Source organism: Marinobacter sp. JSM 1782161 (genome assembly GCF_011421605.1).
In the GTDB taxonomy this organism is placed as follows: domain Bacteria; phylum Pseudomonadota; class Gammaproteobacteria; order Pseudomonadales; family Oleiphilaceae; genus Marinobacter_A; species Marinobacter_A bohaiensis.
Genome location: NZ_WSSA01000002.1, coordinates 1490773 through 1605842 on the forward strand (window position 1 = coordinate 1490773; position 115070 = coordinate 1605842).

The window sequence follows — 115070 nt, forward strand, 5'->3', positions numbered from 1 at the left end:
CGGGAGGCAGCACGGGCCGGCCTGCTGCAGGGAGACAACCATCCGGACGACATCGCGGGGATGATCTGGCTGTTCCGCTACTTTGGCGGCCTGGCACCGTTCGAGCGCGCCATCCAGGCCTGGCGGGATACCGACCCGTACCTGACCGAGCTGCGCGATATCAGTCTTGCTCTGGCCGAGGAAAGGCGCAGCGTTTCACCGGACCGGATGCGCCTGCTGGCGCTGCGAGACCGGCTATCGCAGGTCAACGACCAGCTCAGTGTGTACGCGCATCGCTTCCGGAGCGCCATGGGCGAGGCCGCGCGCTGGGCCACCCAGGTTCTGTCGATCGCCAGTATCGTGTTCCTCGCCCTGCTGGCGGTCCTCGCCTGGTTGCTGGCCAATCGCCTGACCTTCCTGCTGCGCAGCAGCGACCAGAAATTCCGGGCCATCTTTGAGCAGACGGCGGTTGGCATCCTCCAGGTCGGCGCCGACGGCCGGATGCTGGACGCCAACCAGGCCGCCGCGGAGATCCTTGGGCGTCCGGTGGACTCACTCCGGAGCCATCGACTGGAAGACCTGATCCACCCCGAGGACCGGCTACTGAGTGAATCGTCCCGGCGCGACCTGCTCACTGGCCATACCGCCAGCTACACGGTGGAGCAGCGGCTGCAGAAAACCGGCGGTGATCTGTTGTGGGCGCGCCTGACCGTGTCCCGGATGCAGGAGGGACAACAAGGGCCGGGGTATTTCGTGGTCATGCTTGAGGACATTTCCGAATCGCGCCGCATGGCCATGAAACTCAGTTACCAGGCCACCCACGACGAACTCACCGGCCTGCTCAACCGACGCGAGTTCGAGCACCGGCTGGCAGCCATGCTGGGTCAGACCCGTGCCGAGGGCGGCCAGCACGCCCTGTGTTTTATCGACCTGGACCAGTTCAAAGTGGTCAACGACACGTCCGGTCACGGCGCCGGCGACGAGCTGCTGCGCCAGGTATCGCGGCTGGCCGCCGACTCCGTGCGTGAGCGCGACGTGCTGGCCCGGCTGGGGGGCGACGAATTCGGACTGATCCTGGAGGACTGCGACCTGGATACCGCCTCGGGGATTGCGGAAAAGCTGCGCGCGGCGCTGGAGGACATCGTCTTCACCTGGGAAGGGAAAAGCCATTCCATCGGCGCCAGTATTGGCGTGGTGCCAGTCAGCGCCCAGGCACCGGACATCAGTGGCCTGCTGCGCGCGGTGGATATCGCCTGTTACATGGCCAAGGAGGGCGGCCGCAACCGGGTCTACCTGTCCGCGGAGGACGACCAGCAGCTGCACCGCCAGCAGGGGGAAATGGCCTGGCTCAACCGCATTCAGACGGCCCTGCTGGAGAATCGCTTCCACCTGGACGCGCAACTGATTGTGCCCTCAAGCGGCGCGAAGCCGGGGCTGCGCTATGAGGTTCTGATCCGGCTCACCGGCGAGGAAGGACAGCCAATACCGCCCTCGGCGTTCCTGCCGGCGGCGGAGCGCTTCGGCATCATCAACAAGCTGGATCGTTGGGTCGTCACCGAGGTGCTTAACACCCTGGCCCGCCATCCCGATCACCTGACGCAACTCGAGGCGTGCCACATCAACCTCTCGGGTCGCTCCTTCGACCAGCCGGATTTCACCGGTTTCGTGGTGGCGCAGATCGAACAGTCCCGGGTGCCGGCCCACAAGCTCTGCTTCGAGATCACTGAAACGGCGGCCGCCCAGAATCTCTCGGACGTGCAGGATTTCATGCAGCGCCTGGCCGGGCTGGGATGCACCTTCGCGCTGGACGATTTCGGCACCGGCGTCTCCTCTTTCAGCTACCTCAGCCTGCTGTCGGTGGACTTTCTCAAGATCGACGGCAGCTTCGTGCGCCACATCGGCGACCGGCCAACCGACCGGGCCATCGTCCGGGCGATCCACGAGATCGGACACACACTGGGTATGCAGACCATCGCCGAGTTCGTGGAAACGGAGGCGGTGCGTGCCAACCTGGAGCGCCTGGGCGTCAATTACCTGCAGGGCTTCGGGCTGCATCGACCACGCCCGTTGACGGATTTGCTGCAGGAGCCTCCCGATACGACGGCGCTGCGCGTCGGCGTGATTCCCGGCTAGTATCCCGGCTCAGTTGCGACCGTACAGACGCGGCCGTTCGTAGCGGAAGAACCCGTTTTGCTCCTCCAGGCGGATCGTTCGCGCCTCGGCGGCGAAATAGTCCTGGCGTAACTGGACGAGAGCCTGTTGCAGAGCCTCCCCGTCCAGCGATTGCGTCAGCCGGCCACGCTCGGCCATGTAGGCATAGCCGTTTTGCCAGCGTGCTTCGCGATACTGGTCCTCGGCTTCCAGCTGCGCCACCTGCTCCTGGCTGTAGCCGAGCTGGCGGCGAATGTCGTTGATGCGGGCCTGGCGGGCATCGGCGTCCAGCCCGGCGAGCCTGTCCTGAACCGAGTCCAGCCCGAAGTAGACGTTGGCCACGGTGCCGCGGTCCATGGCCAGGGCTTCCAGCTCCGAGCCGTAGGCTTCGTCCAGGCTGGTCTGCAGTTGATACAGGGCTTCGTTGAGTGAAACGGTCCGGTCCTGATCCAGGCGGCGGATGTCTTCCTTCAGCGCCTCACGCTTTTGTGCCCAGGCGGCTTTCTCGTGCGCCCAGATCACGTCCGCATCGGCGCCAAACAGCGCCCGACGCTGACTCCACAGCGCGCCGTTCTTTTCCAGCGGCGCCATGTCCGCCAGCGCGACCTGATGATCGAGCAGCCAGTCGCGATAACGCTCCATACGGCTGACCGTCCGCAGAACCACCCGCGCCCTGTCGGCAAACGCCCGCTTGATGGCCGCCTCGAACAGCGCCGCGCCCTCATCCGGATAACGCTTGAGCAGCCGGCGCTTGACCTCCAGCAACGAGGCCTGGACCCGCGCATTGGCGATATTGTCGCCGTAGGTTTCCCGCAGTTGCTGCGCCAGTTCGCGGACAAAGCGCTGACGGTCGGACTCGCCCGGCAGCGATGGCTCGGCAGGGGCGACGTCCCCGACGGCCGGGGTCGACACCCGGGATTCCGGTGACGCTGCGGACCGGTCGCTATCCAGACGCTCCACCAGCGGCGATGTGACCACGGCGGCGACCGTGCCGGTAGCCAGCACACAGGCGGCAAACAACCAACGTTTCATAAGGTTTCATTCGAGTGGGATGCGGAAAGCGGGCGGCGCATTGCCGCCGCCCGATGCGTTATCAGAGCAACGGTTGCAGCCTGGGCCAGACCAGGTCGGCCAGCTTGCGCGATCCGTTGGTGTTGGGGTGGATGCCGTCGGCGATGATGTCGCCGTCGCTGATCGACGCGCGCGGATCGACAAACTGGCAGTTGGCCACCGAGAAACTGCAGGCCTGCCCCAGACGGAGATCGCCGTAATCCACGGCCTCCTCCATGCTGTCGAGCAGGAAAACACCGTTCTTGGTGTAGTAGTAGCCCAGGTAGATGACGTTATCGACGCCGTCCGCGTGCATCTCGTTGAGCAGGTTGACCGCGTCCACGTAGATATCGTCCACCAGCGTTTTGCACTTGTCGCTGAGTTGGCCGAACTCGTACCACTGGGTCTTGCAGTCGTACGGATCGAGGGCGATCGCCGGAATCAGGATGTCGTTCCCGCCGCCATCCATCACCACCGTGTCGATGGCCGGATTGTCCGCGTAGGCCTGCCGATACTGGTTCGCCACGGACGTCGCCAGGGCGCCGCCGGTAATCTCCGCACCGGAGAGCGTGTACTGGCGGAAGGTCTCACCCGCTTCTTCCTCGAGGAAATCCTGCAGCTCCCCGGACAGCGCGAAGATCGAGTCGCCGACGGTGACCACCTGGTCATTGTCAGCATCGGTCACGCGGGGATTGCTGAGCAGACTGCCGGCGCCACCACAACCGGTGAGTACGGCCGCCAAAGCGACCGCACCGGCGACCCGCAGGAGATGTTTGAAATAATGTCCGGGCACCATTGGCCCCTGATGTGTCACTTGTTCCATTGTCGTTCCCTGTCTTGTTGTCGTTGTACAAGAACTGCACAGGCACTCTAGCAACACCGTCGGCCGCCACTTTGGGAACTGGTTAACAAACAGACAATCCTCCTTGATATTCCGGCGTCAGCCGCTCATTTTTGACGCACATCATCCCGGTACGCACCATTTTATTGCGCGCGCATTGTTTTGGGGCGTATCGTCTAAACCCTTTTTCTTCCGACCGACCGCCTTCCATGGGAAACAGAAACGAACGCCGACGCTGGCAACTCGTCTCCGGTGTCCTCCAGACCCTGCATCTGGAGCGCCTGGCCAACCGCTACAGCCATCGCTCGGTGGTGGCCTGCTTCAGCTTCATCAACGGCACCATCAGTATCGCCCTGATCGCCTTCGTCGCGTTGGTCACCCAGCAGGCTTTCATCTTCCCGTCCCTGGGAGCCACCGCGTTCATTCTGTTCCATGCGCCCATGGCGTCGGCCGCCTCTCCGCGCAATACGTTCTGCGGGCACCTCGTGGGGGCACTGATGGGCTACGCCAGTCTGCACCTGTTCGGCCTGGCCCATGCACCCTCGGCCATCTTTACCGGGGTGGATCTGCCGCGGGTGGCGGCAGCGGCGATGTCCCTGGGCACAACCGGATTCCTCATGGTGTGGCTGCGCGTACCGCATCCGCCGGCCGGGGCTACCGCACTGATCGTGTCACTGGGGCTGATGCCCGACTTCCATCAGTTGCCGATCGTCCTGGCGGGGGTGACCCTGCTGCTGTTGCAGGCCTTTACCCTCAATCGCCTGGCCGGCCTTCGCTACCCGCTCTGGCGCCATGCACCCGACCCTCCCGGGGCGACCGCCACCGCGGGTCAGTGAGCGTTCGCCGGCCGGCTTGGCCTGACGGCACAGACCGCCTATAACTCTATATAGCGCCGTAATAGCACCATAGAAAGACCGCCGCATCGAAGACAGGGCAGCGTCTGAAAGCGCCTGCGCCGACGTGTGGGCACGACGCGCTGGATGAACGCTCCGTCCAGGCCATCGGCGCTATATCGAGACTGTCCTCAGGGAGGAAGGGTGGGATGGATGTCATCAAGGCGACACCGGAGTACGGGCTGAGCATCGCTGAGCTGGCCCTTATTGCCGGCGAGGGGGTTCCCGGCTACTTCTGGGAACAGGCGCGCCAGCCACACCAGAGCGCCCTGGAATACGGCGCGGAAAAAGCCGCCGGCGGAGCGCAGAACTTCTCCTACCGTAATGTTCACCTGGCCATGGACCGCGATCGCGTCGCCGGGATGCTACTGGCCTACCGCCTGCCTGACTCGGGGGAATTCGAAGACCTCGATGCCCTGCCCGACTTTATCCGGCCGTTGGTCGAGTTGGAGCAACGCGTCCCCGGCAGTTACTACATCAACATGTTGGCCACCTATCCGGCCTATCGTCACCAGGGGATTGGCAGTGCGCTGATGGCCCGGGTCGACGGCTGGGCCATCGAGGCGGGATGCGAGCTGATCAGCATTCAGGTGTTCGAGAAAAACGAGGGCGCCGTCCGGCTTTACCGGCGATTGGGCTATATGGAAGTGGACAGCCGACCGGTGGTCGGCCACCCCAGCATGCCCCACGACGGGCGCATTCTCCTGCTGATCCGCCGCGTAGGACAGTGAACCGGGCAGGCCTGAAAGCCTGCCCGGGAATCGTCAGGCGGCTTCCTGATCCGCCGAATACTCGCCCAGCCGGGCCTGGCTATTCAGCCGCGCGCGTTTGAGAAACGCCTGCTGGGCCGCTTCCAGGTTGGCCGGATCGCCGCCCCAGGCGCGCATGGCGTCTTCCTGCAGGGCCCGGCCATAAGACATGCTCAGGTGCCAGGGAGCCCGCTCACGCATCCGGTTCATGGCGTTGAGGTTGGCGGTCGCTTCTTCCGGCGTCTGGCCGCCGGACAGGAAATTGATGCTCGGCACCGCCGCCGGAACCGTACGCCGCAGGATCCGGATGGTCATGTCCGCCACCTCTTCCGGCGACGCCTTGCCGCGTTCCTTGCCCGGGGTGATCATGCTGGGCTTGAGGATCATGTGCTCAAGCACCACGTTATGCTGGTGCAGGGCATGGAACACGGCGTGCCAGACCTGCTCGTTCACCTGCGCCGCCCGTTCCATGCTGTGGTTGCCGTCGATCAGGACTTCCGGCTCGACGATCGGCACGATGCCGGCTGCCTGGCAGGCCGCCGCGTAGCGCGCCAGCATCTCGGCGTTGGCGGTCAGCCCCAGGGCGGTGGGGTTGTGATCGGTAATGGGATAGACCTCGCGCCACTTGGCGAAACGAGCCCCCTGGGCCTTGTAGCCCTCCAGGCGTTCGGCCAGGCCATCCAGGCCGTAGGTGATCTGGTCACCCGGCGCGCCCGGCAGGTCGCCCTTGCCCTTGTCCACCTTGATGCCCGGAACAATCCCCTGGGACGCCGCCAGTTCCGGCAGGGGCGTACCCTTGTCGTCTTTCTGGCCCAGGGTTTCCTCGTAGAAGATGATGCCGCAGATGTAACGCCCCACATCCGGCGTCGACAGGAGCATGGATCGATACCAGCGCCGGTTCTCCTCGGTGGAATCCACCCCGACCGCGTTGAGCCGCTTGGTCATGGTGCCGGTGCTTTCATCGGCCGCCAGGATCCCGCGGCTGGCATCAATCATGTCTTCGATGGTTTGCTGTAGCTCAGCGCTGCTCGACATGTCTACTCCTCCTTGTGTCTACTCTGGTCCCAAGATACTTGCTGATTTCTGAACAAGCGGCAAGGTGTCCAACAAGGTGTTAATGGAGTCGTCATGGAAGACCGGCCAGCGCCTCGCCCCCTTATGAATAGCCGTTCCGGCCGGCGCCATTCGTCCTAACACGCGTCGTCCGGCCACTGGTCTTCCAGACCCAGGCGCTGGTGCCACTCCGCCAGGGACTCCTCGGGGTACTCGTCATACACCTTGTCCCGCGGGCCCGGCGCCAGCGGCACCCACCCCGGCTTGAAGGCCACCATCAGGTGCGTCCGTTCCGGCGCCTCCGGCAGCTCGGTGTCGATCGCCGAGGCCAACGGATGCACCAGGTCCGGCCAGTTCGGGTCGTACAGCCAAAGATTGCTGCCACAGACCTTGCAGAAATGGCGCTGGCCCGAGCTCTGGGCGATGGTGCCACTTTCAGCATCCGCCAGGCGCGCCCGGTAGACGGTAATGTTCTCCTCACCGGTGACCCGCAGCGTGCGGTAATCGGCACCCAGGTTGATGGCGTAACCACCGCCACCGCCGGTCTTGCGGCAGATGGTGCAGTAACAGAGATTGAACGGATAGAAATGCGCCGACTGCACCGAGAACCTCACGGCGCCGCAATGACAGGATCCATCAAGCTTCATACTGCCTCTCCCGATTGGCCATGTACCTTCCAAGCTACCGCGACTGACAAAGCCTGAAAAGCCGCCGTTAAAAAAACAGCCCGCCGTGTCACATTCCGTGTGGCTGTCTCGTCCTGTTACTGAAAGCCAATCCAACCGGAGGAGCCTCCATGCAAGCACGACTGAATGCCTACAAAGCGGCGCCGGACGCCATCGAAGCCATGACGAAACTGGAAGACTACACACGTCACTGTGGTCTGGAGTACAGTCTGATCGAACTGGTCAAGACCCGTGCCTCGCAGATCAACGGCTGCGCCTACTGCATCCATATGCACACCAAGGATGCCCGGGCGGCCGGGGAATCCGAAGAGCGCCTGTATCTGCTGCCGGCCTGGCGCGAATCGCCGCTGTACTCGCAGCGGGAACGCGCCGCCCTGGCCTGGACCGAAAGCCTGACACGGCTGGCCGACACCGGCGCCCCGGATGCCGATTACGAGCAGGCACGGGCCCAGTTCAGCGAGACGGAGCTGGTCAACCTGACTCTGCTGATCGGCGGCATCAACGTCTGGAACCGCATTGCCGTCGGCTTCCGCAACGTCCACCCCACGACGCCTCAGGCGTCCGCTGAACCGGCGGTGGCATCCTAGGGAGAATCGATCATGCCCAGCGATGGACCGGCCACCGACTTCGAAACCCATCGTCCGACGCTCAAGGGCCTGGCCTATCGCATGCTGGGCACCGTGTCAGAGGCTGACGACGTGGTGCAGGACGCCTACCTGCGCTGGCACAACGCCGACCGGCCGAGCATCGACAACCCCCGGGCCTGGCTGTCGACGGTGGTCAGCCGGCTGTGCCTGGATCGCTGGAAAGAGGCCCGGCACCGGCGCGAAACCTACGTCGGCCCCTGGCTGCCGGAACCGCTGGTGGCGGACGCCGCAGGCCCCGATGCCGACGAGACACTGGCTCGGGACGTGCATTTCGCCCTGATGCTGGCGCTGGAAAGGCTGTCGCCACTGGAGCGTGCCGCCTTCCTGCTGCACGACGTGTTCGAGCTGGATTTCACCCAGGTCGCCGCGGCCCTGCAGCGCAGCGAAACGGCCTGCCGTCAGTTGGCGCGCCGCGCCCGCCGGAACGTCCAGTCGGCCCGCCCGCGGTTCGAAACCAACCCGGCCCAGGGCGAGAAGCTGTCCGCCGCCTTCTTTCGCGCCTCGCGAGCCGGCGACACCGATGCCCTGAGCCGGCTGCTGGCCGATGACGTCCGCCTGCATGCCGACGGTGGCGGCGTGCGCGCCGCGGCGCTGCGGGTAATTCACGGCGCCGATCGTGTCAGCCGCATGTTTGCCGGCCTGGCCCGCAAGCGTAACCAGCCTCCGCGCTGGCGGCGGGCGGTAACCGTCAATGGCCTGCCGGGCTGGCTGACGGTGGAGGCCGACGGCTTCCTGCAGGCTACGGCGGTCGCCTGCCATGACGGCCGCATTACCGAAATTTATGTCGTCCGCAATCCGGCCAAGCTGGATCATTTGGCCCATCACGTACCAGACTCAATCTGCGACACCCCAAACGGGAGAGACGACTCATGAGCCACGACGACGCACTGACCCTGAGCAATCCGGAAGGTCTGTACGATCCCTCCGAAAATGGCTATTCACACCTGGCGCAGGTGGCCCCCAACAGCCGATTGATCCTGGTCGCCGGGCAAGGAGGGGAAAACGTCCACGGCGAACTGCCCGCCGACTTTCACCTGCAGGTCCGCTGGGCCCTGGCCAACCTGAAGGTGGCGGTCAACGCCGCCGGCGCCGAACTCGGCGATGTCGCCAAGCTCACCACGCTGATCGTCGACCACGACGAGGACAAGCTGGCGATCCTGGGCGAGGAGCTCAAAGCCGCCTGGGGCGACGCCGCACTGCCGACCCAGACGCTGATTCCCGTCCCCCGGCTGGCGCTCGAAGGCATGCTGTTCGAGGTCGAAGCGCTTGCGGTTCTGCCGCAGGACGCGACAATGGCGGAAACGCTCTGACGCCATCCACCGCCGGGACTTCATGCGACTCGACCGCTTTATCAGCAAACACACCGGCCTGCCCTTCCAGACGGTGCGCCGTCACATCGCGGCGGGTCGGGTGACGCTCGACCACCGTCCTGTGCGGGCGCCCAATCGCAACGTCGACCGCTTCAGCCACGTCGGCCTGGACGGCCAGGTGCTGCAGGCGCAGACGGCGCATTACCTGATGCTGCATAAACCGGTGGGCTACCTCAGCGCCACCAGCGATCCGGCCCTGCCCACGGTAATCGAGCTGATGCCGGCGGGCGTGCGCGACCAGTTGCATATCGGCGGACGCCTGGATCGGAGCACGTCGGGACTGCTGATCCTGACCAACGATGGCCGCTGGTCGCGCCAGCTCACCGAACCCGGCCTCAAGCTGCCCAAGACCTACCGGGTGGCCACCCGCGATCCCATCTCACCGGACACCGCCCGCCGCTTTGCCGAAGGCATTTACCTGGCCCATGAAGACCTGACCACCTCCCCAGCCCGGCTTGACCCGATCAGTTGCCGGGAGACCCGGCTCACCATTTATGAAGGCCGCTACCATCAGGTCAAACGAATGTTCGCGGCGGTCGGCAACCGTGTCTCCGCCCTGCACCGGGAGAGCATGGGCGCGATCCGTCTGGACCCGACCCTGGCCCCCGGCGAAAGCCGCCCGTTGACCCCGGCGGAGATCGACTCGGTCCGGGAAAACGCCAATATCCGGTAAAATCCGCTATCCTTTTGATTGGCTTGGCATTGCGCGCCGCGCCCGGGCAATGGTGACGGACCACTGGCGATTAACGCTCTCGTCATCCCGCCCACCGTCCGGGCCGTGTACACTCAGGTATTTTTACGGGCATAGGATGTTACTGCATGGTGCTGTCGTTCCCGCGACTTTGGCGGAAGTCTCCCGCCGTCGGCCTGATAGGCCTGTTTCTGTTCCTGCTGCTGGCCGGACCGGTTGCCGCTGAAGAGCCGTCGTCGGCGGAGGCCGCGCCCGAACAGTCCTCATCCGCCGACGCGTCCGACGCCTCCAACGACGAGAGCGCCGAGTCCGAAAAACAGGAGGAGAAGAAGGAGCCACCGCCCGAGCCCAAGGCGGAACCGGTCCAGCCCAACATCGAGGAAGACGAGTCCGAACCGCTGAAAACCCGGCTGCCTTCCAGCGAGAACGCCGATATCCGCCAGCAGATTCAGGCCCTGCGCGAATCCCTCGACGAGCGCCTGGTGGCGCTGGATTCCACCCGCAATCGCCTGGCCTACGCCCAATCCCTGCTCAAGCGCCTGGACAACGAGTACGAGAGTTTCGAGCTGCGCCTGGAGCGGGCCGGGCTGAACCTCACCGAGGAATACGCCAACCTGCTGCAGCAGCGGCTCGACCGCCTGGAGCGCCAGACCATCGCCACCAGCCTGAGTGAAGGCATTAAGGACAAACTGTCCGCCGCCCGGGAAGAGCAACTGCGGCTGGAGGAATACGAGGCGGTCCTCAACCCGGAAGACGATGCCCGCGGCCAGCTACGCCAGAAACGCGCCGAACTGCTGCGCCAGTTGCACGGTGCCGTAACCGATCACATCGACGTACTCAACGAATACTTCAATACCGTGGGCGATCTGCAGACACGGATCGACGCCTACCGCAGCCTGTTGCAGCAGCGCCTGTTCTGGCTGCCCAGCGCGGAAGTCATCAGTGCGGACGTGTTCCTGCAGGCCTTCAAGGGCGTCGCCTGGCTGGTCGGCTCCTTCCAGTGGGACGCCTTTACCGACGCGGTGAGCCAGTCCTTCGACGACCGCGGCATGCGCATGCTGGTTATCGCGCTGCTCCTGGGTGCGCTGCTGTTCAAGCGACGCCGGATCCAGGCGGCACTGAAGGCCACCGGCAAGTACGTGGGCAACGTCGGGCGCGATCGCTTCCCGTATACCCTGATGGCCCTGTTCTACAGCGTGCTGATGGCGCTGCCCGGCGTTCTGGCGCTGTCGCTCGGGGCGCTGCTGATCAAGGAAGGCAACGATTTCTTCAGCGCCGTCTCCCGCGGCCTCGGCGCCGGGGCCTTCATCATGCTGTTGCTCAACCTGGTCCACAAGGTGGCCCGCCAGGATGGTCTGGGGGAGCGGCATTTCAAGTGGAACACCCATACACTGGCCTCGATACGCCGCCAGATTCCCCTGCTGCTGTGCTTCCTGATTCCGGGCACCGTGATCATCGCCACGCTGAACACCAGCGCCGGGGATCCCTACCAGGACAGCCTGGGACGCATCGTCTTCGCCATCACCTCGGCGGCGCTGGCCTACTTCGCCCACCGCATCATCCGTTCGGTACGCCGGGGCAAGCAGGAAAAGAAAACCCTGCGTGTACTCCACTGGCTGGCGGTGGGTACGCCCATCGTCCTCGCCATTGCCTCATTGCTGGGGTACCACTACACGGCGGTGCAACTGGAGCGTAATGCCTTTGTCAGTATCTGCTGGCTGGCGTTCACCACGCTGCTGTACTACCTCGCTCTGCGCGGGCTTTCGGTCCGTGAGCGTCGCATGACCCTGGAGCGTCTGCGCGAGCAGCGGGCGGCCGAACGCAAACTGGCGGAAACCCGGGAAGCCGCGGAAAGCTCTGGCGAGGGCCTGCCGCCCACCCTCGACATGCCGGAAATGGACCTCAAGGACATCAACCAGCAGAGTACCTCGCTGGTGCGGATCATCATCCTGGCCATTGCCGTCACCGGGCTCTGGCTGTTCTGGGACGGGGTTATCCCCGCCCTGCAGCTGTTCGACGACATGACCCTGTGGACCATTTCCACCAGCATCGAAGGCGGCGATCCGCTCCCCATCACCCTGGGCGACCTGATGATCGCCCTGCTGTTCGGCACCGGCACGGTACTGGCGGCCAAGAACCTGCCGGGCACGCTGGAGGTGCTGATACTGAGCCGCCTCAAGCTGGAACCCGGCTCCGGTTACGCCATTACCACCCTGGCCAACTACATCATCGTCTTCCTGGGGGTGATTATTTCGCTGTCGGTGATCGGCGTGCAGTGGTCACAAATGCAGTGGCTGGTGGCCGCCCTGGGTGTGGGTCTGGGGTTCGGCCTGCAGGAAATCGTGGCCAACTTCGTCTCCGGCATCATCCTGCTGTTCGAACGCCCTATCCGGGTGGGCGACACGGTGAGCATCGGCGGCATCACCGGCACCGTCTCACGGATCCGCATCCGCGCCACCACCCTGGTGGACTGGGACCGCAAGGAACAGATCATTCCCAACAAGACCTTCGTCACCCAGGATCTGACCAACTGGACCCTGACCGACGCCATCACCCGGGTCATCATCCGGGTCGGCGTCGCTTACGGCTCCGACGTGGACAAGGTACGCGACCTGCTGTACCAAGTGGCCGTAGACAACGAGCGGGTGGTCGACGATCCGGCTCCGGCGGTATTCTGCGTGGGCCTGGGCGATAGTCGCATCGATTTCGAGGTCCGGGTGTTCGTACGCGACCTGCTGGATTTCATGCCGCTGTACCACGAACTGCACGCCGCCATCACCCGAGCGCTAAGCGATGCCGGTGTGTCGATTCCGTTCCCGCAGCGGGATATCCACATCCGCACCGCCGGCAGCGAACTTCCGGGGACAGAAGCCCCCAGCGCGGGGAGAGCCGGTGCCGCCAGTAACGGCGCAAAGAGTGACGGCACGGAGAACAATCGCCCGGACATCGGCGATACAGACAATGCCGACGGCAAAGACTGAGGCGCGCTATGAACGGCCCCGGAAACGATCCATGAAATGCGACAAACTATGGGTTCACTTCGGAAAAGGTATCGCACTGCCGAATATCGCCGCTCTCGTAACCACGCCGGAACCAGCTCACCCGTTGCTCTGACGAGCCGTGGGTGAAGCTGTCCGGCACCACTGCACCGCCGGCCTGGCGCTGGAGGCGGTCATCCCCGATGGCCGCCGCGGCTTTGAGGGCTTCTTCAAGGTCACCGGCATCCAGGATCTGCCCTTCCGACGCGGCGTGGGCCCAGAGACCCGCAAAACAGTCCGCCTGCAATTCCTGGCGCACCGACAGGGCATTGATCCGGGCTCTTGACTGCCCCTGCCCCGCCTGGCGCACCTGATCGCTGATGCCCATCAGCGTCTGTACGTGATGCCCGACCTCGTGCGCCACCACATAGGCCTGGGCGAAGTCGCCGGGTGCACCAAAGCGGTCCTTGAGTTCCCGGAAGAAAGCCAGATCCAGGTAGACCTGTTGATCACCTGGACAGTAGAAGGGGCCGACCGCGGAACTCGCCATGCCGCAGGCGGAGTTGACCCGGTCGGAGAAGAGCACCAGCGTGGGTTCGCGATAGCGTCCACCCAGGTCAGCGAAGATCCCGTGCCAGGTATCCTCGGTTTCCGCCAGGACCACGGACACGAAGTCGACCCGGTCCTGTTCTGCCTGGGTCAGCTCCCGCGATGACGATGTGGTGGTGGGCGCAACACTGGTGCCCAGCAGCATCGGCAACAGATCGATGCCCAGCAAGCGCGCGCCCACGACGGCCACCACCGCCACGATCAGCACCGTGCGCCCGGTCTTGCTGCGCAACAGGGCCGGCAGGAACCGCAGCAACATCATCCCGCCCGCCCCGGCGGCCGAATAGCCCGCGCTCTGCCCGCGCCGGTCCTCCACGTTGGAACTCTGTCGTCTTCCGCGCCAGCGCATGGCCACCTCCCCGCTCGCCACTCAGGTCAGCCCCGGACAGCGCAGGCTCGGGCTTTCACAGACTATAGCGCAGGCCGCCGGCCGGACTTGGATCTATTGGCGATAAAAAAACCCGGCTGGATCACAGCCGGGCCGCAAGAGGCGGGAGAGGAGTAACGATGACCTGAGTCGCGCACGAAACCGAGACGCCAGACTCGTGCGCGCTTAACCAGAGAAGGGATCAGAAGTTGTACTGAGCCGCGAACAGGATGCGGGTGGCATCGCCGTCGTCGCCGCTCTGATCGTCCACCGCGAAGTGGCCCAGTTCAACGCCGTACATAACATTTTCGACCGGGTTCCACTGGTAGTTCACGAAAGCGGTGCTGCGGGTCTCATCCTGACTGGAGGCCACGGCACCCGCATCGACGGCGTCGTCCAGGTCCATCGAGACCATACCGTAGCCGACATTGAAGCTGCCGCTCCCGGTTTTCACGCCCATACCCAGCGTGGCGCCATAGCCGGACACGGTTTCCAGGTCGCCGTCGGAATCCAGGAACGCGTCGGGACCCGGCGCGATGTAGAGGTAGGAGGTGGTGCCGTCGCTGTAGTTCACCGCACCCTGGATGGTGATGCGGTCGGTCAGGCTGAAGCGGGCCGCAGCGAAGGCACCGTAGCCCATCACCGTGTCGTCGTCGGCGCCATCGTCATAGCCCGCCTGGCGCACCAGCCCAGCCACCGAATAGGACAGGTCGCCAGCCTTCCCTTCATACCGGGCGGTCACCGCCGGCATGCTGTCTTTCTTCTCCAGCCCTCCGGCCAGCACGGTGCGCGGGTCCTCAATGGAGAACGACAGTCCCCCGGTGGTGTAACGCAGCTGCGTGAAGCGAGCCTGAAAGCCGGCCAGACCGTAGGTACTGTTGAAATCGAGCGTGGATGTATTGCCAACAAACGAGGTGTAGTTGGACCACGTCTGCCCCGCCAGAACGCCCTGGTAGGTACCGTAAGCGTGGCGCAGACGCGGACCGCCCACGAAATCCGACTCAATCTTCACGTTCACGCCAGAGGTGTGGCCTATGCTGAAGCCCAGACGGGACTGGTTGGCGTCGGCGTTGAAATGACCTTCGGCGACATCGCTGTCACCAGTGTTCACGTTGCCGATGTTGGCCGCACCGGTGGTGCCGCCGTCGCCCAGGTTGGCATCCAGGTCATAGGCCATATTGAGTCGGGCATACCCGTACATGGAGACGTCGAAATCGCCCGCTTCCAGACTCACGGCATGGGCTCCGCCGGCAACCAGCAAAGCGCCGATTGCACTGAAGCGGGACACCTGTTGCATCAATTTAACTGTCATTCTGAGAAAGCTCCCTGATATTTTTGTGGCCGCCGCCCTTATCCGGTCCGGTCTGGCCTTGTTACGTTGGCAGGCCCGGCAACGCGGTTGCCGGCACCCGCCCGATGAAATGTAACAAGCTTGTAATTCATAGACTTATGCACATTGGTGTGACCCGGAAATCGTCACTGCAAACACGTCCGGACAGGTGTCTGTCAGGCTGGACAACAGGCGCCGTCGGGCATCGCCAGGCTTCGCCGGATTGAGTCAGACTCAGAATGCCCGCGGCGGTCGCCGTCACACGATGGGAAACGCAATGTGCAGAATCCGGAACCCCATGAGTGAGGCACGGCGCCTGGACTGAGCGAAGGAAGCCGGGGAAGCATCGCCAGACGCACGGCTGGTGCCGCGCGCCCGGTTCGGGGAAAGGCGTTTCTGGATGAGTCTGCTCTGGATACTAGAGCGACAGGCCCAACCGGCGCATTTTCTCGTAAAGGTTGGCGCGGGAAATACCCAGCTTGCGGGCGGCCAGGGTGCGATTGTTGCTGCTCACACGCAGGGCCTGTTCGATGGCCTGCTGCTCGGCCTGGGCCAGGGTATCGTTCAGGGGAGGAACGGATTCGCCGGCAAAAGCCACCACCCGGGCCGGCAGCGCAGCCAGCTCATTGAAATCGTCCACTTCGAGCATTTCTGCCGGTGAGAAAATACTGGCCTGCTCCAGCATGTTACGCAGTTCACGCACGTTCCCGGGCCAGGCATGGCGGGCCAACCGTTGTAGCGCAGAGTCAGAAAGCCGCTTGCGGGCGATACCGATGGCGAGGCTGATCTGCCTCAGGAAGGCGTCGCACAGATCCGCCAGATCCTCAGGCCGTTGGCGCAGCGGTGGTACATCAATGGGCAGCACGCTCAGCCGGTAGAATAACTCCGGCCGGAAGTGCCCGGTGCGAACACGCTCCGCCAGACTGACGCTGCTGGAAGCGATAATCCGGAACCGTGCAGGGCCTGTTTCGGATTCGTACTCACGTGCCTGTAGCAGCCGCGAGAGCTTGCACTGCAGGGCCATGGGCAAATCGCCGATTTCATCCAGGAACAGGGTGCCGCCCTCGACCGCCTCGATCTTGCCGGCCTCGCCGAACAGCTCGGCTTCCAGGGTAGCCTCCGGCATGGCGGGCAGGTTGATCGCAACAAAAGGCCGGTCCCGGCGAATGGAAGCGTTGTGAATGGCCTGGGCCAACATGTCCTTGCCGCTGCCGGTTTCCCCCACAAGCAGCACCGTGGTGTCGAGCCGCGCCGCGTGCCTGGCGCGATCCAGCGCGGCCGTCAGGGATACACTGGTGCCAACAAAGTCGGCAAAGCGGTAGCGCGCCCGGCGTCCGGCCGGACAGGTGCCGGTCGGCATCGGCAGCTCGAAAAGCTGCCGGCATTTAGCAGCGAAGTGGCCGATGGCTTCCGGCTGTCGGCTGTGGATGATCCCCATGGCGCCGATCAGCTTGCCGGCGCGATCGCGCAGGGGCATGCGGCTTTCCACCAGCCACTCACCGTTCTGCTGACACAGGTCCAGACGCACCGGTCGGGCGTCCCGGGTGACCTGGCGCAGCAGACTGTCCGGCAGGATTTCCTCGACCGGTCGTCCGTTGAAATAACCCGACACTCCCAGATTCAGGCACTGGCGAAACCGTTGACTGACCCAGCGGATTCGGGCCTGGTGGTCGACCACGATCACCCCCTCGCAGGCGCGGTCCAGCTCGCGCAGCATGGGGCTGTCGATCAGGTCGAACAGGGAGCGGGATGCCTCCAGCACAGCGAGGACGTTCATCGATTGGCGCCCCTTGGTCTTATCGTTTTTTTTGACGATACGTCCGGTAACACCTGAATGGCTCGAAAACGCGGTATCGTTCAGGCTGACGACGTTTCCCAGCTTTCCATCAGAAATGACGTAACGTTCATGCATTCTGGGAAATTCCCGACAGGTCGTCTTGCTCAGAAGTGCGCCGTTTTGGCGGGGGGCTCTTAATCTGCGCTGAGGGCTCTTGCCTTACGCTGAGAGCTGCCACCTTACACTGAGGGCTCCTACCCAACTGACGTCGCTGGTCCGGGTATCGCCCTACCCACGCCCGTCGATGCCCATCCATAGCGCATCGACTAGTACACCCGTCCAGAATTGATGCCTTTTTGCTCCGTGCCCCCATCGAGACGCCCCCGTTCCCGGGGTCCCCACGCCAGCCCAGACAGGCTGACGATCGCCCGATCCCCTTCCGCCCGGCGTCTTCCGGCAACCGTTCGCCCGGATGATAAGCATGCTTCCCAATGGCCCGCATCTTGCAGAATTATGGTGTTGATGCATCAGGGAAACCGCGCCAGGGATGGAAACATCAACCATGCAGAGTGGTTTGGGGCTGGAGTACATCGGTATGACGAACTGGAAGATCTCAACGGACACCTGCCCGCGATCGGATAGGGCAAATCTGTGGCAGCGCGCCATGGACCAACTTTACATGCCGGCCTGCATTTATGCCGAAGGGTTCGAAGCGTTTCACGGCGATGTGGCCTGTCTGAACACGCCCATGGGCGTTGAGTTCGCGCGGATTAGCGGCAGCCCCTTTAAAATCTCGGGCAAGTCCGAAGATCAGCCGTACTCGATGTGGCTGGCGCTGTTGCTCGAAGGCGACTTCGCTCTGCACTACCAGGGCCTGTCCCTGCAGGTCGAGGCCGGTGACCTGATCTACGCTCCGACCGGCGTCGACATGTCTCTATCCATGGCATCCGACTTCACGGTGCTCTACATAAAGATTCCGCAGGACATGCTGCACTCGCGCCTGCTGAACCCATCGCTGATCGACGTCGGCTACATCCCCCGCGACCAGGCGGCCTACCGCGTGTTCACCTCCATGCTCGAATCCCTGAGTCAGCACCTGGATGAGATCGACGCTACCCTGCTGCGGCCGGTGGAGATCGCCATCTCCGAATTCCTGATCACCACCCTGATCCAGCAGAGCAAGGTCCAGGAGTTCGGCAGTACCGCCAAGATGCTGCATTTCCGGCGGATCTGCCAGCATATCGACAACCACCTGTCCGACCCGGCACTGTCCCTGGGCACGGTGGCCGACCAGTGCCACGTATCCGCCCGTTACGTGCAGAAGCTGTTCGAGACTTCGGGGGACAGTTTCGTCCACTACGTGCGCATCCGGCGGCTGGAGCGCTGCCGCTGCGAGCTGGGCAACCCCGAGTACGATCACCTGTCGGTTTCGGACATCTGCTTTCGCTGGGGATTCAACGACGCGGCGCATTTCAGCCGGGTGTTCCGCAAGGCGTTCGGGATGACACCGCGGGAATACCGCCGCAAGAGTTCGGCAGCGCTGGCGTCGTAAGCCGGTCAGAGGCGCAGGCCAGGGGCAATCACCGGAGGATCGCGCCCTCCGGTGATTCAGACGGGTCTAGCGTTTGATCCAGGTCGGCGCGATCTGGGTGCCCAGGCCGGCACCGTAACCCAGGTAGATATTGAGGCCGGCCACCGGCTCAAGGTAGCGGGCATTGACCAGGCCACCGGCATCGATGGGGGCATAGCCCAGCGATTCCAGCACACCGGCCACTGCCACCTTGGCGTCGGCATCGTCACCGGCTACGAATCCGGCGGCCGGGGTTCCGCCGAAGTCGGCGCCGGCGTCGATCACCTGTGCAAACAGCGTATTGAACGCCTTGACCACCTTGGCTCCGGGCGCCAGCTTAGCAATTTCTTCGGCGGCCGAGGTGCTGTGGCCCACGGTCAGGCCCATGAAATCGGCGGTCAGCGGGTTGGTCGGGTCGATCAGGATCTTGCCGCTAACATCGCCAATGCTGGCCAGCACATCCTTGACCGCCTCGAAATAGACCGCCAACACGTAGGCTTCGCTCTGGGTACCGGTTTCCGACAGCGGCAGCACCTTGGCGCCGTGCTCCTCGGCAACCGCGCGGGCCTTGTCCAGGTCACGTCCGCTGACGATCACATCATGACCGGCCTTGGCCAGCTGTTTGGTCACTGCAGCACCAATGTTTCCGTATCCAACGACAGTAATTTTCATAGTTCCAACCTTTTCAGGGTCGATAAGTGGATGGCGACGTCCGTCGCCCGTCAGTGCCTTACGGCCTTGCGGATGGCCATAACGCCACGCTCATCATGCTGAGGGATCCGTACACGCACTTGGGGGTGACGAATTCCACCGCATCGTCCGCTGCATCCCGCGCACCCAGCGCGTAGAGCAAGGGAAGGTAATGGTCCGACGTCGGTATCGAACGATCCGCATCAGTACCGAGGGAGGGATAGTCCACCAGCAAGCGGTCCTGCCCGGCGGCAATGGTTTTCTGGACGAAATCCTGGAACCGCTGCGCCCAGTCGAAGCCTTCATCGGGCAGGTTCCACTTCATCGCCGGCAGGTTATGGACGACGTTCCCGCTGCCAATGATCAGCACGCCCTTGTCGCGCAGGGGCAGCAGCCGCTGGCCCAGCTCGTAGTGCCCGGCCGGTGACAGGCCCACATCCATACTCAGTTGAACCACCGGCACGTCGGCTTCCGGGTAGAGATGACAGAGCACGGACCAGGCCCCATGATCCAGCCCCCATTTGCTGTCCTCAGCCACCGCCATCGGCGCCAGGCAGTCCCGCACCTGCGCCACCAGCTCGGCATCGCCGGGCGCCGGATAGCGTGCATCGAACAACGCCTGGGGAAAGGCCCCGAAATCGTGGATCGTGCGCGGCTCGGGGTTGGCGGTGACCGCTGTACCGCGGGTTTGCCAGTGCGCCGAAACCATCAGCACAGCGCGGGGTTTACCAATGCACCGGCCCAGATCGGACCAGCTCCGGGAAAACTCGTTGCGCTCGATCGCGTTCATCGGGGACCCGTGGCCGAGGAACAGCACCGGCATCCGGGTCTTGGGGGGTAGCTTAGTCATGGTCACCTTCTGTTCGAATGGGGGGATGGGTGGGCCATACGGCGTCCGGGGCCGCCGGGGGAACCGCGTCGATCAGGGCCCTGGTGTAGGAATGGCTGGGGTTGCCGAGCACCTGTTCGGTGGGGCCGCTTTCCACCACGCGCCCCTTGTGCATGACAATCACCCGGCTGCACAGGTAGCGCACCACCGCCAGGTCGTGTGAGATCAGCAGCAGGGAGATCTTGTGCTCCCGGCGCAGGTCGAGCAGCAGATTCATGATCTGCGCCTGGACCGACACATCCAGTCCCGAAACAATCTCGTCGGCCACCAGTACCTGCGGCAGGTCGCACAGGCTGCGGCCGATGTTCACCCGCTGGCGCTGCCCCCCGGAAAGCTGGGACGGATAGCGCCGGGTAGCACTGGGGGCCAGGCCCACATCGCCGGCCAGTTCCGTCGCCCGGTTGGTGCGCTCCAGACGCAGGTGATTGCGGGCGTCCATCGCCTGGGTCAGGGTCAGTCCCACCTGACGACGGGGATTGAGCGCCGAGCGCGCGTCCTGGAACACCATCTGCACCGAACCGATGCGGCGCTGCCACTCGGCCGGGCTGTTACCGAGTTCGCGACCGTTCAGATAGACGGCGCCGCCGGTGGGCTCTTCGATGCCCATAATCAGCTTGGCCAGGGTGGACTTGCCGCTGCCGCTTTCGCCCACCACACCCACGAATTCACCCGGCGACAGGGTCAGGTCGGTGGGATGCAGGGCCTGGGTCAGCGTCCGGGCCGCTCGACCGCGTCGGCCGGCACGGTATGCCTTGCTGAGTCCTCGCACCTCCAGACACTTCATGCTGCTGAGGGCGTCGCCGGTGGCGTGCCGACCGGTCTCCGCCACAGCGGCCGGGGCGAACGACGCCAGCGCAGTGTGAACACAGCGGACCCGGTGCCCTGTCGCCGTGTCCAGCTCGCGCAGGTCCGGCTTGCCTTCCCGGCATGGCTTCGAGGCCAGGCTACAACGCTCGGCAAAGCGGCAGCCGGGCAGTTGCGGAAAGCGCTCCACCGCCGGCATCTGGCCATCCAGGGCGTGCAGCGGTGCCAGGTCGCCATACAGGGGCGGCGTGGCCTGGCGCAACGCGCGGGTATAGGGATGGCGCGGGTTGGCAAACACGGTCTTGGCGGGGCCACTCTCCATGACGTCGCCGGCGTACAGCACCACCACGTCGTCGCAGGCGTGGGTGGCCAGTCCCATATCGTGAGTCACAAACAGGACACCGGTACCGCGCCGCTCCTGCATGCGACGCAACAGCCCCACCACATGGGCCTGGGTGCTTACATCCAGCGCCGTGGTCGCTTCGTCGGAAATCACCAGGTCGGGCCGGCTGGCGAAAGCCATGGCGATCATCACCCGCTGGCACATGCCGCCGGAAAGCTCGAACGCGTACTTGCCGAAAACCGCCTCGGGATCAGGCAGCAGCACCTCGTCCAGCGCCTCGATCACCCGGGCACGGCATTCGCTGCGGGGAACTCCGATGCGGCGCAGGTGCTCACTGAACTGGCGGCCAATGGTCAGCACCGGATTCAGCGCGGTCATGGGCTCCTGCGGAATGAACGCGATGCGCCGCCCCAGCCATTCCTGGTGTCGGACCGGGCAGGCGGCCAGCAGGTCATCCTGGCCGAACAGCAGACGTCCGGCCGTGACATCGAACCCCGCCGGCAGGTGCCGGGCGATCACCCGGCCGATCATGCTCTTGCCGGCGCCCGACTCGCCGACCAGTCCCAGCGTCCGGCCCGCCTGCAGGGTGAAGTTGATATCCCGCAGCACCGCGCTGGTGCCGTGCGCCATTTGCGCCTCGACCTGCAGCCCTTCGGCGCGGAGAATCGGCGCGGTCCCATCCGCCGAGTGCGGACCGCTCAGGAACGACGGCCCCATCGGCGCCGGGTTAATCATCTGCTCGCTTTTCATGCGTTGACTCCCCTGGCCGGTTCCAGCAGTCGCACGTCGATGGATCGGCGCAGGCCCTGCCCCAGGAAGGTGGCGGCCAGCACCGTCAGTACGGTGCACAGCATCGGCAGCAGCAACGGATAGGGTGACGAGTACATGCTGTTGAGCCCGTCGGCGATCATCACGCCCCAGGTGGGCACGCCCGCTCCGGCCGACATGCCGACGAACGACAGGATGCTCTCGGCGACAATGGCAATGGACACCTCCAGGGCCATCAGCGCGATCACGGTAGGCACGATGGCCGGGATGATGTCGCGCCAGATCACCCCCAGGTGGCTGGCCCCGGTAATCCGCGACGCGGTCACGAAATCCCGACGCCGGACGCTGAGCACCTCTGAACGCAACACCCGGCAGAAACGCGTCCAGTCCACCAGGATGATCGCCAGGATCACGTTCTGAAGCCCCGGCGACAGCGCCACCATCAACACCAGCGCCAGTACCACGGCGGGGAACGACAGCCAGACTTCGACAACGCGGTTGATCAGCCAGTCGATCCAGCCGCCGCAGTAACCGGCAACCAACGCAAGCAGGCACCCCAGCACGGCGGCGCCGATGGGCGCGGTCACGGCGATCATCACCACCACCCGGGTGCTGTAGATCAGGCGCGACAGCACGCACTGCCCCAGGCCGTCGGTGCCCAGCGGGTAGTCGGCGCTGCCTGCGTCGGCCCACATGGGCGGCAGCAGCACGTTGAGAAGGTCCTGCTCGTTGGGGTCGTGGGGCGCCAGCACCGGTGCGAACAGGGCGATCACCGAGAGCACCAGCAGCGCGCCGCCACCGGTCCAGACCAGCGGATCGGCCAGCGCCCTTCGGATCAGCACAATGGCTTGGGTCAGGTCGGGCCGGTTCATGGCGTGGCCCTCAGTCGGGGGTTGAGTCGGTACAGCGCGATCTCCGTCATCACATTGACGAACTGCACCGTCACCGCGTAGGTCAGCGCCAGTGCCTGGATCACCTGAAGGTCGTAGCTGGTGATCGCGCGCAGCATCAGGTTGCCGATGCCCGGCAGCCCGAAGATGGATTCGATCAGCAGGGTGCCGCCGATGATGACGCTGGACTGCACACCGATCAGGCTGACCGTGGGCAGCGAAGCGTTGCGCAGGGCATGGCCCATCAGCAATTTCCACTCCGGCACCCCGCGCAGGCGGGCGGCCAGGATGTAATCCTCGGTGTACACCTCCAGCAGGCTGGAGTGCACGATGCGGGCAATCGGCGTGGCGATGCAGAGGCCCAGCGCCGACGCCGGCAGGACCAGGTGCGCCAGGACGCTGCCAAACGCGGCGAAATCTCCCGCCAGCAGCGTGTCGAGAGTGAGGAAGCCGGTAACCCGCTCCACGTCGAAGCCGGGGCCGATCGGCCCGATGAACGGCAGCCAGGCCATGGCCACCCCCAGGGTCACGATCAGGATGATGGCCCAGAGGAAATCGGGGATGGCGATCATCAGGCCGGTGACGGTGAGAATCGCCTTCTCGGCCAGGGTGCCGCGCAGGGAAAAGGCCGCCAAACCGCTGACCAGCCCCAGGGCAACGCCCGCCAGCATGCCGAAACAGAGCAACTCCAGCGTCATCGGCAGGGAACGCAGGACCATCGGCGTCACCGGCTGGCCATTCTGGATGGAAAGCCCCAGGTCCCCCTGGAAAGCGCGTTCCAGCCAGATCATGAACTGGGCCGGGACCGGCTGGTCCAACCCCAGCTCGCGGCTCAGCCGGGCCGCATCGGCATCCGAGGCGCCGGGCGGCAGCAGCATGGCCGTGGGGTCCACCGGAATGACCCGCAGGATCAGGAACACAATCAGGCTGATCAGTACCAGCATGGGCAGGCGCCAGAGCACCTGCTTCAACAGGACCCACACCAGTCCCAGCGGACGCTCAATGCGGCGCCACCGGGCCAGGGGGTTAACAGCTAGGGTCGAAGGCATGGCAACGGACCTCCAGGGTCGGACTCAACGGAAAGCGACGGATGGACTCAAACGGCCCGGAGCGGAATCTGCTGGTCGCGCCCCTGCGCTTTCATCCGCTCCCAGGTCGTCTGGTAGCGCTTGACCACCCAGTCGTTGAAATCCGTCTGTGCCCGCTCCTGCCAGGAGTAACGTCCACGTACCGCGTAGCGGGAGCGCAGCCCCTTCTGCACCTGCTCATCGACGTGCAGATCCTGGGCAACGATGTTGGCGGTGGCGTTGTAGATCATGTCCAGCCGCAGTTGGAAGGAGGGATCGTCCATGGCCCCCGGTGCGCAGAGGATGCCGGTGTCGTTGATGTGGTGCTCGGGGCCGTCCGCCCGCAGGATAAGGAACATCACCAGGTCACTGGTCAGCACCAGAGACAGCGTCGGCGGCACGTTGACGAACAGGAAACGATTGCGTTCGGCGTCGGTCAGCTTGGGGAAAACCGGCAGCACCGCCTTCTGGGTGGGATTGAAGCTGGCATCCGGGTGCAGCGTGCCGTTGGTACGGTAATAGCCGGCCGTGTTCTCCGGCAGATCCTCGGGAAACTCGGCCAGCCCGCTGGGCACGAAATCGTGCAGGGGGCCGTGGTGGAGACGGTTGGCGTGGTAGCCGTCGTTATTGTTCTCCATCATGACCTTCCAGTTCCAGGGATAGCGCACGCCTTCGGGAAGCTCCGGCCCCTTCGCGTTCTCCAGGTCGTAGTTGGCCAGGACGTCGTCACACGCGGTCAGGCGTGGTGCCAGGGGTTCCGCTTCGGGATCGAAATTGGCAAAGATAAAGCCCTGCCAGAGCTCCACTTTGAGGGTCGGCAGGCAGAAATCCTTCTTGTCGAAGTTTTCCGTGCGCTCCATTTCCGGGGCCCCGATCAGATCGCCGTCCAGGCTGTAGGCCCAATGATGGTAGGGGCAGAGGAAGGCGCGGGTGTTGCCCTGGCCTTCGGCAACCAGCATGGCGCGATGCTGACACACCGCCGACATCACCTTGATATCGCCGGCACGGTTGCGCGCCACGATCAGGGGCTCGCCGATAATGGTGGTGGTGAAGTAGTCGCCAGCCTCGGGAATCTGGTCGGCCCGGCCCAGACAGAGCCATTCGTGGTTGAACAGGGCCTCTTTCTCGAATTCGTAGAACTCCGGGTCGGTGTAGCAAAGCGGCGGCAGCGTATCCGCGCTCTCGATGCCGCGGGTGGAGCTGTCCAGTTGGTCAAAAAATGCGTCTGATTGAAAACCAGCCATCCGATCTCTCTCCGTGTCTTGCCATTAAACGTCGTTCTTTAAGGTCATCTTATGGGGCGGCTGCCTGGGCAGCTTGGGTATACGCGCAGCGACTCTTGTCTTTTGGCGCACCCGGCCCAAAAGCCAGCAGGACTGGCGGTTTGCGGCGCGCCGCAGGCAAAAAAAACCCCTCGCGAGGAGGGGAAAAGCGTTAACTCAAAGCGTCCATTTGGCGGGAAGCATCCAGCCGTTCTGATAGGGCTGGTAATGCAGCCGGTTGGCGTGGGCAACGCTGGAAATACCCTGTAACAGGGGCACGCTATAGCCCTGCTCCACCGCCCAGCGGTTGAAGTCCCGGTAACCGGCCACGCGCTTGTCGTAGTCCAGCTCCGACAACAACGGCCTGAGCTTTTGCATGACATCGTCGCTGCGCCAGACGGAAAAGGCCGTCTCGGCGTCCAGGTAGCTGCCGGAATAGAGCTCCGGGTCCGCCGTGGAGTTGGTCCACAGCCACAACACCGGGCCTTCCAGTTCACCCGCCGCGGAAGCCTGGAAGTACTTGCCCATGTCGATCACCTGGAGATCGGCGGCAATGCCGACCTTCTTCCACATCTGCGTGATCGCCCGGGCCATCTGGAAATCCGCCGGCTGAACGCCGTTGGTCGAAAAGAACTTGATCGCCACCGGGTTGTCCGGGCCATAGCCGGATTCCGCCAGGTACGCCATGGCCTGATCCGGGTCGTAGGCAAACTCGAAGTCCGGCTGGTAGGCCGGCGTACCAGGCGGGCTGGCCGTCGAAATCGGCTCCGAGACGCCGTTGAGCAGCGCCCGCGAGAGGGCGTTCTTGTCGATGGCGTGATGCATGGCCAGGCGCACGTTGCGGTCCTTGAGCGGCCCGGTGTTGACCATCTGGATCAGGTAGGTGTCCACGGTGGACGTCAGTGCCGAAGTCACGCTGGGCAGCTTGCCCAGACGCACGGTTTCACGGATCGGCAGCGCGTAGCTGAACGCCACCTGCCCGGACTGGGTGGCCGATACCCGCGAAGTGGGATTCTGGATCACCTGGATGGTCAGGTTCCTGATCTCGGGGGCGCCGCCCCAGTAATCCTCGAACGCCTCCAGCACAATCCGGTTGTTGGGCTGGTAATCGACGAGCTTGTAGGGTCCGGTCCCCACCGGGTTCTTGATGAAACCTTCATCACCAACCGATTTCATGTACTTCTCGGGCAGGATGAAGGAGCCGGCAAAGCCCAGGTACTGCGGCGCCGTCACGAAGGGTTCTTTCAGGTGGATGACGGCCCTCGTCGGGGTCGGCGTTTCCACGTCCCGTATCTTGCCCCAGATGTAACCGAGCTGGATGTTGGGATTGGCCTTGGGACGTTCGAAGAAGGTGAACCGGAAGTCCGACGAGGTCAGCTTGTCGCCGTTGTGGAAATAGACATCGTCACGGAAATCCAGCGCCAGCACCAGACCGTCGTCGTCCAGCCACTCGTAGGCGGTCACCACGCCGGCGCGCAGCTGGGTGTCCTGGGCGTATTCGAGGGGCTGGTCGAACACGCACTTGTACAGGGACGTGGCGTGCGGAATCACACGGCTGGTCGGGTCCCAGCTCTCCACATCGAAGGGGAAGGCCAGAGAAACCGTCTGACCGGCCGCGCGGACCGGGCTGATGCCGGCCTGCGCGAAAAGGAGGCCAAGTGCACTGGCAGGAATCGCTTTGAGCAAGGTTCTGCGTTTCATGGTTGTTGCCTCTCTCACAATGGTGGCGTTTTTCTCGGGTGGCATTCGGCCGGGGCGATGCGGGCCTAGAAGGTGTAGATAATGCCCACCCGGGCCGTGTCCTGGCGGTTGTCGCTGGAGTTCTCCAGATACCAGCCGGCGCCCTGGTTCGCCTTGATCCCTTCCGAGGCGCGCATCCACGAATAGGACGCATAGACCCAGGTCTTCTCCGACAGGTCGTGCTTGAGGCCGAAGGTCACCTGATCCCACTTGTCGTCCTCCAGCTTGGAATGCTGGTAGCCGACGATGGCCAGGGTCTTGTCGAAGACGGGGTAGTAGCCACCGGCCTCGTAGACGTTCTGTTTTTCCTCGCCGTTGTCGTTCTCGAACTTGGTCTGCGTGGAGTTGGCCACCAGCGTCATGTCGCCCACCTGGTAGAAACCGCCGACCCCAATGGTCTCCTGGTCGACCACCACCGCTGAGCCATCGAAGTTCAGGGTCTGCCCGAGGAACTCGGTGACACCGATCTGCAGATCGGGGTAGATCGCGTTGTCCTTGATGTTCAGGTACACCGCCGAAAGCCCCCAGTTACCGCCGAAGTAGGTGGCCCCGAGACTGAACGTCTCGTTGCTGCCGCTATCCTGGAATGCATAGGTCGAGCCATCCGTGCCGTACATGGCCCCAAACTTCAAACCGCCGAAGCTGGGACTCTGGTACTTGACCGACTTGTCCACCCGCCAGCCCGAGATGCGGTCGAAATCACCGTGGTGGCCGGCGTAAACGCTGGCGTAGCCGCCGATGTTCAACTGGTTCAGGTAGTCGAAAATGAAGTCGTACTGACGCCCGAAGGTAAGCGTGCCGTAATCATCGTGCTCAAGCCCCGCGAAAGCCTGGCGCCCCCATGTGGTGCCGTACTGGGAGGTGGTACCGTCGCTGAGATTGAAACCGTGCTCCAGGGTGAAGATGGCCTTGAGTCCGTAATTGAGGTCCTGCTCGCCTTTCAGGCCGAGGCGGTTACCCCAGTTCACCCCGTCGCGCACCCGGGTATTGCTCTCGCCTCCCTCGTCGCTGACGTAGCTGACGTAGCTGACGCCATAGTCGAGCACGCCGTAGAGGGTGACATGATCGGATATGCGGTCGATGATGTTGCCGACCGTCGCCCCGCCGTTGTCCGAATTGCTGCCTTCCGTGCCCTGCTCGCTACTCTCATCAGCCATGGCGGCTGCGTTCATGCCCAGCAAACAGACAAGCATCGCCGCGTATTTTTTTCTGGTCGTCATCTCTGTACCTGCTTTTGGTTATGTGTCATCTGGAGTGAAAAAGGAGGAATCAGTCGTTCATGCGAGGCACCGCGGCCACCGCGATCCGGAAATTGCCCTGGCTGTCGGCGGTGCCGGCATCCCGGTGGATCGAGCGGTCCTGAACCACGTTCTTGCCAAAGCCGTCCACCATGGGCCGGGGCTCACGGTTCTTGAGCCACAGGCGCAGCAGATGGCGGCGGCGTTGCGGTTCCGGGTAATCGAGAAAGCCGGTGCGGGAGTGCAGCGCGGCGTGGTTGGACAGCCACTGGATATCACCGGGCCGGAAGTCCATCTCGATGGCCATGCCGGGCTCGTAGGTGATCTCGTCGAACAGTTCCAGCACTTCCACCTGCGCCTTGGTCAGGCGCGGGACCTCTGGATACTCCTGCGCGGTCAGCACATAGAGCGAACCGGCGTACATGCTGAACACCCCGTCGACGACGCTGATGATCGGCGACGTGTAGGTATTGACCGGGGCGTCGTGGTCCTGACGCTTCCAGTCCCAGTGGAACGGTTCCAGCAGCAGCGGCGCCAGGTCGGGACGCCGGCGCACGATCTCGTTGTAGATCTCGGCGCCGGACACCAGGCAGGACGCCCCGCCCTCGCGTGACGGACGCAGGCACATCAGCCCCACCACATCCGAGCTGTCGGAGTGGAACGGCAGCTTGTCGCGGATCTTGGCGGACAGGGCCGTGGGATCGTCCAGCGACTTGTCCGAGGTGGCGTACACGTGATCAATCACATCGCCCAGCTCGTTCTGACGCATGGGCTCGCCCAGGTGCAATCCGAGGATGTAATAGATCGCCGCGGACAGCGCGTCGGAGTAAAGGTGAGTGCGCAACCCGCGCACCAATACGAAGCCGTGGCCGCGCGACATGCGCTGTTTCCAGTCATCCACGGCGTCGGCGCAGGCCGTCAGCGGGTAGTCCTGCGGTTCGATCTGCCGCAGGTCGGGATTCTGCTCCACCAGCTGTGAGCCCAGCTGCTCCAGTTCGGCAATCTGTTCCTCGCTCAGCCGATAGATCCAGTCCTGTTTCCGGGACAGTTCGTCCCCCCGCCAGGCCGCCGGGCCGGTCACCGGCTCCAGGGTCGTCGCCTCCATCATCTTGCTCACCTCGAATGGTCAGTCAGTGGGTGTTGTCGCTAATGACTGTCTCAGGGAGGCGTGTTGGCGTTCTTGCCCGAAAGCGCATGAAAACTTGGCCGGCATCGGATGCACGGGCAATTACTTGTGCGCATCCAATCAAGACCTCGATCGGGCTCTGCAGGACACTCTGGGGCATGGAAGCAGAAATCAGGCGGGGCGAGAGCATGCAAGCAGTTGAGCGCAAGCAGGAAGCAACGGCAGGGAACGCGGACAGCCAGCGGACGCGGGTCATCGGCCGACGCATCGTCGCCAGCAACGTGGTGATGCTGGAATTGGTGCCGATCGACGGCACGCCGGTGGCGGCGTTTAGCGCCGGCGCCCACATCGAGCTGCTGCTGGAGGCGGGAGCACGGCAGTACTCCCTGTTCAACGCCCCCCATGAGCGCGACGTCTACCGCATTGCCGTACGCCGCGAAGAGGACGGACGCGGCGGCTCCGCGGAAGTGTTTGACCGGCTCGTGGAGGGCGACACGCTGTCGGTCCGCGGCCCATTCAACCACTTTTCAATGGCGGCGGACTCCGGTGAGGCCGTGCTGATTGCCGGCGGCATCGGCATCACGCCCATCCTGGCCATGGCGGAACAGTGCCGCACCGACGGCACGACGTTCGAACTGCACTATGCCGGCCGGGGCCGCCAGCACATGGCCTTCGCCGAGCAGCTGCTGGGCGACGACTGGCAAGCGCAGAGCCGACTCTACGCGCCGGACCTGGACGGCCCGGGTCAACTGGATGTGGCGCAGGTGATCCCCGAGCCCGCCGCTGGCAAGCACCTCTACGTGTGCGGCCCGGCCGGGCTGATCGAGGCCGTTCAAGTGGCGGCCAGGGACAAAGGCTGGCCCGAGTCACGGGTGCACTTCGAACGTTTCGGCGCAGATGCCCCGCAGCCGGCCGACGGCGATCAGCCCTTCGAACTGGAAATCGCCTCCAGCGGCCAGCGCATTGTTGTGGGCGCCCAGGAAACCGCGGCCGACGCCCTGGCGCGCGCTGGCGTGGTGATTCCCACTTCCTGCGGATCGGGGGTCTGCGGATCCTGCTGCACCCGCATCAAGGAAGGCACGCCAGACCACCGGGATCTGTATTTCAGCCCGGAAGAACAGGCCCGCGGCGACCAGTTCACGCCCTGCTGCTCGCGGGCCGTAACGGCGGTGCTGGTGCTCGACCTGTAACCCGCCCTGCCCCTTCACGCACCCGAAACCCCAATCGACAACACAGAAGAGAGATCACGCCATGAGCGAGAAAACCGTAAGTCCGCTTGGTCGCCCGAACCCCATGGCGGGCGAATTGCACACGCTAAGGGCCAACCCGGCCAACTGCCACTGGGGTTACTTTGACCCGGCTCTGGCCCCGGTACTGAAAGTCAAAAGCGGGGACATCATTCAGGCCGAAGCCATCACCCAGCACGCCGGCGACGCCCCGGAGCTGATGATGGACGACACCACCTGGGCCATCTTCAACGGGATTCCCGAAGAGGACCGCTACCCGGGCGTGCACATCATGACCGGTCCCATCTGGATCGAAGGCGCCAAACCCGGCGACATGCTGGAAGTGCGTTACCTGTCCATGACCCCGCGTACCCAGTACGGCGCTAACCTGGCCGCCAACTGGGGCCAGCTCTATCAGGAGTTCGACGAAACCGAGCGGGTCACCATCTACCAGCTCGACCAGAACTCGATGAACGCCCGCGCCCTCTACGCCTATGACGTCAAGGAGAAATACACCACGCCCGGGCGCGTCACCCGCTGCCCCGAGTGCGACCGGCATCAGGCGCTCAACGGCGTGCGCGTGCCCATGCGTCCGCACCTGGGCACCGCCGGCGTGGCGCCGGACGTCCCCGGCCGCATGAGCACCATCCCGCCGGGGCTGCACGGCGGCAACATCGACAACTGGCGAATCGGCGCGGGCTCCACCATGTACTATCCCATCGCCGTGGACGGCGCGCTCTTCTCCATCGGCGACCCGCACGTATCGCAGGGCGACGGTGAGATCAGCGGCACCGCCATAGAGTCGTCCCTGGATGTGATGTTCCAGGTCATCCTGCGCAAGGATTTCTTTTTCCCGTCGCCGCTGCTGGAGGCGCCGGATTGCTGGATCGTCCACGGTTTCGACGAGGACCTTAACCAGGCCGCGCGCAATGCCTCCATCGATACCATCGAACTGCTGACCGAGCACCAGGGGCTGTCCCGCAATGACGCCTACTCGCTGATCAGCGTGGCCGGCGACCTGGGCATCACCCAGGTGGTCGACACCCGGCAGGGGGCACACATCCGCATCCCGCGCAACATCCTGCCACCGCGTGAATGATCCCGAGCGCCTGCCCAAGCCTGGTCCGTCCTTCCTGTCGGGCCAGGCCGTTTCCCGTCTCCCGGGGCACTCTGTGACATCGGGGGCGGCATTCGCAAAACCGCTTATAGGTCGCAAGCTTCCTTTCTGGGATAATCGGAACTCTCACTCTTGCCCAAGGCGCTGCGTTCAACGCGCTGGTCCGGGCCCTCGTTCTCAAGCAAGCACTTAACGGATAGGGATGCCATGACGGCTCAGACACCCTCGCACGGGTTTTCAAAATTCAAGGTCCTGCTGATTGAATTCGCCCTGGCCATGGGAGGATTCGGCATCGGCACCGGTGAGTTCGCCATCATGGGCCTGATGCCCAACATGTCCGCTGACCTGGGCATCACCGAACCCCAGGTGGGCCACCTGATCAGCGCCTACGCGCTGGGCGTGGTGGTCGGTGCGCCGCTGCTGGCGATCCTCGGCGCACGGCTGTTCCGGCGGCATCTGCTGATCCTGCTGATGGCGTTCTACACCCTGGGCAACATCGCCAGTGCCCTGGCGCCGACCTACGAGTCGCTGATGATCTTCCGCTTCATCGCCGGCCTGCCCCACGGTGCCTACTTCGGGGTCGCCGCGCTGGTGGCCGCCTCCCTGGTGCCCGCCAACCAGCGGGCCAAGGCGGTGAGCCGCGTGATGATGGGGCTGACCCTGGCGCTGCTGATCGGTAACCCGCTGGCCACCATGCTGGGCCAGTCGCTGAACTGGCGCTATGCCTACTACTTCGTGAGCATCGTCGCCGCGCTGACCGCCATTCTGGTGTTCTTCTTCCTGCCGCTGAACCGGGACGAGCAGCGCAACAGCCCGCTGCACGAGGTGCGGGCCTTCCGCGGTGCCCAGCTCTGGTACGCGCTGGCCATCGGCGCGGTCGGGTTTGCCGGCATGTTCTGTGTATTCAGCTACCTCGCGCCGACGCTGCTGAACGTCACCGGCGTCGACGAAAACTGGATCCCCATCGCCCTGGCGGTGTTCGGCCTGGGCGGGTTCGTCGGCAACATCCTGGGGGGCTGGCTGTTCGACCGCCTGCAGTTCCGCAGCGTGGGCTGGTTGCTGATCTGGAGCGCCGGCGTCCTGATGATCTTCCCGACGGCCACAGCATCGATCTGGACGCTGCTGGCGGTCTGCTTCATGGTGGCGCTGATGTCCGCACTCGGCCCGGCCCTGCAGACCCGGCTGATGGACGTGGCCGACGAGGCCCAGACCCTGGCCGCCGCCTCCCACCACGCCGCATTCAACGTGGCCAACGCCCTTGGCCCCTGGCTGGGCGGGCTGGCGATCACCGCCGGCCTGGGCTGGCAGTCCACTGGCTACGTGGGCGCCGGCGCGGCAGTGGCCGGCCTGATGATCTTCCTGATGGCCTGGCGCCAGGAGAACAGCGTCACGCCGGTGGCGGCCGAAGCCGGTGATGCCTGACGCGCTCGCCTGCCGTCCAGCGACGCCGCGCTCCTCTGCGGAGCGCGGCCATATTTCACATTGACCACGGTTCGAATCGTCTACACTGGATACAGGTAAGCGGCCACAGGGAGTCGGTCGCTACCCGGCAGGCGTCGCCCTGACGCCCTGCTCGATCAGTGCAGGCCCGTCTCCCGGGCCATCCGGCGATGGAACCGATCATGCTCACGGACAGACGCACTCCCCGCGCAACCAGCGCCGGGCAACTCCCGAGGGGACCGACAAGCACGTCCCTGGTCCAGACCGGGTCGCCACCCGCCAGTCGGGTAGAGCACCATGGCGACTAACAGTCAGGAGACCGTCGGCCATTTCAGGCTGATTCCAGACGTGTCCGAGGCACCCGCCGGAGGTGAGGGGCTGTCCGCCCACCTGACCCGGCACCGGCTGTTCTACCAGATCTGGCTGAGCGTCAGCGCGCTGATCCTGCTGGCGGCGATCTTTGGTTACCAGACGCTGGTGCAGCTACGCCTCGACCCGATTACCACCCAACAGACAGCTACCCTGGACAGCATGCATCGCGAGCTGACCCGGGAGCTGGGCTACCTGCAGCGGGTACCGAGACTGATTCGCGCCCATCCCGACGTCGGTGCCGCCCTCAGCCGCAATGCGCCGGTCGACCGGGACAGGCTGGAGCAGGCGTTCATCTACTTACAGCAACTCTCGCCACTGATCTCCCAACTGCGCTGGATCGATGCCAACGGCCAGGAACAGGCTCGCGTCAACTTTGGCCCTGACGGCGCCCAACCGGCGCCGGATAACCGGCTGCAAGGCAAGGCGCATCGCACCTATGTCCAGGAAACACTGCAGTTGGACGAGCAGTCGGTCTACCTGTCCCCCATCAATCTCAATGTTGAAAACCAGCTGATCGTGCGCCCCTTCGAGCCGACCCTGCGCGCGGCCATACGCACCGGCAGCAACCAGGGGATGTACAGCGGTCTGCTGGTCGCCAACGTGAACCTCGCGCCGCTTCTGGATGACATCCGCCGTCACAACAACGCGACGAGCCAGGTGCAATTACTGGACGAGCGCGGTTACTGGCTGGTTCACGGGGACCCAGGCCGGGAATGGGGGCACGTGCTGGGTCGCAACAACCTGTCCCTGAACCAGGCGATGCCTGAGCTGTGGCAGCAAATCAGCGGGCGGGAGCGGCTATCCGGCGTGATCGTCGACGGCAACCTGTGGTCAGCCCGCAGCGTGGCCATCAATACCGGCAGCGGTACGCCGGAACGGCGGCTGATTGCCCTGACCGGCACACGGGGTTACCTGGCAGGGCGTATCGCCACCACCACAGGGTTGATGGTTGCAGCAACGGCGCTGTTGCTCTCGGCCGTGACCGGTGCCCTGGCCATGCGCCTGTCCGACAGCCTGAGGGCGCAGGCCAACCTCGGCCACCAGTTGCAGCAGGACAAGACCGAACTGAACGACGCCTACAACCAGCTGCTACAGGCCCACAAGGAAACCCAGTACCTGCAGGATGAAGTGGTGGAAGCCCGCAAACTGTCGTCCCTGGGGACGCTGGTCAGCGGTGTGGCCCACGAGCTGGGCCTGCCGGCGGGCAACGCGCTGATCACGATCGACAACGTACGCAACCAGCAACTGGACCTGCTGGAGCGGCTCGCCAGCGGCGCCCGGAACCCCGATGAACTGGACCGGATGATCAGCGCCAGCACCGACGGCCTGGAGCGCGCCCAGTCCGACTTGCGACAGGTGGTCGAGCGCGTCAGCAGCTTCAAGCGCCTCGCCGTCGACCGCTCCCGGGAATCCCTGCAACTGTTCCGGCTGGCCGGGCGACTGGAGGATCTGGTACGCACCATGGAAGCCCAACTGAACGGCCGCAACATAACGCTGGAGCTGCAGGTACCCGCTGACCTGACCTTGCGCTCCTTTCCCGGCCTGATTTCACAACTGGTGCAGAACCTGATCGAAAACGCCGTCACCCACGCGTTCACTAACCAGACCAGCGGCCATGTGCTGGTCTGGGCCCGGCCCCTGGACTCTGAGATGTTTCAGTTGGAAGTGCGCGACAACGGCAGCGGCATTCCGCCCCACATCCGGACCTGCCTGTTCGACCCGTTCGTGACCTCCGCCCGGGATCAGGGCCACGCCGGGCTCGGCCTCTACCAGATCCACCAGTGGGTGACGCTGATCCTGCACGGCCGCGTGAGCATCGATTCCACTGCGGGCAACGGGACCCGCGTGACCCTCTCGCTGCCGGTGTACCTGTCCCGCTGAATCGGGCCGGGCCATGCATTTCCGCCCCTTGCCGAAGCGGGGCCAGCACCGACACCCCGAGGATGCGGTAGCCCCTGTTGCGATTCCCTCCGATCCACCCTATGGCCCCCGATCCAGACTCTCTCAGCCAGCATGGCGCATTGCCATCCTGTAAGTTGGCTTGAGGGTTGCGCGTTGCTGCACCACATTTAAGGGGAGCGTCCAACCCGCGTGGTGGCAACCGCCGCCGGGATCGATAACGCCGCCGCCGAACGGAACACGCGCGACCGGGCGGCTGTCAGACTCTGAAACCAATGATCAGCGAACTGCGAGGAGGTCGTCCCCTGCCATGGAACAGACCGAGCTGGATCGCCGTGCCGGCTGGCTGCGCTCCCCTGTCATGGGCATCGTGGCCAGTATCCTGTCGGTCACCATCATACTGGCGGTGCTTTACGCCTTCGGCATCCACCACCAGGTCGTGGACCTGCTGCGCTGGTTCGACGCCCAGGGCGCCTGGGCGCCGTTGCTGTTTATCCTGATCATGGTGCTGGTGATGGTGCTGCTGTTGCCCGGCGTGCTCTTCACCACCGGCGCGGGGTTCGTGTTCGGTGTGGTGGAAGGCACCCTCTATGTGGTCATCGGCACGGTGCTGGGCGGTTCGCTGGCGTTCTTCATCGCCCGCCACTTCTTCGGCGAGAAAGCGCGCCGGTACGTGATGGCCCGCTCCCACCTGCAACTGATGAGCGAGGAAATGACGCCCCACGACTGGAAGATCGTGCTGCTGACACGGTTGATCCCGTTCTTTCCCAGCAAGATCTCCAACTTTTTCTTCGGCCTGACCAACTTCTCCTTCCGCGGCTTCTTCGTCGGCAGCCTGATTGGCTATATCCCGTTTTCTCTCCACAATGTCTACCTGGGGTCCATCGCCGCCGACCTGACCACCCTGGGCGTGCGTGAGAGCGCCCGTTCGCCGCTGGAATGGACCATCTACGGCGCCGGTTTCGTCGGTACCGTGGTGGCGGTGATTTTCCTCAACCGGCTGGCCCGGCGCGCCCTCGCCCGTTACACGCGCAAGGAGGACATCGTGGAGGATTCAACATGAGCTGGATGAAATGGCTGCCCTGGCGTTTTATCGTCCGCTACGTCGCCCGTAAGCACGACTTCCTCGACCCCATCAGCCTGCTGGCCCGGCTGCACAGCTTCGCCCAGCCATCGGAGGTGGGCGAACCCATCGAACTGCTGCGGGCGGGCGTCGTGTTCCACGCCCGAGGACTGATCAACAGCCGGGTCATCCAACACAATCTGGACTGGGTCTGGCCCTACTGGATCGAGCGCCAGTTCGACCCCACAGACCCGTCGTTCATTCCCCGCGCTTTCTCGATCACCCACATCAACCTGAGCCACCGCAACTGGACCGCCATCGGCCATCCGGATTGCGACGAGTTGCCCATCGTCGACCCGCGCGGCCTGCTGACGCCCTTCTTCGACAGTTGGTCGCTGGACGGCTGGCTGTTGTCCAGCAACGGGCGCTGCCTGCTGCCTTCCCGGGCCCCGGAAGCGCGCCAGCGCCAGGTGCTGCACGACGACGGCGTACGCATCGTCACCGAATCCGCCCAGGACGGCCTGGCCCTGACCACCACCTGCTGGGTGGAGCTCGAGGACGGCATTCCGGTGTGCAAGATGCGCCTGGACGCCCACGCCGAAGTGGACGCCTCACTGGTGCTGTCCCTGCGCCCCAGCAACCCGGAAGGCATCAGCTTTATCCACGAGGCGCACCTGTCCGACGACGGCCACAGCTGGACCGTGGACGGCAAACACCGGGTCGACTTCAGCGAGCCGGCCCAGCGGCATTATGTCTCCGACTACCACAACGGCGACGTCCATATCCATCTGATGGACCGCCAGGAGCAGACCCGCGCCGTGTGCGATGTGGGCATGGTCACCACCGCCGCCCTGTTCCCCGTTGAAGGCGGGCGCATCACCTCCATTACCGCGCGCATTCCCCTGGCCCGCAAAGCCCCCACACCGGCGCTGCCGGACAGCTGGGCCAACGAACTGTCCGGCACTGCCCGACTGCAATGCCCGGACAGCCGCTACCAGTTCCTCTACGATGCGGCGGTGGCGTCGCTGGTGCTGCACTCGCCGGACGACGTCTACCCCGGCCCGTTCACCTACAAGCGCTTCTGGTTCCGGGACGCCGCCTTCATCATCAATGCCCTGCTCAACATCGGCCTGACGCAACGTGCCGAGCGGGCCCTCTCGCGCTTTCCGGAGCGACAGACCACGCTGGGTTACTTCCGCTCCCAGGAAGGGGAATGGGACTCCAACGGCGAGGCCCTGTGGATCATGCGCCGCTTCCTGGAAGTCACCGGCCGGCCCCTGCCCAGGAACTGGGTCGGCCCCGTCAAACGCGGTGCCCGCTGGATCGTGCGCAAGCGACTCAAGGATACGCTGGAAGCGCCCCACGCGGGCCTGCTGCCGGCGGGTTTCAGTGCCGAGCACCTGGGGCCCAACGACTATTACTACTGGGACGATTTCTGGGGCATTGCCGGTCTGGAGGCCGCCTGCAGCCTGCTGCGCCACGAAGCGCCGGACGACAGCGCCGACTTCCGGCGCGAGGCGGACAACTTCGCCCGTGCCGTCGACCGCAGCCTGGAGAAATGCCAGCGCCGCCTGGGTCGGCTGGCCATGCCCGCCTCGCCCTATCGTCGCCTGGACGCGGGTGCCATCGGCTCCCTGGCACTGGGCTACCCCACCCAGCTGTGCGCACCGGACGACCCGCGCCTGCTGGACGGCGCCGACTTCCTGATCGAGCGCTGCTTCGTCAAAGGCGCCTTCAACCAGGACATGATCCACTCCGGCCTCAACGCCTACCTCACCCTGCACGTGGCGCAGGTGCTGTTGCGCGCCGGCGACCCGCGCCACGTGGAGCTGATGGATGCGGTGGCGGAACTGGCCTCCCCCACCGGGCAATGGCCGGAAGCCATCCACCCGGCCACCCTGGGCGGTTGTATGGGGGATGGCCACCACGTATGGGCGTCAGCGGAGTGGGTGCTGATGATCCGCAACTGCTTTGTGCGCGAAGAGGACGACGTGCTGGTACTGTGCGCCGGCATTCCCGAACGCTGGCTGGACCAGGACCAGCCCATCCGCTTTGGCCCGGCACCGACCGCCTTCGGCCCCATCAGCCTGTGCATCCGCCCGGCCGCCGACGGCGCCCATCGCGTGGAGTGGCAGGCGGACTGGTTCAGCGAAGCCCCCACGCTGGACCTGCAACTGCCGGGTTGCGAGGCCACCATCGTGCCAGACGGGGACAGCGCCGTGACGCTGAGGCCGTTGTATGCGTGACGGTCTATCCAGGCGGCAGGTTATCGTCCCGGACGACGCGGGTCGACGCTAAGCGGAAACCCCGTCGTCCTTTATGGGAAACCAGCCGTTCTTCGCGGCGATCACCTTCCTGAGGTTGTCCGGGATACCGATACGCCGGAGCTCGTCGCGCGGCATTTCCGTGCGAATCCGGTCCTGCCGCCCCTGCTCCGCCAACGACACCCAGTCCGCGTTCATGACCAGACCCTTGCCAACGGCAATCAGGAGCAACCCGAGGTCCAGGGCCCGGGAGGCCTGTTCCGGCGTGCGCAATCCCCCGGCCGCCATTACCGGGATCCGTCCATTCACGCGCTCGATAAACTGCTCGACGGTGAGCACACCGTCTGAAGCGTGTCCGGGTTGGTCCTCAAGTAAGTTCGACAGCGACACATGCAAGTAATCCACCCGGCTGTCCGCCAGACGGTCAGCCAGTGCCAGCGTCTCTTCCATGCGCAGGCCGCCCGGGTCGGATTCCTCGGGCGAAAGTCGGTAACCGACCAGAAACGGCTGATTCGCGTGCCTGTCAATTACTCGATTGACCTCCTCAACCAATGCCAACGGGAACCGCATGCGGTTTTCCAACGATCCCCCCCAACTGTCCTGCCGACGGTTGTAGCGCGGCGACAGGAAATTCTGGATCAGGAAACCGTGAGCCCCGTGCAATTCGATGCCATCAAAGCCCGCTTCGATCGCCCGGCGCGTGGCTAGACCGAATGCTTCAATCATGTCTGCGATGTCTCGGCCGCTCAGTGCCCGCGGAGCACGCTCACCGCTGTTGAACGGCCCCGGACTGGCCTTTACCTGACTGGCGCTGACCAGGTCACCATCGGCAATCAACTCAGGCACCGCCTTATTACCAGCGTGGAATATTTGCAGGATCGCCTTACCCCCGCCACTTTTCGCAGATTCGGCAAGATGACGCAGGCTTGGGATAAAGCAATCACTGTGGGCGGCAAATTCGTTCTGAAAGCCAATGCCATTCTCCGTAACGTGGGTGCAACCCGTGATGATCATTCCCGCTCCTTTACTGCGGCGCCGATAGTAGGCCAGCTCCTGATGGGATACCGTGCCATCCCGGTTGCCGGACCAGGTGGTCATGGGCGCCATGACAATCCGGTTGCGCAGTTCGACGCCCTTGGCGAACGCGAAAGGCTCGAACAGATGGGTCAACGGAGTGGATGTTGCTTCAATGGACATAAGGACCCCAAGTAGACCGCCCCCGGCATGGGCAAGGCGGCGTGTTTGATATCAGCAAGCGATGTATCGATGGATGGATTCGGGGATACCCCGGTAGCGAGTCCGCTTACCGGGGCGTTGCGGCGGTGCCCGGCGACTACAGCCGGTCCCTGAAGAACGGGATCACCCGTGACAGGGCCATCTCCACCGGCTCGGGCTGGTCGTACAGGTCGTAGTGGGAATAACCTTCCGCCACCACGATGTGCTTATCCGTGGATGCGGCGCGGCCGTATATCTCCCAGCCATCACGATAAGCACCGAATCCACCCGGCTTGTCGCCGATAACCACCATCAGCGGCTGGGTGAGCAGGACCTCGGCGTTGGTGAACGCGTCCCATCCCATCGCTGCGCTGTTGAACGAGAACAGGCCGCTGGTGGCGCCATTAGGCTGCTGACCGCGCTGCGTCTTGTAGTAGTCAGTCGCTTCCAGCACGTCGATGTCGGTGATCCCCGCCTGGCGGCCTTCCTCAACCGACCCCGGCAGGTAGTTGATGACGTTACGCTCGGCCCCCTGTGCCTCCGCGGTGCGTTGCTGGCCCATGGCCTCCAGTGCGGCGACCGGGTTGAACTCGCTGAACCCTTCCCGGATCAGACGGCCGAAGTTGACGCCCGTGATCGAGGCCAGGGCCTTGATGCGGTGATCGGTGATTCCCGCGTGAATGGTGTAGGCCCCACCCCCACAGACGCCGATCGCGCCGATCCGGTTCTCGTCCACGTAGGGCAGCGTGACCAGGTAGTCGATGGCAAAGCGAATGTCGGACACGCGAATTGACGGGTCTTCGACAAAGCGAGGGGAACCGCCGCTTTCACCCTGAAAGCTGGCATCGAAAGCGAGCGCTACATAACCCGCTTGCGCCAGGGCTGCGGCGTAGACATTGCCCGATGTCTGCTCCTTGCAGCTGCCGATCGGATGGGTGCTGACGATGGCCGGATAGCGCCGGCTCTCATCAAAATCCGGCGGCAAGTACAGATCCGCAGCCGATTCCCATCCCAGGTTCTGGTAGGTGACACTCATGACGTTGCTGGTGCTCATTGGATGGCCTCTGTGTTAAGCGTTTGTCTACGTGGAGATGCTGGACAGTCCGGGGCCGCGCCATGGGACCCGACTCCCGGTACCCATTACTTGAGTGTGCGTTCGAAAAAGGGCGACAGGACGGACACCGCCTCGTCGACAAAAGGGGTCTTGTCATACAGCGACATGTGGTTGGCGCCTTCCACCACGTGAAAGCTCTTGTCGACACTGGCAGCGCGCGCATACAGGTCGTCGCTCATCCACTTGCTGCCGGCATCACTGCCCGCCACGATCTGCAGCGGCTGGGTCAGGAAGGCCTCGGCCTTGTGGTAGGCGTCATAGCTAATGATCTGATTCAGGCTGCGGGCGGTGGCATAGCCGGGCGCGGTCGGATACTGGCAGCGATCGGTGTGGTAATACTCCCAAGCCTCGCGCAGCTCTTCGTTGGGCGCGTCCTCTTCCCGCATCGGCGCCAGGGGAATGGTCGCAATCTCGCCACCGGCGGCGTCGGCCGTCCGCGCGTCCGACCCCGCCTGGAGAGCAGGCAGCGCGTCCGCATCCTGGATGTCGTTTTCCCAGCCGTTGCGGAACATCTGGCCGATGTTCACGGCACTCACCGTGCCTACGGCCTTAATGCGGCGGTCGTTGATCGCCGCGTTGGCGGTGTAGCCGGCACCGGCACAGATGCCCATGGCACCGATCCGATCGTTATCGATGTAGGGGAGCGTGGTCAGGTAGTCGATGACAGCACTCACGTCCTCGGTACGGATGTACGGGTTCTCCAACTGACGCGGTTCGCCAGTGCTCTCACCTTGATAGGAAGCATCGAAGGCAATGGCCACCAGGCCGGATTCGGCGAGCTTGCGGGCGTACAGACCGGCGGTCTGCTCCTTCACGCCGCCGCCGGGGTGCGATACGACGACGGCGGGATAAACCTGGCTTTCGTCAAAGCCGCCTGGAAAGTTCATGACGGCCGACAGGGTAATGTTCTGGCCGTTATGGGTCGGAATACTGATCTTGTGCATGAGCGCTTCTCCCGTCTGGACTGTTGGCGTTGCAAACATAACCGGGAATACCCGCCCTCCCGGACGGGGTGCGGGACAGCTCCCGATTCGTTTGACAGACCCAGTATCCGCCAGACAAAAGACGGAAACTTGCTATTTGCGCCTATATTTTTGCCCAAAACGATGAACTGACTTCTTTACCGGCAATAGATCTCATAGCGGGCGTTATACTCAAGGACGTGAAAAAACACCGGGGAATCCGATGATTGACGACGTAAGAAACCATGCTTCGAGTGCAACGGCCGCGCTGAAATCACTCGAGCAACGACTGCTGAAAATAGCCGGAACCGCCGGTGACTTCTCGACGCTGGTGCCGGCGCTGTCTATCCACCGCCGAGACGCCGTTACCGACCCCGTCCCCTGTATCTACGAGCTGGGTCTGACCGTCACGGTGACGGGCGCGAAGAAGGTGCTCGTCGGCACCGAGGTGTTCGACAACAACCCGGGGCAAGGTCTTCTGGCCTCGGTGGATCTGCCGGTTGTGTCCTATGTGACACGGGCCAGCGACGCCGATCCTTACCTGGGTCTGGTCATACGACTGGATTCGAGCCTGGTGCTGAAAGTGGCTGCGGGCCTTTCCATCGGCCGGGCGCCGCGCAACATAGGGTTTGCTGCCCTGTCGCAGGACCGCCTGGACAGCGGCCTGCTCGGTACCGTCGACCGTCTGGTCGCGTTGACCGACGAACCCAAACTCGCCGCCAGTGTGGCGCCGCTGATCGAACAGGAGATCATCGCCCGACTCCTGCTTAGCCCGCACGGCCCCCTGTTCATGAAGCTCAATGCCAGCGATTCACCCAGCCGTCATGTCGCCCAGACCATGGCCTGGCTCAAGCAGCATTTCATGGAGTCGATCAGCATTGAGGCCCTGGCGGACATAGCCCACATGAGCCCTTCAACCTTTCGCCAGCACTTCAAGGCCGTAACGGGCCTGAGCCCCCTGAAATACCTCAAGCAGCTGCGGCTTCAGGAGGCCCGGCAACTCATGCTCAACCAGCATGTGGACGCCGGGGCAGCCGGACTGCAGGTGGGCTACGAAAGCGTGTCCCAGTTCAGCCGTGAGTACGCCCGACTGTTCGGCGAACCACCGCTGCGGGACATCAGGAGACTGCGCACCGTAGAGACCGGGGCGGGATGACATGGCTATATTGAAATGGCTTCTGGTTTCACTTGCAGTGGCCGCCGTTCTGGCGGCTCTGGTGCCCATCGTCGTCACACAGATCGAGTATTACCAGGCACGCGAGAACCGCCAGCACCTGGATTCGCGGCCGGTTTCAGACGGGGCTGCACGGAGCGCCGTTATCGTCTTCTCCCGCTCAGGCAATACCGCCGTGCTGGGCCAACACATTGCCAGAAAGGAGAACGCGGACTATTTCCGGCTGGAAGCGAGCGCCTACAAACTGGGCCTGATGGGATGGATTCACGCCATGCGGGATGCTCGTAGCAGCGAGGCAGTCATTACCCCGCAAACCGTCGACCTGTCAGGTTACGACACCGTTTACCTGGGCTCGCCGATCTGGCTCTATAGCCCGGCCCCACCCATCTGGGCCTTCGTCGACCGGAATCGCTTTGACGGCCAGCATGTGGTGCTTTTCAACACCTTCAACAGCAACTTCGAGCCAGGCTACATCGACGCCTTCCGGCAAAATGTTCTCGACCGCGGAGCTCGATCCTTCGAACACCGCTTCGTGAAACGCGGTCGTATGGGGCAACAGCTATCCATCGATGAGATGATAGAGGCATTCGACCAACTGTAAATCGGCCGTTGCGCCGAGCGGCCGACTTACCCCATCACATGAAACGCCCACCCATACAACAGCACCAGGCACAGTGCGACGGTCGCCAGGTTGGTGACGCCGTGGTTCTTGCGGAAAGCCTGTGGGTTCCAGTATCGCAACCGCTCACTGTCGAGGTTGGCCAGGCGAGGCAGGAAGCGCGGCACCCGTTGGCAGTAGTCGCGATAGGCCTCGCCGAACACCTCCGGCAACAGCGCCTCTTCCCGCTCGACCCGCGTCACCGCATAGAAGTAATAGATCACGGCGGTCAGCCCCAGTAGCCACGGATTGCCGGTCATCAGCACCACACCGATGATCAGCAGGAAGCGGGTCAGGTACTGCGGATTGCGCACCAGACTGTAAGGACCGCGATCCGCCAGAGTTTTCTGCGTATCGATGCAGGCGAAGCACCAGGCCTGCAACAGGGCACCTACCGTGGCCACCGTGGCGCCCGGCCAGAACCAGGCGGCGCTGATCTGGCTCATCACCAGGGCCAGAAACGCTATCCCCAGCGGCAACCGGGCCTTGCGGAACCCCCGGCGCAGGGTCGGGTTGTGGAAGAAACCTCGCACTGATCGAATCATCCGGCTACCCCAGTGTTTCGGTTTGAGATGATGGCGGTGGTAATGCGTGGCCAGGTATTCGGCGCGCCCGGCATCGAACGAGTCCGGAGCCAGTTTCGCCCAGCTCTTGTAGACGCGGCTGCGGTCAATCCGCTGCAGTCGTTCAGCCAGACGGGACGGCAGTCGCTCGGTAAACACGCAGGAGCCGAAATCGATCAGGCGGGGTTCGCCGGTGTCGTCGCTGACCAGGATATTGCGGGTGTTTCCCAGGTCCATGTGCACCACGCCACGACCGTGCATCTGGTCGACCGCCGCCTCCAGCTGCGGGAAGAAATCCGGCGGCAGGGGCGCTTTGTCCTCGCGGTACTGGCGCAGGGTGGACCCGGCCACGAAGCGGTAGCACAGGGCGTCCCGGTCCAGCCGGAAGGCCTCCGCGGGCATTCCCGGCAACCCGGTCAGCCGATGCATGGCGCGATGTTCACGGGACAACAGCCAGCGCCCCCAGAGGAATTTACTGATCCGGTTGGCGGCGACATCCTTGATCACCCAGTCGCGACCGGCCAGAAGCCCCCGGCTGACATGGGCCTGGCCGCAGCGGCTGCGGTAGAGAGGTTGGGTTCGATAGGGAACGACATCCCGACGGGCGAACGGGGCTTCGCCGCCGGTCAGCTCGGTCCAGTGCAGGTGTTTGTCCATGGCGTCACAGTGACTCCCAGATTGACCTCCGGGGAGACGGCATCAAGCTCGCCCCGACTGCGCGGGTGCATGGCACATTGAAAGGTGGACTCCGGTCATCGATGACGACACAGAGCCGGGCACGACATCAGTATAGAAGTCGTCCGGCGAGGGAGCCAAGGTTGCATCCCTGGCGGTTTGTTCGCACTCTTTGTTCTTTCATACACTTCGTTCTGTTCGCACTCATGTTGCCACGCGCCGACGCACGGCCGACGGCCGCTGCGCCAGGGCAACCACAGGTGTTCTCAAAGGAGACCGTGCATGACCGTTGATCGACAGCACCTGGCCCGGCTGGCCGAAAACCAGCCCCGTTCCGGCGGACGGTTCCGCAACCTGGAACCCACCGTGGCGCACGGCCTGGGAGACTTCCTGCGCTGGCAGCTGGCACCGGGGCGCCGGTTCCCCAAGGGGCGTCGCTACACCCTGTTGTCGCCGGACGCCGGCAAGCTCGCGCACCCACCGGCCCAGCCCCAACTGACCTGGCTGGGCCACGCTTCCTTCCTGTTCCAGTATGAAGGGCTCAATGTGCTGACCGATCCAGTGCTGTCGGACCGGGCCAGCCCGTTTGCCTTCGTCGGCCCCAGGCGCTATACGCCGCCGGCGCTGAGCGTGGAGCAGATGCCAACGATCCACCGCGTGCTGATTTCCCACAACCACTACGATCACCTGGACGAGGCCACGGTGCGCCGCCTGCACCGGCGCTTCGGCGACGATCTGTGCTTCTGCATTCCCCGGGGCCTGCGGCGCTGGTTCGAGAAACGTGGCATCCGCAACATTGTGGAGCTGGGCTGGTGGCAGTCACAGGCGCTTTCCGCCAGCGAAGAGGTGTTCTTCCTGCCCACCCAGCACTTCAGTGGCCGCGGCGCGCGGGATGGCAACACCACCCTCTGGGGCAGCTGGCTGCTGGAGATCGACGGCTATCGTCTCTATTTCGGCGGTGATACCGGCTACGGCACGGTTTTCCAACAGATTGGCGAACTGTTCGCGCCCATCGATCTGGCCCTGCTACCCATCGGCGCCTACGACCCGCGCTGGTTCATGTCGCCGGTCCACGTCGATCCCGAAGAGGCGGTTCGCATTCACCGGGACATCGGCGCGCGTCAGTCCGTGGCCATGCACTGGGGTACGTTCGTGCTGACCGACGAGCCCATGGATGAACCGCCCCGGCGCCTGCACCAGGCCCTGGCGGACCAGGGCGTCGCCGAGGCGGATTTCCGGATCATGCAGCACGGCGAAACACGCGCGTTCCCGATGCAGGATTCCGCCGCCGACCCGCTGGCCGACGGCGCCGCCTGAGTTCTACGCCGTGGCATCGGCGACGGCCGGCGCGTGGTCGCGCAGCAGTTCCCGCACCCGTGCGTCGACCCAGTCCTCCGCCGCCCGGATGGACGCTGCCAGCAACTCGCCGCCGGCTTCCTGATACTCGATGGCGGTGTTCTGCACGTCGGTCAGCCCGATGAAATCGAACGCCGTGCGCACGCTGCTTTCCAGATGGTTCATGTGGGCGAACCGACCGCCTGGATCCTGCTGGTGACCACCACGGGATGAAAGCAGGATGACCTTGCGCGGCCTGTCGGCCAGCAGCGGGGTGAAGGGCTCGTCGTGGTTATCCGGGTCGAAATCGACGGTGCGCCTCACTCTTACGATGTTGTCGATCCACGCCTTGAAGGCCGAGGGCATGCTGAAGTTGTACAGCGGCACGCCAAGCACCAGAACGTCCGCAGCGATCACTTCGTCGATCAGGGCATCGCTTTCCGCCAGCACGTCGTCCATCCAGGGCTGGTACGCTTCCGGCGAGGCAAAGGCGGCTTCAATCCATTCGCCGGACACCGGCGTCGGCGGCTCGGCGCCCACGTCACGGTAGGTCACGACGTCCTGCGGCCGGGCGGCGAGCCACCGGGACACGAAACGGTGGGTCAGGCGGCGTGAGTGGGAGCCATGTTCGTGGGTGCCGGAACGGCCGGGACGGGCACTGGCGTCGAGATGTAGAATGCGGGTCATGACGGTCTCCTGTTGATGTCAAAGAAACGCAACGGGTTGAAAACACTCAACCCGATGAAAAGCGCTCACCAGATGAAAAGAACTCACCTGCCGTTGACAGGGAACCTCAGGAGACCAAATACTGGCAAAGCCGACAAACGATGAATATTTGCAGCCACGACAAAATTTAACTCATCCATGAAAACGCGCCGACTGCCCTCGCTATCCGCCCTCCGCGCCTTCGAGGCCGCCGCCCGCCACCTGAGCGCCAAGCAGGCGGCTCAGGAGCTGTCGGTGACGCCCACCGCCGTCAGCCACCAGATCCGGCAGCTTGAAGACACGCTCGGGGTATCGCTTTTCGTGCGCAAACCGCGGCAACTGCTGCTCACCGCTCAGGGGCGGGAACTGCTGACGTCGTTGACCGATGCCTTCGACACCATGGCCGATGCGGTGCAACGGCTGCAGGCGCCTCCGGAGCGTCGCGCCGTGACGATTTCAACCACGCCCGCCATCGCGGTGCGCTGGCTATTACCCTGGGTCTGCCAGCTCAAGGACATCCGGCCCCGCATCGACCTTCGCGTCCACGCCACCCACGACCTGACGCCGCTGGACGGCGTGACGGCGGACCTGGCCATCCGCTACGGCACGGGCCCATGGCCGGGTCTGGTGGCGGAAAAGCTGTTCGACAACACGTTTGTCCCCGCCTGCAGCCCATCGCTCGGCCTCACCGACCCCGCCGACCTGCCCCGGCATACGCTGATCCACTTCGAGCCCCAGACGTCCCGCAGCCTGCCACTGGACTGGCGCACCTGGCAGGCTGAAGCCGGCGTACCCGGTCTGGACGTGAGCGCCGGGCTGGTGTTCTCCGACGAAACCCACACCATCCCCGCCGCGGTCGGCGGCCAGGGCATCGCCCTGATGAGCCGCACGCTGATCGCGGACGAACTGGCCAACGGGCAGCTGGTGGAGCCTTTCGGCCCGGCGCTGCAAGGGGAACCTTTCCAGCTGGTTTACCCGGAGGCGCGGCGCCACGATCCGACCATTACCGTCGTTCGCGAGTGGGTGCTGGGATTGCCGGGACTGGACCGCTTTGTCGCCGGAACGCCCGGCTCCTGACGGCGTCGATCTAGCGCCTTCAGGCGGTGTCCACCGGCAGGCGCATCGACTCACGGACCTCTTCCATAACGATGTAACTCTTGGAATTCTTGACCCCGGGCAGCACCAGTAGCATGTCGCCCAGCAGCGCCCGGTATTCGGACATGTCACTGATACGGGCCTTGATCAGGTAGTCGGCATCACCCGACACCAGGTGGCACTCGAGCATGAACGGCAGGTTCTCCACCGCTTCGTTGAACTTCTCGAAGGCATCCCGGGACTGGTAGGACAGGGAAATCTCCACGAACACGAGCATGGACAAGCCCAGCAGGTCCGGATTCAGCCGGGCGTAGTAGCCCTCGATGTAACCGTCTTTCTCCAGACGCCGGACCCGCTCAATGCAGGGTGTGGAACTGAGCCCGACCCGCTCCGCCAGCTCGACGTAACTGAGCCGGCCGTCGTCCTGGAGCGCGGCCAGGATGCGGCGATCCAGCCGGTCCAGAGTGCGTTTTCGGCTTCCGGTCTCTCTTGCAGCGGTTCTTGGCACGATTCGGCCCTCTCGTCTGTATTATCCCCATTATCGACAACATGATCAGGGCGATGCACTGGCATAGCAAGCGATCACAGCTGGATCTGCTGGAACCGACGCATATACACGAAATTTCCATGTCAGGCCTGTACTACAATGCACCGGACGACACGGTTGCCGAGGCCGCCCGCTTTCGCCGACCGCCCCAATGACCGACTACGAGGAGCCTATTCATGTCCGATATCGAACGCCTGCACTCCACCGAGCGGATGAGCCGCATCGTCAAGCATCAGGGCGTGGTCTATCTGTGTGGCCAGACCGCCGGCGATGAGAACTGGGATATCGCGGAGCAGACCGAACGCTGCCTGGAGAAGATCAAGGGCCTGCTGGAGGAAGCTGGCAGCGGCGTGGACCGGATGCTGTCGGTGACCATTTACGTGCGCGACATGAAGGACTTTGCCGCCATGAACGAGGTCTGGGACAACTGGTTCGCCGAACTGCCCAAACCCGCCCGCGCCTGCGTCGAGGCGCGAATGGCGCGTCCGCCCATCCTGGTCGAGATGTCGGTCGTCGCCGCCGAAAACGCCTGACGTTTGAGTACCGGCCGCACGCCTGTCCCGGGCGTGCGGTCGTGTTTTTTTCCTCCAAGGGCACCCTACGCCTGATTCCCCTTTTACGTCGCGCCTCTCGCGCCCGCGCCTGCCCGCCACCCCCTCTTCATCAGCAAGCGCCACGAAAACCCAGGTTTTATAACTTAAAAAATAGAAAAAAGCAGTTATATCATCTGCAAAAACTCTTTTTTTGAAGCATTTTCATCCACGGCTTGCATTAGAATTTTCCCAAAGACACGACGGCCCCGGAGCGGCTGTCCTGGAAACTGGGGGTTCACGCAGCATGAAGATTGCGGTTTTGGGTGGCGGTGTGGCGGGCGTATCCTGCGCCTGGTATCTCGCCAATTCGGGGCATGAGGTCACGGTCATCGAGCGGCACGAGGCGGTCGCGGACGAAACCAGCTTCGGCAACGCCGGCATGCTGTCGTTCGGCTATACAAGCCCCTGGGCCGCTCCGGGCGTTCCCTTCAAGGCACTGAAGTGGATGATGCAGGACATGGCGCCGATCCTGGTGAGCCCCAGCGCGATGAACGGGCGCACCGCCCAGTGGCTGATCCAGATGCTGGGCCAGTGCTCGGAAAAGGCTTATCGGATCAACAAACAGCGTATGCTGCGCATCTCGGAGTACAGCCGCACCTGCCTGGACGACCTGACCCGGCGGGTGGCTCTGGATTTCGACCACCGCAGCCAGGGCACCATCGAGCTGTTCCGCGAGCAGCAGAAAATGGACAGCATCGGCGCCGACTTGGCGTCGCTTCGGGCATGCGGCGTCACCCACGAGGTCATCGACCACGCCGGCTGCATCCAGCACGAACCGGCCCTGGCCAACGTGGCGGATAAGTTCGTCGGCGGCCTGCGTTTTCCCCAGGACGGCACCGGTGACTGCAACCGGTTTACCAAGGGGCTGGCCCGTCACTGCGCCGACGCCGGCGTCGAGTTCCTACTGGGCACCACCATTGACGGCCTGGAGCGATCCGGCGACACCCTCACCGGTATCCGCACGTCGCGGGGGCGGATTGAGGCGGACGCCTACGTGATGGCCCTGGGCAGCTACTCACCGCTGCTGCTCCATCCCCTGGGCTTCCGGCTGCCGATCTACCCCATCAAGGGCTATTCCCTCACCCTGCCGCTGCTGGACGCCAACAGGGCGCCGCAATCGACGGTGATGGACGAGTCCTTCAAGGTGGCCGTCACCCGCTTCGACGACCGCATCCGCGTGGGCGGCACCGCCGAGATCGCCGACTTCGACCTGAGCCTGCAGGCGAAGCGCCGCAAGCCGACCGCGTTCGTGGTGAACGACCTGTTCCCCGGCGCCGGCGACCTGGACAACGCGTCCTTCTGGTGCGGGCTGCGCCCCATGACGCCGGACAGCGTGCCGGTGGTGGGCCAGACCCCGATCCGCAATCTCTACATGAACACCGGGCACGGCACGCTGGGCTGGACCATGTCCCAGGGCTCCGCGCGTCTCGTCACCGACGTCATCAACGGGCGCCGCCCGGACATCGACACCGACGGCCTGTCCATCCAGCGCTACCTCCACTGACGCCAACCGCCATCGCACGAGGAATCCCATGGCCCGACCCGCCGTTGCCGACATCGATCTGGACAGTATCCGCGCCAACTTCCGCCTGGCCACCACGCTGGCCCCGCAGGGTAAAGCGCTGGCCGTGGTGAAGGCAGACGCCTACGGCCATGGCGCCGTGCGCGTGGCCCGCAGCCTGGCGGACGAGGCCGAAGCGTTTGCCGTTGCCTCCATCGAGGAAGCCAGAACATTGCGCCATGCGGGGCTGCCGCATCCGGTTCTGCTGCTGGAAGGGTTCTTCGAGGAATCGGAGCTGGACGAAATCGCCCGCGAAGGCTATTGGAGCGCGGTGCACGATACCGCCCAGATCGACCGGATTGCCCGGACTGACCTGCCCCGCCCCATTACCGTGTGGCTGAAGGTGGACACGGGGATGCACCGGCTCGGCTTCAGCGGCGCGGAAGCGGTGGCGGCCTACCAGCGGCTGAGCGGCCTGCCCCAGGTCGAGCGCGTGGTGGTGATGACGCACCTGGCCAACGCGGATCAGGCGGTGACGGACCGCATATCCGTGGCGGACCAGATCGAACGGTTGCCGCCGGCGTTGCGCGCGCCGGGCATCGAAACCAGCGTCGCCAATTCGGCCGGCCTGCTGGACCACGATCTGGCCCGGCTGGACTGGCAGCGGCCTGGCATCATGCTCTATGGCGCCTCGCCGCTGGCGGTGGAGAACGATTACAGCCAGCAGCTGCAGGCGGCCATGACCCTGAAGAGCAAGATCATCGCCATGCGCTGGGTCGAGCCCGGCGAGCAGGTCGGCTACGGCGGCCGCTTCGTCGCCCGGGATCGCCGCCGCATCGGCACGGTCGCCATGGGCTACGCCGACGGCTACCCGCGCCAGGCGGCGGAGGGCACGCCGGTTCTGGTCGACGGTCAGCGCGCCCCGCTGGTCGGCCGGGTGTCCATGGACATGCTGACCGTGGACCTCACCGACCTTCCCAACGCGCGGATCGACAGCGAGGTGGAACTCTGGGGCAAGCGCCTGTCCGCCAACGAGGTGGCCGAATGCTGCGATACCATCGCCTATCACCTGTTCACCGGTGTCACCGCCCGCGTACCGCGCGATTACCGCGGACGCTGATCGGACACCGACAACCGCCAGTTACTGACTGTCAGCCATGAGGGACGCCATGGGCCGGTCGATGCAGGCGCGCACCTCGGTTTCGCCGGGAATGTACTCTTCACGCACCATCAGGATCAGGGCGGTGGCATCGAAACGGTGGTTGTGGGCCGGGTGACAGATGACTTCCTCGTCGGCGGTGACATAGGCCATCAGCGTGCCCATGCCGCCGGCCACCAGTTTGCAGGCCACTTCCGCCCACAGCGCGTTCCTGAGGTCCACCGGATAACGCATCGGGTGGTCGTCGTGGTGGGTAAACAGGTTTTCCAGCACCTTCTCGGAGCCCCGTGCCACCAGCGAACGCACCAGCATTTCCGGATAGGCGCGGATCGGGCGCAGGGTGCTGTCAGCCCCCAACTGGCTGGCGCGGACCCGGTTGTCCGTATCCACGCACTCCGCCACGGTGTAGGGCTGGTGCTCGCCGCAGAGCGTATTGAGCTGCATCAGCACGTCGAGGGTGACGCTGTCGGAGATGCGGCTGTCCTCGTCCCGGGCCAGGATGATGATGGCGCGCGCGGCTTCGGGTGTGACAGCACGCAGGGCTTCCGGGTCGGACGACTCACCGTGGTGATGCACCACGCCGCGTTCGCGCAGGTTGGCGGGCAGGCCATCGGGAAAGGCGTCGGTGAGGATCTGCACCGGCCGGTCGGCGAAGGTGTCGGTGGCTCGCAACTGATCCACCAGACGGCGGAAGTAGACGTCCGGGTTACGGGCCGGGCTGTGGATGATCAGTACGTGATCTTTCATCTGCCACCTCCAGCGGCCGTTGAGCATGTCCTGTTTGCGTTTGAGCCGGAAATCGATGTAATCGCTGGCCAGCTGCGCCATCATCGTGATGCCGGCCAGGTAGAGCAGCACGGTGGTCGCCGCCCGCCCGGCCGCGGTCGTGGCGGAGAAATCGCCGTAGCCGACCGTAGTGAGTGTGGTGAGCGTCAGCCAGGTGGCGTCGCCCACCGCCAGATTCTCGAAGATCACCATGGCCACGACGTGCAGCACGGCCAGCACCAGTAACCAGCCCAGGATACGGCGCAGGCGCGAGGCCATGTTGACCTGCAGCCGTCGGGTCAGTTCCTGACGCGAATGCCGGCGCAGCGTGCTGAATACGATCATCCGGAAAGCCTGCCTTCTCAAACGGATAGAAAGCGCATCCTACCATTCCGGCAGGCCGCCGCCAGTCAGGTACCCGGACCGGTCGCCTGCTGGGCCCTCAGCCGCTCCCGCAGAAAATCCACGAACTGGCGCACCCGCACCGGTCGCGGCCCGGTTCCCGGATACACAGCGTTGAGAGGCACCGAATCGCCGCGCCAGTCGCGGAAGGCCGGCTCCAGACGGCCGGCCAGCAGGTCCGCCCTGACGTCCAGCTCGCTCTTGTAGGCCAGACCGACGCCGTCGAGCGCCCAGTCCCGGACAATGGAGCCGTCGTTGCTGGTGCAGTCGCCGCTGACCTCCACCACCACCGCCTCGCTGCCCCGGCGGAACGACCAGCGCCGGTAGGCACTGCCGCCGAAGAAGTAGGTCAGGCAGTTGTGGGAGGCCAGATCCTGCGGGTGGCCGGGTCGGCCGTGGCGGGCAAAATAGTCCGGCGAGCCGACCACGATGCGTCGATTGTCCAGCAGCCGACGGGCCACCAGCGCGGAGTCCGGCAGCTCACCGTAGCGGATCGCCAGGTCCAGCGGCTCGGACACCAGATCCCGCATGGAATCCCCCGCCTGCAGGATGAATCGCACTTGTGAATGCAGGGCGCGGAACTCGTCCATCAGTGGGCGTAGCCACTGGCGAGCAAAATCCACCGGTGCCGTGAACCGGATTTCACCGCTGATTTCGGCGCAGTCGTGGCTCACCGAATGCCGGGCCTCATCGATCAGGGTCAGCCCCGGCGCCACCCGCTCGCGGAACAGCAGACCCTCGGGTGTCAGACGCAGGTTGCGGGTGTTGCGCTCCACCAGCCGCACGCCCAGTTCCGCCTCCAGACGTTTGAGGCTGGCACTGGCGGCAGCGGGCGAACGCTCCAGGGTGCGCGCGGCGGCACTGAGGGATCCCAGCCGGGCCGCCTCCACGAACAGGCGCAGATCTGCAAGATTGGTCATTTTCAAAATCTGATTGAAAGTGTTTTATCGCTCAGGCCAATTATCAGTCGCCGCTTCAGCCAACACAATAGCGTTCATCATTCATCGCTCACTGCGAAAGACACGGAAAACGCTTCATGAACACCCCAACGAACTCCGATTCCCCGCGCCTGCCCGTCGCGCTGCTGGCCCTGACCGTCGGCGCCTTTGGCATAGGCGTGACCGAATTCGTCATCATGGGCCTGCTGATGGAAGTCAGCACGGACCTGGACGTCACTATCTCGTCGGCCGGCATGCTGATCTCCGGCTACGCCCTGGGCGTGGTCGTCGGCGCCCCGGTGATGACCACCCTGACCGCCGCCTGGCCCCGCAAGCTGACGCTGCTGATCCTGATGGTGGTCTTCACCGTGGGCAACGCCGTCTGCGCCCTGGCCCCCAACTACGAAGTTCTGATGGTCGCCCGCGTGGTCACCGCCTTCGCCCACGGCACTTTCTTCGGCGTCGGCTCCATCGTCGCCACCGGGCTGGTCGCGCCCGAGCGCAAGGCCTCGGCCATTGCGGTCATGTTCACCGGGCTGACGGTAGCCAACATCCTGGGCGTGCCTTTCGGCACCTGGCTCGGTCAGACCCTCGACTGGCGGGCGACATTCTGGGCCGTCACCCTGGTGGGCCTGGCCGCACTGGCGGTCATCGCCCTGTTCGTTCCCCGCGACCAGGGCACGCCGGAAACGCCCGACTGGCGGGCCGACCTGCGCGCCCTGGGGCGGCTGCCGGTGGTGCTGGGCCTGCTGACCACGGTACTGGGCTTCGGCGGTGTGTTCGCCGTATTCACCTACATCGCACCCATCCTGACTCAAGTCTCGGGGTTTGCAGACGCCGCTGTGTCGCCCATCCTGCTGGTATTCGGCGGCGGGCTGATCATCGGCAACCTGCTGGGCGGGCGTCTGGCGGATCGCCACCTGGTGCCGACGGTGCTGGGCAGCCTGCTGGCGCTGGCGGCCACGCTAGGCCTGTTGTCGCTGGTGCTGGAAAGCCAGTGGCTGACGATTGCCTTTGTCGGCCTGCTGGGCGTTACCGCGTTCGCCACCGTCGCGCCCCTGCAGATGTGGGTGCTGTCGAAAGCCGAAGGGGCGGGCCAAAGCATGGTGTCCAGCATCAACATTGCCGCGTTCAATCTGGGCAATGCCATCGGGGCCTGGCTGGGCGGTGCGGTCATCGATCAGGGCCTGGGCCTGTCGGCACTGCCCTGGGTGGCGGCCCTCATTCCGTTGGCCGCCATCGCCACGGCGCTGCTGAGCCTGCGGCTGGAACAGCGCAGGGCGCCGCAAGAACTTTCCTTCGACTCGGCCTGTCCGAGTGATTAGGCCATTCACCGTCAACGCAGCAACCACGCTGACTAAGCAACCCCACTGACTGAAAGGAGTCGCTATGAACATCGATCTTCAAGGTAAAGTCGCCATCGTCACCGGGTCCACCCAGGGCATCGGCCTGGCCATCGCCAAAGGCCTGGCCGGATGCGGTGCCACGGTTGTGGTGAACGGCCGCAAGCAGGCCGCCGTGGACGCGGCCGTGGCCAAGGTGCGGGAAAGCGCTACCGGTGCGGAAGTACGTGGTGTCGCCGCCGACCTGGCTACCGCCGGGGGCTGCCAGGCACTGGTTGAGGCCGAACCGACCGCCGATATCCTGGTCAACAACGTGGGCGTGTTCGGTCCGCAGGACTTCTTCGACACACCGGACGACGAGTGGCAGCGCTTCTTCGACGTGAACGTGATGTCCGGCGTGCGCCTGTCCCGGGCCTATCTGCCGGGCATGGAGAACAAGGGCTGGGGCCGGGTGATCTTCCTGTCCTCCGAATCCGCGCTGAACATTCCGGCGGACATGATCCACTACGGTTTCACCAAGACCGCCAACCTGTCGGTTTCCCGTGGTCTGGCCAAGCGCATGGCGGGCACCGGTGTGACCGTCAACGCGGTGCTGCCGGGGCCGACCATGTCCGAGGGCGTGGAAGGCATGCTGAAGGAGGCCGCCGAAGCATCCGGCAAGAGCGTTCAGGAAACCGCCATCGACTTCGTCAAGGCCGAGCGCCCCAGCTCCATCATCCAGCGTCCGGCGGAAGTGGACGAAGTGGCCAACCTGGTGGTCTATGTGGCCTCGCCACTGTCCTCGGCCACCACCGGCGCCGCGTTGCGCGTGGACGGCGGCGTGGTGGACAGCCTCGCCTGATCCCGCCCCTGGCTCCGCCCGACCGGGTGGAGCCAGCCGGGTCGCGGCCCGTACAATCGCTGACTCGACGGCTCCCCGGAATTCTTCCACAATCACAGGAAGATAGAATTCCATCCCGCGCAAGGAGCCGCCTTTGACCCTGACTCTCACCACGCCCGCCCTGCTGTTTCCCGCCATTTCCCTGCTGCTGCTGGCCTACACCAACCGTTTCCTGGTTCTGGCGCAGCTGATCCGGCAACTCAAACAGATGGAAAGCGAGCGGGATTACGAGCTGCTGGCGCGACAGATCGGCGGGCTGCGCAAGCGCATCGTGCTGACCAAGCGCATGCAGGCCTGCGGAGTACTGAGCTTCCTGCTGTGCACCATTTCCATGTTCACCCTGTTCCTGGGCTTTCACACCACCGGGATCATCTGCTTCGGGGCCAGCCTGGTGCTGCTGTCGATGTCACTGCTCTACTCGCTGTACGAGATCGTGATTTCCAACAATGCGATCAATATTGAGCTGGAGGATTTCGAGGCGCGGCACAAGACCGCGGACTGATCCCGGAACCCTACGGCAGCGCCCTGCGCCGCTCCATGAAGAGGTCGAACACATCGTCGTAGGCACGACGGTCGACCGGCAGCAGCGTCTGGCGATAGAGATCCCGCCCTTCCTGGCGGATGGCGGGATCCTCCAGCACCTTATCAATGGCATCGATGATGGCATTGCCCCACGCCCCGCGCGGGCAGCCGTAGTACTGCAGCAGATAGGCAGGCTGCTCGGTCAGGGCCAGGAAGACCAGGTCGGTGTTGCTGGAGCCGGCGTAATAGTGAACCTCGGATGAGTGAGCCAGGATAGCGTCGACCCGCCCGGCTTCGAGCAGCCCGAACAGCAACTCCGCGTGACGCAAGCGGACGGTGCGCGGGTCGTTCAGGCCGACCCGGTTGAAGTACTGACGCGCAATCTGGTCGACGGCGCGCCCATAGCTACGCCCGCGCACGACCCCCAATCGAAGGCTTTCGTTCTCAAGCAATGCCGTGAGGCTGACGCGCCGCTCACCGCCATACAGTGGCGCCAGACGGTCCGCCTGATCACGTCGCAGCACCAGCCCCGGCGGCAGCATGGGAATCACCGGATCCGAATAGGCCACGAAGGTGGATCGCTCCGGGGTCCAGAGCAACGCGTAGGAACAGGTGGAAACACCCCGCTCCATCTCGTAGATCATCCGCGCAAAATCCGACTGCCGGTAGCGATGCTGATACTCGGGCATGGCGTCGGTGACCAGCAGGTGCAATCGATCCAGCACGCCACCGTTACGGCCGTCGATACCGGCAAAGAAAGGCGGGAAATCAGGCGCACGCCAGGTGATCACCGGCTTATCGGTATCGGCCAAAACGTCAGCGCACCACAACAGGACGACGCACAGCCAGCCCATGGCCTTGAAGGACATTAAATCAGCTTCCGACTGGTTCAAGAATCCACCCATCTTAGCAGCTGATGGATCACGGCCTGACAAAAATGCTACCGCCGCCTCAAGCAACCGCTTAGAATGCGCAATCTTTGGTCACCTGTGCAGGCAGCCGTGCGACTGATTTCCTTTGATGTGTTCCGAACCCTTGGTTTTCCCGACACCTCGGTCCTGAAACCGGAGGCGTTCCTGCGTCACAAGAGCGAGCTGGGCGAGGCTGACTGGGTTCTGTTTCCCGAATACTGGCAACTCAACGCCCTGGTGCATGGGCTCAAGTGCCGGGTGTTTCCCAGTGAAGCCAGCTACCGCATCGGCCACGACAAGATCGAGATGACCCGCGCCTTCCAGACCGTCGCCCCGGCCCACACGCCCTGGACAATGATCGAAGCCAACGGCCCGCAGGAACGCGAGGCCATCTGGCAGGCGATGCCACTCCCCTTTGTCGCCAAGGCTCCCCGCGCCAGCATGGGCGAAGGCGTCTGGCTGATCGAGACGCGCGAGGACTGGCAGCGCTACTGCGAGGCGGCGGATGTGCTCTACGCCCAGGAATACCTGCCGATCGACCGGGACATCCGGGTGGTGATCGTGGGCGACCGGATGGTGACCGCCTATTGGCGCCATCAGGCGCCGCAGGGGTTCTACAACAACGTGGCGCGTGGCGGACGCATCGACAACGGCCCGGTCCCCAGGGCGGCGACGGCGCTGGCGTTGCAGATCGCCCGCGACCTGGACATCAACCATGCCGGGTTCGACATCGCCATGGTGGGCGATTACCCCTACGTGCTGGAGTTCAACCGCCTGTTCGGCAACCAGGGTCTCAGCCGGGGTTCGGACCTGCGCGACGCCATCCTCGACTACCTGCGCAACGAGAGTGACCCAAAGGATCCGGACACCCCGCTGGATCCCGAACCGCCGATGCCGATTGCGGTCTAAGCCGCCTCAGCGCGTAAAGAACCGCGGATTGCGCTCGATAAAGGCATTGATCCAGCGCGCCAGGAAGGACTCGCCGGTGCCCTGGCGCAGGTAGCGCCAGCCCAGGATCGCAATCACCAGCGCACCAATCGTGTCGACGATCAGGTCCCACATGGTGTCGGTGAGGCCGGACGGATCTCCCAGCATGGCCTTCTGCATGTTCATACCGAACAACTGGTCCATGCTGAATTCGAAGATCTCCCACAACGCCCCGAAGCCAACGGCGAACAGAAAAGCGAAGAAGGACACGAAACCGGGCTTGAGATGCATCTCCAGGCGTTCGGTTTCGTTGAGGATATGCACCAGCAGGAAGCCGAGGATTCCCAGCAGGAACCCCGAGCTGGTGTGCAGGACGATATCCCACCACCAGAAGCGCGTGTAGTAACCGCGCACCTCCCCCAGGAACAGCGCCGCAAAGACAAAGCCAATGGCCAGCAACTGCATCTGCGGCGGCACGAAAATGCGGAAACGACGCTCCACCAGCACCGGCAGAAAGGTAATGCCGATGATCAGCAGGACGAACGCCGCGGTCATCCACTGACGCTCGATCAGGGCAAACACAGCCTGGACCAATAACACCAGTTGCAGCGCTATCGTGATCCGCTGGTGGGTGATCCGTATGCGCATACCTACCGCTCCCTGAGTAACGTCGTCACGCTCAAATTAGCACAGCCCCGCTTCGAAATGCGTCTCGGGGCCGGGCGCGATGCCGGCCTCTTCCACCGAAGCGCAAACCTTCGTTCGAAACACAAACCGCGGGGAAGAAGGCCGGCCCCATGTCAGGAAAAAGCAACAAAACTGACATTCGAACGCCACTCGCCTGAAATATTACGTCTCTACAGTTTCGATCGAAACACGGAAACATTCGATTGGAACCTCCATGCAGCTAAGCGAAAGACAGAACACCATCCTGGACCTGCTCCGCGACAAGGGCGGGGTCCTGGAAAGCGGCGAGTTGACCGACCAGCTTCACGTCTCGGTGCAGACCATCCGCAAGGACCTCAACGAGCTGAGCGAGTACGGTCTGGTCAAACGGGTCTATGGCGGCGTGACCCTGCCGGTGCAGAACAAGAACCTGTCGTTCGACAACCGCAAGGTGATCAACCTGGCGGAAAAGGAAAGGATCGGCCAACTGATTGCCGGGTTCCTGCCCGAGGGCGTCAGCATCTTCCTGGGCATCGGCACGACCCCTCAGCAGATCGCCCAGAAGCTGATCCATCACCCCGGCCTGACGGCCATCACCAACAACCTGAACGCCGCCCTGGCGCTGTGCCAGAACCCCAACATCACCACCTACTGCGTCAGCGGTCGGGTGCGCAACGCCGACCAGGACATCGTCGGCGAGGACGCCACCGCCTACTTCCGCAAGTTCCAGGTGAACTACGGCATCTGCGGAGTGGGCGGCATCTCCGAGCAGGGAGCCCTGCTGGACTTCTCGCCGGAAGAGGCGCACCTGACCCAGACCCTGCTGGCGAACTGCGAATCCCGCCTTCTGGTGGCGGACCACCACAAGTTCCAGCGCAGCGCACCGGTCAAGAGCGGGCACCTGCGCTCCATCGATCGCTTCTTCACCGACCGCCTGCCCGAGGGATTGCGCCCGCTGTGCAACGAGATGGGCGTGGAAGTGATTGAGGCCGACGCACACGGGGAGAACGCATGAGCTTCCTGGAAATACGCCACCTGACCAAACGCTGGGGAGACAAGGTCGCCGTGGACGATCTGAGCCTGACCATCGACGAAGGGGAATTCGTTGCCCTGCTCGGCCCCAGCGGCTGCGGCAAGTCCACCACCCTCAACATGATCGCCGGGCTGGAGACGCCGTCCTCGGGAGAGATCCACCTTAACGGTCAGGACATCAGCGCCCTGCCGCCGGGCCGACGCAACCTGTCGATGGTATTCCAGTCCTACGCCCTGCTGCCCCACCTGAGCGTGAAGGAAAACATCCTGTTCGGCCTCAAGGCGCGGCGTGTCCCCAGGCAGGAACAGGCCGACCGGCTGGAGCACGCCCTGGCGCTGGTGGACCTGAACGACCACGTCCACAAGAAGCCGGGACAGCTCTCCGGCGGCCAGTGCCAGCGTGTCGCCCTCGCCCGCACCATCGTCTCCAAGGCACCGCTGTGCCTGATGGACGAGCCGCTGTCGAACCTGGACGCCAAGATGCGCAACGAGATGCGCTCGGAGATCCGCGCCCTGCAGCAGAAGCTGGGGCTGACCGTGGTCTACGTCACCCACGACCAAGTGGAGGCCATGAGCATGGCCGACCGCATCCTGTTGCTGAACCAGGGCCAGGTGGAGCAGAACGACCGCCCCGACGCGCTCTACAACCAGCCCGCCAGCCGTTTTACCGCCGGCTTTATCGGTCAGCCGCCGATGAACCTGTTCGAGCGGGATGGCGTCACCATTGGCGTGCGCCCCGAACACATCCGGGTGGTGGACGACGGCGGTCTGATGGTCGAGGTGATCGACGAGGACTACCACGGCGCCGAATCCATCCTCACCGTCGACCTGCACGGCGAACGCCTGCGCCTGACCCGGCCCGGTCGCACCCATTCCCTGCGCGGCACCCGCCTGCGCATCGCCTGGCCAATCGAAGACGAACACCGGTTCTGCCTGGACACCGGGCGGCGCCTGCCTGCAGCACCCGGCATTACGCCAACACCCACCGAACCTCATGGAGAGACTCGACAATGCTCAACTTCAAGAACGGCCTGAAGGTCGCCCTGCTGAGCGCCGGACTCGTGTCCGCCGCCAGTGCCCAGACCCAACTGACCATGTACTACCCGGTTTCCGTCGGCGGCCCGCTGACCAAGGTGGTGGACGGCATGATCGCCGATTTCGAGGCCGCCCATCCGGACGTGGACGTGGATGCCATCTACGCCGGCAACTACAACGACGCCCGGGTCAAATCCCTGGCCGCCCTGAAAAGCGGTGAACCGGCCCAGTTGTCGGTCATGTTCTCCATCGACCTGCACGAGCTGCGCGACCTGGACGCCATCGTGCCCTTCGACGAGGTGGTCGAAACCGACGCCGACCGCGAGTGGCTCGACAGCTTCTACCCCGCCCTGATGGAAAACGGCAAGGTGGACGGCAAGACCTGGGGTGTGCCTTTCCAGCGCTCCACCATCGTCATGTACTACAACAAGAACCTGTTCCGTAAAGCCGGCCTCGACCCTGAGCAGCCACCAAAGAACTGGGACGAGCTGGTGGAATACGGCAAGGCCCTGACCAAACGAGACGACAGCGGCAACGTGGACCAGTGGGGTGCGATGATCCCCTCCACCGGCTATCCGTACTGGATGTTCGGCGCCCTGGCCAAGCAGAACGGCGAAGTCCTGATGAACCAGGCCGGTACCGAAACCCACTTCGACGACCCGGCCGTGGTGGAGGCCCTGGCGTACTGGCGTTCGCTCGGCGCCGAGCATCACATCATGCCCACCGGCACCATCGAGTGGGGCACCCTGCGCCAGAACTTCCTGGACCAGAAGACCGCCATCATGTGGCACTCCACCGGCAACCTGACCGCCGTGAAGGAAAACGCCAACTTCGACTTCGGGGTTGCCATGCTGCCGGCCCGTAAAGAACCGGGCTCGCCCACCGGCGGCGGCAACTTCTATCTGTTCAAGCAGTCCACGCCCGAGCAGCGCCAGGCGGCACTGCAACTGGTCAAATTCATGACCGCCCCGGAGCGGGCCGCCCAGTGGAGCATCGCCACCGGTTACATGGGCGTGAGCCCCGCCGCTTACGAGACGCCGGAACTGGAACAGTACACCGAGACGTTCCCGCCGGCTCTGGTGGCACGCAACCAGCTCAAGTACGCCACCGCCGAGCTGTCCACCCACCAGTCCGGCCGCGTGCGCAAGTTCCTGGATGATGCCATCCAGGCCACCCTGAGCGGTCAGGAATCCGCCGAAGACGCGCTGAGCACCGCGCAGATGCAGGCCGACAGAATCCTGCGGCGGTATCGCTAGAGGAATCTTCGCCCCCCTCTCTCCCTGCGGGCGAGGGGGGGATCGGGGCAAGGATTCAACATCCATCAAGCCGCCCACTCAACCGAACCGCCATCAAGACAGCCAAACCGTATGCAAAACACCAAAACCCTCTACGCCTGGCTCCTGCTGCTGCCGGCCCTGGTCCTGCTGGTGGCCTTTACCCACTACCCGGCCGTGGCCACGCTCTGGCGCAGCATCAGCGCCATCGGCGTCCAGCCGGCCGGCGAGCTGACCCTGGATAACTACCAGTACATGCTGCACGACCCGGTGCTCCGGCAGGTGCTGTCCAACAGTTTCCTCTACGCGGCGATCACAGTGCCCGTCTCCATGATCCTGGCCCTGACCATGGCGCTGTGGGTCAACGACCGGCTGCGCGGCGTCGGTTTCCTGCGGCTGGCCTATTTCACACCCACCATCCTGCCGATGATCTCGGTCGCCAACATCTGGCTGTTCTTCTACAGCCCGGAAATCGGACTGTTCAACCACGTGCTCGCGTTCTTCGGCCACCCGGGCCTGAACTGGCTCGGCGACCCGGATGTCAGCCTCTACAGCCTGATGGCGATGACCATCTGGAAAGAGGCGGGGTTCTTCATGATTTTCTACCTGGCCGCCCTGCAGACCATCAGCCCCGAATACTACAAGGCCGCCGCCGTGGAGAACGCCGGTCGCTGGTACACCTTCCGCCGGGTGACCTTTCCGTTGCTGATGCCGACCACCCTGTTCGTGCTGGTCAACGCCATCCTCAACGCGTTCAAGCTGGTGGATCACCTGTTCATCCTGACCAAGGGCGGCCCCAATAACAGCACCAACCTGCTGCTCTACTACATCTTCGAAAACGCCTTCAGTTTCTTCGACACCGCCTACGCGGCGGCCTTGACGGTGGTCCTGCTGCTGATCCTGATGGCGCTGGCGCTGCTGCAGTTCGGCGTCTTCGAAAAACGCATCCACTATCGCTAACTATCGCTAACTATCGCTAACTATCGCTAGGACACGGCTCATGCAGACACTTTTCCGCTCCCTGTCCGGCCTGCTGGCCTGGATCGTCGGCATCGCCTGGCTGTTCCCATTGATTTACGCCTTCTGGTCAGCCTTCCACGGCTCGGATTACACCACCCACTTCGAGCTGCTGGCGCCGCTGACCCTGGAGAACTTCGCCACCGCCTGGCACCAGGCGCCGTTCCTGCGCTACATGCTCAACACCGTGCTGATCACCGGGCTGATCCTGGCCTGCCAGCTGGTGCTCTGCACCCTGGCGGCCTACGCCCTGGCCCGCTTCGAATTTCGCGGCCGCGGTACGGTGTTCGCGCTGATCCTGCTGCAACTGATGGTGGTCCCGGAAGTGCTGATCGTGGAGAACTACCAGACGGTCGCCAGCCTGGGCGCTGTGGACACTTACCTGGGCGTGGGTCTGCCCTACCTGGCCAGCGCCTTCGCCATCTTCCTGCTGCGCCAGACCTTCAGGACCGTGCCCCAGGCATTCGAGGACATGGCCCGGCTGGAGGGATGCAGCGAGCTGGGCATCATCTGGAAAGTGTTCGTGCCGCTGGGAAAACCCACCTACCTCGCCTTTTCCCTGGTCTCGATCAGCTACCACTGGAACAACTTCCTGTGGCCGCTGGTGGTGACCAACACCGAGGACAGCCGCCCGCTGACGGTGGGCATGTCGATCTTCGGCGCCCCGGAGTCCGGCGTCGACTGGGCGGTGATCTCCGCCGGCACGCTGATCACCGTCGGTCCGCTGCTCGTCCTCTTCCTGCTGTTCCAGCGCCAGTTCGTCCAGTCCTTCCTGCGGGCCGGGCTCAAGTAATCCGATTCAAGGAAACCGCCATGAACGCCGGCCTGCCCGTGCCTCAGCCCAAGCCGCTTCCCGACCGGCTATCCGAACGTCCACAGATACTGTTCACCGACGTGGACGACACCCTGACCTGGCAGGGCCGGGTGCCGGTTGAAGCGATGCAGGCGCTGTACAACCTGTCCGCCGGCGGCGTCGATGTGGTCCCGGTGACCGGAGCCAGCGCTGGCTGGTGCGACTGCCTGATGAAGACCTGGCCCATTCGGGCGATTGTCGGAGAGAACGGCGCGTTCTACCTCTATCGAACCGGCAACGGCGTGGTGCAGCGGCGCTGGCTCAAGCCCGAATCCTCGATTGCCGGGGATCGCCGGCGCCTGTGCCAGCTGAGCACCGACCTGCAGGCCCGCTATCCCGACATACGCCCGACCCAGGACCAGCCGTTCCGCATCAGCGAGATGGCCTTTGACGTCGGGCAAGCCGCCACCGTAGACCGTCAGACCGCGCAGGAAGCCACCGACTGGCTGCGCCGCCAGGGACTGTCCGCGCGACTCAGTTCCATCCACATCAACGCCTGGGTGGGGGATCACAGCAAGGCCAGCGGCGCCCTCGCCTGGCTCGGCGACCACGGTCTTTCGCCGGACGACAGCCTGTTCATCGGTGACTCCCCCAACGACGAATCCATGTTCGAGCATTTCCGCCTCACCGTCGGGGTGGCCAACATCCGCGAATTCCTGCCGCTGATGCGCCACCACCCGCGCTACATCACCCGCCAACAGGGAGGACACGGTTTCGCCGAGCTCGCCGTTCGCATCGCGGACGTTTAAACCCAATCGCAAAGCAAGGAGGTTTCATGCGTTTCTCTGCCCGTAATCGTTCCATGGCTCGCAGCAGTGTGACGACCCTGTTGCTGGCCGCCGCCGTCCCGGCCCATGCCGGCTTCTGGGAGGATGTGGAAAGCCAGTCGGGTCTGGACCACGCGATGATCCAGACGCCGATGAACAATACCACGGCGGTGTCCGCCCACAACGCCTACACCGAGGCCCACCTAGCCGCCAGCCTGAATCTCAGCGGCACGCTGACCAAGCTGTCGGACGCCATCGACGCCGGCGCCGATCTGCTGGAACTGGACCTGGTGTACGACGGGAACGATCAGATGGTGAAGGTTTCCCACAACCCGGGCACCCTTCACAGCAACAAGGCGGTGCTGGACGATGTGCTCAGCGACGCCAAGCTGCAGGGCGCCAGCCAGCCCCTGTTCCTGGAGCTCAAGGAAACCAGCCTGATGCCGGATTACGTGGTGGGCATCATCGAGAGCCTGCGCAACCGCGGCTACCTGACCGAAGGCCGGCCGGTGTTCCTGCGCAGTTTCGCCAGCGGCCGCGCCAATCTGGTTTACGCCCAACAGTACCTGGCGAACAATTACCCGAATCTCGCGCCCTACGTGCACTACAGCGAACTGTACAGTTCGACCAGCGATCTCAGCGGCCTGCAAAGCCAGGTGGCATCCGCCCGGGCGGACGGTTTCGACATGGTGGAGTTCAACTATCAGACGCCCAACCTGGGCGCCCACATCCAGTACGCCAAATCCCTGGACCTGGGCGTCGGGCTCTGGACGATTCCGTCCAGCATGGGCGAAGTGGGCCTGACCCTGTTCCGGGATGAAGTGGACGAAATGACCACCGACTACGACCTGGCCAGCGCCCGCCAGGTGGTCGCGGACAGCAACCAGCTCCTCTATTTCAACACCGCCGACCAGGACAGCGGCGCCAGCAGCCTCAGCTATTACCGCACCGGGGCCATCGCCTACAGCGTATCGGCAGACGGCGCAACGGCCCCCTCTCTGAGCGAAGCCGGTACCGGCTCACCCTTCTTTGGCACCGTTGCCCTGTTTGATAACAGCGAAGGGGATCATCTGAGCTTCTACGACGCCGACCAGGGCAGCGGCAACGGCTACCTGGTCAACGCACTGGTGCAGTTCAACGATCTGTCGGTGCCCGACGGCGCCACCTGGGCCATCGTCAACAAATCGGACAGCGCCGGCTTCGCTCTCGAGTTATACAACCCTTCCGGCATCCCCGGTCCGGTGCTGCGCTACGGCGTTCACGTGGACGGCGCCTACCGCTACGTCACCTACGACGCCAGTGCGCTCGGCGAGGGCAACAGCTACTACGTCACCGGCGCCTACGACGGCAACGGCGGTGTGCGGCTCTACATCAACAGCGCCCAGATCAGCGCGGGAAATTCCTTCAATACTGAAGTGACGCGCAATAACTCGCCGGTCGTCCTCGCGGCCGACCCGCAGGGCGCGTCCGACACCCGCTTCCACAGCAACATCAACGTCCAGATGCTGTCGATCCAGGACTGGGCCAATCACTGAAGCCTCGCCCTATTCCCCGGTCGCTGACACAGGGCCGGGGCTCATGGCCGTTGTTCTCTCGGCACGCTCCGTTTTTACCAGCCCGCCATATCCGCCAACGCCAGCAGCCCATCGGACAGCACACCGCGCCAGATGAGGTAATCGTGGGCGCCGGCGTATTCGCGATAGCGCACGTCGAAGCCCTTGGCCTGCAGCAGGTCACGTACGTGGCGATTGGTTTCCAGGATACCGGCGGCGCCGGCGTGTTGGCGCTCGAACAGGCCGGCACTGAGGAAGAAACGCACGGGCCGGGCCGGCATGTCCACCAACTCCCGGGCTACGTATTCCTGTTCCGCAGCGGGTGTACCCGGCGGTGACCACCAGAACGACGAGGACATGCCCAGCACGTTACCGAACACCCGCGGATACGCCAGGGCGATGGTGGTGGACGCCAGCCCGCCGTAGCTGGAACCGGACAGGATGGTGCGCGCGGCCGTCGGCTCCAGGTCGGTTTCCTGAGCCACCCAGGGCACCAGGTCTTCGGCCATCACCTTTGCGAAATCCGGATTGGCGGGCAGTTCCCGGCCCCGGGTTTCCAGGTCGGGATTGGCAACGAACACGGCCACCACCGGCGGAATCACGCCCTCGGCGATCATGTTGTCGAGGATGGTGGGTGTGGGCACCGTGGTGGTATAGGCTTCGGCGTCGAACAGCACCAGCAGCAGGTTGTCAGGATTGTCCGGCTGGAACCCCGGGGGGCGATAGATCATGACATCGCGCTCGTTCCCCAGCGCCTCGCTGGCAAAGCGATAGGAACGCAGCTCGCCATGCGGTACGTCCCGCGGCGCCAGCCAGGGCTGGGCCGGGGCCTCGGACAGGGCGACGGTCGACTTTCGGTTATAGACGTCCGGCGCATCGGTCGGCCAGGGGTGACGGTTCAGCGGGTCGGCCTGGGCGGTCGCCAGCAGGGCCACGCGGCGCTCCCGGTCGGTGCCGTCAAATTCGGGGATATCCGGCGCAATCTGGTAGGACAGGCGGGTGTCCGCCGGGACCTCGAAGCTGTGGTACCAGATGTCCGTCGTCCCCAGCCGCTTCATCCAGGCGTGATCGCCAGAGGGCGAGCCCACGACGCGCGCGTTGTGCCGTGCGCCGCGATAGAGGAACGTCAGCAGGGTTTCGCCGTCGGGACCGGTTTCCTCAAGCGGCGTGCCGCGTTCGCTGATCGCCCGCCAGAGGGCGTCGACGTCATCGCCGCCGGCCAGCTCAGCGGCCAGGCGGGCAACGGTTGGGCTGCGATAGTCAGGCTCCGGCGACTGCTGATCCGCCCTGGCGACCTGACGTACCAGCGAGAGCGCGTAATCGCCGCCCGAAGCCCCACTCAGGCGCAATGCCACCGGTTCGGCGGGCGCCACAAACTGGAAAAGCCGGCGGTTGTCGCCTTCGCTGACCAACCGTCGGATGGCGGCGCCGTTGCGGTCGACCAGTTCCAACCGGAAATCGGAGGTCGGGATGTCCAGATCCCCCGCCAAGTAATCACCCGCGCGGGTTTCCAGATCCACCTGGATCGTGCCGCCCGCCGCGAGTGTACCGGCGACCGGCTGGTCCGGCGTCAGGACCGTCTGTGCGTGAACCCATCCACTAGCTACCATCACCAGCCCTAGTATTGCCTGTCGCATGAAAGTCGTTACCCATCGTGTGCTCGTTCGGCCGTTGAGACGCGTTTGAAGGAAGGCCTTTATACCAGCACGCAATAAATAATGATAACGATTCGCATGATACAGGGAACGGGCGGGGGTCCGTGATGCGGAGACCAGGCCGCTCAGTCGTTCAGCGCATTAACCAGACGGGACACTAGACCATGTCTCCCCGCTCGTCGTCTTCGGTTGCGTCGACGAAGGCCGCCAGGAACGTGCGGTAGTCCTGCTCGACACAGGCGGCGTAATGGCGGGCGATGGCGCTGACCAGCCGGCGGAAACGGCCTTCCCGGCCAACGATCAACCGCTGCAGGGACTGCTCGAACTGAAACGGGTTGTCGGGATTCAGGGTGCGACTGGCGCGCTTGTGCTCGGTGGCCAGCACGTCGCCCCAGAGGGCGGCCATTTTTCGGAGATGCTTCTCCTTGTCCAGCTTGTCGGTGGGGAAATCATCCTTGAACGGTGAGCGTTCGCGTACCGAAAAGATCGCACCGTCCATGGCCAGCCAGCCCAGGTAGCGGTCGGGATGCTCCGCCAGCGCCCGGAATGCCCTGGCGTGGCGAACGCCCTCGTTGTCGTAGGCGGCTTCATAGGCCGCCCGTTCGTCGGCGTCCATGGCCTGGCAGATGGACGGCCCGTCCTGCTGTTTGATGTCGAGGATGATGTCGTCGTCATGCCCGCCATCCGGGCCCTCAATCAGCGCGTAATAGCGCGGCGTTCCCATGGAGCCGGTGCCCGCCTTGATGCGGCGCACCACATCCTTGACGGCAAAGAAATCGGAGGTGTCGTCCCGGGTGTCCCGGTAGGCCTCGAACGCGTCCATGAACGTCTTGCGGGCCTGGGGTGACAGCCGCTTGAGCTTGGGATTGGCGGTGTCGAACACGCGCTTGCCGTTCTTCTGGAAGCGGGTCCACTTGTTCAGCATGCGCAGCCGCCCCTTCTTCTTCGCCACCTTCTTGAGGAAAGACTTGAGCGGCTTGCCGGCGTTATCGGCGGTAAAGTGCACCTCGCGCCCGAGGTCATCCTGGTCCCACTGGGTGGCGGCATCCAGGTAGCGGCCGGCCAAGGCGTCCAGGGCGTCGGCCTGGGCCGACTCGTCGAAGCGGCCATTGGCCCGGCAGTCCAGCACCAGACTGACGGCGAGGCGCCAGAGATCGTACTGGTAATCGCTGACGATGGCGTCGTCGAAATCGTCCAGGCCGTAGATCACGTCACCATCGTGGTTGGCGAAGGCACCGAAGTTGTAGACATGGGCGTCCCCCTGGATCCAGGTCTGGGTACCCTCCACCCCGCCGAACAGGGCAAAGCGCCAGTCGTTGTACATATCCTGCCAGAACAGGTGGCTGGTTCCGCGAAAGAAACGGTAGGGCGATTCCGCCATGGCGGCGAACTTGCGCTCCCGGGCGATCGGGTCCAGATCCCGGTTGTTGGCGGTAATCGCGCGAATGACCTGGTGCTTGCGGTTGTGCAGGGTCAGCGATTTGATCATGCCTCTCCTCGTCGTGGGTCGATGCACTGGCGGGCGTCTCGATTCAGACTGACCAGCGTACCGAAGTCGCCCCCGGCCTGTCTTGCCGGGCAAGCCGTGCCGACTGACCAGACTGCGTGCCAGGTTATGTCAACAGGGAGCTGGCTACCCGGGCTCCTGCAAAAGAATCAGGCCGGCCACTGCCGCACCGGCTGACCCAGCACGCTGAAATCCGGCTCGACGCCCAGCCCCGCGCGATCACTCAGCACCATCCGACCGTCGCTGACCTGCGGTGCGCCCGTGGCCAGCTGCACGGTGTTGTAGCCATGCAGGTCGGTGGTATTGAGCAGCCCTGACGGCGGGGTGCTGGCCGCCAGATGGGCGTAGGCGGCCGTGGCGATACCGCTGCCCCAGGCGTCCTCGATGGTCAGCGGGATGCCGGCATCGACGCACAGATCCCGAATAACCCGCGAGCGGGTCAGGCCGCCGAACTTGCTGACCTTGAGGGACATGGCGTCCATGGCATCGTCCTCCAGCGCGCGGCGGACGTCGGCAAGGCTGTTGATGCTTTCATCCAGTTTGACCGGATGGCAGCCGAGCCGTCGCACCGAGCGGCAGGCCTCGTAGCTGGCGCAGGGCTGCTCCAGGTAGATGTCCAGATCCGCCAGGGAGCGGGAAAAGCGCAGGGCCTCGTCACGCCGCCAGGCACCGTTGACGTCACCCACCCAGATCTCGTCCGGCTGCTTGGTAACGGCAAGCTCTCGCAACAGGGCGCCGTCGTCGGCCATGGCGTGGCCCAGCTTGATCTGGAAATGGCGGAAGCCGTCGGCGCGAAATCCGGCCAGATCGCGGGTCATGCTGTCCGCGTCCGCCAGCGGGACGATCCGGTGCAACGGCATGGCATCGCTGAGCAGGCCGCCCAGCAGGATGTAGACCGGCACACCGGCGGACTTTCCCAGCAGGTCCCAGCACGCCAGGTCGATGGCGGCCTTGGCGTAGGCATGGCCGCACAGGGCCTGATCCATACGCGCGTTGATGGCCAAGGTCTGTCGCGGGTCCGCTCCCAGCACCGCCGGCGCCAACTGGTCCAGGCAGGACGGCAATCCCCCGGCAAAGGCCGGCATGTAGTTGGGGCCACAGGGACACACTTCCCCGAATCCCTGCCGGCCGTCGTCAGTGGTCAGCGTCACCACCGAACTGGTGAAGGCGCGATAGGAACGGCCGCCGGCAAAAGCGTAGGCCGCTCCGGCATAGTGCAGTTCTGCGGTGTAAAGGGTCAGACGTTCGATCCGCATGGCCGCTCCAAACGACCGTTGACGACGAGTCTCCACGTTACCCCGACCCTGGGCGGGTGTCACTCGTTTGAAACTTGTGCCGCCAGGCGCTTCCATAAGCCCGCCAAAAACCGCCACAATGGCACGCTTAAGCGTATCGCCTGACACTTTATCCGATTGATTCGATTGGCCGGCCGGGCCATGAAAGCCTGGACCCGGTGGGGAGAAGCATGTTTTCCGAACTCAGCGTCGTCTGGCAAGGCGCCATTGCCAGCTTCCTGGCAGGCAACGGCACCGCCCTGGGCGCTCTGGGCGTCTTCCTGATCCGCAACCTGTCCGACCGCATGCAGGACAGCATGCTCAGCGCCGCAGCCGGGGTGATGCTGGCGGCGTCTTTCTTCTCTCTGTTGCTGCCCGGTCTGGAGTACGGCGAAGAGCTGACCGGCCAGACCTGGATCGCCGCGTTCATGGTCATAGCCGGCGTCCTGATCGGCGCGATGCTGCTGTTCTGGCTTCATCAGCGTGTCCCACACGAACGCTTTGCCCTTAGCGAGGACGGACCGGACAGCGCGCGGGTCAAGCGCATCTGGCTGTTCATCATCGCCATCACGTTGCACAACTTTCCCGAAGGCATGGCCGTCGGCGTGGGTTTCGGCGGTAACAACCTCAACAACGGCATCGTGCTCGCCATGGGTATCGGCCTGCAGAACATCCCCGAAGGCCTGGCGGTGGCGATCTCGCTGCTGTCGATCCAGCATTCGCGGCTGCAGGCCTTTGGCCTGGCGGTCATGACCGGGCTGGTGGAGCCCATCGGCGGGCTGTTCGGGGCCGGAATGGTGTGGCTGGCGGAGCCGGTGATGCCCTGGACCCTGGGCTTCGCCGCCGGGGCCATGCTGTTCATCATCAGCGACGAGATCATCCCGGAAACCCATCGCGGCGAATTCCGCACCCATGCCACGTTTTCGTTGCTGGGCGGTTTTGCGGTGATGATGTTCCTGGATACGACGCTTGGCTAATCCCTCTCCCCCGCGCAACGGGCATGACCTGGATCAGCGACCGCGCATTAACTCTGAGAAAGGTTGGCCCCATTTTTCGGGCATTTCTTGTATGGTCTGATGGTGATCCAGTTCACACTGGCAGCAGGCCCGCCACGCCAAGCCGACAACTTCATCGACACAGGCAAGGGAAGGATTAATGGCAGACCCCCAGGCCCAGCAGAAATTCCAGCAACTCCGACAACAGTATGTTCAGGGCTTACCCCAGCGAATCCAGCAGATTCGCACCGCCTGGGACCGCCTGCAGCATGTCAGTTGGGATCCGAAAGTGCTGAACTTCATGACTCACGCCGTGCACAAGCTGACCGGCAGCGGTTCCACTTTCCGTTTCCCCGAGATCACGGCCAATGCCAGCACCCTGGAGCAGCAGCTGATCGAATTGCAGGCCAAGGCAGAAGCCAGCCCGGAAGAACGTCAGTTGATCGTCAGCAGTCTGGAGGCCCTGAACCGCGCCATCAATCAGGCCAGCGGCGGCCAGGAGGAAGAAACGGGAACGCCGGGCGAGGACGATACCGCCAAACCCGAGTTCAACATCGCCGTCGTCGAGGACGATCCGGCGCAGGCCTCCCAGCTTCATCAGGAGTTGAGCGGCCAGGGTTACCATGTGGACGTCTTCGCCGACCCGGAGACCTATTCCCGGCGAGCCCAGGAGAAAGTGTTCCAACTGATCCTGCTGGACGTAGGCTTTCCCGAAGGCCCCCTGGAGGGGCTGGCCTGGCTGGAACGGCTGCGCGGACACGTGGGCAGCCATGTGCCGATCGCCATCATGTCCGCGCGCACCGACATGGTGGCACGCATGCGTGCGCTGCAAGCCGGAGCTGACATTTTCCTGACCAAGCCGCTGGACCTGAATTTCCTGGCCCGTCGCATCCGCCAGTTGCACGAAAGCGCCACCGATGTCTGCCCCCGCGTGCTCTGGGTGGACGACGACAAGGATCTGCTTAACTACTACCGGAACCTGCTGACCGAGCGCGGCTATCAGGTGGATTGCCTGTCCCAGTCGGTGCGCCTGCTGGAACGGATCGAACGCTTCCAGCCGGACGTGATTGTTCTGGATTATCAGATGCCCTCGTGCAACGGTCTCGAGTTGGCCCGTATCCTACGCCAGGACCCCCGCTACATGACCATCCCCATTCTGTTCGTCTCGGCGACAGCGGACCTGCAGAACACCGAGGGGCTGGGCAGTCTGGTGGGTAACGCCTATTTCCAGAAACCGCTGGACGACGAAGCATTCATCAACTGCCTCCAGGCGCAGATCGTCAAGGCACAGCTGATTGCCGCCCGCATCGACTTGCTCAGCCAGCGCCACGAGGTCAGCGGCCTGCAGAACCAGGACTACTTCATCGACAGCCTGGAGCACCTGATGGGACGCCTGAGCACGGACGAAACCCAGCTCGCCCGCACCCTGATTCAACTGGCCATCGACAACGAGCCATACATCAAGGCACGCCTGGGCACTCGCCGGATGATCGAACTGACCGGTCAGTTGGAGAAACACCTGGCCAGTCATCCCCTCATCGGCGGCCGCGGCTGCCATCTCGGCGGCGGCAGCTATCTGCTGTTGGCGGAGGGCACGACCCCCGACGACAACCGCACCCTGACCGAAGCGTTGCGCACGGAGCTGTCTGAACTCCCCTGGTTGACGGAGCAGGTCGGCAAGTCGCTGACGGTCAGTATGGGAGCGCTCCCGCTCAACCACGGGCTGGACGTGGACCAGGCCCTGAGCCAGGTGGAACAGGCCTGCGCCACCGCCATCCGCGAAGGCGGTGATCGGATCGAATGGCATGAGGAAGAGCCCCCGGAAGAGCAGCCAAAGCTCAACGAGCACATTCAGGAACTGCTGCAGAACAGGTCCTTCACCCTGCACTTCCAGCCGGTCATGAACATGGAGACCGAGGACACGATGTTCGAGTCTCTGGTGCGCCTGGTGGACGACGATCAGGTCGTTTACATGCCCAGCCAGTTCCTGCCATCGCTGCCGTCCGACCGCGGCCACTACGATCTGGATCGCTGGGTCATCGAACACGCGGTAGAAAACCTGGCCAAGCTGGAAGGCAAGGCCTCGGCCTCCCATTCGGTGATCATCAAGCTGTCCTCGTCGCTGGCGGACGTGGCACGGATGCAGCCGTTTATCACCAACGTCATCCGCTCGTCACGGGTCAAGGGCCAGCGGCGCATCTTCCTGGCGTTTTCCTGCCCCAGCGTCGTCAAGGAAATTCCAACCGCGCAAAGTCTGTTCGCGACCCTGCAGCAACTGGGATTCGGCATCATCGTTGAGCACGTCACCCTCAACAGTAATATCGTTCAGTTGCTCAAAGACGTGGGTAACGTCGACTTCGTCAAACTCCGCCCTGCGCTTGGCTCACGTGACGGCCAAACCCGCGAACTGGACCAGTTGCTGACCCAGTTGTCGGCCCATTTCGGGTCCCCGGAACACATCATTGTCACCGGGGTCGAAGACGCCCGGGTGCTGTCCCGTTTCTGGGAACAGGGCATCCGCTACTTCCAGGGCTACTTCATCCAGAAACCCGGCATCGCCATGCACTATTCCGACGCCGGTTGATCCCCGCGGCGTCCCCTGGCGTCGCGCCCCCCGATTGATCCAGGCAAACCATCCGGCCCGGTCGTCTGTCAGGTCCGGTATACTGCGCCGCCCACGCCGGACTCGCTCCGGCCCGGCGGCCTTTCCAGCTAATGGTCGCACGATTTCGGTTCATCCTGACGTCCGGAGACGACGCGCCATGTCCAGCCCATCGCCCAGTGCCAGCCTGCGCCCCAATGACCTGCTGACGTTCGTCATGGCCGCCGCCTGCGGTATTGCGGTGGCCAACATCTACTACGCCCAACCGCTGCTGGACACGCTGGCCGCCTATTTTGGCGTGGGCCGTGGCACCGCCGGGCTGATCATCACCATGACCCAACTGGGCTACGCCGCCGGCCTGATCCTGCTGGTGCCACTGGGGGACCTGCTCGAACGCCGCCGGCTGATCACGGTGATAACTCTGGTGACCGCTGTTTCGCTGGCCGGCGTCGCCCTCTCGCCCAGCATCGCGCTGTTCATCATGGCGGCGCTGGCCACTGGGGTGACCGCGGTGGTGGCCCAGATTCTGGTGCCGTTCGCCGCGCACATGGCCAGCGATGCCGAGCGCGGGCGCGTGGTGGGGCGGGTGATGACCGGCCTGCTGCTGGGCATTCTGCTGGCGCGGGTCGTGTCCGGTGGTATTGCCGATATCTGGGGCTGGCGCGCGGTCTACTGGCTGGCGGCTGGTGTGATGCTGCTGCAGGCAGTCATGCTTGCTCGCCTGTTGCCGGCGGAACCGCCCCAATCGAAGATGTCCTACGGTCGCCTGCTGCTTTCGGTGCTGGCCCTGATGCGCGACGAACCCTTGCTGCGCCGACGCATCCTCTACGGCGCCCTGGGCTTCGCCAGTTTCAGCGCTTTCTGGACCACGCTGCCGTTCCTGCTGGCCCAGCCGCCCTACGGCTACCGGGATTCGGTGATCGGCCTGTTCGGACTGCTCGGTATCGCCGGGGCCCTGTGCGCCAATCTCGCCGGCAGCCTGCACGACAAGGGCCACTCACGCCTCGGCACGGGGCTGTTCCAGGCACTGATGGGGCTGTCCTTCCTGTTGATGGCCATACTGCCCCACAGCCTGGCCGCCATCATCGTGGGCGTGATCGTGCTCGACCTGGGGGTGCAGGGCAACCAGATCCTCAACCAGAGCGCCATCTACCAGATTCGTCCGGACGCGCGCAGCCGCATTACCACTGCCTACATGACCTGCTATTTCCTCGGCGGTGCGGCGGGATCGGCCGGAGCGGCCTACCTGTTCCAGATCGGCGGCTGGCTTGGCGCCTGTCTCCTGGGGATGGCGCTGGGCGCCGCCGGCGTACTTTTCTGGCTGACCGAACCCACCCAACCGGCTGGAGAAACCAACACGGCCGGGCGCTGATCAGACCGATTCGCTCCGCTTCAGGGCCGCGCCCAGAGACCGGAAGTAGTCCGAAAACGCCCGGTTGATCCGCTCCCGTTCTTCCCCGGTCGGGTAGAGCCCCAGGCGCGCTTCCTCAGTGGCGCGGGTGCCCTTGACCAGGAACGCGTTCTTGCACGGGCCATCCTGCACGAACGCTTCGAACGCCCGGGCGCAGAGTTCCTCCGGCTGACTGAAGTACAGCGTGCCGGCGGCCTTGTCGGCCTTTACTGATTGCCGGAAAAGATAGCTGGGGTTGTTGCCATCCGCATCGAGCATGACCGCCGCAAAACACCGCTGCAGCCGGCGATTCAGTGGGTGTTCCGTGCCCGACGCCTTGCCCAGCCAACGCTTTGAAGCAAATGCCCCCGGCGGGCTGCCGGTATACAGCTTGTCGCAGATATAGTGATCGAAGGCGTGGAACCATTCGTGGGCGATGCTCCCGGGCCCGGCGTTCTTGGCCAGGGAGAAGCTGCGGGTCGCCGGCGTGTAGTGCGCCGATACGCCGCGCTGCCCGCCGATGCCGTACTGCAGCCCCAGCGTACCGCGCAGGGAGATCAGCGACTCGGTCCCGCCCAGCGTGGTCATCAGGTCACACAGCGCATCGTAGAACAGTCCGGCGCTGCGCTGTTTCTCCGGCTCCGTCACCCAGCGCCCGATTTCCACCGAGCGGAACTGGAAACGACGGCGGACATCGAGAAAGGTCGCAGGCGCTCCGGCGCGATGGTCGGGGCCGCGTCGATAGAAGGACTGGGACATGGCGCGAAAGGCAGAAATGACCTGGATACTGTTTGTTTATACAGCATGCACCAGATAATAGGGCGGGATCAAGAGGACGGCACACGCGACGCCATCAGGCTGCCGGCCGCACACGCAGTTACCGGAAGGGCCGCGGGATCGGCCTGCTCCGCGTCGCGGCGGAGCGGCCTTGCAAATCGACAGTCAGGACGGCATCAGGCCTGCATCGAAGCAGCGGGCGACTTCTCCGTCGCGTCGGAACCGGCTTCAATACGATGCTCGGTCAGGGCCAGTTCGGGGCTTTGGGCTTCCACGTTGCTGACCAGACGGAACCCGCGCTCCTGGAGATTTTTCTCGCGCATGGCGTTGCCCTGGCCGCCCAACCAGAGCCCGATGCCCAGTCCCAGTATGTTGCACAACAGATTGAAGGCCTTGACGCCGTCATAGCTCATATCCAGCACGAACGGCGCGAAAATGAACACAAGCCCCAGAACCAACAATCCGGCGGCCAGTTTCCAAAGCTGCTTGGCGCACGCCCAGAACATGCCAAAGAAAAACGCGGGCCAGGACCAGCCCTGCTTCACCGCCTCGGATTTGCCGTCCTGGTGGGTATAGATGTGATAACTGTTCATGGGGATCACTCCTTTGAAATCGATCCTGTGTTGAATGTCAGGCCTTTCAATCGGCCCGACGGGTCGATGGATATTCCCTATCCACGCGCCGGAGTGAACCAGAATCGACAAATCCCCGACAAGTGCGTGCTACCACCTACGCGTCCTGAAAGAACTGTGCATGCGGGCATAAGTTGTCCGCTTTGGCCAGCCTTCGGTAGCGAGCGCGAGATAATTTGTCCGCCGTAACCTGCCCCCAACGTTCTAATCCATCTTGGCCTTGGTAAGGCTCGTCCAGGGCAAGGCACCCTGTTGTCGCCGGACATTGTCCTCTCGGGTGACATAGGTCACCGGTTGTGGCCGAGGATTGTCGTCATGTATTAGCCTGAGTTCTTTCAGGCTGTCGGTTTTAAACAAAAGCGAACATTCGCACTTCACTCGACGAACCCTTCTCACAGTCTCAGCGTTCGAAGGTCTTTATTTCCGTTGCTTTCTGAGTGCATTGCTCATGTTTAACTACTCACGACACATTGGATCCTTGCATTTAGAAACTCGTGATCACAGTTGCGCCGAGAGACTGAAACTTGTCCATGTTAATGAGGGTCTCTGGAGCTTCTTCCAAAGAAATCCTATTGCCGACAAGGCGGGACGGATCGAGCTTGCCGGAGCTGATCATATCCAGCATCGCACCATAACGATATGCCTGCATGCCATGGGAACCAAGAATTTCCAGTTCCTTACCAATCACCTTGGCCATCGGGACTTGCGGTGTGGTGTGATCTCCCAGCATCAGGCCAACCTGGATGTGCTTCCCGCGTGGTCGAAGATTTTGAATTGAGTTGAAGCAGGTCATGGGATGGCCGAGGGCATCCAAAGACACATGAGCCCCGCCTTTGGTCAATTCAATGACTGCCTCAGGCACGTCTGCCACAGCTGCGCCGTTCAGGGTTGCAACTGCTCCCAAGTTCTTTGCCAATGCGAGCTTTTCGTCATCGATATCGATTGCGATCACATTTGCACCAACAGCATTTGCGATCATGATCGCAGATAGACCGACTCCGCCACAGCCATGGACCGCAACCCGTTGTCCGGCACTTACCTTACCTTGATCGACGATGGCTCGGAACGAGGTGGCAAACCGACACCCAAGACTGGCTGCTGTCGCAAAGTCCATGTTCTCAGGTAAGGCCACAAGATTTAAATCGGCCTGGTGGATGCCGACGTACTCGGCAAACGAACCCCAATGAGTAAAACCTGGCTGCTCCTGATTGTGACAAACCTGCTGATGACCAGCATGGCATTCCGAGCATGAACCGCAACCGGAAATAAAAGGGACGGTCACACGATCACCTACTTTCCAGTTGGAGACGTTCTTGCCAACCGCAGTGATCACACCAGCCAGTTCGTGTCCGGGCACATGGGGTAGATCGATGTCTTTGTCGTGCCCCATCCAGCCGTGCCAATCAGATCGGCACACACCGGTGGCCTCTACTTTAATTACCACGCCATGTGTTTCAGGGGTTGGATCGTTCACCTCAACGAGCTTGGGTAGTTCCTGAAACTTCTCAATCAGAACGGCCTTCATGGGGTGCTTTCCTCTTTTCAGTGAATGCTTCGGATTCTCTATGTTAATTCCGACAGCCTGAAAATGCCTTGCTATTCACACTACAAAATTGAGATAAAATGAAATAGTCTTTTAATAGATGGCTTCTTAAGGAATGGATCTTTCTAAATGTTCAAAATTGATAGGGTGGATGCCGATATTCTCGATATGCTCCAAGAGAATGGAAGGCTATCCAATGCCAAGGTAGCGGGGCGACTTTCGATAAGCGAAACGCCATGCTGGCGTCGATTAAAGCGACTTGAGGAGAGCGGAGTAATCGCCGGGTATCAGGCAGTCCTGGATCGGCGAGCGCTAGGTCTGGGTGTCTTGGCGTTCGTCCAGCTAGGGTGTAATGAGCATAGCGAGGAAACAACAGAGGAATTTCAACGGATTATTCAATGCAGCCCGAACGTTCTTTCTTGCCACAACACGACTGGCGAGGCTGATTTTTTACTTCAAGTCGTTGCTAAAGATCTGGATGATTACAGTCGCTTCGTTGAACATGTATTGCGGCGATTGCCAGGTGTTACGAGCATCCGATCCAACGTCTCCCTACGCGAACTTAAATCGTCCAACCGGCTACCGATACCGATTTAGATGGCGGAAATTTACGAGGTCTCAATGTTCGCTTTGCGACCTGGTTGAGCAGCAGATAACGATCTTCTGAACCATACTTAAAGGCCCTTACCCTCCAAAGAGGGCCACGTCATGACATTTCCTACCAGCCAAGCTCCCTGGAACAAAGGGAAGCTCGTCGGCCAGAAGCTAGCGCTCAAACTCGAACAAATATGGGCTATACGTATTCGGTTAGAGATAGCGAAGAACATCCGCGAGCTGGCTATGTTCAACATGGCAATTGACTGCAAACTCCGATCCTGCGATCTGGTAAAGCTTTTGGTTCGAGATATTTCCAGAAACGGTGAGGTTCTGGACCGGGCTCAAGTCATCCAGCAGAAGACCAGTCAGCCTGTTCAGTTTGAGATAACCAAAAAGACGCGCGAATCGGTCGAAGCATGGATCGAGTTACGCGGACTCTCGGGTATGGATTATTTGTGGCCGAGCCGGATGCGAAAGTTCGACCATATCACTACTCATCAATACGCCCGTCTTGTCAAAAAGTGGATTACCAGCATTGGACTTGACCCTTCAGTCTACGCAACCCATTCAATGAGACGCAGCAAAGCGACATTGATCTACAAGAAGACCAAGAATCTTCGAGCCGTCCAGTTGCTGTTGGGCCACACGAATATGTCGAGCACGGTGCGGTACCTCGGTGTCGAGGTCGAGGATGCTCTGGAGATAGCTGAGAGTATTAACATCTAGGTGCGTAAGTCGGTCCTTGGTCCTTTTGGATGCCGCAGACGCTGCCAGCCCCGGTCGATGATCACCCTCGGGTTTCGAACAGGCTCCTCCCGTCGCTAAACAAAAGCGCACATTAAGGATTCCCAGTAAACGTTAACAAAACTTCCGTTTCAGCATACTTTGCCTAGCAGTGATTTAATTGGCCCTCCACCCAAGCGTTGAAGAGGGCTAGCGCGCCCTCGTTGCGCCCAAATGTGAGCTGGCTATTGGCGCCACTGCTCATGCCGGCCTGAATCTGTTGACCCAGCTCAAAGTCCTCATCCAGAGTTTTAAGGGAAATTTCCCGATTGCGCCGCCAGTAGCCCAGTTCCTTTTCACTGAGATCGTGGACTGGTTTGGGGATCAAGGGTGTGATGATAATTTCACTCTGATTCACGCTGAGAGGGATCATCTGAATCCAGTCGATGTGATCTTTCTGCACCAGCAGCACCATCTGAGGGGCGATGCTGTACACGATGTGGGCGATGTCCCGCAGTTGGGCTACCTGCGCTGAATCCGTCTTCACCGATTTGAGTTCCTCCGTTGGCATCACTACGCGAAAATGCACGCCCATCTGGTCCGTCACACAGGTGTTGCTGAGGAAGTAGGGCCCGATGGTGTTCTTATGGGCGAATTTAAAGTGGTAAGTCTCTAGCCCTCCCTCGGTGATGATCTTCCAGTTGGCGTTCCAGACCCGGTGATGGGGCTCAAAGGTGTGCAACCGATGGCACTGCAGCCACACCAGATCTGCCTTCATGGGCTCAAGGTGGTGTTCGAGAACCTGTCTGGCGTCTTCGTCGTTTTTCGCCGACGGGCAGAGCCAGACGAAGCCAAAGGCTTCCACGCAGGGAATGGGCGCCAGCCCGCTCTGGCTTTTGTCCAGTTCAGGAAAGCAGTCCTGCTCGAACGGCACCGAGAGCAACTGGCCATCGTTGCCGTATCGCCAGGCGTGGTAGGGGCAAGAAAACGCCTTGGCGCAGCCGGATGTTCTGGATTCTACCTGGGCACCCCGGTGACGGCAGACATTGTGGAACGCCTTAATGTCACCGGCCTCGGTACGGGTGAATAGAACGCTGCCGGAATGGGTCCTCACGGTTCGAAAGTTGTTCGGGTTGGGCAGCTCACTGCTGTGCAGATATGCCACGGGCAATACCTGATGAATGGCGCGACGTTCCTGTTCAAAACGCTGCAGGTCGGTATAGCGATTCACCGACGAGGTGTGCGTCTTAGCGGACAGGGTGGTGGATTTGTCGGCCAGAAGATCCAGGCACTGTTTGAGAATGCGGGTTTCGTCGTGTCGGTTCATAAGGCCTCCTGAGTGCGTGGAAAGAAGCTTGGGCTCGGTCCCATGAGGTTTACGGAACGCCAATGTCATTCACCATAGGAGGCTGTGGGGTTGGGTGGAAGGTTGGTTTATTGCTGTCAAATTGTCCTATAGTTGCATTGAGTCAGAAAATTTCGGATAAATTAGCAAAAATAGAGCTAAAGGCTCCACCGTTGAAATCACTTCAGGACATACTGATTGAACCCACCATTCCGGTGATTTTTCTGGCCGATGTGTTGGAGGGGGTTGGGCTGGATTCACCGAAAGCCCGGTCCATTCTGGACGCGCTGGGTCTGTCGGCGGATCAATTGAGCGTCAGTGCGAATCGGTTATCGGTGCTGGAATACAGCGGCGAGATTGCGCGGTTGATGAAAACCACCGACGATCTGTTCCTTGGGTTTCTGGATCGGTCTGTTCCGCGCAGAGCCTTCGGTGTGTTTGCGCTTGGTGCGGTCGGGTGCCATTCGCTGACGTCGCTGGTGGATTATTTCAATCTGTACTTCTCGTTGTTCACCGATCAGTTCCGTTTGCGACTGCAGGACCTGCCTGGGGAGGTGCGCCTGGAGCTGGAGTTTCAAGAGCGGCGGCCCCTCAGCTATCGGTTCATCTATCAGAGCATGCTGCTGATTCTGCTGCGACTGCTCGGCTGGTTTGCCGGGGAGGAGCTTCAGCCACGGCAGGTTCGTTTTCGTTTCTCCGAGAGCGATCACGACGAGCATTTTCATTATCTGTTCGGCGTTCGCCCGACGTTTAACGCACCCGACACGGCGCTGGTATTCGATGCAAAGCTGGCGGATCTTCCGCTCTCGATCACCCAGGACACGGTGCGGGAAATCCTGAGAGACAACCAGAACATGATGCTGGTGAGAACCAAAGCTGCCCCCTTTACCCGGCAAGTCCGCCGGTTGTTGGTGATCAACAACGACCAGGGGTGGTTGCGGCAGCAAAACATCGCGTCGCAGCTGGGCATGACGGAAAACCTGCTGTGGCGGAAGCTAAAAAAGGAGGACACGTCCTACAACCAGATCCTCGCCGGTCTGAAACGGGATTATGCCCTTCGACTCCTGGCGGACCCGAACCTGAGCGTCGAGGACGTTTCCCGGCGGCTTCATTTTGAAGAGGTGAGTGCCTTCACCAAAGCATTCAGGAAATGGCTGGGCCAGGCGCCGGGCGCCTATCGCCGCAGCCTCCGATGAGAGTCTTGCCTTACCGCTTCGGCAGCGGATCATCGATGTTGATGATCCGGCGGTCATAGAAAAAGTGCCCGCTCGGCTGATAGGACTCTGGCAACGTGTGGTCGTGGTTTTTCAGCACCAGCAGTTGTGAGATCAGCTTCCAGCCCATGGCGTTGGTATTGTACAAAACCTCGCCGCAATCGCTGCAAAATACCCGTGTCATACGTTTCGTGGGGTGCTGAAAGGTCTTCACCGATTCCGCCCCCTGGGTAATCTCCACCTCCTCTGCCTCCCACGCCAGAACAGAGTGGTAGGGCACCTGAAGCAGGTCCCGGCAGTCTTCGCAGTGGCAGTAACCGTGCACCTTCGGGGTGCCGGTCATGGTGACTTCCACCGCGCCGCAATCGCAGTGGACGGCGTGTTGCTCTGTCATGGCGTTGCCCTCACGGTTTGTCTTCCACAATGATCGCAATCACGGTGTCGTCGCCGACGTTGGTCACCCGGTGAGTCCAGGCCTGATGCCACATCACGTGGCCGTCTGGCACCTTGGCCTCGACGGTGTCGCCGTTGAGCGGTTCAATGCTCAATTGGCCGCCCTGTTGAAAATATACGGTCTCATTATGGTGCCGGTGCATCGAGTCTGACTCACCCGGCTCCAGCACCATTTTAAGCACCAGAACCTGATCGTTTTCCTTCAGCACGGTGTAATACTCTGGCGATGCGATATGGGCAGCCTGATGAGGCTCCTCCTCTGCGGTGACCACACTGGTCACCGACACGAGCAGTGCTGAAAACAGCAGTATTGCGTGTGTTCTGAGTGACATCATTAGCTCCTACCTTATCCCGGAATGTGGGCGTCTAGGTGTTGGGCAAAGCGCTGGAAGTCATCCTCCACCTGCGGGTTTTTCATCACGTCGTAGCAGGCGAAGGTTTGCAGCGGTTCCATGGCAAAGAATCGGAAATTCATGTGCATGGGGAACAGCAGGTCGTCCACACTTTTGCCCCGGAACAGGTATTCGTTCGGGTCGTCAAAAGATTCTTTTGGCGCGTTGAAGGTCAGCGAGATGAGATACTTTTTACCCACCAGTGTGCCGCCGGCGCCGTAATTCGACTTGGGCGCATCTTCTGTGCGGCCATCACCGTTGCACAGGGAGCCACCCATACCGGCGGTGTACACCTCGTCCATGTATTTCTTGAACGTCCAGGGCACGCCCATCCAGTTGACCGGGGTCTGCAAAATCACGATGTCTGCCCATTGGTGGTTTTCCAGTTCCTGGTCCACGTCCCAGCCTTTGTCCACCTCCACGATTCGAGTCTGATGACCCTTGGCGGTCAGCAGTTCGTCGGCCATCTGCACCAGGGTGCCGTTGAGTTTGCCCTCGGCAAAGGAGTAGTGGTGATGGGCATTAATGATGAGAATGTTGCTCATGAAGCCTCCGATCTGTTCGGTTGGTAGGTTACTTGTCCGCTGCAGGTATACTATGGTGACCTGTATTCTTGGATCAATTAGTATACTTTTAGTAACCTGCTTTTTATTGAAGGTGTGATCATGGGAAGCCATGTGGAAACAGACGCTCAAGGTCGAAAAACCGCCATCAATGCCTGCCTCGAACCCTGCGCCATTGAGCGCGGCATGCGTATCATTGGGGGCAAATGGACGGGGTCTATCATCTTTCATCTGAAAGACGGCCCGGTGCGCTTCAATGATCTGGCTCGCATGTTGGGCGGCGCTAGCAAGAAAATGATTGATCAACGGCTGAAGGATCTGGAAGCGCGACAGATGGTGGTGCGGAAAGTGATTAACGACCGGCCAGTGGCGGTAACCTATGAGTTGACGGACTTCGGGCGTAGTGCATTAAAGATTCTGGATGAGTTGCGGATGTGGTCAGAGGAGAACGACATTCAGTAACGGGTCTCAGGAAACCTGAAGGACTACTTTGTTTCGAATGTTCGCTTTCTCTGAGGTAGGCCCCCTCTGGGTCGGGCTTTTCCATGAAACCAACTACTAGGGTGAGAGTTTTGGGAAATAGACTGGCTCAGCATGCTCCGGAACAGACCAAAGAAGTGGCGAGCGACTATCCTTTGGGTCTGCATCGACCAGCAAGCCTAGATCGCGAAGCTTTTTAAGTAGTCGCCGGGCAGTCCGCTCATCACGCTCCCCAGTTAATGTCAGGGCATCAGACCTTGAGATCGATCCCTGAATGAACGCCTGATACAGAACCCATGTAGAAGCGGGTTTCAGGTCATCCCTGCTCGCCACGAAGTCTTCGATTCGACGTTTCATTGATTTCAGGTTCAGAAGCTCTGAAATGTAGCTGACTTGGTCAACGGAGGTGTCCAGAACGAAATGACAGAACCGGGCCAGACCAAGCTCACTGAGCGGGCCTCTGCCATCGGTTTGGCCCTGCTGGACGGCGTCAGCTTGAGCCAAGTTGCTTTTGTACTTCTCGGAGTAAATCGCAAGCCCCCGGCTCAAGCACCAGACGCCCACGCTTTCCAGTCCAGCCGCCCGGAATGCCGCATCCGTCCAAAGACGAACAACTCGGCCATTGCCATCCAGGAATGGATGGATCCAGAGGAATCGGTGGTGTGCAGCTGCGATTGCGATCAGACGTCGATCACCTTGGTGTCTGACGCTTTTATATTCGTTGCAGAACTGCGTCATTAACTGTTCCAGGTGTTCGGCGTCAGCCGGTATGTGCTGACCAACCTTTACCCCTCGATCCCTGAACTTTCCACCTTCAACCCAGGCGACTTCCCCCGTTTCATCCAGCTCGACCTTTTTAAGATCGCTAGGCAAGTCCCTGTAAAATCGGCGATGCAGCTCTTTGATGAAGTCCACGGAAATAACTTCTTCCAGACTCCGATCCTCAGAAGCTATCCACGCTTGTACGTCGATGTGGGCAAGAGACTCAATCTGTTTGTCCCTAGCAACCGGATCGTCCTCAAAATTTCCCCGCTGGGCCTCGCGGATCTGGTGAGGAAGGGTTCGATTGCCTTCAATCAAATTGCTGTAGTACGAGTTGATGACAGCCATGTGCCGGCGCAACGTATCCGCTGTCTCCGGCTCAAGCTGGCCGGCGATCTGAGCGGCCTTCCTGTTCAGGATGCTGGCCAGATCGAGAAGCCCCTCTTCCGTACAGGATTTCTCGTTTGGCGCAAAAGGCGCGGCACTCATCCAGGATGTCATCTGATACCTTAATTCGTGTAGTGATTCTGAGTTTCTGACCGGCAGTTTGTCCGGGTATTTGTCCGGCATTATGACCGGTTGCCAGCAGCGGCACAAAGTTCCCGATGACGGTAATATATTTTCCTTGCAGCCAGTATAAATAGACACTTACATCACTGCCAGGTTTTGAAGCTCAGCTTCATCTGGTCATATTTTCTATTTTCCTGTCCGGCCACGTGACCGGCAATTTGTCCGGCCAAATCCTGTTTGGCTCTCTTAATCTTTTATGGAGGGAAAGGTGCTCAACAGTTAAGCCAGAGGGGAGCATGTCATACCGCCTCTCCTCAACGTCCGCTTTGCGACCAGCGCGGCTGACGCAGCCAACTTATGGCCGCATGCACAGAACCGTTCAAAAAGGGTCTCTGCTCAGCGCCGACCTCGATGCCGGGTGCCGTCTAGACCGAGCCGTTCTCCGGAATCAAACACATTACTGAAAACCAGTTCGCCATCTTCAAAATAGAACTGTACTTCTCCGTCCTTCCGGCCGTAGGTAAGGCTGCCTCGGGAAACGGCCCGCCCCGTCGCGGACTATTCAACGAAAGCACCGTGAGGCTTGCCTCTGGAGATCTCCATCTCCGTAACCAGCCGCCCTTCTGAATCCAGAACATCACCCCTTGAGACTGGTGTAATCACAGTACCGGGACATAACGCGATCAAAGCGAGACTGGGCATTCATACCCTAGTGAACCCAGCGCGGATTGTCTGAGAAAATTTGTAAAAACAATTACCTGTCTGCAGACGACGCCCGACCGACGCTCATCAGCTGTCAGCGAAGAAACTCTCAATCTGCCGTGCCTGGGCCTGGCCGTCCTTGTACCCCAGGCTGATCAGGGCACTGCAGAAGCGGTGGTCGAACAGCAGGTAGCTGGCGAGCGTGGCGCCCGGTGTGTAACTCCCGACATTGGCCCCCAGCAGCTTTCGCAGCACCAGCGGCAAGCTGTCGATGTAGTCGGTGGCTATTTCGCCGATGTCGGCGCTGGGGGAGATTTCCAGCAGCCGCACCGGCTTGAGGTCCAGGCCGGCCTGCCCCAGCTTCTTTTCCGGAACCAGCTCCAGCAGGCCGTTAACCTGCCTCAGGCGGTCAATGTCGTAGTCGAGGGTGTCCAGGAACATGCCGTTGAAGACATGGGCCAGCACCTGGGCAAACCCCGGTACCGAAGGTTGCCGGGGACGCTGGGGGAAGCACACGTGATTGGCGCTGACGCCGATGACCAGCACCTTTTCCGCGCCCAGCCGCAGCACCGGGCTGATGTGGGCCATCTGTCGGGTAACACCGTCACCAAAGTATTCGCGGTTGATCTTGACCGGCTGGAACAGCGTGGGGATCGCCGAGGAGGCCATCACGTGGTCCAGATTCAATTGCGTATGGGCCCCGGCGCGCTGACCCTGGGTCCAGTTCGCCAGTTTCTCGTTGGCCTCGAAGAAGCAGATATTCTGCCCTGTGGAATAGCCACAGGCGTTGACCCCGATCGCGCTGATCCGGTTGTCGGCAATGGTCTGGTGCAGGGTGTCGAAGTCCAGCTCCTTCTCCAGTAACTGCCGCAGCGGGCTGTTGTTGAGAAGGGACAAGGGTTTCTCCCCCTGGCCGTCCGCCAGTAGCAGGCGGGCGACCTCGGTCAGGTTGCGCAGGATGTCGTAGCTGTGGCTCTTGTAGATCTGGTCGATGTTCAGCTTCGACCAGATGCCCTCCAGCTTGGCGATGTTGTGCCGGAACCGCCCGCCACCGCCACCAATGGCGACGGCGTTGATTGCCCCAGCCGAGGTACCCACGATCTGCTGGAACGGATGGGCCCAGTCCGGATACATCTCGGATATGGCTTTCAGCACCCCCACCTGGTAGGCGGCGCGGGCGCCACCACCGGTCAGTACCACGCCGGTTTGCTGCATGCTGTTCCTCCCCTCTGCCGGATTCGCCCTTTGCCAGCATAGTCCAGCTAACCCGGTCCGGGGCCCAAAAGATGACGTGCATCAGGCGGCTGCATTAAACTGGCGCGATTCGAACGTCGTTACCCGGACTCTCCCCATGACCCTGGCCACCTGGCTCACCGTCGTCACCATCTGCATTCTCGGCGCCATGTCGCCGGGCCCGTCCCTGGCCGTCGTCCTCAAGCAGACGCTCTCCGGCGGACGCCGGCACGGCGTGGTGGCCGCCCTGAGCCACGGCCTGGGGGTGGGACTTTACGCCTTCCTAAGCATCGTCGGGCTGGCGGCGGTGATCAAGGCGTCGCCGGTGGCCTTCGGTCTGCTGCAGTGGGGCGGCGCCCTCTATCTGGCCTGGCTTGGCGTGAAAGGACTGCGGGCCAGACGCCAGGCCGCCACCGAACTGCCCGACGTGGCCACCACCGGCGCCGCGCGGGACGGTTTTCTGGTGGTGTTCCTCAACCCCAAGATCAGCATCTTCTTCATTGCCCTGTTCAGCCAGGTGGTGGGCGTCGACACCTCCTTTCTCGCCAAACTCGGCTACGCCGCCACCGCCATGGCCATCGACGCCGGCTGGTACCTGATCGTCGCCTGGCTGTTTTCCAGTCCGCGCTGGCTGTCGGCCCTGCAAAGGCACACGCTCTGGTTCGAGCGGCTGTTCGGCGTCATCCTGCTGGGCCTGGCAGGCCGCCTGGTGGTGGGCATCCTGCGTAGCTGACCGACCAACGCCGGCCTGCCGCCAAAACGGACAAGCCATTACAGAACACAACATTGTTTGCACATTTTGTGCTTATCCTGACGGCGACATTGATTCGCTCGGTCCACCAGGAGCCTGCAGTGAGTTTTCGAGGTCAGCTCTTCGCGTCCATCCTTGTGGTGAGCATCGCCATTGCCGCCGGCATGTGGTTTTTCATGGGGTCCAGCATCCGCGAGGGCTTCTGGGACTACGTCGAGCAGCGTGCGGTCACCCGGCTGCAGCCGCTGGTCAACGAACTGGCGGATGTCTACCGCGAGCGGCAAAGCTGGGATGCTCTCGCTTCCCCCGCACGCTGGCATGAGTTCCGGGCCCGTCGGGCACCCTTGCCGCCCGCTTTTGACCACCGGGACGCCCCCTTCCCCCCACCGGAAGCCGGGCCGGATAACCGTCCCCATCCGGGCCTGCCCCTGTTCCTGCTCGATGCCCGGCGCCAGCCGGTGTCGGACACGGACTGGCCCGGCGACGACGCCCTGCTGCTGCCCATCGACGTGGACGGCGCCACCGTCGGCTACCTGGGCCTGCCGCCACCTCCAGAACTGCGCGATTACCACGATGAAGGCTTCCTGCGACAACAGACCGACGCCCTGCTGATCATCACCGGCATCGCCCTGGCGGCGGCGGTGCTGGTGGCATTGATCCTGTCCCATCTGTTGACCAACCGCATCCGCAAGCTGGTGGACCAGGTGCGGCACTTCAGCCTGGGACAGTACGACGCGCGACTTGCCGTCGCCGGCCACGACGAACTCAATGTGCTGACCACCCACCTCAACGACCTGGGCGCCAGTCTGCGCAAGAGCGAACAGGCCCAGCGCCAGTGGGTGGCGGACACCTCCCACGAGCTGCGCACGCCTATCGCGGTGCTGCAGGCGGATCTGGAGTCCATGGAGGACGGCATTCGCCCGCTGGATCCGGCCGCGGTCACCCGCCTGTTGCATCATGTGGGCCGGCTCAAGCACCTGATCGACGATCTCTACGAACTGTCCCTTTCCGACATCGGCGCCCTGAGCTACCGCAAGGAAGCCTGCAACCTGGCGGTCATCGCCGAGCAGGCTGCGGCCTCCATCGCACCGGCCTGCGAACGGGCTGGCCTGGCGTTCTCGTTCCAAACGCACCAGCGCGATCGCCTGATGGTGCTGGGTGACAGCGACCGGCTGGGACAGTTGCTGCTGAACCTGCTCAACAACGCCCAACAACATACCCATGCGCCGGGACAGGTGATCCTGGGTCTCGAGGCAACGGACGGCCGGGCCCGTATCGTCGTCGAGGACTCGCCGCCCGGCGTGCCGGAGCCGCTGCAGGCACGCCTGTTCGAGCGCCTGTACCGCGTCGACCCGTCACGCAGCCGCAACAGCGGCGGGGCTGGCCTGGGGCTGAGTCTGTGCCACAAGATCGTCGAGGCCCATCATGGATCGATCGATATCGCCTCGAGCTCCCTGGGCGGCCTGCGTGTGACCGTCTCCCTCCCCCTGGCAAAGGTGTAATATGGACATTCTGCTGATCGAAGATGAGATCGAACTGGCCAGTATCCTGGGCGAATACCTGCATCAACACGGTTTCGAAGTGACCCACCTGACCGACGGTCACCTGGCGACCCAGACGATCCTCAGCCACCCGTGGGACATGGTCCTGCTGGACCTGGGACTGCCGCGAGCGGACGGCATCGACATCTGCCGCAGGGTGCGCCAGACCTCCCACGTGCCGATCATCATGATCACCGCCCGGGTGGAAGAGGTGGATCGCCTGATCGGCCTGGAGCTGGGTGCCGACGACTACATCTGTAAGCCCTTCAGCCCGCGCGAAGTGGTGGCCCGGGTCAAGACGGTCATGCGCCGTACCGCGGCGGCTTCGCCGCTGTCCGACGGCCGCCCTGGCCTGACCCTGGACGAAGGCACGCTGACCGCCGCCTACGATGGCAGCCGCGTCCAGCTAACGCTGGTGGAATGGCGTATCCTCAGTGCACTGTGTTCGCAAAGCGGTCGTATATTCTCTCGCGATCAGATTATGTCTCACGCCTACGATGACCAGCGGGTGGTCAATGACCGCACCATCGACTCGCACATCAACAAGGTGCGCAAGAAACTGTTCTCGTTGACCGGGCAGGACATCATCCACTCGGTCTATGGCGTCGGCTACAAGCTGGAACTGCCCCAGAGAACAGGCGGGCGCAAGCGGCGCCGGGCGGTGGCCGCCAACGGCCGCGCCTGACCCGGGACGGCCTCGCCGTCACCATGTCGGTTCCTGTGTTTAAGACACTGGAATCAGACCGTGGCCGATCGCCCTGCAAGGGAGGCAACGCCATGAGCAAGCAACGATCGTGGAGCGCGCCGTTCAGCCGTCGCCGGATGCTGGCTCTGCTGGGCGCCCTGGGTGCAACACCCCTGACCGGCTGGCGCCGCGCTTTCGCCGCGGATCCGGGTGAAGCAGGCCGCTGCGTGCTGATTCCGCGCGAAACCGCCGGGCCTTTCCCGCTGTCCGCCCAGCTCGACAACGACGCCCTGACCCGCTCCGATATCACCGAAGGCCGCGCTGGCATTCCGCTGGAGCTGACCTTCACGCTGCTGGACATCCACCACGGCTGCCAGCCGATTCCGGGCAATGCCTCGGTCTACGTCTGGCATTGCGACCGGGACGGCGTCTATTCCGGCTATGGCAGCGCCACCGGGCAGACGTTCATGCGCGGGCTCCAGCCGGTGGACGAGCACGGCCGGGTCCGGTTCGAAACCGTCTATCCGGGCTGGTACCGGGGCCGGATCACCCACATCCATTTCCAGGTATTCCTGCACGGCGACACGACCGCCACCGCCACCTCACAGCTGGTGTTTCCCGACGCCATCACCCGGGCGGTGTACCACTCGCCACTCTACCCTCGCGGGCCGAACCGGTCGGTCGCGACCGTCGACGCGGACTTCCTGTTCCGCGACGGCGCGCCCCACCAGACCGCCAGCATCTCCGGCAGCGTTGCCGACGGCTTCCGGGCCAGCCTGGAGGTGGGCATCGACCTGGGTTAAGCCACCGCGAAAAATCATTGTCCTCCGCCGCCTGACAGGCCTATGCTGAAGTGTGCAAAAAACAACCACAGGCACCCATCCCGTCCGCGACGGCCAGCGTATATCGTCGTATCACCGGCAGGTATTCCGGCCCGGCGCATCGGACAGAGGAGAGCGGACATGAACATCACCATGGCGGAAGCCAGACTCAGACCGGACACTCACATCGACCTGCTGGAAGTCGTCTCCATGGAGGGTCGCTACTACATGGCGCGCTTCTATATCGGGGACGATGGTTTCATTCTGGTGGGCAAGGATCAGCGGCCGGTGCTGTTTACCAGCAGCTGCGAAGTGCGGGAAGCCTTCCACGGCTTCAAGATCCAGCAGACAGAGATCATCCCGCCGGCAGGCACCGACGAGATGATTGGCATGACGCCGGACAGCGTCACCGAGATGCGCGTCCGCTTATAGGCCCGGGCCCCGCGAACGCGATCACGGCGTTTCCAGCCGTCTCGTTACCGGCTGGCGCTGCCTTCACGCTGGCTGGTTGACCAGTTCTCCGGCGCGAAGGATTCCACCTCCGCCGGAGGCAGCTTGCGGCCCAGGATCAGGTCCGCGCCGCGCTCGCCGATCATGATGGTGGGCGCGTTGATGTTGCCGTTGGTGACCGCCGGCATAATGGAGGAATCCACCACCCGCAGGTTTTCCATGCCGTGTACGCGGCATTCGGAATCCACCACCGCCATGTCGTCTTCGCCCATGCGACAACTGCCACAGGGGTGATAGGCGGTTTCCGCATTGTCCGCCACCCAGTTGTCCAGCTCGTCGTCGCTCTGGACGTCGTCACCGGGCATCAGTTCCTTGCCGCGATAGGGATCAAACGCCGGCTGGCCGAAGATCTCCCGGGTCAGGCGGATGCCGTCGCGATAGGTGCGGCGGTCGTCCTCGTCGCTGAGGTAGTTGAAAAACATGCTGGGCGGCGCTTCCGGATCGCTGGAGCGCAGACGCACCCGACCCCGGCTCTTGGGCTTGTTGGCACCCAGATGAGCCTGGAAACCATGGCCCTCGGCCGATGCGGAACCGTCGTAGGCCACAGCGCCGGCCAGGAAGTGGTATTGCAGGTCCGGATACTTGAGCCCGGCGCGACTGCGGATGTAGCCGTTGGACTCGAAGTGGTTGGTGGCACCCAGTCCGGATTTGGACAGGATCCATCGCGCGCCGATCCACGCCTGACCGAACGGGTTCAGCCAGCCATTGAGGGTGATCTTCTGGGTGCAGGCCTGCTGGATCCAGACCTCCAGGTGATCGTGCAGGTTCTCGCCCACACCCGGCAGGTTGTGCACCACGTCGATGCCCATTTCCTGCAGGTGATCGGCCGGCCCGATGCCAGAAAGCATCAGCAGCTTGGGCGAATTGAAAGCGCTGGCTGACAGGATCACTTCCTTGCGCGCCGCCACCTTCACGGTGCGACCGCCCTGCTCGTATTCCACGCCCACCGCTTTCTTGCCGTCCAGCAGGATGCGCGTGGTCAGGGCGCGCATTTCCAGCTTGAGGTTGGCGCGGTTGAGCGCCGGCTTGAGGTAAGCGTTGGCGGTGGAACTGCGCACGCCATTGCGCACCGACATGTCCATGCGGCAGAAACCTTCCTGGCGATAGCCGTTGTAGTCGCTGGTTTCGCCGTAACCCGCCTGCTTGCCGGCTTCGATGAAAGCCCGGTACAACGGGTTTTTCATGTTGTTGCCGTTGCAGACACCGACCGGGCCGCCCGTGGACCGGTAGTCGTCTTCACCGTAGAGGCAATCCTCCGCGCGCCGGAAATACGGCAGCACGTCGCGGTAACCCCAGCCCCGGGCGCCGAGTGCTTCCCACTCTTCAAAGTCGCCCGCGCACCCGCGCACGTAGGCCATGCCGTTGATGGACGACGAGCCGCCGATCACCTTGCCGCGCGCCTGATGCAGGCGACGGCCATTCAGGCCCGGCTCGGGTTCGGTGTAGAACTCCCAGTCGAATTTCGGCTTGTTCAGGGGAATCGAGAGGGCTGTGGGCATCTGTATGAAAATGGAATTGTCACGGCCGCCGTATTCCAGCACCAACACCTGGTTGCTGCCGTCCGCGCTCAGGCGATCGGCCAGGACCGAACCGGCGGACCCGGCACCGACCACGACGTAATCGAACGTTGCATCAAAATCTTGCTGACTCATTCTGGACTGGCTCCCCCCAATGCCCTACTGCGTATGACTGTCGGGCATGATGGTATCACCGCCGGGCAATTCGCGCTGCGTATGCAGGAAAAGAAGATGCCGCTCGTACTGGTCGAGGATGTCGGCGATCACCTGTTCCTGGCTGTATCCGAACAGGTCATAGCCCTGCCCGCCCTCGCCGATGTGCACTTCCGCCCGGTAGTAGTGCGTGTCGCCGCGCGTGGCCCGGATGGAAAAGGCAGGCATCAGGCATTTGCGGGGCCACACCTGATAGGTGAAGTTCTGCTCGCCGCCCAGGTCAACCACCAGACCGACGTGCTCCTGATCCCCCTCCCCACTGTCCACGCCGACCGTGAATCCCTTTTCCCCCAGCACCCGGGCAAAGTCGTCCATGGCGGGCTGTGCCGTTTCATCCAGGAACTTCCGGACATCGGCGTGACTCGGAAAGCTGACACTGCGGGACAACCGCTGGCGCCAGTTGAGTGTGCCCTTCTGCTCGTTCGACACCACTCTTCCGGACAGGTAGCCGGACATGCTGACCAGGTGGCTGTCTTCTTTCAGCCCTTCCAGTCGCAACGCCTTGAACACCCCGACGATCATCAGGAACAACACGAAAGCAAACGGCAGCCCCATGATCACCACCGTACTCTGCAGGGCCGACAGGCCACCGGCCATCAGCAGCGCCAGCGTCAGCACGCCTATCACCGCCGCCCACAGGATCCGCATCCAGGACGGGGCGTCGTGGTTCGGATCACGGAGAATGGAGGTCAGGTTGGACAGCACCAGCGACCCGGAGTCGCCGGAGGTGACGAAGAACACCACCGCCAGGATGGTCACCACAATGGTGGTAAAGCTGACCCAGGGATAGCTTTCCATGAACAGGTAGATCGAGGAGCCGGGACTTTCCATGGCCCGCTGCCCGAACTCCGCGACGCCGGCGTCGTTGATCACCAGGTCGATGGCGCTGTTCCCCATGATCGACATCCACGCCATCATGAACGTCAGCGGCAGGATCAGGGTGCCGGCGACGAACTGGCGGATGGTCCGGCCCCGCGAGATGCGCGCCAGGAACAGCCCCACGAAGGGCCCCCAGGCAATCCACCAGGCCCAGAAGAACACGGTCCAGGCGTTGAGCCAGTCGGTGGGCGGATCGAAGGCGTAGGTGTCCATCGACAGGCTCACGAAGTCGGACAGGTAATCGCCGATGTTCATCACCAGCGCGTTGAGCAGGAACACCGTCTTGCCGGTGAACAGCACGAACAGCATCAACAGCAGTGCCAGCGCCATATTGAACTCAGACAGCCGGCGAATACCCTTGTCGACACCCGTCACCGCCGAAATAGTGGCGAAAATGACGATCAGGATCGCCAGGATCGACTGGGTCAGCGTGCTTTCGGAAATGCCGAACATGTAGTTGAGGCCGAAATTGAGCTGGATGATGCCGATCCCCAGGCTGGTGGCGATTCCGAACACCGTCCCAAGGACGGCCGCAATGTCCACGGCGTGGCCAATGGGTCCGTGAATGCGTCGTCCGAAGATGGGATACAGGGTGGAACGGATGGTCAACGGCAGCCCGTGGCGGTAGCTGAAAAACGCCAGGGCCATGCCCACCAGCGTGTAGACGCCCCAGCCGGACAGGCCCCAGTGGAAGAACGTCAGTTGCATGGCGTGGCGGGCGGCGGCCACCTGGTCGGGCTGGGCCGTGGGCGGCGCCAGGAACTGGGTCACCGGTTCGGCAATGCAGAAGAACAGCAGGTCGATACCGATGCCCGCCGAGAACAGCATCGCCGCCCAGGTCACCACGTTGAAATCCGGTTTGGAATGGGCCGGCCCCAGGCGCAGCTTGCCGTAGCGGGACAGCCCGATGCCGATCACGAAGACCAGGTAGACCACCACCGCGAGGAAATAGAACCAGCCGAAACTGCTGGAGATCCAGCCCAGCACCTGATTGATCACGGCGCTGGCCGATTCCGTAAAGAGCATGGTCAGCAAGGCGAAGCCGACAATGCCGATGACCGAGCCGTAGAAAACCACCCGGTTCAGGCGATCGCGGACCTCTGGCTCATGCGGTCCTTCTTCCGATGATTGCGACTGCCCCGTGTCCGCCATACGCCGCCCTCAACGCTGCCCGGCGACTTCCTCAAGTCGCCGAATGCCGGGCGTACTACCGGAGCGATCCCTGACCCACACTCCCGAACAGACAGCCTGTTAATGAGTTATCTGTTCAATCTGTATAGGTAACGGGCCCCGGAGCGTCAAGACGGCGGCAGGCGCTCAGCGGCTTTGCGCTCCCCGCAGCATGGCCTGCAGCAGTTCGTTGGCGTCGAACTTGGTCAGTGCTTCGTTGGCGCCGACCTGATTGGCGTAGCTGACGCTCATCTCGCTGTTCAGGGACGTATGGAGGATGATGTACGGTTGCTGGATGGTGGCGTTGTCGCGCACCTGGAAAGCCAGCTCGTAACCGTCCAGCCCCGGCATCTCGATGTCGCTCACCAGCACGTCGATGGATCGGTTACTGGCCGCCGCCTCCAGGATGATCTGTCGGGCGTCGTCGCCGCTGGTGGTCACCTGGTAGGGAATCTCCTTGCTGTCCAGCACGTCGGAAAGCTGCTTGCGCGCCACCTGGGAATCGTCCACCAGCAGGATGCGGAGCCCCTTGAGGGTTTCCCGCTGCACGTCCGTAAGCACCACCTCGCCGGTGTCCACGGCACTGGGATACACCAGCGCCAGCAGCAGCTCCACGTCCAGCAACTGGATGACCTCGCCCTCCAGATCCAGCAGGCCGGTCACGAAGGCCTGCTTGCCCAGCGCCTTGGGCGGCGCCTTGACCGCCTTCCAGTCGGCTTCGATGATCTGGCGCACCGAGCGCACGACGAAACCGATCTCCTTGCGCTGGATGTCGGTGACGATCACCGAGCTTTGCGCCAGCTCTTCACGGGACAGCGGCGGATAGCCCACCGCGGCGCCCATGTCGATCACCGGCACCGCCGAACCGCGGAAAGTGGTGGTCCCGATCACCGAAGGGTGGCTGTGCGGCAGCTTGGTCAACCGGGGAAACGGCATGATCTCCCGGATCTTAAGGGTGCCGATAGCGAAGGATTTCTGCCCGGACAGGCCGAACAGCAGCAGTTTCTGGGAATGGCTGTTTTGTGAGGTCATGGTGTCTGTGGACATGGGGTTACCGGAATACGCGAATCGGGCCCTTGGTGCACGTGCCGATCCAACGTCGAATGGGTCGTCAGTGCCAACAGTAATACGCCTGTACCCCCGGTTCAATTTCCATTTGTGACCGGCGTTACCCGGTACACCGGCAAGCGCACGGCCCATGCGCACCTCTTCCTTCGCCCGGCTCCAGCCGTGTTAAACTGAAAGGGCAAGCCATCATGGGACTTTCACTTCGGTGAGGGAGGTCAACGCCATGATCAGTCAAAAACTCCGGCAGTATCTCGACAGCAACGCTGTCACCTACCAGACCGCATTGCACGAACCCACCGTCGACGCTTCACGGACCGCCCAGGCGGCGCACGTCCGGGGTCGCGAATTCGCCAAGACCGTGGTCGTCAAGTCCAACGGACGCCTGTTCATGACGGTCCTGCCGTCCACCGACCGGGTCCACCTGGACGAACTGCGCCGTTCCATGGGCTCCCAGGACGTGGAGCTGGCCGACGAAGACGACATCCGCCAGGCGTTTCCGGACTGCGAGCTCGGTGCAATGCCGCCTTTCGGCAACCTCTACAACATGGACGTGTTCGTCAGCGAGCACCTGCGTGAGGACGATCGTATCTCCTTCAACGCCGGCAGCCATGACGAGGTCATGCAGATGCGTTATCAGGACTACGACCGGCTGGTACAGCCGCAGGTCCTGCACTTCTGATCCGTCCCTATGGCGGGCCGGCACCTGCAACGCCGGCCCGCCCATGACAGGTCATTTTTTGGCCACCCTCCGGATCGCTTCTATACTGAAAAGCCAACCGATGCCGGAAGCGGCGCCCGGTTGTGGGCACGTGGGAGTATTGCGATGGTCCAGCGGCTGCGACGGCGTGGCGGTACAAGCCTGCTGTTGACACCCAATCGTTCTCTCAGCTGGCGCGGCAATCTGCGGGTCTGGTTCGCACTGCTCGTGGTCTCGGTGCTGATCGCCGGGGGCATGGCCTGGGCCGGCGCCTGGCTGATCCTGCCGTTCGCCGGCCTTGAGTTGAGCGCCCTGGCCTGGGCCATCTACACCACCTGTCGCGAGTGCCAGCGTTGCGAGGTGCTGTCGATCGATGCCGATACCCTGTGCCTGGAACGAGGGCGGCAACGCAAGCTGGCCGAGTGGCAACTGCCACGCCGGGACACCCGGATTCACCTGGTAGCGGCGCGGCATCCCTGGACTCCGCCGCGGCTTTTCCTGATGCACCGGGAACTGGAAATCGGCCTGGCGCCGTTTCTCAACATGGACGACACCCGCGCCCTGGTGGGCCTGCTGGAACGGCAGGGCATCCGGGTCGAGCAACGCCAGGCGGATGAGGGGTTCCGGTTCTGAAGAAGCCGGCTGTGGCCACCGTTGATGGCGGCTCAACGCCCATGTTGGTGACAGTGATCCAATGGATTGGAGATTGCGTATCACATAACTGCAACCAAATTTCGGGATACTGCCCCTTGAATTCGGATGGAATGACCCCATCTTGGAGAAGGACCAAGGGTATAAGCAGTCCCGTCAGTATGGATTCCTGATCATTCTGAACCTGATTTTTTAGCTGCGGCAAAAACTCACGGAAGAGGGAAGACGTCATGGAAGGATACACCGCGGAAGGACCGCAACCCGACTCAACCGAGTGCCCGCACCGTGATCACACGGACAGCGCACCGGTCCTGATCGGCGGCTTTGTCACTCTCTCGTCACTCGCCATCCTGATCCTGGTCAACCTGGAATCGGTATGGCCGGAACTGACGCAGTCCACGGGTATCGAACTACCCTACGAACACAAGCTCTGGCTACTGCCGATGTGCGTTACCTACGCCCTGGCCGGGCTGTTCTGGACAATGAGCCGCTGGAACCCACACCCCCACTAAGGAGGTCATTTGGATACCGTGCAATCGAGTATCGAACTGAAAACCGGAAACGGTCTGTGGATCGCCAAACACGATGGTCCCCATACCGCGCAACTGATCGACCTGTTTGGCAGCGACGAACTGCCCACCGCGTTCGAAAGCTCCACCCCGCGCGAGAAAGTCATCGCCTGCCTGCGCAAGCGTAATCCGGGTTTCCGGATTGGCTAAGCACGCCTTCCCCGAACCGGGCGCCTGAGCGCACCGGTCAGCGCACGTCATCGCGCCGGAGAACGGGTCAACCGATCCAGGCGCAGGCGTTCGCGCTCATCGAACAGACGCCGACTGCCCCAGGACACGGCCATCACCGTGCCAAACCCGGACCCGATGTTGATCGCGAACATCACCAGGATCTGATACTTCACCGCCACACCCGGCGAGCTGCCCGCCAGGATCTGGCCGGTCATCATGCCCGGCAGGGCCACAATCCCCGCCGCCGCCATGGCATTGATCGACGGGATCATGCCGCTGCGCATGGCATCGCGCCGGATATCACCGATCGCCTCGCGCCAGGTCTGGCCCAGCATCAGGCGCGCCTCGATCACCGCCCGCTGCCGCCAGACCGATTCGGTCAGCCGCTCCAGGCACAGCGACACGCCGGTCATGGCGTTGCCCAGGATCATGCCCAGCAGGGGGATGGCGTACTGGGGCGCGTACCAGGGATCGGGACCGATCACCACCGTGAGGACAAACACCGTCACCGCAAAGGACGACACGAACATGGCGCCAGTGCCCAGACCAAACGCCCACCACCCGGTGAGCCGCCGGTTCTGACGGGCCGTGACTTCGCGCCCGGCCACCAGCAGCATGACCATCGCCATGAGCAGCACCCAGACCGGGCTCGATGTGGAGAACAGCGCCTCCAGCACGACCCCGATCAGCGCCAGCTGCACGACGGTACGGCTTGCGGCGATCACCAGGCTGCGGGTCATACCCAGGCGTCCCAGATGGGTGAACAGGGCCAGCAGCAGGACCATGCTCGCCGCCAGGGCCAGCTTCCACCAGGCCAGATCGATCACGCCCATGACACCACCTCCAGTCCATGATCCGTGACGCGGACATGTCGGTCGGCAACGCGCTCAATCTGGGCGGGGTCGTGGGCAACCCACAAGGCGCAGAGGCGTCGCTGGTGAATGCAGCGGCGCAGCCAGTCTTCCGTGGCAAGGGTGCGTTCGGGGTCCAGGTTGCTGGTGGGTTCGTCCAACAGGATCGCCGACGGCCCGCTGACCAGCGCCCGCAGCAAGGCCAGCCGCTGGCGCTCGCCGGACGACAGGCGGCTGACGGACCAGCCCGTCACCTCGCTGACAAACCCGAGGGCGTGCAGGTCCGCCTCGGGCAGGTCGTCCGGGAAGTGGGCGCCCACCTGATCGAACCACCATTGGCTCTCGGCCGGGACCATCATCACCCGGCGGCGCCACTCATGGGCCGCCAGCGAGCCCTGTGAGCGGCCGTCGTGGCTGACCTGGCCGCCATGGGCCTCGAGGTCCGCTACCGCCCGTAACAGGCGACTCTTGCCCGAGCCGGAAGGACCGGACAGACACACCACTTCACCGGGCCGGACGTCCAGATGGACGTCCGAGAGGGAACCGACCGAGAGTGCCTGAATCGACAGGATGCCGGGAGACTGCGACATGGATGAAAGCACGCCTTCTGCTGAACGACAGCCGGGAGTGTAACCGACAATGGCGACCGTCGCCCCCCGCGAGCCGGATCTCATCAATCATCCCGGAATGCCCGGAACGGAACAGGCGCCCGCAGCGACTTTCAGGTCGCCTTGGCCGCCGCCACCGAACGCGTGTTCCAGGACGACCAGGAATACAGCAGCAGCGCCGCCCAGATGATGGCAAAGCTCACCAGCTGCGTCGTACTGAGCGGCTCGTTGAACACGAACAGGGCGATGAGGAACTGCAGGCTCGGGTTGATGTACATCAGGAAGCCGACGGTCGCCAGCTTCAGGCGCCGGGCCGCGCCGGCGAATGCCAGCAGCGGCAGGGCCGTGACCACACCGCTGGCCATCAGCAGGGCGGTGGCACGTGCGCCGTCACCGAAGTGGGACAGTCCCTCGGACGACAACCAGCCCAGGGCCATCAAACCCACCGGCAACAGCAACAGGGTTTCCACGAACAGTCCCGACAGACCGTCCAGCTCCACCTGTTTGCGCAGCAGACCGTAGGTGCCAAACGTGCCCGCCAGCACCAGCGTGATCCAGGGCAGGCTCCCCAGCACCACCAGCTGCACCAGGATACCAACGGCCGTCAGGATCACCGCGGCCATCTGCAAACGCACCATGCGCTCGCGCAGCACCAGCATCCCCAGACCCACGTTCACCAGCGGCGTCATGAAATAGCCGAGGCTGGCCTGCAGCACATGGTGGGTTTCCACCGCGTAGATGTAGATACCCCAGTTGGTGGCGATCAGCACCGCGCAGGCCAGCACCCGCCACAACTGGCGCGGGTTGCGGAAGGCGTCGCGCACCGGCGTCCAGCGCCGCAGCAGCGCGATCACCAGAGCCAGGAACACACTCGACCAGATAATCCGGTGGAACAGCACCTCGTACGCCGGCACCCCTTCGAACAACGCGAAGAACAGGGGGAAGCAGCCCCACATGGTGTACGCGCCCACCCCGAACAGGACGCCCTTGGTGATTTCCCCGGTGTTATCCGCCGACATAGGTTTCCCGCTAACGAAAAAGGAAACAAGCTAACACAACGGCGATGCCAATGAACGGGACAGATGGGCGACGCCCCACCCATACAGTTACTTGCATTTTTGTCCTATCCGGATCGCTTCGATGTAGCAAAAAAATCTATTGCCGACGTCGCCCTCACCGATACTGAAAAGAGATCGTGACTGTTTGCCCTTCGCCATCCTGATAGGGACATCGACCGGTGATCCTGGAAACCCCGCCACAACGGCACTACGACTTCGCCATCATCGGCAGCGGCCCGGCCGGCATCACCACCGCCCTGGCCCTGGGGCAGGCGTCCGGGCGCCGTATTGCGCTGATCGAGAGCGGCGGGCTGACCGCGTCTGCGACCGCCCAGGATCTGGCCCGCGTCGAACTGCACGGCGATCTGAGCGACGGCTACTTCCCCATGCACACCCAGCGCTGTTTCGGCGGCAGCTCCACCATCTGGGGCGGCTTCTGCGCCGTGCTGGAGGAACGCGCCTTCCTGGCGGGTGAATGGCCGATTCCCTTCGCCACGCTCAGCCGCTGGTACCCGGACGCCGCCGCCATCCTGGAACTGCCGGCCAATGCCAGCCACCGGGCGTCGGTCGCAATCCCGGACAGCGACACGCTGGTCTACAAACCCTTCTTCCTGAGCCCGCCCGTGCGCTTCAACCGGAAGTTCCATGAGCCCATCGCCAACCACACCGGCATTGATCTGGTTCTGAACGCAACCTGCACCCGGCTGCTGCATCGTCGCGGCCACGCCACGGCGCTCGAACTGCGCAGCACCTCCGCTCCGGAAACCCCGGCCATGCGGCTGACCGCCGACCGCTTCATCCTGGCCTGCGGCGGTATCGGTAATCCGCGGCTGCTGCAGCTGTCCGGGCTGGGAGACGATCTGCCGGTGGGTGTGGGGCTGATGGATCACCCGCACCTCTACGCCGTGGCGCACATGTATCTGGACTGGCCGCGCCTGCAGCCGGTTATCGACGAAGGCGAACGCGTGGTGCACGCCCTGCAGCTGGCGGATGACTACTGCGTCGAGCAGGGCCTGATCTCGCTCAGCGCCGACTTCAACCGCGTTCAGGTCACCTCCGAGCCCCTGCTGGGCCGGCGTCGCGAGGCGCTCCTGACCCCCGTCAGCCTGCGTGCCGAATTGCCGCCCCACCCATTCAACCGGGTATCGGACAGCGACCAGCACAACGCCCTGGGGCAGCCACGGCCCCGGGTCGATTTCCATTTCGCCTTCGATGAGCTGGCCCGGACCACCTGGAACCACTTTGCCCGGGCCCTGCTGCACTCTGGCCTGGGACGCCCCTCCCTGCTGGCACCCACGTTCAGGATTCACGGCGGCGGCCACCTGATGGGCACCACCCGGATGGGGCTGTCACCGGACACCTCGGTGGTGGATCGTCATTGCCGGGTCCACACCACCGACAACGTCTACGTTGCAGGGTCGTCAGTGTTCCCCGCCGGCGGCGCGTCCAACCCCACCTTCACCATCGTCGCGCTGGCGCTGCGGCTGGCGGACCACCTGCTGGGAGGCATCCAGCATGGATAGGCGAACGTTTTTACGTGGGCTGGCCGGGCTGGTGGCCTGGAGCTGGCTGGGCCGGGTCGATGCCGACGGGCTGGACGGCAGCACGATGTCGAATGCGCTCTCGCGGGAGTTGGCCGCGCTTTCCGAACACCACTTCGGCGGCTATGCCCGTCAGTTCTCGGCCGACACCCTACGGGCGCAACTGGCCCGGGCAGGCGTGATCTCCGCCGACGGTATCGACCGCCAACGCCTGGCGATGCTGGCGCGCGAGGAGCCACTGCACGTCTACCAGGGGTTCTACTACGCGCCGACCGAACTCGACCTCTACGCCCTGGCCTACCTCACCCACCGCCCGCCGCTGGGCTACTGAGACCGGCCCTTGCCGCCGCGGCCCATGGCGAGCACGGCCAGCAGCGCCGAGCCCACCATCAGCAACAGCGCCACGGCGTTGAGCACCGGCGTCGAACCTTCCCGCAGCCGGTTGAACAGGGCGACGGTCAGCGGCGTGTCGCTGCCGGTGAGCATCACGGTGGTGTTGAAGTTCTCGAAGGACATCAGGAACGCCATGGCGGCCGCGCCAAGAATCGACGGCATCAGCCACGGCAGGGTAACGGTGAACCAGGCCACCACCGGCGTTGCGCCGAGGTTGAGGGCCGCCTCTTCCAATTGGCGATCAAACTTGCGCAGGCGCGCCGCGATCACCAGGGTGCACAGGGTGGTGATAAACGCCACCTGGCCGGCGATCACCAGCGGCAGCCCCGGCCGGAACACGTCCAGCTCGATGCCCCACTGCTGGGACGCCTCGTTGGCCATCCCGCTGTAGAACACCAGGATCGACACACCGAGAATCACACCCGGAATCACCAGCGGCAGCAGCATCACCAGATACAGCAGCTCCTTGCCCCGAAATTCCAGCCGCTCGAACAGGATGGCGTTGGCGCAGCCGATCGCCACGCACAACAGCGTCACCCAGAAGGCCACCACCACGCTGACCCACAGCGCCGACAGCAGGCCGTCGTCGTGGAACAGGCCGGTGCGCCCGCCGCTGCCGTCGGCGAAGAACCAGTCCAGGGTGAAGCCTTGCCAGGGCAGCGAGGGAAAAGGCGCGTCATTGAAGGCAAACACCGCCGTCACCAGCAGCGGCAGCGCCAGATACAGGAAGAACACCACCAGGTACGCCAGATACAGGCGATCAAACCAGGCCGAACGCGGAACCGATCGCAGCATGACTTACCCCATTACCCCATCACCTTGCGGAGATTCTGCCCGGTCACCCGCAGGCCGGCCCAGACGATCACCGAGGACAGCACCAGCAGCAACACGCCCAGCGCCGCGCCCTGTTCCCAGTTAAAGCGGGTGATGAACTGGGTGAAGATCTGCTCGGTGAACCAGGCGCTGTCCTTGCCGCCCATCAGGATCGGCGTCAGGTAGCTGCCCAGGGTCAGCATGAACACCACAATGCAGCCGGAGACCACGCCGGGCATGGCCCAGGGCAGGATGATCTCGCGCAGCACGGTCCAGTGGTTGCCGCCCAGGTCGTAGCCGGCCTCGACGATGTGCTCGTCCATGCCGTCGAGCGTGGTCACTAGGGGCACTACCATGAACAGCAGACCGTTGTAGACCAGGCCGACGATGACTGCGGCGTCGTTGTAGAGCATCTCCACCGGCCCGTCCGCCAGCCCCACGGCCTGCAGGATCGCACTGAACAGGCCGCTTTCGCGCAGCAGGATCATCCAGCCGTAGGTGCGCACCAGTTCACTGGCCCAGAACGGGATCAGGCAGGCCAGGAACAGGACCCCTTTCGACCGCCCACGCGCCAGCCGGGCGATGTACCAGGCGATGGGAAAGGCGATCACCAGGGTCAGGAAGGTGGTGAACAGGGACATCACGCCGGTGCGCACAAACGTGCGCCAGTAGTAGGACTCGGAGAAGAAGTTGCCGTACTGCTCCAGGCCGAAAGCCACCGTGTCCCAGGTCTCGCGAACGTGGAACGACACCCGCAGCATCTGCAGGTGCGGCAGGACCACCAGCAGCACGATCCACAGCACGAACGGCGCCATCAGCAGGCACAGAGAGAGCTTGCCGGCGGACGGTCTCATGCGGCGAACACCGTGGCCCGTCGCGGGTCCCAGGACAGGTTCAGGGACGCATCCGCCGCGAGCTGGCCCACCGAGCCGTCCTGGGGCAGGCGCGCGAACAGCGTATGCCCCGCCGCGCTGGCCTCAACCCGGCTGTTGGCGCCGTCGAACAGCGTGGTGATGACCCGGCCGCGCAACTGCGAGACGCCCTCCGGGGACAGCATCAGCGACTCCGGTCTCACGAACAGGTCCGCCGTAGCGCCAGCTTCCAGGGCATCACCGGCGATCCGTCCACACACTTCCGAGCCGTCCGCCAGCCGCAGGTACGCCAGCTCGCCCTCCCGCCGCGACACTTCACCGCGCAGGCGGTTGTTGTCCCCCACGAAACCGGCCACGAATGGGGTGGCGGGCTCGCGGTACAGGGTTTCCGGCGCGGCCACCTGTTCGAACCGGCCCTGGCGCATCACGGCGACGCGGTCGGACATGACCATGGCTTCGGACTGGTCGTGGGTGATGTAAACGAAGGTGGTGCCGAAGGCCTTCTGCAGGTGCTTGAGTTCCACCTTCATCTGCTCGCGCAGCTTGAGGTCCAGCGCGCCCAGGGGCTCGTCCAGCAACAGCAGCGTGGGTTCCAGCACCAGGCAGCGGGCCAGGGCCACGCGCTGGCGCTGGCCGCCGCTCAACTGTGCCGGCTGGCGGTCCGCCAGATCCGGCAGGCCGACCTGCTCCAGCACCCGGGCAATGCGCTGACGACGCTCCGCCGCCGGCACCTTGCGCCGCTTCAGACCGTAGCCGATGTTGTCCCCCACCGTCATGGTGGGGAACAGCGCCAGGTGCTGGAACACCATGTTCACCGGCCGGCGATTGGGCGGCACCTCGTTCATGCGCTCGCCGCGGATGCGGATTTCCCCCGCATCGGGCCGGTCGAAGCCGGCCAGCATGCGCAGCAGCGTGGTCTTGCCGCAGCCGGACGGCCCGAGGATGGAGAAAAACGAGCCGGCCGGGACGTCCAGGGACACCCGGTCGACCGCCGCGTGACTGCCGAAGCGGCGGACGAGCTGGTCGCAGAACAGGTCCGGGGTGGCGTCACCCCCGCTCAATTGGCGGCCTGTACGCGGTCGAGCACCTGCCCTTCCATCGACTCCAGTCCCGGCGGCACCGACGGGTACCACTTGATGTTGTTCAGGGCGTCCTCGTCGAAGCTCTGGCGGTAGGCGTCGCGCAGATCGGCTTTAACGAACTCGTCGGCACCCTTGGAGGCGGTGAAGTTGCCCGACTGGTTGGTAATCTTCGCGGCGATCTCCGGCTGCATCACGAAATTGATCCACTGGTAGGCGGCGTCCACGTTCTCGCTGCGGCGCGGCAGGGCGAACGTATCGATCCAGCCCAGGGCGCCGGACTCGGGCGCCACGAAGCGGATCGACGGGTCCTCGGCGTGCAGCTTCCAGCCGCCGGCGTCCCAGGCCATGGCGGCGGTCACCTCGCCGGTGCGGATCAGGGACAGCAGTTGGTCGCCACCGGTCCAGTAGGTTTTCACATTGGGTTTGCAGTCGATCAGCTTGTCCTCAACCTTGGCCATGATCGACTCATACCGGTCGGGATCGTTATAGGCCGCGAACGGATCTTCGCCCAGGGCAAAGGCAAAGCCGATCAGCGTGGGACGTTTGAGACGGTAGCTCACCTTGCCGGCCACCGCGTCGCTGCACAGGTCCGTGTAATCGGTCACCTGGTCGGCAACCGCGTCGTTGACGATCAGGCCGCTGGTGCCCCACACCGCCGGCACACCGTACTGTTGGCCGTTCAGCGACGTGGACTCTTGCGTGGCCTTGAGCATGGAGGGCTGGATCTGGGCGGCGTCGATGCGGCTCACGTCGATGGGCTGGTAAACGTTGAACTGACGCTGCACCCCGATGATGCGGTCCTGGCTGGGCTGGGCCAGATCGAAGCCGGCGCCGCCGGTGGCCCGCAGCTTGGAGATCATGTCTTCGTTGTTGGACAGGGTCACCTGCACGTCGATGCCGGTTTCTTCCTCGAACTGCGCCACCACGTCATCGGGCGCGTAGCCGCCCCAGGTGATCAGCCGCAGTTCCTCGGCACTCGCGTGGGTCGAGAACAGCGCGGTTACGAGCGCCGTGGCGATGCCGGTTCGGGTCAGGGATGTCCAGTGCTTGCCTTCCATGCTGCTTCCTCGCGTCTGCCATTCAATCGGCCCCGGCAGGACACAACAACCGGGGATTCATTGGGTTACCAGAACGGTATAGACCAGATATGACACTTTGGTGAAATCTGCAGCAGGAAACGGGCCATTCGGATGGCCGGGGTCATTTGGATCAATGAGCAGAAAAGCGCGGATACCCCAAGCCCATGTAGCGGATGCTTTAGCTTCCGAGCAGGCCGCAGGCCTGCCCGATAGACCCATCAAGGGCCCTGGCAGGCCCCTCCGAAACTGAAGTTTCGGCTACATTCCACTCGCGGTAACCGCCAGAGTTCACCGATACCCGGCACCCATGTAGCGGACGCTTTAGCTTCCGAGCAGGCCGCAGGCCTGCCCGATACACGAAACCGGGCCCTCGCGGGGCCCTCCGAAACTGAAGTTTCGGCTACATTCCACTCGCGATAACCGCCGGAGTTCACCGATACCCGGCACCCATGTAGCGGACGCTTCAGCTTCCGAACAGGCCGCAGGCCTGCCCGATACGCGAAACCAGGGCCCTGGCAGGCCCCTCCGAAACGGACGTTTCGGGTACATTCTCGGTGCGCGCCATCCGCGACAGCCGTCTAGAAGAAGTGCAGCGCCACAAACACCGCCAGCAGCGAGAACGGCATGCTCAGCAGGATCACGGCGGCAATGTCGTCCTTGGGACCGTCGTAGTGGGTGGCCAGGATGTAGCTGATCACCGCCACCGGCATGCTGGCCTGGATCAGCAGGGTATGGGCGACGATCGACGGCAGCGGCAGCACGGCGATCACGGCCGCCGCCGCACCCATACCCAGAACCACCCGGCCGATGGACAGGCCCACGATACGCCCCACCTGCCCCATCTCCTTGAGGTTGATGGTCGACAGCGAACGCCCCAGAAGCAGCAGCATCACCGGAATGGTCATACCGGCCAGCATGTCGAGCGTGCGCGTGACCGTCTCCGGCGCCTGCAGGCCCGTGGCGATCCAGATCAGCCCGAGGATCAGCGCGATAATCGAGGCATTCGACAGGATCGCCTTGAGCGAGAAGCGTCCCGACAACAGCCACACACCCAGGGTGAAATGGCTGATCTGGACCACGGTGGAGATCACCACCGCGTGCACCAGCGCCTCCTCGCCCAACAAGGAGAACACCAACGGAATCCCCAGGTTGCCTGTGTTGGGATTCACCAGCATCGACAGGTAGCCGCGCACTTCGAGCCCGGCCAGTTTCAGGGCAATGGCACCGACCACGGCCGACAGTGCCAGCACCGCGAGGATGGCGGTGAAGGTGTCGGACACCGACCACACCGGCGTGTCCATGCCCAGCAGCGCCTTGAGGATCAGCGCCGGCAGGCCGATCAACGTCACCAGCTTAGACAGATTGGGGGAATCCAGCAGCGTCGTTTTGATCCCGAGAAAAAGCCCGAGCCCGGCACAGAACACCACGGGGAACAACGCATTCAGGTAAGCCGACAGCACTCTCCACTCCTCCAGGCGATAACACGGCCGGCCATTGTAGCGTCCCGGAGGGACTTTCGCAGCGTGATCAATGAAGTAGCACAAATCGCAGGGGAACGTGCCGACGAACCAGAATAGTGCGCCAAAGACACCAACTGGCCGCCGGACACCCCGGCAACGCATCCGCCCCCAGATCGCAACCGAATGAATCCATTCATGTTTTCACATGAATCCGGAAACGGGCACGGCAGTTGCTCTGAATCCAGTGCCGGCACCACGCCGGCCTGGCAAACATACCGGAGCTCTCGGGCTCTCCCGGACAACGACGTCCGCAACCACCGGCACACCCGGTGCGCTGCCGGCGTCGTTTTTTTATGCCCGAAGGTTTTGTGCCCGACGACAAGAAAGCCGTCCATGCGAGGCGGCCCGACAGCGATTCAACACGTGATCACTGAGTGAGGTAGCTACCATGTCCTATCTGGTTCCTTCAGAATTCGTCACCAAGATGGTGGACGCCGGCGAATCCAAGATCTACATGTCCACCCGCGACACCCTGATCCGCGCCTACATGGCCGGCGCCATCCTGGCCCTGGCGGCGGTCTTTGCGGTCACCGTCGCGGTGCAGACCGGCGTCTTCCTGATCGGCGCCATACTGTTCCCCATCGGCTTCTGCATGCTCTACCTGATGGGCTTCGACCTGCTGACCGGGGTCTTCATGCTCACGCCCCTGGCCTTGCTCGACAAACGCCCCGGCGTCACCGTCGGCCAGATCCTGCGTAACTGGGGCTGGGTGTTCCTGGGCAACTTTGCCGGCGCCCTGACCGTCGCCTTCATGATGGCGTTCATCTTCACCTACGGCTTCAACGCCGACCCCGGCCCGGTGGGCCAGAAGATCGCCGGCATCGGCGAATCCCGGACCCTGGGCTACGCCGAGTACGGCGCCGCCGGCTGGATCACCATTTTCATCCGCGGCATGCTGTGCAACTGGATGGTGTCCATGGGCGTGGTCGGCGCGATGGTTTCCACCAACGTGACCGGCAAGGTGCTGGCCATGTGGATGCCGATCATGCTGTTCTTCTTCATGGGCTTCGAGCACTCGGTGGTGAACATGTTCCTGTTCCCGTCCGCGATGATCATGGGTGGCGGCTTCTCCATCGCCGACTACTTCATCTGGAACGAGATCCCCACGGCGCTGGGCAACCTGGTGGGCGGCCTCGCCTTCACCGGCCTGACCCTGTACACCACCCACGTGCGGACCGCGCCCAAGCGCAAGATCGACACGCATCCTTCTACCGAGCGGGCGACCGCCTGAGGCGGCTTGCCGTCCCGGAACACCTCCGCCTCAGCGGCGGGGGTGTCCGCTCTGGATATGGAAAACCGACTGACCATTGCCCTCGGCCAGCACACCGACCGCGGGCACAAACCGTCCAACCAGGACTTCCACGGCTGCCACATCCCGACCGGTTCGATGCGGGATATCAAGGGCATTGCCCTGGCCATGGCGGATGGCATCAGCAGCAGCGATGTCAGCCACATCGCCAGCGAAACCGCCGTGCGCGCCTTTCTGGACGACTACTACTGCACCTCCGACGCCTGGTCCGTGCGCCACGCGATGGAACGGGTGCTGACCGCCACCAACGGCTGGCTGCACTCCCAGACCCAACGCAGCGACGCCCGCTTCGACAAGAACCGCGGCTACGTCTGCACCCTCAGTGCGCTGGTGTTCAAGGCCGACCGGGCGCACCTGATCCACGCGGGCGACACCCGCATCTACCGTCTGAACGAGGCCGGGCTGGAACAGCTGACCCACGATCATCGCATCTGGGTCTCGCCCGAAGAGAACTACCTGAGCCGGGCGCTGGGCATCGATGAGACGGTGGAACTCGATTACCGGTCCGTCGCCATCCGGCCGGGCGACCTGTTTATCCTGGCCACCGACGGCGTCTACGAACACGCCGACACCGCCTTCATTCTCCATTGCTGCCAGGAATACGCCGACGATCTGAACGAAGCCGCAAGGCGCATCATCGACCACGCCCTCTACAACGGCAGCAACGACAACCTGACCCTGCAGATCGCTCGGGTGGATTCGCTCCCTCGGGCCACCACGCCCGATTTCCACGCCACCATCGCCGACCTGCCCCTGCCGCCGGTACTGGAAGACCGTGCGAACTTCGACGGCTACACCGTCCTGCGCGAACTGCACGCCACCAGCCGCAGCCACGTCTATCTGGCGGAAGATCCGGACAGCGGCGAACGGGTCGTGCTGAAGCTGCCATCCATCGACCTGCAACAGGACGAGGACTACCTGGAGCGGCTGCTGATGGAGGAGTGGATCGCCCGCCGCGTCCACAGCGCGCACGTCATGAAAGCCGGCCCGCAGACGCGCCAGCGCCAGTACCTCTACACGGTCACGGAATACATCGAGGGACAGACCCTGAAGCAGTGGCTGGCCGACAACCCGCAGCCGGATCTGGAAACCGTGCGCGGCCTGGTCGAGCAGATCAGCAAGGGCCTGTACGCCCTGCACCGGATGGAAATCCTGCACCAGGACCTGAAGCCGGACAACGTGATGATCAACACCCACGGCACCGTGCGCCTGATTGACCTGGGCGCCGCCCGGGTGGCCGGCATCGAGGAAGCGCGCACCGACCACGATCCCCTCGCCCTGCCCGGCACCGCGCTGTATATGGCGCCGGAGTATTTCATAGGCGAAGTGGGCACCGCGCGGTCCGATCTCTACTCCCTGGCCGTGCTCACCTATCACCTGCTGTCCGGCCGTTTTCCCTACGGCCCGGATGTGGCCAAAGCCAAAACCGCCGCCGCCCAGCGCACCCTGAAGTACCGCTCGGTGCTGGACGATGAACGCCCGATTCCAGCCTGGATCGACGAAACCCTGAAAAAGGCCCTGCACCCCAACCCGGACAAACGCTACCAGGAGTTGTCCGAGTTTACTTACGACCTGCGGCATCCTAATAAGGCTTATCTCAACAAGACGCGGCCACCGCTGCTGGAGCGAAATCCGGTGGCGGTTTGGCAGGGGATTTCGGCGGTTCTGGCGGCGGCGGTGGTTTATTTGTTGGTGCGGTAGCTTCCATAAATGCTGAGAACAACACCCGCCGCAGAGGCGCTATGGAGTGTTCACTGCAGCTTGGGAAGTCCATAACCAACTACAACTACTTGTTAACTTTGAACTGGCGTATGGCATCTATCTCATCACTCGCGCGATCTGCCCTTTTAGTCCTGGAGCAGATACTCGTCGTGAAGTAACCACCATCAGAGGGATAAACATAGACGAGATAGGACTCATCCAGTTCAAAGCTCATACCACACAAACAACAAGCGTTCGCAATCTTCGTCGTAAACGTCTGTTCACGATAGTTTCCGAACTGTTCAACAACTCTAAATGTGGTGATTTCGGTCTTTTCCGCATCTTCCAGGCGCTGAACGCTCTCTACTCTTGCTACCGCCACAAAGGCTCCAACATCGCTTGATACCCACTTTGGGAGATCCGCTTCGAGTTCGCCGTGCGGAACGCAACTGCAAGCTAACGCTGTTGAAGGGAGCCCTATGAATAAGGCAAAAAAAAGAGGTCTAAGATTCATAGAAAGTTAACGCTGAATGTTAAGCGGCGCCTGCGGAGCGCAGCGTAGTAGGCGTCCGGCGGACGGCCGTCAGGCCGGCAGCAAACTTGAACAATTGGTCAACTGTTGCCCAAGTAGGGCTCCAAAAATTCACCGACTTCTCCCGAATAAACACCCTGAACGACATCGACACCAGCTTGGCGTAATTTTTCTAGGCTCTTGCCATTGTTTCTTGGGTCAGGATCAACCAGTGCGACAACTACGCGTTTAATTCCCTGTTTAATCAATGTATCCGCACACGATGGCGTTCGACCATGGAATGAACAAGGCTCCAGTGTCACATAAGCCGTCAGCCCCGTTAAGAGTCCGGAACACTTTGCTAAGGCATCAGCCTCAGCATGATATCCACCGGGAGCTTTCGTGTAACCGGTAGCGACTATCTCTCCATCTCTTACCAACACGCATCCAATAGGGGGATTCGGAAAACAAGATGGTAATGCCTTTTTGGACTCAGATAGAGCGAGGGCCATGAACGTTTCGTGTGATGCCACTCTTTCTCCTACAGTTAACGCCCGGCTCAACTGCGGCCAAACCGGAGCGGATTTTGTGTTAAAGTGTAGCGCAGCGAAACCACAAAAACTGCGCAGGTTTGGACGTCAGCGTGGAGCCGTTTGTTATGCATTTTGTGTTTTAACAAAGAATACCTGCGTATTTAAATTTAAGTACTCAAGAGCTGCGCTGAGCTTTTTTACAAACCGTTCATCCCTAGAAACAACCACCTGGCAAAAGCCCGCCATTGAAGCGTGAATAGCATCACTTTGAGCAGAAACAAACCGCCTTTCATTATGTTGTTTTGTGTCGGGGAAATAGCCCACCATGTTTAGCATATTATAAATCGCATGTATTTTCTCATGTGTATGGAGTGCTCGCTCAGGTTGGGCTGCTGCCTGTTTGAATGATAAGAACTGCTCAACGCTAATGTTCTTAAAATGCTCTTCCTTCTTCTGTACCAGCTCCCATATTTTTTTAACGACGTCAGGAGATTCAATGTTGTTTAGCTCCACGGGCCCGAGTTGTATAGAACCTCGAAAATCACTGACTCCAGACCAGTCTACGCCATCACCAATATCTTCTTGCATTCTGGATTCAATTTCGGAAATCGAACGCTCAAAGTCTGCCAAAAGTTCAGTTTTCTTTGCTCGAAGAACCTCGGCTAACCCAGGAACTTCATCGTCGGTTTCCGCTCCCAGGGATTCTATTTTTTCAACCAGAGCAGAAAATGTAGCCCTTTGCTCCCCATATAGCGATGCAAAATCCAAATTCGGCTGCCCTCCGAAGAATTTATGTAGCCATTTGTTTCCGGCTGCAACAACATCATCCTCTTCTGCTCTTTCTCTATCTAAGTAATCCTGATAGACGTACTCTACTCCAGTGCTGTTTACTGTCGCATCGCCCTTAATTAAAAAGCTACCTGCTTCCACATTTATCCTAACATGGTAGGCTTCTAGCTTCTTTAGGATTTCTATGAACTTAAAGGCATTCTCGCCGGATCTCTTGATTTCTTTGAGAGTTTCATCCGAATAAACCACATGAAACTTAGAAGAAAGCTCATCCATAAGACCTGTATTACCTTTAACAAATAAATCCAATATGTTTTGGTCTAAATATGCCAATGGCTTTTCGATTTTAAGTTCGTATTCCATATGTGCTTACTGGTTGCATAACGCTTGCAGCAGGGGCGCGACATCAGGAGAGTCCCTTGCCTGCGTTTGTTAGCTGATTTCCCAAAGCCTCTTTGATAGCGCCCCAAAATCGTTCGCGATCAAACGATTTTCGATCGTATGGATAGCGTTCAGCAAGCTTCGAGCCCAATACTTTTGGTGCGTCGGAACAATGATCAGTCAACAGTACGAGGGTAACTGCAGACTGCTCGTGTGGCACCAGTGTTTGATGATATACACCACGAGGAACCTCATAACGACTCCCGGACCGACGTAATTCATCCACTTCTGCAAAGGCATCGACTTCATTAGATGTT

106 protein-coding genes (2 of these 106 only partly in view) are annotated in these 115070 nt (G+C 63.0%); 54 read left to right on the top strand and 52 right to left on the bottom strand.

From position 1 onward, the window contains the following. Positions 1-2112 carry the 3' portion of a putative bifunctional diguanylate cyclase/phosphodiesterase gene (locus tag GQB00_RS06645; protein WP_165855636.1) on the top strand. It extends 309 nt beyond the left edge of the window, so the window shows 2112 of its 2421 coding nt (coding positions 310-2421); the start codon falls outside the window, past its left edge; the stop codon is at positions 2110-2112. A gap of 9 nt (positions 2113-2121) precedes the next feature. Here the strand turns inward: GQB00_RS06645 and GQB00_RS06650 are convergent, their stop codons facing one another. Both GQB00_RS06650 and GQB00_RS06655 read right to left on the bottom strand, forming a co-directional pair. Further along, complete coding sequence (locus GQB00_RS06650; RefSeq protein ID WP_165855637.1) at positions 2122-3162, bottom strand: hypothetical protein; 1041 nt, start codon at positions 3160-3162, stop codon at positions 2122-2124. A 61-nt stretch (positions 3163-3223) separates the two neighbouring features. Then, on the bottom strand, positions 3224-4003 hold the full coding sequence (locus GQB00_RS06655) for an SGNH/GDSL hydrolase family protein (protein ID WP_165855638.1): 780 nt from the start codon (positions 4001-4003) through the stop codon (positions 3224-3226). 227 nt (positions 4004-4230) lie between these two features. Here GQB00_RS06655 and GQB00_RS06660 point away from each other — a divergent pair, with 227 nt between their 5' ends. Both GQB00_RS06660 and GQB00_RS06665 read left to right on the top strand, forming a co-directional pair. Next, positions 4231-4857 carry an HPP family protein gene (locus GQB00_RS06660; RefSeq protein WP_165855639.1) on the top strand — a complete coding sequence of 209 codons (627 nt, stop codon included), beginning with the start codon at positions 4231-4233 and terminating at the stop codon, positions 4855-4857. A gap of 206 nt (positions 4858-5063) precedes the next feature. Then, positions 5064-5645, top strand: coding sequence for a GNAT family N-acetyltransferase (locus GQB00_RS06665; RefSeq protein WP_165855640.1), 582 nt, complete (start codon positions 5064-5066; stop codon positions 5643-5645). A 33-nt stretch (positions 5646-5678) separates the two neighbouring features. Here the strand turns inward: GQB00_RS06665 and GQB00_RS06670 are convergent, their stop codons facing one another. Both GQB00_RS06670 and GQB00_RS06675 read right to left on the bottom strand, forming a co-directional pair. Beyond that, complete coding sequence (locus tag GQB00_RS06670; protein WP_165855641.1) at positions 5679-6698, bottom strand: class I fructose-bisphosphate aldolase; 1020 nt, start codon at positions 6696-6698, stop codon at positions 5679-5681. Between the two features lie 155 nt (positions 6699-6853). After that, positions 6854-7363 (bottom strand): GFA family protein, encoded by a 510-nt coding sequence (locus GQB00_RS06675; RefSeq protein WP_111495305.1) that lies wholly within the window; start codon positions 7361-7363, stop codon positions 6854-6856. A 149-nt stretch (positions 7364-7512) separates the two neighbouring features. On the opposite strand from GQB00_RS06675, the gene GQB00_RS06680 reads away from it, so the two are divergent. The 5 genes from GQB00_RS06680 (at position 7513) to GQB00_RS06700 (ending at position 13091) form a co-directional block, all read left to right on the top strand. Beyond that, on the top strand, positions 7513-7989 hold the full coding sequence (locus tag GQB00_RS06680) for a carboxymuconolactone decarboxylase family protein (protein WP_111495303.1): 477 nt from the start codon (positions 7513-7515) through the stop codon (positions 7987-7989). A gap of 12 nt (positions 7990-8001) precedes the next feature. Continuing rightward, positions 8002-8922, top strand: coding sequence for a sigma-70 family RNA polymerase sigma factor (locus GQB00_RS06685; RefSeq protein WP_165855642.1), 921 nt, complete (start codon positions 8002-8004; stop codon positions 8920-8922). Beyond that, positions 8919-9359, top strand: a complete 441-nt coding sequence (locus GQB00_RS06690) for a RidA family protein (RefSeq protein ID WP_165855643.1) — start codon at positions 8919-8921, stop codon at positions 9357-9359. Before GQB00_RS06685 ends, GQB00_RS06690 begins: the two co-directional genes overlap by 4 nt. Before the next feature lie 22 nt (positions 9360-9381). After that, the gene (locus GQB00_RS06695; RefSeq protein ID WP_165855644.1) at positions 9382-10092 is read left to right on the top strand and encodes a pseudouridine synthase; all 711 of its coding nucleotides are present in this window, start codon (positions 9382-9384) and stop codon (positions 10090-10092) included. 146 nt (positions 10093-10238) lie between these two features. Continuing rightward, the gene (locus GQB00_RS06700; RefSeq protein WP_165855645.1) at positions 10239-13091 is read left to right on the top strand and encodes a mechanosensitive ion channel domain-containing protein; all 2853 of its coding nucleotides are present in this window, start codon (positions 10239-10241) and stop codon (positions 13089-13091) included. Positions 13092-13137: 46 nt separating this feature from the next. On the opposite strand, the gene GQB00_RS06705 is transcribed toward GQB00_RS06700, so the two are convergent. The 3 genes from GQB00_RS06705 to GQB00_RS06715 all read right to left on the bottom strand — a co-directional run bounded on the left by GQB00_RS06705 (position 13138) and on the right by GQB00_RS06715 (position 17171). Continuing rightward, positions 13138-14046, bottom strand: a complete 909-nt coding sequence (locus tag GQB00_RS06705; protein WP_165855646.1) for a neutral zinc metallopeptidase — start codon at positions 14044-14046, stop codon at positions 13138-13140. 220 nt (positions 14047-14266) lie between these two features. Further along, a complete protein-coding gene (locus GQB00_RS06710; RefSeq protein ID WP_111495291.1) occupies positions 14267-15376 on the bottom strand; it encodes a DcaP family trimeric outer membrane transporter in 1110 nt (369 codons plus the stop codon). 436 nt (positions 15377-15812) lie between these two features. Then, positions 15813-17171: a sigma-54 interaction domain-containing protein gene (locus GQB00_RS06715; protein ID WP_165855647.1), complete on the bottom strand. Its 1359-nt coding sequence runs from the start codon at positions 17169-17171 to the stop codon at positions 15813-15815. 664 nt (positions 17172-17835) lie between these two features. On the opposite strand from GQB00_RS06715, the gene GQB00_RS06720 reads away from it, so the two are divergent. After that, positions 17836-18723 (top strand): helix-turn-helix domain-containing protein, encoded by an 888-nt coding sequence (locus GQB00_RS06720; protein WP_165855648.1) that lies wholly within the window; start codon positions 17836-17838, stop codon positions 18721-18723. Between the two features lie 66 nt (positions 18724-18789). Here GQB00_RS06720 and GQB00_RS06725 read toward each other — a convergent pair whose 3' ends face one another. The 9 genes from GQB00_RS06725 to GQB00_RS06765 all read right to left on the bottom strand — a co-directional run bounded on the left by GQB00_RS06725 (position 18790) and on the right by GQB00_RS06765 (position 29540). Beyond that, entirely contained in the window at positions 18790-19413 is a 624-nt protein-coding gene (locus tag GQB00_RS06725) for an NADPH-dependent F420 reductase (RefSeq protein ID WP_165855649.1), read from the bottom strand. A 58-nt stretch (positions 19414-19471) separates the two neighbouring features. Then, entirely contained in the window at positions 19472-20281 is an 810-nt protein-coding gene (gene ygiD, locus GQB00_RS06730; RefSeq protein WP_207950621.1) for a 4,5-DOPA dioxygenase extradiol, read from the bottom strand. After that, positions 20274-22217 (bottom strand): ABC transporter ATP-binding protein, encoded by a 1944-nt coding sequence (locus GQB00_RS06735; RefSeq protein ID WP_207950622.1) that lies wholly within the window; start codon positions 22215-22217, stop codon positions 20274-20276. Before GQB00_RS06735 ends, ygiD begins: the two co-directional genes overlap by 8 nt. Then, positions 22214-23107 carry an ABC transporter permease gene (locus tag GQB00_RS06740; protein ID WP_165855650.1) on the bottom strand — a complete coding sequence of 298 codons (894 nt, stop codon included), beginning with the start codon at positions 23105-23107 and terminating at the stop codon, positions 22214-22216. The genes GQB00_RS06735 and GQB00_RS06740 overlap by 4 nt, the downstream gene beginning before the upstream one ends. Next, positions 23104-24174 carry an ABC transporter permease gene (locus GQB00_RS06745; protein WP_165855651.1) on the bottom strand — a complete coding sequence of 357 codons (1071 nt, stop codon included), beginning with the start codon at positions 24172-24174 and terminating at the stop codon, positions 23104-23106. The genes GQB00_RS06740 and GQB00_RS06745 overlap by 4 nt, the downstream gene beginning before the upstream one ends. Positions 24175-24221: 47 nt before the next feature. Beyond that, positions 24222-25436 (bottom strand): aromatic ring-hydroxylating oxygenase subunit alpha, encoded by a 1215-nt coding sequence (locus tag GQB00_RS06750; protein WP_165855652.1) that lies wholly within the window; start codon positions 25434-25436, stop codon positions 24222-24224. Between the two features lie 195 nt (positions 25437-25631). Then, positions 25632-27155, bottom strand: a complete 1524-nt coding sequence (locus tag GQB00_RS06755; RefSeq protein ID WP_165855653.1) for an ABC transporter substrate-binding protein — start codon at positions 27153-27155, stop codon at positions 25632-25634. 65 nt (positions 27156-27220) lie between these two features. Continuing rightward, entirely contained in the window at positions 27221-28414 is a 1194-nt protein-coding gene (locus GQB00_RS06760) for a porin (RefSeq protein WP_165855654.1), read from the bottom strand. A gap of 49 nt (positions 28415-28463) precedes the next feature. Beyond that, complete coding sequence (locus GQB00_RS06765) at positions 28464-29540, bottom strand: TauD/TfdA family dioxygenase (RefSeq protein WP_165855655.1); 1077 nt, start codon at positions 29538-29540, stop codon at positions 28464-28466. A 206-nt stretch (positions 29541-29746) separates the two neighbouring features. Between GQB00_RS06765 and GQB00_RS06770 the strand changes: the two genes are divergently transcribed. The 6 genes from GQB00_RS06770 to GQB00_RS06795 all read left to right on the top strand — a co-directional run bounded on the left by GQB00_RS06770 (position 29747) and on the right by GQB00_RS06795 (position 38921). Beyond that, positions 29747-30748, top strand: a complete 1002-nt coding sequence (locus GQB00_RS06770) for a PDR/VanB family oxidoreductase (RefSeq protein ID WP_165855656.1) — start codon at positions 29747-29749, stop codon at positions 30746-30748. A 61-nt stretch (positions 30749-30809) separates the two neighbouring features. After that, on the top strand, positions 30810-31883 hold the full coding sequence (locus GQB00_RS06775; RefSeq protein ID WP_165855657.1) for an acetamidase/formamidase family protein: 1074 nt from the start codon (positions 30810-30812) through the stop codon (positions 31881-31883). 225 nt (positions 31884-32108) lie between these two features. Continuing rightward, positions 32109-33323: an MFS transporter gene (locus tag GQB00_RS06780; RefSeq protein ID WP_165855658.1), complete on the top strand. Its 1215-nt coding sequence runs from the start codon at positions 32109-32111 to the stop codon at positions 33321-33323. A gap of 315 nt (positions 33324-33638) precedes the next feature. Beyond that, positions 33639-35594: a sensor histidine kinase gene (locus GQB00_RS06785; RefSeq protein WP_165855659.1), complete on the top strand. Its 1956-nt coding sequence runs from the start codon at positions 33639-33641 to the stop codon at positions 35592-35594. A gap of 328 nt (positions 35595-35922) precedes the next feature. Next, entirely contained in the window at positions 35923-36675 is a 753-nt protein-coding gene (locus GQB00_RS06790; RefSeq protein WP_165855660.1) for a TVP38/TMEM64 family protein, read from the top strand. Next, positions 36672-38921: a hypothetical protein gene (locus GQB00_RS06795; protein WP_165855661.1), complete on the top strand. Its 2250-nt coding sequence runs from the start codon at positions 36672-36674 to the stop codon at positions 38919-38921. The genes GQB00_RS06790 and GQB00_RS06795 overlap by 4 nt, the downstream gene beginning before the upstream one ends. A 48-nt stretch (positions 38922-38969) precedes the next feature. Here GQB00_RS06795 and GQB00_RS06800 read toward each other — a convergent pair whose 3' ends face one another. The 3 genes from GQB00_RS06800 to GQB00_RS06810 form a co-directional block, all read right to left on the bottom strand. Beyond that, positions 38970-40136 (bottom strand): NADH-dependent flavin oxidoreductase, encoded by a 1167-nt coding sequence (locus tag GQB00_RS06800; protein ID WP_165855662.1) that lies wholly within the window; start codon positions 40134-40136, stop codon positions 38970-38972. A 136-nt stretch (positions 40137-40272) separates the two neighbouring features. Beyond that, the gene (locus GQB00_RS06805) at positions 40273-41208 is read right to left on the bottom strand and encodes an alpha/beta hydrolase (protein ID WP_204355739.1); all 936 of its coding nucleotides are present in this window, start codon (positions 41206-41208) and stop codon (positions 40273-40275) included. 86 nt (positions 41209-41294) lie between these two features. Further along, the gene (locus tag GQB00_RS06810; protein ID WP_165855663.1) at positions 41295-42212 is read right to left on the bottom strand and encodes an alpha/beta hydrolase; all 918 of its coding nucleotides are present in this window, start codon (positions 42210-42212) and stop codon (positions 41295-41297) included. Positions 42213-42453: 241 nt separating this feature from the next. Here GQB00_RS06810 and GQB00_RS06815 point away from each other — a divergent pair, with 241 nt between their 5' ends. Beyond that, positions 42454-43386: an AraC family transcriptional regulator gene (locus GQB00_RS06815; RefSeq protein ID WP_165855664.1), complete on the top strand. Its 933-nt coding sequence runs from the start codon at positions 42454-42456 to the stop codon at positions 43384-43386. A 1-nt stretch (position 43387) separates the two neighbouring features. Next, complete coding sequence (locus GQB00_RS06820; RefSeq protein ID WP_165855665.1) at positions 43388-44005, top strand: flavodoxin family protein; 618 nt, start codon at positions 43388-43390, stop codon at positions 44003-44005. A gap of 26 nt (positions 44006-44031) precedes the next feature. Here GQB00_RS06820 and GQB00_RS06825 read toward each other — a convergent pair whose 3' ends face one another. Continuing rightward, a complete protein-coding gene (locus tag GQB00_RS06825; protein WP_165855666.1) occupies positions 44032-45282 on the bottom strand; it encodes a methyltransferase in 1251 nt (416 codons plus the stop codon). Between the two features lie 300 nt (positions 45283-45582). Here GQB00_RS06825 and GQB00_RS06830 point away from each other — a divergent pair, with 300 nt between their 5' ends. Then, entirely contained in the window at positions 45583-46617 is a 1035-nt protein-coding gene (locus GQB00_RS06830) for an MBL fold metallo-hydrolase (RefSeq protein ID WP_165855667.1), read from the top strand. 3 nt (positions 46618-46620) lie between these two features. On the opposite strand, the gene GQB00_RS06835 is transcribed toward GQB00_RS06830, so the two are convergent. Continuing rightward, complete coding sequence (locus tag GQB00_RS06835) at positions 46621-47322, bottom strand: FMN-dependent NADH-azoreductase (RefSeq protein WP_165855668.1); 702 nt, start codon at positions 47320-47322, stop codon at positions 46621-46623. Between the two features lie 177 nt (positions 47323-47499). On the opposite strand from GQB00_RS06835, the gene GQB00_RS06840 reads away from it, so the two are divergent. Further along, the gene (locus GQB00_RS06840) at positions 47500-48417 is read left to right on the top strand and encodes a LysR substrate-binding domain-containing protein (RefSeq protein WP_165855669.1); all 918 of its coding nucleotides are present in this window, start codon (positions 47500-47502) and stop codon (positions 48415-48417) included. 19 nt (positions 48418-48436) lie between these two features. Here the strand turns inward: GQB00_RS06840 and GQB00_RS06845 are convergent, their stop codons facing one another. Then, positions 48437-48943, bottom strand: a complete 507-nt coding sequence (locus GQB00_RS06845; protein WP_165855670.1) for a winged helix-turn-helix transcriptional regulator — start codon at positions 48941-48943, stop codon at positions 48437-48439. A gap of 215 nt (positions 48944-49158) precedes the next feature. Between GQB00_RS06845 and GQB00_RS06850 the strand changes: the two genes are divergently transcribed. The 3 genes from GQB00_RS06850 (at position 49159) to alr (ending at position 52196) form a co-directional block, all read left to right on the top strand. Further along, positions 49159-49515 carry a RidA family protein gene (locus GQB00_RS06850; RefSeq protein ID WP_165855671.1) on the top strand — a complete coding sequence of 119 codons (357 nt, stop codon included), beginning with the start codon at positions 49159-49161 and terminating at the stop codon, positions 49513-49515. Positions 49516-49819: 304 nt separating this feature from the next. Further along, positions 49820-51079 (top strand): D-amino acid dehydrogenase, encoded by a 1260-nt coding sequence (locus tag GQB00_RS06855; protein WP_165855672.1) that lies wholly within the window; start codon positions 49820-49822, stop codon positions 51077-51079. 28 nt (positions 51080-51107) lie between these two features. Beyond that, positions 51108-52196, top strand: coding sequence for an alanine racemase (gene alr, locus GQB00_RS06860; RefSeq protein ID WP_165855673.1), 1089 nt, complete (start codon positions 51108-51110; stop codon positions 52194-52196). A gap of 21 nt (positions 52197-52217) precedes the next feature. Here alr and GQB00_RS06865 read toward each other — a convergent pair whose 3' ends face one another. Both GQB00_RS06865 and GQB00_RS06870 read right to left on the bottom strand, forming a co-directional pair. After that, on the bottom strand, positions 52218-53345 hold the full coding sequence (locus GQB00_RS06865) for an ion channel (protein WP_165855674.1): 1128 nt from the start codon (positions 53343-53345) through the stop codon (positions 52218-52220). 65 nt (positions 53346-53410) lie between these two features. Next, positions 53411-54322, bottom strand: coding sequence for a LysR family transcriptional regulator (locus tag GQB00_RS06870; RefSeq protein WP_111495238.1), 912 nt, complete (start codon positions 54320-54322; stop codon positions 53411-53413). 149 nt (positions 54323-54471) lie between these two features. On the opposite strand from GQB00_RS06870, the gene GQB00_RS06875 reads away from it, so the two are divergent. From GQB00_RS06875 to GQB00_RS06885, 3 genes are all read left to right on the top strand, one after another. After that, positions 54472-55665, top strand: a complete 1194-nt coding sequence (locus GQB00_RS06875) for an MFS transporter (protein WP_165856548.1) — start codon at positions 54472-54474, stop codon at positions 55663-55665. 64 nt (positions 55666-55729) lie between these two features. Next, complete coding sequence (locus GQB00_RS06880) at positions 55730-56524, top strand: SDR family NAD(P)-dependent oxidoreductase (protein ID WP_165855675.1); 795 nt, start codon at positions 55730-55732, stop codon at positions 56522-56524. 133 nt (positions 56525-56657) lie between these two features. Continuing rightward, positions 56658-57065 carry a DUF2721 domain-containing protein gene (locus tag GQB00_RS06885; protein WP_228160518.1) on the top strand — a complete coding sequence of 136 codons (408 nt, stop codon included), beginning with the start codon at positions 56658-56660 and terminating at the stop codon, positions 57063-57065. A gap of 10 nt (positions 57066-57075) precedes the next feature. Here GQB00_RS06885 and GQB00_RS06890 read toward each other — a convergent pair whose 3' ends face one another. Beyond that, positions 57076-57954 carry a TIGR02285 family protein gene (locus tag GQB00_RS06890; protein WP_165855676.1) on the bottom strand — a complete coding sequence of 293 codons (879 nt, stop codon included), beginning with the start codon at positions 57952-57954 and terminating at the stop codon, positions 57076-57078. Between the two features lie 132 nt (positions 57955-58086). Here GQB00_RS06890 and GQB00_RS06895 point away from each other — a divergent pair, with 132 nt between their 5' ends. After that, positions 58087-58905, top strand: coding sequence for a hypothetical protein (locus GQB00_RS06895; protein ID WP_323127252.1), 819 nt, complete (start codon positions 58087-58089; stop codon positions 58903-58905). 6 nt (positions 58906-58911) lie between these two features. Here the strand turns inward: GQB00_RS06895 and GQB00_RS06900 are convergent, their stop codons facing one another. After that, complete coding sequence (locus GQB00_RS06900; protein WP_111495230.1) at positions 58912-59571, bottom strand: hypothetical protein; 660 nt, start codon at positions 59569-59571, stop codon at positions 58912-58914. A 253-nt stretch (positions 59572-59824) separates the two neighbouring features. Here GQB00_RS06900 and GQB00_RS06905 point away from each other — a divergent pair, with 253 nt between their 5' ends. The 7 genes from GQB00_RS06905 to GQB00_RS06935 all read left to right on the top strand — a co-directional run bounded on the left by GQB00_RS06905 (position 59825) and on the right by GQB00_RS06935 (position 67102). Continuing rightward, the gene (locus GQB00_RS06905; protein ID WP_111495228.1) at positions 59825-60604 is read left to right on the top strand and encodes a DeoR/GlpR family DNA-binding transcription regulator; all 780 of its coding nucleotides are present in this window, start codon (positions 59825-59827) and stop codon (positions 60602-60604) included. After that, positions 60601-61656: an ABC transporter ATP-binding protein gene (locus tag GQB00_RS06910; protein ID WP_165855678.1), complete on the top strand. Its 1056-nt coding sequence runs from the start codon at positions 60601-60603 to the stop codon at positions 61654-61656. Before GQB00_RS06905 ends, GQB00_RS06910 begins: the two co-directional genes overlap by 4 nt. After that, positions 61632-62912, top strand: a complete 1281-nt coding sequence (locus GQB00_RS06915) for an ABC transporter substrate-binding protein (RefSeq protein WP_165855679.1) — start codon at positions 61632-61634, stop codon at positions 62910-62912. Before GQB00_RS06910 ends, GQB00_RS06915 begins: the two co-directional genes overlap by 25 nt. Positions 62913-63023: 111 nt before the next feature. Further along, entirely contained in the window at positions 63024-63890 is an 867-nt protein-coding gene (locus GQB00_RS06920) for a carbohydrate ABC transporter permease (RefSeq protein ID WP_111495222.1), read from the top strand. 40 nt (positions 63891-63930) lie between these two features. After that, entirely contained in the window at positions 63931-64740 is an 810-nt protein-coding gene (locus GQB00_RS06925) for a carbohydrate ABC transporter permease (RefSeq protein ID WP_165855680.1), read from the top strand. Between the two features lie 20 nt (positions 64741-64760). Next, a complete protein-coding gene (locus GQB00_RS06930; RefSeq protein ID WP_165855681.1) occupies positions 64761-65549 on the top strand; it encodes an HAD-IIB family hydrolase in 789 nt (262 codons plus the stop codon). A gap of 26 nt (positions 65550-65575) precedes the next feature. After that, complete coding sequence (locus GQB00_RS06935; RefSeq protein ID WP_165855682.1) at positions 65576-67102, top strand: hypothetical protein; 1527 nt, start codon at positions 65576-65578, stop codon at positions 67100-67102. A gap of 74 nt (positions 67103-67176) precedes the next feature. On the opposite strand, the gene fes is transcribed toward GQB00_RS06935, so the two are convergent. From fes to GQB00_RS06950, 3 genes are all read right to left on the bottom strand, one after another. Further along, complete coding sequence (fes, locus tag GQB00_RS06940; protein WP_165855683.1) at positions 67177-68730, bottom strand: enterochelin esterase; 1554 nt, start codon at positions 68728-68730, stop codon at positions 67177-67179. A 202-nt stretch (positions 68731-68932) separates the two neighbouring features. Beyond that, positions 68933-70264 carry a DUF2252 domain-containing protein gene (locus tag GQB00_RS06945; RefSeq protein WP_165855684.1) on the bottom strand — a complete coding sequence of 444 codons (1332 nt, stop codon included), beginning with the start codon at positions 70262-70264 and terminating at the stop codon, positions 68933-68935. Positions 70265-70431: 167 nt separating this feature from the next. Then, on the bottom strand, positions 70432-71538 hold the full coding sequence (locus GQB00_RS06950) for a mandelate racemase/muconate lactonizing enzyme family protein (protein WP_165855685.1): 1107 nt from the start codon (positions 71536-71538) through the stop codon (positions 70432-70434). Positions 71539-71747: 209 nt separating this feature from the next. On the opposite strand from GQB00_RS06950, the gene GQB00_RS06955 reads away from it, so the two are divergent. From GQB00_RS06955 to GQB00_RS06965, 3 genes are all read left to right on the top strand, one after another. After that, positions 71748-72533: a ZIP family metal transporter gene (locus GQB00_RS06955; RefSeq protein WP_111495208.1), complete on the top strand. Its 786-nt coding sequence runs from the start codon at positions 71748-71750 to the stop codon at positions 72531-72533. Positions 72534-72711: 178 nt separating this feature from the next. Beyond that, positions 72712-75135: a response regulator gene (locus GQB00_RS06960; protein WP_165855686.1), complete on the top strand. Its 2424-nt coding sequence runs from the start codon at positions 72712-72714 to the stop codon at positions 75133-75135. 178 nt (positions 75136-75313) lie between these two features. After that, on the top strand, positions 75314-76525 hold the full coding sequence (locus GQB00_RS06965; protein WP_165855687.1) for an MFS transporter: 1212 nt from the start codon (positions 75314-75316) through the stop codon (positions 76523-76525). Here GQB00_RS06965 and GQB00_RS06970 read toward each other — a convergent pair whose 3' ends face one another. The 3 genes from GQB00_RS06970 to GQB00_RS06980 all read right to left on the bottom strand — a co-directional run bounded on the left by GQB00_RS06970 (position 76526) and on the right by GQB00_RS06980 (position 79477). Continuing rightward, positions 76526-77302, bottom strand: coding sequence for a CLCA_X family protein (locus GQB00_RS06970; RefSeq protein WP_165855688.1), 777 nt, complete (start codon positions 77300-77302; stop codon positions 76526-76528). A gap of 194 nt (positions 77303-77496) precedes the next feature. Beyond that, positions 77497-77913 (bottom strand): DUF2628 domain-containing protein, encoded by a 417-nt coding sequence (locus GQB00_RS06975; protein ID WP_165855689.1) that lies wholly within the window; start codon positions 77911-77913, stop codon positions 77497-77499. Between the two features lie 523 nt (positions 77914-78436). Beyond that, the gene (locus GQB00_RS06980) at positions 78437-79477 is read right to left on the bottom strand and encodes a zinc-dependent alcohol dehydrogenase family protein (protein WP_165855690.1); all 1041 of its coding nucleotides are present in this window, start codon (positions 79475-79477) and stop codon (positions 78437-78439) included. A gap of 147 nt (positions 79478-79624) precedes the next feature. Between GQB00_RS06980 and GQB00_RS06985 the strand changes: the two genes are divergently transcribed. Together GQB00_RS06985 and GQB00_RS06990 are read left to right on the top strand one after the other, a co-directional pair. Further along, positions 79625-80092, top strand: a complete 468-nt coding sequence (locus GQB00_RS06985) for an Lrp/AsnC family transcriptional regulator (RefSeq protein ID WP_111495197.1) — start codon at positions 79625-79627, stop codon at positions 80090-80092. Between the two features lie 111 nt (positions 80093-80203). Further along, a complete protein-coding gene (locus GQB00_RS06990) occupies positions 80204-80818 on the top strand; it encodes a tyrosine-type recombinase/integrase (RefSeq protein ID WP_165855691.1) in 615 nt (204 codons plus the stop codon). Positions 80819-80981: 163 nt separating this feature from the next. Here GQB00_RS06990 and GQB00_RS06995 read toward each other — a convergent pair whose 3' ends face one another. Next, entirely contained in the window at positions 80982-82142 is a 1161-nt protein-coding gene (locus GQB00_RS06995) for an aromatic ring-hydroxylating oxygenase subunit alpha (protein ID WP_165855692.1), read from the bottom strand. 191 nt (positions 82143-82333) lie between these two features. On the opposite strand from GQB00_RS06995, the gene GQB00_RS07000 reads away from it, so the two are divergent. Next, the gene (locus GQB00_RS07000) at positions 82334-83356 is read left to right on the top strand and encodes an AraC family transcriptional regulator (RefSeq protein WP_165855693.1); all 1023 of its coding nucleotides are present in this window, start codon (positions 82334-82336) and stop codon (positions 83354-83356) included. 10 nt (positions 83357-83366) lie between these two features. Here the strand turns inward: GQB00_RS07000 and GQB00_RS07005 are convergent, their stop codons facing one another. Genes GQB00_RS07005 through GQB00_RS07015 form a run of 3 tightly spaced genes read right to left on the bottom strand, consistent with a single transcriptional unit; the run spans position 83367 to position 84764 of the window. Continuing rightward, a complete protein-coding gene (locus tag GQB00_RS07005; protein ID WP_165855694.1) occupies positions 83367-83768 on the bottom strand; it encodes a GFA family protein in 402 nt (133 codons plus the stop codon). Positions 83769-83778: 10 nt separating this feature from the next. Then, on the bottom strand, positions 83779-84159 hold the full coding sequence (locus GQB00_RS07010) for a hypothetical protein (protein ID WP_207950625.1): 381 nt from the start codon (positions 84157-84159) through the stop codon (positions 83779-83781). Positions 84160-84173: 14 nt separating this feature from the next. Beyond that, complete coding sequence (locus GQB00_RS07015) at positions 84174-84764, bottom strand: NAD(P)H-dependent oxidoreductase (protein ID WP_165855695.1); 591 nt, start codon at positions 84762-84764, stop codon at positions 84174-84176. 120 nt (positions 84765-84884) lie between these two features. On the opposite strand from GQB00_RS07015, the gene GQB00_RS07020 reads away from it, so the two are divergent. Next, a complete protein-coding gene (locus tag GQB00_RS07020) occupies positions 84885-85244 on the top strand; it encodes a winged helix-turn-helix transcriptional regulator (protein WP_165855696.1) in 360 nt (119 codons plus the stop codon). Between the two features lie 96 nt (positions 85245-85340). Here GQB00_RS07020 and GQB00_RS07025 read toward each other — a convergent pair whose 3' ends face one another. Beyond that, on the bottom strand, positions 85341-86525 hold the full coding sequence (locus GQB00_RS07025) for a Fic family protein (RefSeq protein WP_228276679.1): 1185 nt from the start codon (positions 86523-86525) through the stop codon (positions 85341-85343). Positions 86526-87323: 798 nt separating this feature from the next. After that, positions 87324-88451, bottom strand: coding sequence for a patatin-like phospholipase family protein (locus GQB00_RS07030; RefSeq protein WP_165855697.1), 1128 nt, complete (start codon positions 88449-88451; stop codon positions 87324-87326). A gap of 136 nt (positions 88452-88587) precedes the next feature. On the opposite strand from GQB00_RS07030, the gene GQB00_RS07035 reads away from it, so the two are divergent. The 5 genes from GQB00_RS07035 to GQB00_RS07055 all read left to right on the top strand — a co-directional run bounded on the left by GQB00_RS07035 (position 88588) and on the right by GQB00_RS07055 (position 92699). Then, on the top strand, positions 88588-89202 hold the full coding sequence (locus GQB00_RS07035) for a LysE family translocator (protein ID WP_165855698.1): 615 nt from the start codon (positions 88588-88590) through the stop codon (positions 89200-89202). Positions 89203-89321: 119 nt separating this feature from the next. Further along, the gene (locus GQB00_RS07040; protein WP_165855699.1) at positions 89322-90722 is read left to right on the top strand and encodes an ATP-binding protein; all 1401 of its coding nucleotides are present in this window, start codon (positions 89322-89324) and stop codon (positions 90720-90722) included. A gap of 1 nt (position 90723) precedes the next feature. Beyond that, positions 90724-91446 carry a response regulator gene (locus GQB00_RS07045; RefSeq protein WP_165855700.1) on the top strand — a complete coding sequence of 241 codons (723 nt, stop codon included), beginning with the start codon at positions 90724-90726 and terminating at the stop codon, positions 91444-91446. Between the two features lie 92 nt (positions 91447-91538). Further along, positions 91539-92249: a protocatechuate dioxygenase gene (locus GQB00_RS07050; RefSeq protein WP_165855701.1), complete on the top strand. Its 711-nt coding sequence runs from the start codon at positions 91539-91541 to the stop codon at positions 92247-92249. A gap of 159 nt (positions 92250-92408) precedes the next feature. Next, positions 92409-92699 (top strand): DUF6482 family protein, encoded by a 291-nt coding sequence (locus GQB00_RS07055; protein ID WP_165855702.1) that lies wholly within the window; start codon positions 92409-92411, stop codon positions 92697-92699. 44 nt (positions 92700-92743) lie between these two features. Here GQB00_RS07055 and betA read toward each other — a convergent pair whose 3' ends face one another. From betA to GQB00_RS07070, 3 genes are all read right to left on the bottom strand, one after another. Beyond that, a complete protein-coding gene (gene betA / locus GQB00_RS07060; RefSeq protein WP_165855703.1) occupies positions 92744-94429 on the bottom strand; it encodes a choline dehydrogenase in 1686 nt (561 codons plus the stop codon). A gap of 24 nt (positions 94430-94453) precedes the next feature. After that, on the bottom strand, positions 94454-96538 hold the full coding sequence (gene betT / locus GQB00_RS07065; protein WP_165855704.1) for a choline BCCT transporter BetT: 2085 nt from the start codon (positions 96536-96538) through the stop codon (positions 94454-94456). Positions 96539-96703: 165 nt separating this feature from the next. Continuing rightward, positions 96704-97588 carry a chemotaxis protein gene (locus GQB00_RS07070; protein ID WP_111496777.1) on the bottom strand — a complete coding sequence of 295 codons (885 nt, stop codon included), beginning with the start codon at positions 97586-97588 and terminating at the stop codon, positions 96704-96706. 259 nt (positions 97589-97847) lie between these two features. On the opposite strand from GQB00_RS07070, the gene GQB00_RS07075 reads away from it, so the two are divergent. From GQB00_RS07075 to GQB00_RS07090, 4 genes are all read left to right on the top strand, one after another. Further along, positions 97848-98303: an aminoacyl-tRNA deacylase gene (locus GQB00_RS07075; protein WP_111495183.1), complete on the top strand. Its 456-nt coding sequence runs from the start codon at positions 97848-97850 to the stop codon at positions 98301-98303. Between the two features lie 144 nt (positions 98304-98447). Continuing rightward, positions 98448-98954, top strand: a complete 507-nt coding sequence (locus GQB00_RS07080; RefSeq protein WP_165855705.1) for a DUF2244 domain-containing protein — start codon at positions 98448-98450, stop codon at positions 98952-98954. A gap of 248 nt (positions 98955-99202) precedes the next feature. After that, positions 99203-99484, top strand: a complete 282-nt coding sequence (locus GQB00_RS07085; RefSeq protein ID WP_111495179.1) for a hypothetical protein — start codon at positions 99203-99205, stop codon at positions 99482-99484. Between the two features lie 9 nt (positions 99485-99493). Then, positions 99494-99691, top strand: a complete 198-nt coding sequence (locus GQB00_RS07090; protein WP_111495177.1) for a hypothetical protein — start codon at positions 99494-99496, stop codon at positions 99689-99691. 47 nt (positions 99692-99738) lie between these two features. On the opposite strand, the gene GQB00_RS07095 is transcribed toward GQB00_RS07090, so the two are convergent. From GQB00_RS07095 to rarD, 3 genes are all read right to left on the bottom strand, one after another. Then, on the bottom strand, positions 99739-100545 hold the full coding sequence (locus GQB00_RS07095; protein WP_111495175.1) for an ABC transporter permease: 807 nt from the start codon (positions 100543-100545) through the stop codon (positions 99739-99741). Continuing rightward, complete coding sequence (locus GQB00_RS07100; protein WP_165855706.1) at positions 100536-101153, bottom strand: ABC transporter ATP-binding protein; 618 nt, start codon at positions 101151-101153, stop codon at positions 100536-100538. Before GQB00_RS07100 ends, GQB00_RS07095 begins: the two co-directional genes overlap by 10 nt. A 131-nt stretch (positions 101154-101284) precedes the next feature. Beyond that, a complete protein-coding gene (rarD, locus tag GQB00_RS07105; RefSeq protein WP_165855707.1) occupies positions 101285-102190 on the bottom strand; it encodes an EamA family transporter RarD in 906 nt (301 codons plus the stop codon). A 218-nt stretch (positions 102191-102408) separates the two neighbouring features. On the opposite strand from rarD, the gene GQB00_RS07110 reads away from it, so the two are divergent. Beyond that, on the top strand, positions 102409-103752 hold the full coding sequence (locus GQB00_RS07110; RefSeq protein WP_165855708.1) for a GMC oxidoreductase: 1344 nt from the start codon (positions 102409-102411) through the stop codon (positions 103750-103752). Next, positions 103745-104101 (top strand): hypothetical protein, encoded by a 357-nt coding sequence (locus tag GQB00_RS07115; protein WP_165855709.1) that lies wholly within the window; start codon positions 103745-103747, stop codon positions 104099-104101. Before GQB00_RS07110 ends, GQB00_RS07115 begins: the two co-directional genes overlap by 8 nt. Here GQB00_RS07115 and GQB00_RS07120 read toward each other — a convergent pair. The 5 genes from GQB00_RS07120 to GQB00_RS07140 form a co-directional block, all read right to left on the bottom strand. Further along, positions 104095-104958, bottom strand: a complete 864-nt coding sequence (locus GQB00_RS07120; RefSeq protein WP_165855710.1) for an ABC transporter permease — start codon at positions 104956-104958, stop codon at positions 104095-104097. The genes GQB00_RS07115 and GQB00_RS07120 overlap by 7 nt on opposite strands. Positions 104959-104969: 11 nt before the next feature. Next, positions 104970-105830 carry an ABC transporter permease gene (locus tag GQB00_RS07125; protein WP_111495163.1) on the bottom strand — a complete coding sequence of 287 codons (861 nt, stop codon included), beginning with the start codon at positions 105828-105830 and terminating at the stop codon, positions 104970-104972. Next, positions 105827-106909, bottom strand: coding sequence for an ABC transporter ATP-binding protein (locus GQB00_RS07130; RefSeq protein WP_207950627.1), 1083 nt, complete (start codon positions 106907-106909; stop codon positions 105827-105829). Before GQB00_RS07130 ends, GQB00_RS07125 begins: the two co-directional genes overlap by 4 nt. Beyond that, positions 106906-107988 carry an extracellular solute-binding protein gene (locus GQB00_RS07135; protein WP_165855711.1) on the bottom strand — a complete coding sequence of 361 codons (1083 nt, stop codon included), beginning with the start codon at positions 107986-107988 and terminating at the stop codon, positions 106906-106908. The genes GQB00_RS07130 and GQB00_RS07135 overlap by 4 nt, the downstream gene beginning before the upstream one ends. Positions 107989-108587: 599 nt before the next feature. Continuing rightward, a complete protein-coding gene (locus GQB00_RS07140) occupies positions 108588-109469 on the bottom strand; it encodes an AEC family transporter (RefSeq protein WP_111495159.1) in 882 nt (293 codons plus the stop codon). A gap of 448 nt (positions 109470-109917) precedes the next feature. Between GQB00_RS07140 and GQB00_RS07145 the strand changes: the two genes are divergently transcribed. The 3 genes from GQB00_RS07145 to GQB00_RS07155 are packed head-to-tail and all read left to right on the top strand — an operon-like array spanning position 109918 to position 112942. Then, a complete protein-coding gene (locus GQB00_RS07145) occupies positions 109918-110760 on the top strand; it encodes a formate/nitrite transporter family protein (protein WP_165855712.1) in 843 nt (280 codons plus the stop codon). 57 nt (positions 110761-110817) lie between these two features. Further along, entirely contained in the window at positions 110818-112539 is a 1722-nt protein-coding gene (locus tag GQB00_RS07150; protein WP_165855713.1) for a bifunctional protein-serine/threonine kinase/phosphatase, read from the top strand. A 46-nt stretch (positions 112540-112585) separates the two neighbouring features. Continuing rightward, positions 112586-112942: a hypothetical protein gene (locus GQB00_RS07155; protein WP_165855714.1), complete on the top strand. Its 357-nt coding sequence runs from the start codon at positions 112586-112588 to the stop codon at positions 112940-112942. Between the two features lie 209 nt (positions 112943-113151). Here GQB00_RS07155 and GQB00_RS07160 read toward each other — a convergent pair whose 3' ends face one another. The 3 genes from GQB00_RS07160 to GQB00_RS07170 form a co-directional block, all read right to left on the bottom strand. Then, a complete protein-coding gene (locus GQB00_RS07160) occupies positions 113152-113583 on the bottom strand; it encodes a bifunctional diaminohydroxyphosphoribosylaminopyrimidine deaminase/5-amino-6-(5-phosphoribosylamino)uracil reductase RibD (RefSeq protein ID WP_323127253.1) in 432 nt (143 codons plus the stop codon). A 123-nt stretch (positions 113584-113706) separates the two neighbouring features. Continuing rightward, positions 113707-114735, bottom strand: coding sequence for a hypothetical protein (locus GQB00_RS07165; protein WP_165855715.1), 1029 nt, complete (start codon positions 114733-114735; stop codon positions 113707-113709). 43 nt (positions 114736-114778) lie between these two features. Then, on the bottom strand, positions 114779-115070 hold the 3' portion of the coding sequence (locus tag GQB00_RS07170) for a hypothetical protein (protein WP_165855716.1). 329 nt of this gene lie beyond the right edge of the window; only the last 292 of its 621 coding nucleotides appear in the window; the start codon falls outside the window, past its right edge; its stop codon occupies positions 114779-114781.

Excerpts from the sequence above, each read along its gene's own strand:
- GQB00_RS06800 (WP_165855662.1), bottom strand. The coding sequence starts at position 40,136 with ATGTCCATTGAAGCAACATCCACTCCGTTGACCCATCTGTTCGAGCCT.
- GQB00_RS07100 (WP_165855706.1), bottom strand. The coding sequence starts at position 101,153 with ATGTCGCAGTCTCCCGGCATCCTGTCGATTCAGGCACTCTCGGTCGGT.
- GQB00_RS06770 (WP_165855656.1), top strand. The coding sequence starts at position 29,747 with ATGCAAGCAGTTGAGCGCAAGCAGGAAGCAACGGCAGGGAACGCGGAC.
- GQB00_RS06960 (WP_165855686.1), top strand. The coding sequence starts at position 72,712 with ATGGCAGACCCCCAGGCCCAGCAGAAATTCCAGCAACTCCGACAACAG.
- GQB00_RS06785 (WP_165855659.1), top strand. The coding sequence starts at position 33,639 with ATGGCGACTAACAGTCAGGAGACCGTCGGCCATTTCAGGCTGATTCCA.
- GQB00_RS07095 (WP_111495175.1), bottom strand. The coding sequence starts at position 100,545 with ATGGGCGTGATCGATCTGGCCTGGTGGAAGCTGGCCCTGGCGGCGAGC.
- GQB00_RS06790 (WP_165855660.1), top strand. The coding sequence starts at position 35,923 with ATGGAACAGACCGAGCTGGATCGCCGTGCCGGCTGGCTGCGCTCCCCT.
- GQB00_RS06980 (WP_165855690.1), bottom strand. The coding sequence starts at position 79,477 with ATGAAGGCCGTTCTGATTGAGAAGTTTCAGGAACTACCCAAGCTCGTT.
- GQB00_RS07120 (WP_165855710.1), bottom strand. The coding sequence starts at position 104,958 with ATGCTGCGATCGGTTCCGCGTTCGGCCTGGTTTGATCGCCTGTATCTG.
- GQB00_RS06855 (WP_165855672.1), top strand. The coding sequence starts at position 49,820 with ATGAAGATTGCGGTTTTGGGTGGCGGTGTGGCGGGCGTATCCTGCGCC.
- GQB00_RS07145 (WP_165855712.1), top strand. The coding sequence starts at position 109,918 with ATGTCCTATCTGGTTCCTTCAGAATTCGTCACCAAGATGGTGGACGCC.
- ygiD (WP_207950621.1), bottom strand. The coding sequence starts at position 20,281 with ATGACTAAGCTACCCCCCAAGACCCGGATGCCGGTGCTGTTCCTCGGC.
- GQB00_RS06910 (WP_165855678.1), top strand. The coding sequence starts at position 60,601 with ATGAGCTTCCTGGAAATACGCCACCTGACCAAACGCTGGGGAGACAAG.
- GQB00_RS06655 (WP_165855638.1), bottom strand. The coding sequence starts at position 4,003 with ATGGAACAAGTGACACATCAGGGGCCAATGGTGCCCGGACATTATTTC.
- GQB00_RS06835 (WP_165855668.1), bottom strand. The coding sequence starts at position 47,322 with ATGACCCGCATTCTACATCTCGACGCCAGTGCCCGTCCCGGCCGTTCC.
- GQB00_RS06955 (WP_111495208.1), top strand. The coding sequence starts at position 71,748 with ATGTTTTCCGAACTCAGCGTCGTCTGGCAAGGCGCCATTGCCAGCTTC.
- GQB00_RS06995 (WP_165855692.1), bottom strand. The coding sequence starts at position 82,142 with ATGAACCGACACGACGAAACCCGCATTCTCAAACAGTGCCTGGATCTT.
- GQB00_RS06915 (WP_165855679.1), top strand. The coding sequence starts at position 61,632 with ATGCTCAACTTCAAGAACGGCCTGAAGGTCGCCCTGCTGAGCGCCGGA.
- GQB00_RS07085 (WP_111495179.1), top strand. The coding sequence starts at position 99,203 with ATGGAAGGATACACCGCGGAAGGACCGCAACCCGACTCAACCGAGTGC.
- GQB00_RS06815 (WP_165855664.1), top strand. The coding sequence starts at position 42,454 with ATGATTGACGACGTAAGAAACCATGCTTCGAGTGCAACGGCCGCGCTG.
- GQB00_RS06735 (WP_207950622.1), bottom strand. The coding sequence starts at position 22,217 with ATGAAAAGCGAGCAGATGATTAACCCGGCGCCGATGGGGCCGTCGTTC.
- GQB00_RS07005 (WP_165855694.1), bottom strand. The coding sequence starts at position 83,768 with ATGACAGAGCAACACGCCGTCCACTGCGATTGCGGCGCGGTGGAAGTC.
- GQB00_RS06660 (WP_165855639.1), top strand. The coding sequence starts at position 4,231 with ATGGGAAACAGAAACGAACGCCGACGCTGGCAACTCGTCTCCGGTGTC.
- GQB00_RS07150 (WP_165855713.1), top strand. The coding sequence starts at position 110,818 with ATGGAAAACCGACTGACCATTGCCCTCGGCCAGCACACCGACCGCGGG.
- GQB00_RS07035 (WP_165855698.1), top strand. The coding sequence starts at position 88,588 with ATGACCCTGGCCACCTGGCTCACCGTCGTCACCATCTGCATTCTCGGC.
- GQB00_RS07025 (WP_228276679.1), bottom strand. The coding sequence starts at position 86,525 with ATGACATCCTGGATGAGTGCCGCGCCTTTTGCGCCAAACGAGAAATCC.
- GQB00_RS06840 (WP_165855669.1), top strand. The coding sequence starts at position 47,500 with ATGAAAACGCGCCGACTGCCCTCGCTATCCGCCCTCCGCGCCTTCGAG.
- GQB00_RS06850 (WP_165855671.1), top strand. The coding sequence starts at position 49,159 with ATGTCCGATATCGAACGCCTGCACTCCACCGAGCGGATGAGCCGCATC.
- GQB00_RS06710 (WP_111495291.1), bottom strand. The coding sequence starts at position 15,376 with ATGACAGTTAAATTGATGCAACAGGTGTCCCGCTTCAGTGCAATCGGC.
- GQB00_RS06830 (WP_165855667.1), top strand. The coding sequence starts at position 45,583 with ATGACCGTTGATCGACAGCACCTGGCCCGGCTGGCCGAAAACCAGCCC.
- fes (WP_165855683.1), bottom strand. The coding sequence starts at position 68,730 with ATGGTAGCTAGTGGATGGGTTCACGCACAGACGGTCCTGACGCCGGAC.
- GQB00_RS06775 (WP_165855657.1), top strand. The coding sequence starts at position 30,810 with ATGAGCGAGAAAACCGTAAGTCCGCTTGGTCGCCCGAACCCCATGGCG.
- betT (WP_165855704.1), bottom strand. The coding sequence starts at position 96,538 with ATGGCGGACACGGGGCAGTCGCAATCATCGGAAGAAGGACCGCATGAG.
- GQB00_RS06665 (WP_165855640.1), top strand. The coding sequence starts at position 5,064 with ATGGATGTCATCAAGGCGACACCGGAGTACGGGCTGAGCATCGCTGAG.
- GQB00_RS06965 (WP_165855687.1), top strand. The coding sequence starts at position 75,314 with ATGTCCAGCCCATCGCCCAGTGCCAGCCTGCGCCCCAATGACCTGCTG.
- GQB00_RS06935 (WP_165855682.1), top strand. The coding sequence starts at position 65,576 with ATGCGTTTCTCTGCCCGTAATCGTTCCATGGCTCGCAGCAGTGTGACG.
- GQB00_RS06795 (WP_165855661.1), top strand. The coding sequence starts at position 36,672 with ATGAGCTGGATGAAATGGCTGCCCTGGCGTTTTATCGTCCGCTACGTC.
- GQB00_RS06715 (WP_165855647.1), bottom strand. The coding sequence starts at position 17,171 with ATGAACGTCCTCGCTGTGCTGGAGGCATCCCGCTCCCTGTTCGACCTG.
- GQB00_RS07115 (WP_165855709.1), top strand. The coding sequence starts at position 103,745 with ATGGATAGGCGAACGTTTTTACGTGGGCTGGCCGGGCTGGTGGCCTGG.
- GQB00_RS06745 (WP_165855651.1), bottom strand. The coding sequence starts at position 24,174 with ATGCCTTCGACCCTAGCTGTTAACCCCCTGGCCCGGTGGCGCCGCATT.
- GQB00_RS06670 (WP_165855641.1), bottom strand. The coding sequence starts at position 6,698 with ATGTCGAGCAGCGCTGAGCTACAGCAAACCATCGAAGACATGATTGAT.
- GQB00_RS06740 (WP_165855650.1), bottom strand. The coding sequence starts at position 23,107 with ATGAACCGGCCCGACCTGACCCAAGCCATTGTGCTGATCCGAAGGGCG.
- GQB00_RS07070 (WP_111496777.1), bottom strand. The coding sequence starts at position 97,588 with ATGACCTCACAAAACAGCCATTCCCAGAAACTGCTGCTGTTCGGCCTG.
- GQB00_RS07015 (WP_165855695.1), bottom strand. The coding sequence starts at position 84,764 with ATGAGCAACATTCTCATCATTAATGCCCATCACCACTACTCCTTTGCC.
- GQB00_RS07055 (WP_165855702.1), top strand. The coding sequence starts at position 92,409 with ATGAACATCACCATGGCGGAAGCCAGACTCAGACCGGACACTCACATC.
- GQB00_RS06950 (WP_165855685.1), bottom strand. The coding sequence starts at position 71,538 with ATGCGGATCGAACGTCTGACCCTTTACACCGCAGAACTGCACTATGCC.
- GQB00_RS07165 (WP_165855715.1), bottom strand. The coding sequence starts at position 114,735 with ATGGAATACGAACTTAAAATCGAAAAGCCATTGGCATATTTAGACCAA.
- GQB00_RS06685 (WP_165855642.1), top strand. The coding sequence starts at position 8,002 with ATGCCCAGCGATGGACCGGCCACCGACTTCGAAACCCATCGTCCGACG.
- GQB00_RS06755 (WP_165855653.1), bottom strand. The coding sequence starts at position 27,155 with ATGAAACGCAGAACCTTGCTCAAAGCGATTCCTGCCAGTGCACTTGGC.
- GQB00_RS06890 (WP_165855676.1), bottom strand. The coding sequence starts at position 57,954 with ATGTCCTTCAAGGCCATGGGCTGGCTGTGCGTCGTCCTGTTGTGGTGC.
- GQB00_RS07135 (WP_165855711.1), bottom strand. The coding sequence starts at position 107,988 with ATGGAAGGCAAGCACTGGACATCCCTGACCCGAACCGGCATCGCCACG.
- GQB00_RS06805 (WP_204355739.1), bottom strand. The coding sequence starts at position 41,208 with ATGAGCACCAGCAACGTCATGAGTGTCACCTACCAGAACCTGGGATGG.
- GQB00_RS06900 (WP_111495230.1), bottom strand. The coding sequence starts at position 59,571 with ATGCGCATACGGATCACCCACCAGCGGATCACGATAGCGCTGCAACTG.
- GQB00_RS06975 (WP_165855689.1), bottom strand. The coding sequence starts at position 77,913 with ATGAACAGTTATCACATCTATACCCACCAGGACGGCAAATCCGAGGCG.
- GQB00_RS06820 (WP_165855665.1), top strand. The coding sequence starts at position 43,388 with ATGGCTATATTGAAATGGCTTCTGGTTTCACTTGCAGTGGCCGCCGTT.
- GQB00_RS06880 (WP_165855675.1), top strand. The coding sequence starts at position 55,730 with ATGAACATCGATCTTCAAGGTAAAGTCGCCATCGTCACCGGGTCCACC.
- GQB00_RS07010 (WP_207950625.1), bottom strand. The coding sequence starts at position 84,159 with ATGTCACTCAGAACACACGCAATACTGCTGTTTTCAGCACTGCTCGTG.
- GQB00_RS06825 (WP_165855666.1), bottom strand. The coding sequence starts at position 45,282 with ATGGACAAACACCTGCACTGGACCGAGCTGACCGGCGGCGAAGCCCCG.
- GQB00_RS06700 (WP_165855645.1), top strand. The coding sequence starts at position 10,239 with ATGGTGCTGTCGTTCCCGCGACTTTGGCGGAAGTCTCCCGCCGTCGGC.
- GQB00_RS07050 (WP_165855701.1), top strand. The coding sequence starts at position 91,539 with ATGAGCAAGCAACGATCGTGGAGCGCGCCGTTCAGCCGTCGCCGGATG.
- GQB00_RS06695 (WP_165855644.1), top strand. The coding sequence starts at position 9,382 with ATGCGACTCGACCGCTTTATCAGCAAACACACCGGCCTGCCCTTCCAG.
- GQB00_RS06985 (WP_111495197.1), top strand. The coding sequence starts at position 79,625 with ATGTTCAAAATTGATAGGGTGGATGCCGATATTCTCGATATGCTCCAA.
- GQB00_RS06650 (WP_165855637.1), bottom strand. The coding sequence starts at position 3,162 with ATGAAACGTTGGTTGTTTGCCGCCTGTGTGCTGGCTACCGGCACGGTC.
- alr (WP_165855673.1), top strand. The coding sequence starts at position 51,108 with ATGGCCCGACCCGCCGTTGCCGACATCGATCTGGACAGTATCCGCGCC.
- GQB00_RS06725 (WP_165855649.1), bottom strand. The coding sequence starts at position 19,413 with ATGAAAATTACTGTCGTTGGATACGGAAACATTGGTGCTGCAGTGACC.
- GQB00_RS06870 (WP_111495238.1), bottom strand. The coding sequence starts at position 54,322 with ATGACCAATCTTGCAGATCTGCGCCTGTTCGTGGAGGCGGCCCGGCTG.
- betA (WP_165855703.1), bottom strand. The coding sequence starts at position 94,429 with ATGAGTCAGCAAGATTTTGATGCAACGTTCGATTACGTCGTGGTCGGT.
- GQB00_RS06810 (WP_165855663.1), bottom strand. The coding sequence starts at position 42,212 with ATGCACAAGATCAGTATTCCGACCCATAACGGCCAGAACATTACCCTG.
- GQB00_RS06780 (WP_165855658.1), top strand. The coding sequence starts at position 32,109 with ATGACGGCTCAGACACCCTCGCACGGGTTTTCAAAATTCAAGGTCCTG.
- GQB00_RS06720 (WP_165855648.1), top strand. The coding sequence starts at position 17,836 with ATGGACCAACTTTACATGCCGGCCTGCATTTATGCCGAAGGGTTCGAA.
- GQB00_RS07020 (WP_165855696.1), top strand. The coding sequence starts at position 84,885 with ATGGGAAGCCATGTGGAAACAGACGCTCAAGGTCGAAAAACCGCCATC.
- GQB00_RS07045 (WP_165855700.1), top strand. The coding sequence starts at position 90,724 with ATGGACATTCTGCTGATCGAAGATGAGATCGAACTGGCCAGTATCCTG.
- GQB00_RS06920 (WP_111495222.1), top strand. The coding sequence starts at position 63,024 with ATGCAAAACACCAAAACCCTCTACGCCTGGCTCCTGCTGCTGCCGGCC.
- GQB00_RS07075 (WP_111495183.1), top strand. The coding sequence starts at position 97,848 with ATGATCAGTCAAAAACTCCGGCAGTATCTCGACAGCAACGCTGTCACC.
- GQB00_RS06945 (WP_165855684.1), bottom strand. The coding sequence starts at position 70,264 with ATGATCAAATCGCTGACCCTGCACAACCGCAAGCACCAGGTCATTCGC.
- GQB00_RS07080 (WP_165855705.1), top strand. The coding sequence starts at position 98,448 with ATGGTCCAGCGGCTGCGACGGCGTGGCGGTACAAGCCTGCTGTTGACA.
- GQB00_RS07030 (WP_165855697.1), bottom strand. The coding sequence starts at position 88,451 with ATGCAGCAAACCGGCGTGGTACTGACCGGTGGTGGCGCCCGCGCCGCC.
- GQB00_RS06750 (WP_165855652.1), bottom strand. The coding sequence starts at position 25,436 with ATGGCTGGTTTTCAATCAGACGCATTTTTTGACCAACTGGACAGCTCC.
- GQB00_RS06705 (WP_165855646.1), bottom strand. The coding sequence starts at position 14,046 with ATGCGCTGGCGCGGAAGACGACAGAGTTCCAACGTGGAGGACCGGCGC.
- GQB00_RS07125 (WP_111495163.1), bottom strand. The coding sequence starts at position 105,830 with ATGAGACCGTCCGCCGGCAAGCTCTCTCTGTGCCTGCTGATGGCGCCG.
- GQB00_RS06865 (WP_165855674.1), bottom strand. The coding sequence starts at position 53,345 with ATGATCGTATTCAGCACGCTGCGCCGGCATTCGCGTCAGGAACTGACC.
- GQB00_RS06675 (WP_111495305.1), bottom strand. The coding sequence starts at position 7,363 with ATGAAGCTTGATGGATCCTGTCATTGCGGCGCCGTGAGGTTCTCGGTG.
- GQB00_RS06970 (WP_165855688.1), bottom strand. The coding sequence starts at position 77,302 with ATGTCCCAGTCCTTCTATCGACGCGGCCCCGACCATCGCGCCGGAGCG.
- GQB00_RS06990 (WP_165855691.1), top strand. The coding sequence starts at position 80,204 with ATGACATTTCCTACCAGCCAAGCTCCCTGGAACAAAGGGAAGCTCGTC.
- rarD (WP_165855707.1), bottom strand. The coding sequence starts at position 102,190 with ATGTCGGCGGATAACACCGGGGAAATCACCAAGGGCGTCCTGTTCGGG.
- GQB00_RS06905 (WP_111495228.1), top strand. The coding sequence starts at position 59,825 with ATGCAGCTAAGCGAAAGACAGAACACCATCCTGGACCTGCTCCGCGAC.
- GQB00_RS06680 (WP_111495303.1), top strand. The coding sequence starts at position 7,513 with ATGCAAGCACGACTGAATGCCTACAAAGCGGCGCCGGACGCCATCGAA.
- GQB00_RS06690 (WP_165855643.1), top strand. The coding sequence starts at position 8,919 with ATGAGCCACGACGACGCACTGACCCTGAGCAATCCGGAAGGTCTGTAC.
- GQB00_RS06930 (WP_165855681.1), top strand. The coding sequence starts at position 64,761 with ATGAACGCCGGCCTGCCCGTGCCTCAGCCCAAGCCGCTTCCCGACCGG.
- GQB00_RS06925 (WP_165855680.1), top strand. The coding sequence starts at position 63,931 with ATGCAGACACTTTTCCGCTCCCTGTCCGGCCTGCTGGCCTGGATCGTC.
- GQB00_RS06765 (WP_165855655.1), bottom strand. The coding sequence starts at position 29,540 with ATGATGGAGGCGACGACCCTGGAGCCGGTGACCGGCCCGGCGGCCTGG.
- GQB00_RS06760 (WP_165855654.1), bottom strand. The coding sequence starts at position 28,414 with ATGACGACCAGAAAAAAATACGCGGCGATGCTTGTCTGTTTGCTGGGC.